The 85,391-nt window shown below is 71.4% G+C and carries 60 protein-coding genes and 5 pseudogenes (1 of these 65 running past the window's edge); 38 read left to right on the top strand and 27 right to left on the bottom strand.

Features of this window, described 5'->3' with window-relative positions:
- Positions 1-433: 433 nt before the first annotated feature.
- Positions 434-610 (top strand): hypothetical protein, encoded by a 177-nt coding sequence (locus IG84_RS41255; RefSeq protein ID WP_157848940.1) that lies wholly within the window; start codon positions 434-436, stop codon positions 608-610.
- Between the two features lie 57 nt (positions 611-667).
- On the opposite strand, the gene IG84_RS0125370 is transcribed toward IG84_RS41255, so the two are convergent.
- Positions 668-1,891 carry a DUF418 domain-containing protein gene (locus IG84_RS0125370; RefSeq protein WP_031061720.1) on the bottom strand — a complete coding sequence of 408 codons (1,224 nt, stop codon included), beginning with the start codon at positions 1,889-1,891 and terminating at the stop codon, positions 668-670.
- Positions 1,892-2,237: 346 nt separating this feature from the next.
- On the opposite strand from IG84_RS0125370, the gene IG84_RS0125365 reads away from it, so the two are divergent.
- On the top strand, positions 2,238-2,630 hold the full coding sequence (locus IG84_RS0125365; RefSeq protein ID WP_031061718.1) for a DUF6153 family protein: 393 nt from the start codon (positions 2,238-2,240) through the stop codon (positions 2,628-2,630).
- A gap of 117 nt (positions 2,631-2,747) precedes the next feature.
- Positions 2,748-3,437, top strand: a complete 690-nt coding sequence (locus IG84_RS0125360) for a DUF305 domain-containing protein (RefSeq protein ID WP_031061717.1) — start codon at positions 2,748-2,750, stop codon at positions 3,435-3,437.
- 76 nt (positions 3,438-3,513) lie between these two features.
- On the opposite strand, the gene IG84_RS0125355 is transcribed toward IG84_RS0125360, so the two are convergent.
- The 6 genes from IG84_RS0125355 to IG84_RS0125330 all read right to left on the bottom strand — a co-directional run bounded on the left by IG84_RS0125355 (position 3,514) and on the right by IG84_RS0125330 (position 9,993).
- Positions 3,514-4,803 (bottom strand): MFS transporter, encoded by a 1,290-nt coding sequence (locus IG84_RS0125355; RefSeq protein ID WP_063761850.1) that lies wholly within the window; start codon positions 4,801-4,803, stop codon positions 3,514-3,516.
- 95 nt (positions 4,804-4,898) lie between these two features.
- Positions 4,899-5,684 (bottom strand): SDR family oxidoreductase, encoded by a 786-nt coding sequence (locus tag IG84_RS0125350; RefSeq protein WP_031061713.1) that lies wholly within the window; start codon positions 5,682-5,684, stop codon positions 4,899-4,901.
- 59 nt (positions 5,685-5,743) lie between these two features.
- On the bottom strand, positions 5,744-6,532 hold the full coding sequence (locus IG84_RS0125345; RefSeq protein WP_031061710.1) for a glucose 1-dehydrogenase: 789 nt from the start codon (positions 6,530-6,532) through the stop codon (positions 5,744-5,746).
- A 58-nt stretch (positions 6,533-6,590) separates the two neighbouring features.
- On the bottom strand, positions 6,591-8,108 hold the full coding sequence (locus IG84_RS0125340) for an FGGY family carbohydrate kinase (RefSeq protein ID WP_051862374.1): 1,518 nt from the start codon (positions 8,106-8,108) through the stop codon (positions 6,591-6,593).
- A complete protein-coding gene (locus tag IG84_RS0125335) occupies positions 8,105-9,100 on the bottom strand; it encodes a transketolase family protein (protein ID WP_051862372.1) in 996 nt (331 codons plus the stop codon). Before IG84_RS0125335 ends, IG84_RS0125340 begins: the two co-directional genes overlap by 4 nt.
- The gene (locus IG84_RS0125330) at positions 9,097-9,993 is read right to left on the bottom strand and encodes a transketolase (protein ID WP_078649363.1); all 897 of its coding nucleotides are present in this window, start codon (positions 9,991-9,993) and stop codon (positions 9,097-9,099) included. Before IG84_RS0125330 ends, IG84_RS0125335 begins: the two co-directional genes overlap by 4 nt.
- 153 nt (positions 9,994-10,146) lie before the next feature.
- On the opposite strand from IG84_RS0125330, the gene IG84_RS0125325 reads away from it, so the two are divergent.
- From IG84_RS0125325 to IG84_RS39025, 3 genes are all read left to right on the top strand, one after another.
- A complete protein-coding gene (locus IG84_RS0125325; RefSeq protein WP_031061698.1) occupies positions 10,147-11,100 on the top strand; it encodes a sugar-binding transcriptional regulator in 954 nt (317 codons plus the stop codon).
- A gap of 79 nt (positions 11,101-11,179) precedes the next feature.
- The gene (locus tag IG84_RS38200; protein ID WP_051862371.1) at positions 11,180-12,709 is read left to right on the top strand and encodes an ATP-binding protein; all 1,530 of its coding nucleotides are present in this window, start codon (positions 11,180-11,182) and stop codon (positions 12,707-12,709) included.
- Positions 12,710-12,722: 13 nt separating this feature from the next.
- Positions 12,723-13,280: a hypothetical protein gene (locus IG84_RS39025; RefSeq protein ID WP_051862370.1), complete on the top strand. Its 558-nt coding sequence runs from the start codon at positions 12,723-12,725 to the stop codon at positions 13,278-13,280.
- 25 nt (positions 13,281-13,305) lie between these two features.
- Here the strand turns inward: IG84_RS39025 and IG84_RS40055 are convergent.
- The 3 genes and pseudogenes from IG84_RS40055 to IG84_RS0125305 all read right to left on the bottom strand — a co-directional run.
- A pseudogene (locus IG84_RS40055) lies at positions 13,306-13,548 on the bottom strand (VOC family protein); the annotation flags it as partial.
- A gap of 276 nt (positions 13,549-13,824) precedes the next feature.
- Positions 13,825-14,580, bottom strand: a complete 756-nt coding sequence (locus tag IG84_RS39020) for a GNAT family N-acetyltransferase (RefSeq protein ID WP_051862369.1) — start codon at positions 14,578-14,580, stop codon at positions 13,825-13,827.
- Complete coding sequence (locus IG84_RS0125305) at positions 14,577-15,350, bottom strand: thioesterase II family protein (RefSeq protein ID WP_051862366.1); 774 nt, start codon at positions 15,348-15,350, stop codon at positions 14,577-14,579. Before IG84_RS0125305 ends, IG84_RS39020 begins: the two co-directional genes overlap by 4 nt.
- A 259-nt stretch (positions 15,351-15,609) precedes the next feature.
- Here IG84_RS0125305 and IG84_RS0125300 point away from each other — a divergent pair.
- The 11 genes and pseudogenes from IG84_RS0125300 to IG84_RS0125260 all read left to right on the top strand — a co-directional run.
- A pseudogene (locus IG84_RS0125300) lies at positions 15,610-23,940 on the top strand (amino acid adenylation domain-containing protein); the annotation flags it as partial.
- A gap of 47 nt (positions 23,941-23,987) precedes the next feature.
- Positions 23,988-31,805 (top strand): non-ribosomal peptide synthetase, encoded by a 7,818-nt coding sequence (locus IG84_RS0125295; protein WP_031061687.1) that lies wholly within the window; start codon positions 23,988-23,990, stop codon positions 31,803-31,805.
- Positions 31,802-33,073 (top strand): annotated as a pseudogene (locus tag IG84_RS42990) (condensation domain-containing protein); the annotation flags it as partial. The gene IG84_RS0125295 and the pseudogene IG84_RS42990, both read left to right, overlap by 4 nt.
- Positions 33,074-33,229: 156 nt before the next feature.
- A pseudogene (locus IG84_RS42985) lies at positions 33,230-36,589 on the top strand (non-ribosomal peptide synthetase); the annotation flags it as partial.
- A gap of 81 nt (positions 36,590-36,670) precedes the next feature.
- The gene (locus IG84_RS42980) at positions 36,671-37,402 is read left to right on the top strand and encodes a thioesterase domain-containing protein (protein WP_425424064.1); all 732 of its coding nucleotides are present in this window, start codon (positions 36,671-36,673) and stop codon (positions 37,400-37,402) included.
- A 137-nt stretch (positions 37,403-37,539) separates the two neighbouring features.
- Positions 37,540-40,059, top strand: coding sequence for a non-ribosomal peptide synthetase (locus IG84_RS0125285; RefSeq protein WP_078649367.1), 2,520 nt, complete (start codon positions 37,540-37,542; stop codon positions 40,057-40,059).
- A gap of 23 nt (positions 40,060-40,082) precedes the next feature.
- Entirely contained in the window at positions 40,083-41,054 is a 972-nt protein-coding gene (locus tag IG84_RS0125280) for a TauD/TfdA family dioxygenase (protein ID WP_245659597.1), read from the top strand.
- A 45-nt stretch (positions 41,055-41,099) separates the two neighbouring features.
- Positions 41,100-42,146 carry a 2,3-diaminopropionate biosynthesis protein SbnB gene (gene sbnB / locus IG84_RS0125275; protein WP_031061677.1) on the top strand — a complete coding sequence of 349 codons (1,047 nt, stop codon included), beginning with the start codon at positions 41,100-41,102 and terminating at the stop codon, positions 42,144-42,146.
- 41 nt (positions 42,147-42,187) lie between these two features.
- Positions 42,188-43,189 carry a 2,3-diaminopropionate biosynthesis protein SbnA gene (sbnA, locus tag IG84_RS0125270; protein WP_031061675.1) on the top strand — a complete coding sequence of 334 codons (1,002 nt, stop codon included), beginning with the start codon at positions 42,188-42,190 and terminating at the stop codon, positions 43,187-43,189.
- Positions 43,186-43,404: an MbtH family protein gene (locus tag IG84_RS0125265; RefSeq protein ID WP_031061673.1), complete on the top strand. Its 219-nt coding sequence runs from the start codon at positions 43,186-43,188 to the stop codon at positions 43,402-43,404. The genes sbnA and IG84_RS0125265 overlap by 4 nt, the downstream gene beginning before the upstream one ends.
- Positions 43,401-44,384, top strand: coding sequence for a clavaminate synthase family protein (locus tag IG84_RS0125260; protein WP_031061671.1), 984 nt, complete (start codon positions 43,401-43,403; stop codon positions 44,382-44,384). The genes IG84_RS0125265 and IG84_RS0125260 overlap by 4 nt, the downstream gene beginning before the upstream one ends.
- A gap of 70 nt (positions 44,385-44,454) precedes the next feature.
- On the opposite strand, the gene IG84_RS0125255 is transcribed toward IG84_RS0125260, so the two are convergent.
- The 4 genes from IG84_RS0125255 to IG84_RS0125240 all read right to left on the bottom strand — a co-directional run bounded on the left by IG84_RS0125255 (position 44,455) and on the right by IG84_RS0125240 (position 48,787).
- Positions 44,455-45,081 carry a sensor domain-containing protein gene (locus tag IG84_RS0125255; RefSeq protein ID WP_031061669.1) on the bottom strand — a complete coding sequence of 209 codons (627 nt, stop codon included), beginning with the start codon at positions 45,079-45,081 and terminating at the stop codon, positions 44,455-44,457.
- A gap of 32 nt (positions 45,082-45,113) precedes the next feature.
- The gene (locus tag IG84_RS0125250; RefSeq protein WP_078649358.1) at positions 45,114-46,496 is read right to left on the bottom strand and encodes a cation:proton antiporter; all 1,383 of its coding nucleotides are present in this window, start codon (positions 46,494-46,496) and stop codon (positions 45,114-45,116) included.
- Positions 46,490-47,038 (bottom strand): flavin reductase family protein, encoded by a 549-nt coding sequence (locus tag IG84_RS0125245; protein ID WP_051862364.1) that lies wholly within the window; start codon positions 47,036-47,038, stop codon positions 46,490-46,492. Before IG84_RS0125245 ends, IG84_RS0125250 begins: the two co-directional genes overlap by 7 nt.
- A gap of 198 nt (positions 47,039-47,236) precedes the next feature.
- Positions 47,237-48,787: a tryptophan halogenase family protein gene (locus IG84_RS0125240; RefSeq protein WP_031061659.1), complete on the bottom strand. Its 1,551-nt coding sequence runs from the start codon at positions 48,785-48,787 to the stop codon at positions 47,237-47,239.
- 186 nt (positions 48,788-48,973) lie between these two features.
- Here IG84_RS0125240 and IG84_RS0125235 point away from each other — a divergent pair, with 186 nt between their 5' ends.
- Positions 48,974-49,675 carry a class I SAM-dependent methyltransferase gene (locus IG84_RS0125235; RefSeq protein ID WP_031061655.1) on the top strand — a complete coding sequence of 234 codons (702 nt, stop codon included), beginning with the start codon at positions 48,974-48,976 and terminating at the stop codon, positions 49,673-49,675.
- Positions 49,676-49,777: 102 nt separating this feature from the next.
- On the opposite strand, the gene IG84_RS0125230 is transcribed toward IG84_RS0125235, so the two are convergent.
- The 9 genes and pseudogenes from IG84_RS0125230 to IG84_RS0125190 all read right to left on the bottom strand — a co-directional run bounded on the left by IG84_RS0125230 (position 49,778) and on the right by IG84_RS0125190 (position 60,119).
- Positions 49,778-50,956: a cytochrome P450 gene (locus IG84_RS0125230; RefSeq protein WP_031061652.1), complete on the bottom strand. Its 1,179-nt coding sequence runs from the start codon at positions 50,954-50,956 to the stop codon at positions 49,778-49,780.
- A gap of 57 nt (positions 50,957-51,013) precedes the next feature.
- Positions 51,014-51,898 (bottom strand): ABC transporter permease, encoded by an 885-nt coding sequence (locus tag IG84_RS0125225; RefSeq protein ID WP_031061723.1) that lies wholly within the window; start codon positions 51,896-51,898, stop codon positions 51,014-51,016.
- Positions 51,885-52,637: an ABC transporter ATP-binding protein gene (locus IG84_RS0125220; protein WP_031061648.1), complete on the bottom strand. Its 753-nt coding sequence runs from the start codon at positions 52,635-52,637 to the stop codon at positions 51,885-51,887. Before IG84_RS0125220 ends, IG84_RS0125225 begins: the two co-directional genes overlap by 14 nt.
- 4 nt (positions 52,638-52,641) lie before the next feature.
- Positions 52,642-53,946, bottom strand: coding sequence for a sulfate adenylyltransferase subunit 1 (locus IG84_RS0125215; protein ID WP_051862362.1), 1,305 nt, complete (start codon positions 53,944-53,946; stop codon positions 52,642-52,644).
- 2 nt (positions 53,947-53,948) lie between these two features.
- A pseudogene (cysD, locus tag IG84_RS38190) lies at positions 53,949-54,753 on the bottom strand (sulfate adenylyltransferase subunit CysD).
- A complete protein-coding gene (cysC, locus tag IG84_RS0125205) occupies positions 54,750-55,295 on the bottom strand; it encodes an adenylyl-sulfate kinase (RefSeq protein WP_031061643.1) in 546 nt (181 codons plus the stop codon). Before cysC ends, cysD begins: the two are co-directional and overlap by 4 nt.
- A 23-nt stretch (positions 55,296-55,318) precedes the next feature.
- Entirely contained in the window at positions 55,319-56,020 is a 702-nt protein-coding gene (locus IG84_RS0125200) for a sulfotransferase family protein (protein ID WP_037800840.1), read from the bottom strand.
- A gap of 27 nt (positions 56,021-56,047) precedes the next feature.
- Positions 56,048-56,818, bottom strand: coding sequence for a 3'(2'),5'-bisphosphate nucleotidase CysQ (locus IG84_RS0125195; RefSeq protein WP_245659596.1), 771 nt, complete (start codon positions 56,816-56,818; stop codon positions 56,048-56,050).
- A 250-nt stretch (positions 56,819-57,068) separates the two neighbouring features.
- Complete coding sequence (locus IG84_RS0125190; RefSeq protein ID WP_078649354.1) at positions 57,069-60,119, bottom strand: AfsR/SARP family transcriptional regulator; 3,051 nt, start codon at positions 60,117-60,119, stop codon at positions 57,069-57,071.
- A 393-nt stretch (positions 60,120-60,512) separates the two neighbouring features.
- On the opposite strand from IG84_RS0125190, the gene IG84_RS0125185 reads away from it, so the two are divergent.
- The 14 genes from IG84_RS0125185 to crcB (IG84_RS0125120) all read left to right on the top strand — a co-directional run bounded on the left by IG84_RS0125185 (position 60,513) and on the right by crcB (IG84_RS0125120) (position 73,805).
- Positions 60,513-61,640 carry a sensor histidine kinase gene (locus tag IG84_RS0125185; protein WP_245659595.1) on the top strand — a complete coding sequence of 376 codons (1,128 nt, stop codon included), beginning with the start codon at positions 60,513-60,515 and terminating at the stop codon, positions 61,638-61,640.
- Complete coding sequence (locus tag IG84_RS0125180) at positions 61,637-62,296, top strand: response regulator transcription factor (protein WP_031061632.1); 660 nt, start codon at positions 61,637-61,639, stop codon at positions 62,294-62,296. The genes IG84_RS0125185 and IG84_RS0125180 overlap by 4 nt, the downstream gene beginning before the upstream one ends.
- Before the next feature lie 148 nt (positions 62,297-62,444).
- Positions 62,445-63,440 (top strand): alpha/beta hydrolase, encoded by a 996-nt coding sequence (locus IG84_RS0125175; protein WP_245659590.1) that lies wholly within the window; start codon positions 62,445-62,447, stop codon positions 63,438-63,440.
- A complete protein-coding gene (locus tag IG84_RS0125170; protein ID WP_211266514.1) occupies positions 63,433-64,797 on the top strand; it encodes an acyltransferase family protein in 1,365 nt (454 codons plus the stop codon). Before IG84_RS0125175 ends, IG84_RS0125170 begins: the two co-directional genes overlap by 8 nt.
- Before the next feature lie 392 nt (positions 64,798-65,189).
- Entirely contained in the window at positions 65,190-68,705 is a 3,516-nt protein-coding gene (locus tag IG84_RS0125165) for a phosphodiester glycosidase family protein (protein ID WP_245659588.1), read from the top strand.
- Between the two features lie 106 nt (positions 68,706-68,811).
- A complete protein-coding gene (locus IG84_RS0125160; RefSeq protein WP_078649352.1) occupies positions 68,812-69,981 on the top strand; it encodes a YihY/virulence factor BrkB family protein in 1,170 nt (389 codons plus the stop codon).
- Between the two features lie 121 nt (positions 69,982-70,102).
- Positions 70,103-70,537, top strand: a complete 435-nt coding sequence (locus IG84_RS0125155; protein WP_051862355.1) for a phage holin family protein — start codon at positions 70,103-70,105, stop codon at positions 70,535-70,537.
- Positions 70,534-70,953, top strand: coding sequence for a DUF3618 domain-containing protein (locus IG84_RS0125150; protein ID WP_078649349.1), 420 nt, complete (start codon positions 70,534-70,536; stop codon positions 70,951-70,953). Before IG84_RS0125155 ends, IG84_RS0125150 begins: the two co-directional genes overlap by 4 nt.
- Positions 70,950-71,216 carry a DUF4235 domain-containing protein gene (locus IG84_RS0125145; protein ID WP_030251036.1) on the top strand — a complete coding sequence of 89 codons (267 nt, stop codon included), beginning with the start codon at positions 70,950-70,952 and terminating at the stop codon, positions 71,214-71,216. The genes IG84_RS0125150 and IG84_RS0125145 overlap by 4 nt, the downstream gene beginning before the upstream one ends.
- Positions 71,217-71,343: 127 nt before the next feature.
- Positions 71,344-71,535 (top strand): DUF6381 family protein, encoded by a 192-nt coding sequence (locus tag IG84_RS0125140; RefSeq protein WP_031061614.1) that lies wholly within the window; start codon positions 71,344-71,346, stop codon positions 71,533-71,535.
- Positions 71,536-71,679: 144 nt separating this feature from the next.
- Entirely contained in the window at positions 71,680-72,516 is an 837-nt protein-coding gene (locus IG84_RS0125135; protein WP_031061612.1) for an undecaprenyl-diphosphate phosphatase, read from the top strand.
- A gap of 100 nt (positions 72,517-72,616) precedes the next feature.
- Entirely contained in the window at positions 72,617-73,081 is a 465-nt protein-coding gene (gene crcB, locus IG84_RS0125130) for a fluoride efflux transporter CrcB (RefSeq protein WP_031061609.1), read from the top strand.
- Positions 73,078-73,434: a DUF190 domain-containing protein gene (locus tag IG84_RS0125125; RefSeq protein ID WP_031061604.1), complete on the top strand. Its 357-nt coding sequence runs from the start codon at positions 73,078-73,080 to the stop codon at positions 73,432-73,434. Before crcB (IG84_RS0125130) ends, IG84_RS0125125 begins: the two co-directional genes overlap by 4 nt.
- Positions 73,431-73,805, top strand: coding sequence for a fluoride efflux transporter CrcB (gene crcB, locus IG84_RS0125120; RefSeq protein ID WP_031061601.1), 375 nt, complete (start codon positions 73,431-73,433; stop codon positions 73,803-73,805). Before IG84_RS0125125 ends, crcB (IG84_RS0125120) begins: the two co-directional genes overlap by 4 nt.
- Positions 73,806-73,838: 33 nt before the next feature.
- On the opposite strand, the gene IG84_RS0125115 is transcribed toward crcB (IG84_RS0125120), so the two are convergent.
- The gene (locus IG84_RS0125115; RefSeq protein WP_031061599.1) at positions 73,839-75,302 is read right to left on the bottom strand and encodes a UbiD family decarboxylase; all 1,464 of its coding nucleotides are present in this window, start codon (positions 75,300-75,302) and stop codon (positions 73,839-73,841) included.
- Positions 75,303-75,329: 27 nt separating this feature from the next.
- Between IG84_RS0125115 and IG84_RS41250 the strand changes: the two genes are divergently transcribed.
- Complete coding sequence (locus tag IG84_RS41250; RefSeq protein ID WP_107053954.1) at positions 75,330-75,860, top strand: MarR family transcriptional regulator; 531 nt, start codon at positions 75,330-75,332, stop codon at positions 75,858-75,860.
- Positions 75,861-76,059: 199 nt separating this feature from the next.
- On the opposite strand, the gene IG84_RS0125105 is transcribed toward IG84_RS41250, so the two are convergent.
- Entirely contained in the window at positions 76,060-78,117 is a 2,058-nt protein-coding gene (locus IG84_RS0125105; RefSeq protein ID WP_031061593.1) for a phosphocholine-specific phospholipase C, read from the bottom strand.
- A gap of 257 nt (positions 78,118-78,374) precedes the next feature.
- On the opposite strand from IG84_RS0125105, the gene ctaD reads away from it, so the two are divergent.
- Together ctaD and ctaF are read left to right on the top strand one after the other, a co-directional pair.
- On the top strand, positions 78,375-80,084 hold the full coding sequence (gene ctaD / locus IG84_RS0125100; protein WP_031061590.1) for an aa3-type cytochrome oxidase subunit I: 1,710 nt from the start codon (positions 78,375-78,377) through the stop codon (positions 80,082-80,084).
- Positions 80,081-80,464, top strand: coding sequence for an aa3-type cytochrome oxidase subunit IV (ctaF, locus tag IG84_RS0125095; protein ID WP_031061587.1), 384 nt, complete (start codon positions 80,081-80,083; stop codon positions 80,462-80,464). The genes ctaD and ctaF overlap by 4 nt, the downstream gene beginning before the upstream one ends.
- Positions 80,465-80,471: 7 nt before the next feature.
- Here the strand turns inward: ctaF and qcrB are convergent, their stop codons facing one another.
- Entirely contained in the window at positions 80,472-82,121 is a 1,650-nt protein-coding gene (gene qcrB / locus IG84_RS0125090; protein WP_465270448.1) for a cytochrome bc1 complex cytochrome b subunit, read from the bottom strand.
- Between the two features lie 251 nt (positions 82,122-82,372).
- Positions 82,373-82,714 carry a DUF6479 family protein gene (locus IG84_RS0125085; protein ID WP_031061581.1) on the bottom strand — a complete coding sequence of 114 codons (342 nt, stop codon included), beginning with the start codon at positions 82,712-82,714 and terminating at the stop codon, positions 82,373-82,375.
- A gap of 361 nt (positions 82,715-83,075) precedes the next feature.
- Here IG84_RS0125085 and IG84_RS0125080 point away from each other — a divergent pair, with 361 nt between their 5' ends.
- The 3 genes in view from IG84_RS0125080 to IG84_RS0125070 are tightly spaced (at most 55 nt apart) and all read left to right on the top strand, a layout consistent with a single transcriptional unit that may run on beyond the window.
- On the top strand, positions 83,076-83,864 hold the full coding sequence (locus tag IG84_RS0125080; protein WP_051862351.1) for a SigB/SigF/SigG family RNA polymerase sigma factor: 789 nt from the start codon (positions 83,076-83,078) through the stop codon (positions 83,862-83,864).
- Positions 83,865-83,919: 55 nt separating this feature from the next.
- Complete coding sequence (locus IG84_RS0125075) at positions 83,920-84,933, top strand: iron-containing redox enzyme family protein (protein WP_031061578.1); 1,014 nt, start codon at positions 83,920-83,922, stop codon at positions 84,931-84,933.
- A gap of 52 nt (positions 84,934-84,985) precedes the next feature.
- Positions 84,986-85,391 carry the 5' portion of a HemK2/MTQ2 family protein methyltransferase gene (locus IG84_RS0125070; protein ID WP_031061575.1) on the top strand. It continues 248 nt past the right edge of the window, so 406 of the gene's 654 nt are visible here — the first part of the coding sequence; it begins with the start codon at positions 84,986-84,988; the stop codon falls past the right edge of the window.

Raw genomic sequence — 85,391 nt, 5'->3', positions numbered from 1 at the left:
GTCGGCGAGTGCGGCGAGATCATCGCGGCGCTCCGCGACGCTCGACGGGAAGGCGCGGGCGTTTTCGATGAGTGACTGCATGGTGGCCTGCCTTGTGCTCCTGGGGATGCGGACCGCGAAAGGGTGACGAGGAGTGGGCACGGCGTACGCGGTGTACGCCGCGGACGTGCGGGATGGCTCCTCCGCCGTGCTTACCTGCGAGCCGACTGCGTTGTGCGACCGGGGCGACGGCGCCGACGATGAGAGCGGCAGACGTGTCGAACGTATCCGTCGGCTGAGCCGTGCGGAGAGCGTCAGGGGGTGGGAACGGTGCGCCGAGGTGAGTGCACCGGAGATGTCAGCGGTAGGCGGCGCTGAATCGGAAGCCGCCGAGGCAGGTAGGTCGACGTCCACCCCTCTAAACTACTACACGGCTGGAATCGGACATCCCGCGATGACAGGAACCGACCCGGCCGAGCGCATCCGCCGCCTCATCAGGGCGACACCGCCGCAGGAGGCACTGGCGCCCGCCCTGAGCCTGGCCGTCGCAGCCGTCGTCCTCGCGCTCCCCGTGGCCCTGGCCTTGGCTCCCGCAGCGCTCCTGGCCGGCACCGCGCATTCCGGGTGCTGATTTCGCGAGGACGCGCGGTTCACACGAGGGACGGGCGGAACGTCCGTCGTGGGTGCTTCACTTGATGAGACGTGCGGGCTTCACCGCGGTGTACACCACGTACTCCAGCGGCCCGCGCCGGAAGAGCCGTGTCCACCCGACGGCCAGCAGCATGACGGCCACGGAGATACCGATCAGCGCCGGCAGGGACCCGGGGAGCCCCTCGCCCCACAGGGCCCAAATGGCCACGACGTGGAGAACATAGCTGGTCAGCGACATCATGCCGATCGCGGTGACCGGTGTGGCCAGGCGTGGCAAGCGCGGCAGCCGGTCCACGGCGATGAGGCATCCGGCCAGCACCGCGAGGGCGACGCCGGCATTGCCCAGGATCGACGGGGTCGTCTGGCTGTGCGGAGCGGCCACCAGCAGCCATTCGCGGAACGTGTCGGTGGGCTCGCCCACCTGCTCGGACCACCACGCGGAGGAGGGCGAAGGGCCGTCCGTCCCCGCGGCGATGGCGGCGTAGGCGTTCGGTACCAGGTGCAGGGCCAGCCATGAACCGCCGTAGCCGAGCACGGCCAGCGCGCAGCCGGTCAGGGCGAGGCGGACGCGTATCGCCGCGTTGGCGAGGTCGAGTCGGGCGACCGCCATGCCCGCGATCACGAACGGTAGCCACGTCAGGACCGGGTAAGCACCGGTGAAGAGGATGTCGAGCACACCGTCCGAGTCGGTGATCCCGGCCAGCGGATCACGCGCGATGACCGCATCGGCCCAACTGCCGTTATCGATCGACAGGTTGACCACGTACAAGAGCTGTGGCAGCACCAGTGTGCTCGCGGCGGCGATGGCGGCGAGAGATGCCGCGCGCAGCCGGTGGAGCGGGAGGGCGAGAAGGAAGAGGAGCGCGTAGCAGGCGAGAATCACATCGATCTCGGTGTTCAGAAGGATCAGGGCGATTCCCATGGCGAACAGGACGGCGGCGCGGATCACCACCCTTCCCATCGCCTGTCGGCCCGCACGGCCGGTCCTGGGATACGGGCGGCCGGTGAGGAGGATCAGGGAGAAGCCGGCGAGCAGGGCGAACAGGGCGGACGCCCGGCCGTAGGCGGTCTCCATCAGGAAGCCGAGCCACCCGCCGACCGAGGGATCGGGGCCCAAGTGGGCGGCGTACATTCCCAGTACGGCCAGGCCGCGGGCGAGGTCGACACCGATCAGCCGCCCGGTGGCCGGAGCGGCCGATGGCCGCGACGGCCGGATCGGTGCGGTGGTGGCCCCGCCCGCTAATGAGAAGTTGTGTGGCATGAGTCCAACATGAGCAATTTCCTTGAACCGGGAAACGGTGGGGCGATATTGGGCGGAATATCTACTGCCTTGCGCCGCGTGTTGTGGTCTTCGGGGCCCGGAGGAAAGCCTGTGACCCCATGACACTCACACGTCGTGCACCGGACTGCCGTACAGGAACAAAACGCGCCGGTGCCCGGGCGGACCGAGGAGAAGGCCATGGCGGTCCCCGCGATCATCGGGTTGAGCACTGACGGGCGGGGCCTGCGACGGGCAAAGCGGGAAGTGGGGCGCCGGTGCGTCTCGGCATCGGCCCGCGGCATAGCATGGCGGCGTGAGGAGTTCCGTACCGAGCACATCGCCCCGTGTGTCGACGCCGCCCGTCCGGCGGTGGCGCGCGCTGCTCGTGCTCGGTCTGCTGGCGGGGCTGCTGGGCATGCACGCCCTCGAGCCCGTCGCGGTTTCTGCGGCGACTTCTCACCAGCACCACGGCGCGGTGGCCTCCACGGTCCTCGCCGCTCACCACGGCGGCTGTGCCGACGGTGCCGACGGTTGTGGTTGCGGTACGCACCGCGTACATCACGCCGACGCGACCTGCGCGTCCGGCGCCGTCCCCGGCGGCCCCGTACTGCCCGACCTGGTTCCCGGCGTCCTCGTACCACCGGAAACCGCCGACGTACCCCGTGTTGCCGCGCCGACGAGCGAGCACGGCAGCCGGGCGCCGCCCTCACTGGCGGAACTACAGCTCCTGCGGATCTAGACACGCCACGAGGTACCGGGCCTCTTCAGCAGGCCGGTGCCTTACTGCGGCACGTCCAGAAACCACCAGAAACTGCAGAAATTCATCTGCAATCCTCTGAATCCAGGAGCTATGACCATGAAGCGCACGCGTTCCGTCGCCCGCCGTACCGCCCTCGCCGCAACGACTGTTGCGGCGGGCCTGATACTGGCCGCCTGTGGCAGCAACGACAAGGGCGGCAGCGGCCATGACGGCCACAACAGTGCGTCGAAGTCGCCCGCCACGTCGTCCTCGGCGAGCGCCTCGCCGGCCGCCGGCCCGCACAACGACGCCGACGTGTCCTTCGCCCAGAGCATGATCCCGCACCACCGCCAGGCCGTGGAGATGGCCGACCTGGCGCCCGCCCGGGCCTCCTCCGATGAGATCAAGGACCTCGCCAAGAAGATCAAGAACGCGCAGGACCCGGAGATCAAGACCATGTCCGGCTGGCTGAAGGGCTGGGGGGAGAAGGTGCCGGAGGCGTCGATGCCCGGCATGGACCACTCCGGGCACTCGTCCATGTCCAGCGACTCGCCCATGCCCAGCCACTCCGACATGCCCGGCATGATGTCGGGCAAGGACATGACCGAACTGAAGGCGGCGAAGGGCGCGGAGTTCGACAAGAAGTTCGCGGAGCTGATGATCGCCCACCACAAGGGCGCCGTGGGCATGGCGAAGACCGAGCAGAAGGACGGCCGCAACACCACCGCGAAGAAGCTCGCCGCCGACGTCATCAAGACCCAGTCCGCCGAGATCGACGAACTCCAGGACATCCTCGACCGGCTCTGACTCGCGGATTTCCCGGACCGTATCGGTTGCCGCCGCGCCTCGGCCTTGTCCTGCCGAGGCGCGGCGCGCCCGGTGATCAGCCGGATATGGGCTGTGGGTTCTCCTTCGCCGGGGCGGGCATCGCGTCCTCCCGGTACTGGGGGTCGGACGGGCTCTTGAGGAAGTGGGACATGAGTGCCGCGGCCAGGTAGAGGAGGGTGAAGACCCAGACCAGGCCGTGGACGCCTACGAGGGGGCGGAAGACGGCTACCAGGGCGGGGCCGACGAAGGCGGCGAGGCCGGCGCCGAGGCTGTAGACGGCGAAGGCGCTGCCGCGGTCCTCCGGGCGGCCCATCGACAGCAGCAGCGCGGGGATGGGGGTGAAGCCGGAGAGGATGAAGCCCCAGAACATCGCGCAGACCGTGGCGACCCAGAAGTTGTCCTTGAACGCCATCGGCCCGTAGTAGATGGCGAGGGTCGCGACCGCGCAGCCCACGCAGCCGAACCACGTCACCGTACGCCGCCAGCCGATCCGGTCGCCCAGTGCGCCGAAGATCAGGCCCGCGGGCAGGTTGGCCGCGAACATCAGCGTGACCATGAGCAGGTACTGCTGCAGCGTCAGCCCGATGGTTTTGGTGAAGAAGATCGGGAGGAAGACGAAGAAGCCGTACTGCGGCGCGGTGTTGATGATGCGGACGATGCCGGCCAGCGCGACCTTGGGGCTGCGCCACAGGATGTCGATACCGCCGATCATCTGGCCCTTGAAGGTGGCGTTCTCGACCATGGGGCGGCTGCCGGTGGGTTCCTTCAGGCCGAGGCAGGCCACCAGGGCGCCGGCGACGACGATGACCAGCGCCACCCACAGGGTGCCGTACTCGCCGACCAGCGGGATCGAACCGCTGGCGACGAGCGAGCCGAAGGTGGGCAGGCCGCCGGTGAAGCCGAACCAGAACCAGCCGATGGCCGTACCGACGCGCTTGACCGGCGCGACGGCGATGACCCAGATGAGGAAGCTGAAGGCGAAGAGGGGGTAGCCGAGGCCGCGGATCGCGTAACTCAGCAGGACGACGGTGTAGTTGTCGGTGGGCAGCGCGGCGGCGAGGAAGACGATCTGGAAGACGGCCCAGATGCCGGCGCCCAGCCACATGACGCGCTTGGGGCCCCACAGCGCGGACAGTGTGCCGGAGAACCAGGCGGCGATGGCGGCGGCGACGCCGTACGCGGTGATGACCGAGGCCGCCTGGCCGTCGGTGAATCCGCGGTCGGTGAGGAACGGCGAGAGGTAGTTGGATTCCACCCCGTCGCCGATCATGAAGAGCAGGAGGCCGGCGTAGCCCAGCAGGAGGGGACGGGGGAGGCCGAGGCGGGTGGTCCAGTGGTGGGACATGCGCGCTCCTTGCGGACAGAGCGGTGAAGGGGGAGGGGAGAAGAGAGGGGGGAGGGCGACGGTTGCAGGGTGTCACCGGCAGACGTGGTAGGGCGTCACCAGCAGACGTAGCCGCCGTCGACGATCAGGTCGACGCCGGTGCAGTACGCCGCCGCGTCGGAGGCGAGGAAGACGGCCGGGCCGACCAGGTCGGTGACCTCGGCGTTGCGGCCGAGCGGGGTGTCGCCCGCGTACGCTTCCATGCGCTCGATGATCTCGGGGCGGGTGTTCATCGGGGTGTACGTGTTGCCGGGGCTGATCGCGTTGACGCGGACGCCGCGGCGGGCCCACTCGGTGGCCAGGCTCTTGGTCAGGTGCACCACGCCGGCCTTGGAGGAGTTGTAGTGCGCCTGGGTGAGGCCGCGGTTGGCGATGGTTCCGGACATCGAGGCGATGTTCACGATGGAGCCGCCACCGTGCGCGAGCATCACCCGGGCCTCGGCCTGGGCGCTGAGGAAGACGCCGGTGAGGTTGACGTCGATGACCTTGCGGAAATCGGCCGCGTCCATGTCCTCGGCGGGGGTCGCACCGGCGATCCCGGCGGAGTTGACGGCCGCGCGGATCGGCCCGAGGGCATCGACGGCCTGTCCGACCGCCGCGGCGAGCGCGTCCGCGTCGGTGGTGTCGGCGCTGACGGCGAGCGCGCGGCCGCCCTTGGCGGCGATCTCGTCGGCGGTGGCCCGGGCCGCCTCGAGGTTGAGATCGAGACAGGCGACGTCGGCGCCACAGGCGGCGAATCCCAGGGCGATGCCGCGTCCGATGCCGCTGCCGGCGCCCGTCACGAGGGTGGACTTGCCATTGAGGGAGAAAGCGTCGGGGGAGAAGGTGCTCGAAGTGCTCATGGGGAGATCACTTTCGTACGGGGGAGAAGAGGTGAATGAGGCGCGCTGCAAGGGCCGCCTCAGCTCATGAACATGCCGCCGTCGATGTTGATCGTCTGGCCGGTGACGTACTCGGCCGCATCGCCGGCGAGGAAGAGCAGCACGTTGGCAATGTCGTCGGGGGTGCCGGCGCGGCCGGCCGGGATGCCCGCGACCCACTCCTTCATCAGTTCGCCGGGCCCGTAGTCGCCCAGCAGCTCGCCCCAGGCGCGGTCGTTGTAGTCCCACATGTCGCTGCCGACGATGCCGGGCGCGTACGCGTTGACCGTGATGCCCTCGGGTGCCAGCTCCTTTGCCAGGCTCTGGGTGATGCCCATGACACCGAACTTGGACGCCGCGTAGTGCGGGGTGTGGACGAAGCCCTGCCGGGACTGCCCGGAAGCCGCGTTGAGGATCCGGCCGCGGATATTCTGGCGGCGCATGGCCGCCGCGGCGGCCTGGGCGCAGAGGAAGACGCCCTTGGTGTTGACCGCCATCACCCGGTCCCAGTCCCGTTCGGTGAGGTCGGCGAGCCGGTGGATGCTGATGACACCGGCGTTCTGTACGGAGACATGGACGCCGCCGAAGGTCGACTCGGCCGTCTCGTACAACGCGTTGACCTGTGCCGGGTCGGTGACGTCGGTGGGAACGGCGAGCGCGCTGCCGCCACCGGAGGTGATGTGGTCGGCCGCTTCGTGGACCGCGGGGTCCAGGTCGGCGAGTACGACATGGGCGCCTTCGCCGGCGAAGCGCTCGGCGATACCGCGTCCGATCCCGCGGGCGGCGCCGGTGACGACCACCGTCTTTCCCGCATAACGCTGTTCGGTCATCGGTAAGTCCTCCAACTTCCTTGTTGTGAGGGGGGTGAGGGGTGTTAAGAGGGTGAATTCAGTGGACGGGGCCCCGCGAGCGGGTGACCGCGTCACGCCAGCCGCGCAGCCGCGCTTCCCGCCAGGTCTCGTCGTGAGTAGGGGCGAAGCGGGCGGGTCCGGCCGCGAGGGACGCGAGATCCGCTTCGTCCCACATTCCGAGGGCGAGGCCCGCAAGGTGGGCGGCGCCCAGCGCGGAGATCTCGGGACGGCCGGCGCGACGCACCGGCCGGCCGATCAGCTCGGCCTGGAAGGACATCAGCCGGTCATTGGCCGTGGGCCCGCCGTCCGTCCGCAGCTCGGCCACCGAGCCGCCGAGCGCGGTCCCGAAGCGGGCGAAGGCGTCCGCCACTTGGTACGCAAGGGACTCCACGGCGGCGCGGGCGATCTCGGCGGGGCCCGTGTTGGCACCGATGCCGATGAGCAGCGCGCGTGCTGAGCGGTCCCAGTACGGAGCGCCGAGGCCGTGGAAGGCCGGTACGAGGTAGAGGTCCTCGTCGCGTCCCTCGGCGGCCAGTTCGGCGATTCCGGCCGGGTCGGTGCCGAGCAGCCGGGCCGCCCAGCGCACCGCCGTACCGGCCGAGGCGATATTGGCCTCCAGCGCCTGCTCCGGGGCCCGGCCGGCCCGCTGCCAGGCGAGGGTACGGCTGACACCGTCCGGCGTCGGCGTACCGGGCGGGCAGAGTGCCATCAGCGAGGAGCCGCTGCCGTACGTCGCCTTCACCACGCCGGGCCGCCCCTGGCTCTGCGCGAAGAGCGCGGCGTGCGAGTCACCGAGCACCGCGCCGACCGGTACGCCGTCGGGCAGTATCGGCAGGCCGCGGGTGTGACCGAGCGGCCCGGTGGAGGGCACCACGCGCGGCAGTGCCTGCACCGGTACGCCGAACAGTTCCAGCAGGTCGGGGTCCCAGTCCCCGGTGTCCAGGCTGAGCAACTGCGTCCGGGAGGCGCAGCCCACCTCGGTCACCTCGCTGTCGCCCGCGGGCCCGGCCGTACCCTGCGTGAGGCAGCGCAGCAGCCAGGCGTCCAGCGTCCCGATGCGCAACTGCCCGGCACGGGCCCGGGTCCGGTCCGGGTCCAGCTCGTCCAGCAGCCACGCGGCCTTCGTCGCGGAGAACATCGGGTCCACGGGCAGTCCGCTGCGCTCGGTGATCAGCGCGGCGAAGGGGCCCCCGGCCAGCGTCCGGCATCGGTCCGCGGTCCGCCGGTCCTGCCAGCTGATCAGCCGGCTCAGCGGCTTCCCGGTGGCCGGGTCCCAGGCCATGACGGCCTCCCGCTGCACGCTCAGCGCGAGGCCCGCGACCCGGGCCCCGGGGCGCGCCTCGGCCAGCTCGCCGAGCACGCCCAGTACGCCGCCCCAGATGGCGGCCGGGTCCTGCTCGACGTGCCCGGGCTGCGGACGGTGCTCGTCCAGCGCACGGTACGCGGTAGCGATCACCTGCCCGGCGGCATCGACGAGCAGGGCCTTGGTGCCGCTGGTGCCCTGATCGAGGGCGATCAGGCAGTCGGCGGTGGCGGGCTTGGGCGTGCTGTTCACGAGGCCGCAGCTCCTGGGGCCGAGGGCGTACCGGCCGAAGCGGGCGTGGCCGCGTCGAGCAGCTCGTCCGCGGCGTGCAGCACACCCTCCGCGGTGATCCCGAAGTGCTCGGCGAGGAACGCGGCGCTGCCGGTGGGCGTGAACTCGTCCGCGACACCGAGCAGCCGCATCGGTACGGGATGGTGCGCGACGACCGTCTCGGCGACGGCGCTGCCGAGGCCGCCGTGCACGTTGTGTTCCTCGACGGTGATGATGCGGCCGGTCTCCCGGGCCGCCGCGAGCACGGCGTCCTCGTCGAGCGGCTTGATGGTCGAGAGGTTGAGGACGCGGGCGCTGACACCCGCGGCGGTGAGCTTGTCCGCGGCCTCCAGCGCGGCCGGAATGGTGGTGCCCGCGGCGATCACGGTGAGGTCGGACCCCTCGCGGAGGGTCGCGGCCTTGCCGACCTTGAACGGCACGTGCGGCTCGACGTCCGGGACGCCCGTACGGCCGATACGGATGAACACCGGCCCGTCGTACTCATGCGCCCACAGCAGCGCCTCCCGGGTCTCCGCCGGGTCGGCGGGCACCAGGACGGTCATCTCGGGGAGGGTACGCAGCCAGGCCAGGTCCTCGACGCTGTGATGCGTCGGGCCGAGCTGCCCGTACGCGAAGCCGGGGCTCATCGCGCAGAGCTTCACGTTGGTACGCGAGTACGCGACATCCGCCTTGATCTGCTCCAGCGCACGCCCGGTGAGGAAGGGCGAGGCGGCGCACACGTACGGGATACGGCCGCCGTTGGCCAGGCCCGCACCGGCGCCGACCATCGTCTGCTCGGCGATGCCGACGTTGATCAGCCGCTCGGGGAAGCGGCCGGCGAACTCCTTGAGGTTGCTGGAGCCGACCGAGTCGTTGCAGACGGCGACGGTGCGCGGGTCCTGCTCGGCCAGTTCGATGAGGGTCTGCGCGAAGACCTTGCGGCAGTCGTGCAGGGCGGGGGCGGCGGTGGTCATCGTGCGAGCTCCTGGAGGGCGGCGGCGGTCTGGTCGGCGGTGGGGACCTTGTGGTGCCACTCCGCGCGGTTCTCGATGAAGGACACTCCCTTGCCCTTGACGGTGTCGGCGATCAGACACACCGGGCGGTCCGCGTCCGGGCCATCCGGATGGGCGGACAGTGCCTGGTAGAGGGCCTCGTGGTCATGCCCGTCCACGTGCTGGACGGCGAAGCCGAAGGCGGCCCACTTGTCGGCCAGCGGCTCCAGGCCCGAGGTCTCCTCGGTGCCGGCGCCCTGCTGGAAGCGGTTGCGGTCGACGATCACGGTCAGGTTGGCCAGCTTGTGGTGCGCTGCCGACATGGCCGCCTCCCAGTTGCTGCCCTCCTGCAGCTCGCCGTCGCCGGTGAGGACGACCGTACGGCGGGCCGAGCCGTCGAGCTGGGCGGCGAGCGCGGTGCCGACGGCGACGGGCAGGCCGTGGCCGAGCGGCCCGGTGTTGGTCTCCACGCCGGGGATCTTGCGCCGGTTGGGGTGGCCGTTGAGCGCGGACAGCGGCTCCATGTACGTGTCCAGCTCGGCGTCGGCGAAGAAGCCCGCGTACGCGAGCGTGGCGTACAGGGCACCGGAGGCGTGGCCCTTGCTCTGGATGTACCGGTCGCGCTCGGGCGCCTCGGGGTGCTCCGGGTCGAGGTCGAGCACGGCCGTGTACAGCACGGCGAGGACGTCGGTCGCGGAGAAGTCGCCGCCGATGTGGCCCTGGCCGGCCCGGCTGATCATCTCCAGGTTCCGGCGCCGGATCGCCGCGGCGGCGTCACGCAGCGAACGAGCCCTGTCCTCGGCGGTGGCGGCGCGGAGCGCCTGCCGTGTGGCGCGGAGCCGGGAGGTCGCTCCGGGCACTGCAACGAGTGGCATGTGAATACCTATTCAGGCTAGAGTTTCTATTCAGCAGCAGTAAAACCCTGCGCCCTCGGGCCGTCAACCCCCTGATGGGGGGCGAGGTGACTCCCGTACCGTTGCCGTAGTCGATCAGCGCCCGGTGGGCGGCGCTGCGGGAAAGGAAGGCCGATGAGTTCTCGCGAAGAGCTGCGGGTGATGACCCGTGTAGCGCGCATGTACTACACGGAGGGCGTCCGGCAGCCCGAGATCGCGGCCCGGCTGGACCTGTCCCAGGCGAAGGTCTCGCGCCTGCTGAAGAAGGCCCAGCAGCAGGGCATCGTGCGCATCACCGTCGCGCCCGCGCCCGGCACCAACCCCGACCTGGAAGACGCGCTGCAGCAGCAGTACGGCGTCAAGCTCGCACTCGTCGTCGACACCGACCCCGAGGACGAGAAGAGCCTGATGGCAGACCTCGGCGCGGCTGCCGCGTACTACCTGGAAACCACCCTGCGCTCGGGCGACGTGGTCGGCCTCTCCTCCTGGAGCGCCACGCTGCTGGAGACGGTCGACGCCATGCAGCCGGTGCCGGGCCTGCGCGATGTGCGCATCGTCCAGGCAGTGGGCGGCGTCGGTGACCCCGCCGCCTCCGGCCACGCCTCACGCCTTACCGGGCGCCTCGCCGATCTCGTCCGCGGCGAAGCCGTCTACCTCACCGCCCCCGGCCTCGCCGGCTCCGCCGAGAGCGCCCGCGCCCTGCGCGAAGACCCCTTCACCGCCTCGACGTTGGAGCTCCTGGACCACCTCACCCTCGCCCTCGTGGGCATCGGCGAGGTGGAGCCCTCCAGCACCCTCGCGCAGAGCGGCAACGCGTACTCGCCCGACGAGCTCAAGTCCTTGGAGCGGCAGGGTGCGGTGGGCGATGTGTGCCTGCACTTCTACGACGCCCACGGGGCTCCGATGAACTCCCCGCTGGACGACCGGGTCGTGGGCATCACCACCGACCAACTCCGCGCCGTCCCGCGCACCGTGGGCATCGCCGGTGGGCGCCGCAAGCGCGACGCCATCCGAGGCGCCCTCCGCGGCGGCCTCATCGACGTCCTCATCACGGACCACGCCACGGCGCGGTCGCTGCTCGACGGCTGAGCCCGTCCTCGCGTTCGGGCATTGGCCATCCCTCCGTGCGGGAGGCTGGCACACTGCTGTTCACCACAGGGAACGGCACATGTACGGGGCGCACGGCGCAATGACGACGGAGCGGCTGCGGGGCGGGAAACGGCTCGGAAATCTGCCTGCGGAGACGACACGGCTGATCGGCCGCAGGGCGGAACTGAAAGCCCTACGGGAACTGTGCGAGCGTTCCCGGCTGGTGACCCTCGCCGGCGTGGGCGGAGTCGGCAAGACCCGGCTCGCCCGGGCTGTCGCGGCGGAGCTCCAGCCTCGGTTGCGGGACGGCGCCTGGCTGGTGGAGTTGTCGCCGCTGAGCGAGGGCGCTCTGCTGGCGCACACCATCGCCGACGCACTGCCGCTGGTCGACCAGACCACCCGGCCCGTGATCGACGTACTCGCCGACTATCTCGCCGACCGGGAAACGCTGCTCGTCCTGGACACGTGCGAGCACCTGACCGACGTCTGCGCGATGGCCGTCGAGGCGCTGCTGCGGGCCGCACCCGGCCTGCGGATCCTGGCCACCAGCCGCCGCGTCCTGAGCGTCACCGGTGAGCAAGTGCTGACGGTCGACCCGTTGCCCGTGCCGGTGACCGACGACCCGGCGGCCGGCGAGGCGGACGCGGTGACGCTGCTGGCCGAGCGGGCCGCCGAGAGCGTGCCCGGCTTCAGTGTCACCGACGACAACCGGGCCGACGTACTGGGGCTGTGTCGCCGCCTGGAGGGCCTGCCGCTGGCCATGGAACTGGCCGCGGCCCGGCTGCGCGAGCTGCCCGTACAGGAGCTGACCGCACGGCTGGAGGACCGCTTCGCCGTCCTCGGCGACACCGAGTGCATCAGGACCGACGCCGTACCCCCATGGCATCAGGCGCTGCGTACCGCCATCGGCTGGAGCCACGAACTGTGCGCCCCTGCGGAGCGGCTGCTGTGGGCGCGGCTGTCCGTCTTCGCCGGCACCTTCGACGCCGAGACGGCCCGTGCCGTGTGTGCCGACGGCCGGCTGCCGGCCGAGGAGATCCCCGCCCTGTTGAGCGCCCTGGTGGACAAATCGATCCTGATCTGGGCGCCGACCGGCGGCGGGGAGCGCTACCGGATGCTGGACACCCTCCGCGAATACGGCGCCGGATGGCTGCGCCGCCTGGGTGAAGAGGACGCGCTGCGGCGCCGGCACGGGGACCACTACCTGCGGCTGGCCCGGGCCGGGGACGCCGCCTGGACCGGGCCCGACCAGTTCGCCTGGAGCGACCGGATGAACGCCGAGCACGACGATCTGCGTGCCGCCCTGGAGTTCACGCTGGCCGAGTCGGAGGGCCGCACCGCGCTGGAACTGGCCGGGGCGCTGTGGTTCCTCTGGCACGGCTGCGGCTTCCCCAAAGAAGGGAAGCACTACCTGGAACGGGCCCTGGCCGCCGACCCCGGCCCGTATCCGGGCTCTGCACGCATGCGGCTTGACGCTGATGCCCTTGGGGGATGTGACCGGTATCGAGGCCCTGGCCGCCGAGTGCGCCGCCGAGGCCGGGCAGTTCGGCGAAGCCGAATCGCTCTTTGCGGCGGCCCTGGCCATGTAGCCGGCCGTCCTGCGAGGTGACCTGGTACAGGTGATGTCCTCGGCCGAGAAGCTGCTCGCTCCGCGACGACGCGGGGAACTGCCCACCTTCCTCACCCTGATGGCGCTGATGAGCGACTGCCACGCATTCATCATCATGGGGCGCATCGAGGAAGCCAGGGCCGTGCTGGACGAGTTGACCGTCGTCTGCGACCTGCTCGGCGAGCGCTGTCTTCGCGCCTGGGGCGATCTTTTCCGCGCTCAGGCCGAGCTGGCGCGCGGGCGGCCGGCGGCCGCGCAGCAGCACGCCAGGTCCCTCCTGGAGATGAAGCGCCGGCTGCACGACAGCCATGGCACCGCCATGGCCCTGGACGTGCTGGCCCGGGCCTCGGCCGCCGACGGCCAGGACACGCAGGCCGCGTACCTGCTCGGACTGGCCCAGCAGATCTGGGACACCCTCGGCCGGCGCCAGGCAGGCATCCGCGAATGGGTCGCCGCCCGCGAAGCCTGCGAACAGCAGACCCGCGCCGCCCTCGGCGACGACGCCTACCGGCTCGCCTTCGCCGCCGGCTACGAAACCGATCTGGACACCGGCATCGCCTCGTTCGAGTGACTCGGGGCCCGGACCGGGTGTCCTGCTTCATGTGCACGATCTGGATCAGGTTGCCGCAGGTGTCGTCCAGGACCGCGGTGGTGACCGTGCCCATGTCCACCGGCTCCTGGGAGAACCGCACCCCGAGCCCGCGCAGCCGGTCGTACTCCGCCTGTACGTCGTCCACGGCGAAGGAGGTGGCCGGGATGCCGTCCTTGACCAGCGCCGTCTTGTACGGCTGCACTGCGGGGTGGCCGGAGGGCTCGAGCAGCAGCTCGGTCCCCTCGGGGGAGATCTTCACGGGTGCTCTCCGGTGCCTCGGGCCCAGGGGTTCGGTGGTCCAACCTGAGCAAGCAGTCGGGTCAGGTTGGGGAGCCCGGGCCGGGCGGGAGGTGGACGGTCATGATCAGGTGGCAGGTCCGTCGCCCCCCCGGGGGGGGCCGGCCCCTCAGCGGGTGGCCCGCTGATCGTCGGTCGGGCGGCCTCCTCGGCCGTCTCCCTGGCCGCGGCGGGGGTGATGTACCTCAGGCTGGGCACCGCACGTCGGCGCCTGAGGGCCGGTACCTCACCAGGTGTCGAACTCCACGGTGGTGAATTCCTGGACCGTGCGGAAGCCCAGGCGGTGGTAGACGCGGCGTGCGTTGTGGTTGGTGGAGTCGAGGGCCAGGACGCAGCAGGACGGGTCGCGTTGCAGTGCCCGGCGTGCCAGTTGCGCGGTGACCGCCGCCGCCAGCCCTCGGCCCCGGTGCGCGGGAGCGGTGGCGATCGATGCGAGGGAGCGCAGGGCCGTGCCCGGTTTGCGCACCATGGCTCCTACGGCGATCAGCGTGCCGTCCGGGTTGCGGATGCCCGCCCACAGTTCGGCTTCGGGGGCGCCGGGGCGTACGGAGTGCTCGGGGCTGGCCGCGGTGAGGAGCGCGGTGATCTCCGCGCCTGCCTCCATGGTCACCGGCACCACCCGCTCCTCGGCGGGCTGCGGCGGCGGCGCATCGTGCAGGGCCAACAACTCCCACTCCTGCGCGGTGCTTTGGGCTCCCGGCACCTCGGTTCCGCGGGGCACCGTGACGAGGTACGGGGGCTCGGCGCGGTCCGCGAGGACACGAGCGACCAGCTCCGCGACGGCGTGCGGATCGCCGATCGCGGTGAGGCTGCCGTCCGGCTCGTCCGGGGTGCCGGTGCCGTAGCAGACGGCGCCGGGCAGCAGCCGGCCCGGCCCGGTCCACGACGGGCCGATGACGCTCCTGGTCCACAGGTCGTCGGTGGCGGCCAGGATCTCCGCACCGGTGCACGGGCCGGTGCCCGCGTACACGTTCACGGTCACCGTGCGGCCGCCAGTTCGGCGAGGCGGGTGTCGATGTCGCCCACCACGTCGGCGGCGTGCGGGACGAGGAAGAAATGGCCGCCGGGGAACGCGCGGGCCGCGAACCGTCCGGGGCTCACATCGGCCCAGGCCAGTACGGACTCCGTGGGGTTGTCGACGTCGTCCTCGCCGTAATACGCGGTGAGGGCCACCGGGAGCGGGCGCAGCGTCGCCTGCGTGGCGTAGGAGTCCACCAGCCGGTAATCGGCCCGGATCGAGGGCAGGACCAGATCGAGCAGGTCCGGGATGTCCAGGGCCGCGGCCAGCGGCCCGCCGCGGCGGCGCACGTCGGACAGCAGTTCATCGTCGGGCCGGGAACCCAGATCGGAAGCGCGCAGCCGGTGCGGGGCCGCGCGCCCCGAGACCAGCAGCATGTCCGGGCCGGGCCGGCCGCTGTCCGCCAGCCGCCGCGCGACTTCGTATGCCACCGAGGCCCCCATGCTGTGCCCGAAGAATGCCGTCGGCCCGGTCAGGAGCGGCGCGACGGCGTCCGTGAGGGGCCCGGCGAGTTCCGCCATGTCGCGCGCACAGGATTCGCCGATGCGGTCCTCGCGGCCGGGATAGCACACGGCGAGAACGTCGATGTCCGGGGCGAGCCACTGCGGCCATTCGCGGAAGAAACTGGCGGCGCCGCCGGCGTGCGGAAAGCACACGAGCCGCACGCGGGGATTCGGCACCCGGCGCAGGCTGCGCAGCCAGGACGTGCCGGCAACGGCATCGACGGGGCTCATTGCAGGTACCTCCGGGTCCGGGGACGGCCTTCGCGGAACAGCGCGGGCATGCACGCACCTCGGCACACCCGGCGCCCGGACATTACAAGGCCCGCTTATCGGTGACTTATTGCCGTTGCCGGCAGCCCGCCGTAAACACCGAAAGGACTTCAATACAGCTCCGAAATGGCCGCTCCATACCTTGCTTGTCCAGGTGTTGGTTCAGGACCAATGCCAGCGGCGAGCGGACCGCCGGAAGGCGAATCGAGGAGTCGGATCCATGGCAGGTATGGCGGTGCGGAACTTCTCACCTTCGGAGCGTTCGGAGGGTTCGGAGGGAAGGACGGTGCGGGCCGGTCTGCTGGAGCGCCTGGCAGGACATGCCGTCCGCACGCCGGACCGCATCGCGGTCACCGGTTCCGGAGTCCGCTGGACCTACCGGGAGTTCGCGGCGGAGACGGACCGGCTGGCCGGACGGCTGCGCGGGCTGGGAGTGACCGCCGGCAGCACGGTGGCCGTGTACGCGCAGCGCACCCCCGCACTGGCTCTGGCGCTGACCGCGGTGGCGAAGGCGGGCGCGGCCTTCACCGTGCTGGACGCGGCATACCCGGCGGAGCGGCTCCGGCAGTACGTGGCGCAGGCCCGGCCGTCGGCCTGGATCTCCTGCGACCCCGCCGGGCCCCCGGCAGGACTGGTCGACGGTCCGGTGCTGGACGCGTGTGCGCACGAGGCGCGGGAGGCGCGCGGTACGAGCCGGAGTACGGCGGAACCGGCGGACGTTCAGGACCCCGCGCGCACCGCCTACCTGGTCTTCACCTCGGGCACCACCGGGCGCCCCCGCGCGGTCCGGGGTACCTGGGAACCGGTCGAGCACTTCCTCGACTGGTACGCCACGGCCTTCGGCCTCGGTCCCGACGACCGCTTCGCCGTCCTGTCAGGGCTCGGCCACGACCCCTTGCTGCGCGACCTGTTCACCCCCCTGTGGGCCGGTGGCACAGCCTGCTTCCCCGACGCGGAGGTACGGGAGGCCACGAAGGTGGCACAGTGGCTCGCCGACGAGTCCGTCACCGTCGCCCACCTCACCCCGGGCCTCGCGGACGCGCTGGCCGACAGCGCCCCCGCGGGCGGCTGGCCCGCGCTGCGGCTGACCGGCTTCGGTGGCGAGGCGGCGACCTGGCGCCTCGTCGACTCCTGGGCGGCCGCGGCCCCGCAGAGCCGGGTGCTCAACATGTACGGCACCACCGAGACCCCCCAGGCCGTCTCGGTCCTGACCGCCCGGGACCCCGACGGCCACCGGCCGTTCGCGCCGCGGGATCCGGACGGCCACCGGCCATGCGCACCGCGGGGCGCCGCCGTGCCGATCGGTCCGGGCATCGACGGCGTCGAACTGCTGGTGCGCGCCCCGGACGGCACCCTCACCCCGGCCGGCGAGGCCGCCGCGGACGGCGAACTGGTGGTACGGAGCCGCTACCTCACCCACTACCTCGACCAGCACGAGTCCGGCTTCGACTCCGGAAGCGCGGCCCCCGAAGGCCGGGACGCCGTGCGTGCCTACCGCACCGGCGACCACGTACGCCCCCGTTCCGACGGCACCCTGGAGTACCTCGGGCGCCTGGACGACCAGCTCACCGTTCGCGGCTTCCGGGTGGAGCCCGCGGAGGTCGAGGCCGCGCTGCGGGACTTCCCGGGCATTGTCCAGGCCGCGGTCGTCTGCCGCGACGAGGTCCTGACCGGCCATGTGGTCGCGGCCCCGGGAGCCGCCCCGCAGGCCGGCGACGTACGGGACTTCGTCGCGGCACGGCTCCCCGCACATGCGGTACCGGCCAGGATCGCGCTCGCCGCCGCGCTTCCGCTGACCCCCAATGGCAAGATCGACAGAGCCGCCCTTGCCGCCGGGACCGATTCCGAGGCCGATTCCCAGACCGACTCCGCGGCCGGTTCCGCGGCCAACGGTCCGGCCGCCGCGGGACAGGCGCCCAGGACCGCGCGCGAGGAGATCCTGTGCGGGCTGTTCGCCGAGGTGCTCGGGGCTGACCGGGTCCACGCCGACGACGACTTCTTCGCGCTCGGCGGCCACTCGCTGAAGGCCACCCGTCTGATCAACCGCATCCGCCGGCTGCTGGGCGTGAGCATCCCGGTCAACGCGGTCTTCGACGCCCCCACCCCCGCCGCGCTGGCCGCCCGCCTCGACGACGCCGGTGCCGGCCGCCCCCGGCTCGCCCCCGCCCGGCGCCCGGAGCGCCTGCCGCTGTCCGCCGCCCAGCGCCGGCTGTGGTTCCTCCATGAGCTGGAGGAGACCGGTACCTCGTACAACGTCGCGCTCACCCTCCGCCTCTCCGGCCCCCTCGACAGGGCGGCCCTGCGCGCCGCCCTCGCCGACCTGACCGACCGTCACGAAGTGCTGCGCACCGTCTATCGCCAGGCCGATGGCGAGCCGTACCAGCAGGTGTTGCCCGCCCACGAGGTGCGGCCCGAGGTCCCGGTCGTGTCCGTTGCGGAGAGCGGGCTCGACGGTGAGGTGACCAGGGTCGCCCAGTACCGGTTCGACCTCGCCGCCGAAGCGCCGCTGCGGGCCGTGCTCTTCAGGGTCGGCGAGGACCGCCACGTACTGCTTCTGCTGCTGCATCACATCGCGACCGACGGCGGCTCGCTCGGCCCGCTCAGCCGTGACCTGTCGGCGGCCTACGCCGCACGCCTCGGCGGCGCAGCGCCCGACTGGCGGCCGCTGCCCGTCCAGTACGCCGACTACACCCTGTGGCAACTGGCCACCCCGGAGGCGGTTCCGGGGGACACGGACGACGGCCACGAGACACCGGACGCGGAGCCGGGGAACACCCACAGTGTCCAGGAGACACCGGACGACGGGCTCCGTTACTGGGAGCGGCGGCTGGCCGGTCTTCCCGAGGTGCTCGAACTGCCTACGGACCGGCCCCGGCCCGCCGTCGCCGCCGGCCGTGGCGGACTGGTCCGCTTCACCCTCGACGACGCGCTGCACCAGCGGGTCACCGCACTCGCGCGCCGCATGGGCACCACCGTCTTCATGGCCGTCCAGGCGGGCATGGCCGCCCTGTTCACCCGCCTCGGCGCGGGCACCGACATCCCCATCGGCACCGCGGTGACCGGCCGCGGGGACGAGGCGCTGGACGACCTCATCGGCTGTTTTGCCAACACCCTGTGCCTGCGCACGGACACCTCGGGGGACCCCACCTTCCGGGAACTGCTCGGCCGGGTGCGCCGCGACGACCTCGGCGACTTCGCCCACCAGGACGTCCCCCTCGACCGTCTGGTGGAGCACCTCAACCCCGGCCGCTCGCTGGCCTACCACCCGTTGTTCCAGACCATGCTGACCTTCCAGGGCAGCGACCGCGCCGACTTCCGGCTGCTGGGCCTGACGGCCGAGGTCAGCACCGTCGACAAGGAATCCGCCAAGGTCGACCTGTCGTTCGTCTTCCAGGAGCGGACCGGCCCCGACGGCGCGCCCGCCGGCCTCGACGGCACCCTGGAGTACGCGACCGACCTCTTCCACCCCGAGAGCGCCCGGGCGCTGGCCGACCGCCTCGTACGGCTGCTGGAGTCCGCCACCGCCGACCCCGACCGGGCCCTCAGCGGTCTGGACATCCTCGACCCGGCCGAGCGCACCCGGCTGCTGCACGAGTGGAACGACACCGCGCACCCGGTGCCCCAGACCACACTGCCCGCACTGTTCGAAGCCCAGGCACACCGCACGCCGGACGCCATCGCCGTGGAGCACGATGGCACCACCCTGACGTACCAGGAGCTCAACGAGCGCGCCAACCGCATCGCCCGGTCCCTCGTCACCTACGGAGTCGGCCCCGAGCGGTACGCCGCGGTCGCCCTGCCCCGCTCGGTCGACCTGGTCGCCACGCTGCTCGCGGTGGGCAAGGCGGGCGGCGCCTATCTGCCCCTCGACCTGTCGTACCCCGCCGAACGCATTGCCTTCATGCTCGGCGACATCGCGCCGGTCGCCGTCGTCACCACCTCGGCACTCGCCGGTGAACTGCCCGCCTCGGCACCCCGGATGGTGCTCGACGACCCGGAGACGGCGAAGAGCCTGACGGACCTCGACGCGGGGAACCTCACCGATGCCGACCGGACGGCGCCGCTGACCCCCGCACACGCCGCATTCGCGATCTTTACCTCGGGCTCCACCGGCCGCCCCAAGGGCGTCATGGTCGAACACCGCTCGCTGGTCAGCTACCTCGCCTGGGCCTGCCATGCCTACGACAGTGTGTCCGGGCGCGCCCTGGTGCATTCCCCGGTCTCCTTCGACCTGACAGTGACCGGCCTCTTCGCCCCGCTCATCTCGGGCGGCACCGTCCGGCTGGTGGAGCTGGACGGCAACACCCCGGCCGACGCCATCCCCGACGGCGCCCGGCCGGCCTTCGTCAAGGCCACCCCCAGCCACCTGCCGCTGCTCATCGAACTCCACGAGAACTTCTCGCCGTCCGGCCAACTCGTCCTCGGCGGCGAGTCGTTGATGGGTGAGGTGCTCGACGAGTGGCGGGCCCGGCACCCCGGTGCCACCGTGATCAACGAATACGGCCCGACGGAGACCACGGTCGGCTGCACCGAGTACCGCATCGCCCCGGGCGACACCGTACCGGCCGGTGTGATCACCATCGGCCGGCCCGTCTGGAACACCCGGATGTACGTACTCGACGCCCGGCTGCAGCCAGTGCCCGCCGGGGTCCCCGGCGAGCTCTACATCGCGGGCGACCTGGTCACCCGCGGCTACCACGGCCGCCCGGAGCTGACCGCGGCCCGCTTCGTGGCGGACCCGTTCGGACCGCCCGGGGCGCGGATGTACCGCTCGGGCGACCTGGCCCGCTGGAACCGCTCGGGGCTGCTGGAATTCATCAGCAGGGTGGACCACCAGGTGAAGGTGCGGGGCTTCCGCATCGAACTGGGCGAGATCGAGTCGGTACTCGGAGCCCATCCCGACATCCAGCAGGCAGCGGTCGTGGTGCGCGAGGATCAGCCGGGCGACAAGCGCATCGTCGCCTACGCCGTCCCCGCGTCCCCCGCCCTCACCCCGGACGCCGTACGCTCCTACGCCGCCGAGCGGCTGCCCGACTACATGGTTCCGGCAGCCGTGGTGCTGCTGCCCGAATTCCCGCTGACCGCCAACCGGAAGCTGGACCGCGCGGCACTGCCGGCTCCGGGGGCCGAGCCGGCCATGGCGGGCCCGGCGCCCAGGACCCCGCGCGAGGAAATCCTGTGCGGGCTGTTCGCCGATGTACTCGGCCTCGGCCGGATCGGCACGGACGCCAACTTCTTCGACCTGGGCGGGCATTCGCTGCTCGCCACCCGGCTGATCAGCCGGATCCGCGCCGCCTTCGACGTGGACCTCTCCCTCCGCGCGCTCTTCGAGGCGCCGACGGTGGCGGGCATGGCCGCGCACCTCGACAGCGCGGAGCGGGAGCGCGCAACGGACGGTCAGCAGGGCAGTGCTGCGGCGCGGCCGCGGCTGGAACCGCAGCCGCGCCCCGGCCTCCTCCCGCTCTCGCACGCCCAGCAGCGACTGTGGTTCCTGAGCCGCCTGGAGGGCCCCACTGCCACCTACAACATCCCGTTGGCTCTGCGGTCGAGCGGTGCGTTGGATGTGGCCGCTCTGGAGGCGGCGTTGGGCGATGTGGTGGAGCGGCACGAGAGCCTTCGGACGGTGTTTCCGGAGGTGGAGGGGGTGCCGCGGCAGCAGATCACGACGGGTGCCCCGCGGCTGGTGGTGGTAGAGCTGTCGGAGAGCGAGTTGGATACCTCGCTGGCGGAGGCGGCGCGGCACGGCTTCGCTCTCGACACCGAGGTGCCGGTGCGGGTGACACTGTTCCGTACCGGCCCTGAGCAGCACGTACTGCTGGTACTGATGCACCACATCGTGGCCGACGGCTGGTCGACGGGCCCGCTGTTGCGGGATCTGTCGCGGGCGTATGCGGCACGTATCAAGGGCGCGGCCCCGGAATGGGAGCCGTTGCCGGTGCAGTACGCCGACTACACGCTCTGGCAGCGGCAGCTGCTCGGCACCCCCGACGACCCCGACGGGCTGCTCGCCCGGCAGACCGCGTACTGGACCGAACGCCTCGCCGGACTGGCGGAGGTCACCGAGCTGCCGCTCGACCGCCCCCGCCCGGCCGCCGCCTCCCACCGCGGCGAGCGGATCTTCTTCGACCTCGGCCAGGACACCCACCGCGCGATCACCGCACTGACCCGCGAGACCGGCACCACCGTCTTCATGGTCCTGCAGGCCGGGCTCGCGGCGCTGCTCTCCGGCATGGGCGCAGGAACCGACATCCCGATCGGCACGGCGGTGGCCGGGCGCCAGGACGAGGCGCTGGACGACCTCGTCGGATTCTTCGTCAACACGCTGGTGCTGCGCACCGACACCTCCGGCAACCCGGGCTTCCGCGAGCTGCTGGAGCGGGTCCGCGCCACGGACCTGGAGGCGTACGCCCACCAGGATGTGCCCTTTGAGCGCCTCGTCGAGGTGCTCAACCCGGTCCGGTCGCTCGCGCACCACCCCCTCTTCCAGGTGATGCTGGTACTCCAGGACGGCACGGCCGGACCCGCCCTGCCGGGGCTGGTCACCGAGGCCGAGGACCTCAGCGCCGGAGCGGCCAAGTTCGACCTCACCGTCAGCGTGACGGAGGGCGAGGACGGCATCGCCGGCAGCCTCGGCTACGCCGTCGACCTCTTCGACCGCGAGACGGCCCAGAGCCTCGCCGACCGGCTGGTCCGGATCCTCGATGCGGCGGTCGCCGCCCCCGACCGGCCCCTCGCCGACCTGCCCGTACTGCCCGACGACGAGCGCCGCACCCTCCTGCATGAGTGGAACGACACCCGGGCACCCCTTCCGCACGGCTCCCTCACCGACCTCTTCCGGGACCGGGCCGCCCGCACCCCGGACGCGCCCGCGCTGCGCAGCGGCGACCGGACGCTCAGCTACGGGGAGCTCGACCGGCAGGCCAACCGGCTCGCCCACCGGCTCATCGCCGAGGGCGTCGGCCCCGAGACCCCGGTGGCGCTGCTCCAGGAGCGGTCGTTCGACGCCGTGGTCGCCATCCTCGGTGTGCTCAAGGCAGGCGGGATGTACGTCCCGCTCGACCCCTGCCACCCGGTCTCGCGCCTCCGGATGATCCTCGAACAGAGCGGGGCCGCCCACGCCGTCGTCGACGGCACCGCCCGCGACCGGGCACGGCTGTTCCCGGAGGGAATGACCGTACTCACTGCCGATGAGGGCGCCGAGGAGGGCGTCGACGCGAGTGACGGCCCGGACCACGACCCGGGTCTGGCCGTCCCTCCCGGACAGCTCGCCTACGCCATGTTCACCTCCGGCTCCACCGGAGTCCCCAAGGGCGTGGCCGCGACCCACGGCGGCGTCGCGGCCCTCGCGGCGGACCCGGTCTTCGCGGGCGGCGCGCACCGCCGGGTCCTGCTCCACTCCCCGCTGGCCTTCGACGCCTCGACGTACGAGCTGTGGGTGCCGCTGCTGTCGGGCGGCGAGGTCGTCCTCGCGCCGCCCGGAGAGCTGGATGTGCCCGCGCTGCGCGGGCTGCTCGCCGGGGCCGGCCTCACCGCGGCCTTCTTCACCACGGCCCTGTTCAACCTGCTCGCCGAGGAGGACGGCGACCCGCTGGCCGCCCTCCGCGAGGTGTGGACCGGTGGCGAGGCGGGCTCGCCCGCTGCCCTGCGCAGGGTGGCCGAGCGGTGCCCCGGTACCACCGTCATCCATGTGTACGGCCCCACCGAGACCACGACCTTCGCCACCTGCCACCCGGTCCGCACCCCTTACGACTATCCCGGTGTGCCGCCCATCGGCGGCCCGATGGCCAACACCACCGCCTACGTACTGGACGAGCGGTTGTCTCCGGTGCCGGTGGGTGTGGCGGGGGAGTTGTATGTGGCGGGGGCCGGTCTGGCGCGTGGCTATCTGCGGCGTCCGGGCCTGACCGCGGGCCGGTTCGTTGCGGATCCGTTCGGGCCGGCGGGGACGCGGATGTATCGCACGGGTGATGTGGTGCGGTGGAACCGGTCGGGTGCGTTGGAGTTCGTGGGCCGGGCCGATGACCAGGTGAAGGTGCGGGGGTTCCGGATTGAACTGGGAGAGGTCGAGGCGGTGTTGGCGTCCGGCCCGGGCGTCCGGCAGGTGGCCGTGGTCGTGCGCGAGGACCGCCCCGGCGACCGGCGCGTAGTGGCGTACGTGGTCGGTGACGCGGATGTCGCTGCGTTGCGGGCCCGGGCGGCCGAACGGCTGCCGGAGTACATGGTGCCGTCGGCGTTCGTGGTACTGGAGGGGCTGCCGCTGACGCCGAACGGCAAGCTCGACCACAAGGCGCTGCCGGCGCCGGCGTGGGAGAGCGCCGGACGGGCCCCGCGCACCCCGCAGGAGGAGATTCTCTGCGGTCTGTTCGCCGAGGTGCTGGGAGTGGCCGAAGTCGGTGCCGATCAGAGCTTCTTCGAGCTCGGTGGGCATTCGCTGCTGGCCACCCGGCTGATCAGCCGGATCCGCTCCGCCTTCGGCGCCGAGGTCGCCCTCCGCACGCTGTTCGAAAACCCAACCGTGGAAACCCTGGTGGGCCGGCTCGCGGACGCCGCGCCGGCACGGCCAAAGCTGCGGCCGAGGAAGAGGACTGAGGAGACATCGTGATTCCGCTTTCTTACACCCAGCAGCGGCTGTGGTTCCTGTACCGCCTGAACGGCCCCGGCGCCACGTACAACGTGCCGTTGGCTTTGCGGTTGAGCGGTGCGTTGGATGTTGCCGCTCTGGAGGCGGCGTTGGGTGATGTGGTGGGTCGGCACGAGAGCCTTCGGACCGTGTTTCCGGAGGTGGAGGGGGTGCCGCGGCAGCGGATCCTTCCGGTGGCGGAGGCGGCTGTGCGGCCGGTGGTGGTGGAGGTGCCGGAGGGGGAGCTGGAGTCGTCGCTGGCGGAGGCAGCGCAGCACGGCTTCGCTCTCGATACCGAGGTACCGGTACGCGTGACACTGTTCCGCGCGGGCCCTGAGCAGCACGTTCTGCTCGTGCTGATGCATCACGTCGTCGCCGACGGCTGGTCCATCGGCCCGTTGCTGCGGGATCTGTCGCGGGCGTACGCGGCACGCATCAAGGGCGAGGCTCCGGAGTGGGAGCCGTTGCCGGTGCAGTACGCGGATTTCGCATTGTGGCAGCAGGAGGTGCTGGGTTCCGAGGACGATCCGGAGAGCTTGCTGTCGCGGCAGTCGCGTTACTGGCGTGAGCAGTTGGCCGGGCTGCCCGAGCTGACCGAACTACCTCTGGACCGCCCGCGTCCGGCCGTCGCCACCCACCGGGGACGCTCGGTCGACGTGCGGCTCGGCGCCGGGACACACCGCGCTCTCGCCGAGCTCGCCCGCAGTGCCAACGCCACCATGTACATGGTGTTGCAGGCCGGGCTCGCGGCGCTGCTCTCCCGCATGGGTGCCGGAACGGACATCCCGATCGGCACGGCGGTGGCCGGGCGCCAGGACGAGGACCTGGAGGACCTTGTCGGGTTCTTCGTGAACACGCTGGTGCTGCGTACGGACACCTCGGGTGATCCGAGCTTCCGTGAGCTCCTGGAGCGGGTGCGGGAGACGGACCTCGCGGCGTTCGCCCACCAGGACGTGCCCTTCGAACGGCTGGTGGAGGTCGTCAACCCGAGCCGCTCGCTGGCCTACAGCCCGTTGTTCCAGGTGATGCTCGTCCTGCAGAACAACGCCGGCGCCGCCCCGGCGCTGCCCGGACTGACCACCGAGGTCGAGGACCTCAGCGCCGGAACGGCGAAGTTCGACCTCACCTTCAGCCTGCACGAGCACCACGCGGCCGACGGCACCCCCGACGGCATCACCGGCGGCCTCGTCTACGCCACCGACCTCTTCGAGGAGGCGACGGCCAAGGACCTGGCCGCCCGCCTGGTACGACTGCTGGAGCGCGCAGCGGCCGACTCCGGCTGCGTCACCGGTGACCTCAATGTCCTCGACCCGGTCGAGCGCACCCGCCTGCTGGACCAGTGGAACGACACCGCGCGCCCGGTGACCGACGCGACCCTTTCGCGGCTCTTCGAGGAACAGGTAAGGCGCACCCCCGACGCGGTCGCCGTCGAACACGGTGAAACCGCCCTCACCTACCGCGAGTTGAACCAGCGCGCCAACCGGCTCGCCCGCCGGCTCGTCGAGCGGGGCGTGGGTCCGGAGCGGTATGCCGCGGTGGCGCTGCCCCGCTCGGTCGACCTGGTCGCCGCGCTGCTGGCGGTGGTGAAGGCGGGTGGTGCCTATCTGCCGGTGGACCCGGAGTATCCGGCGGAGCGGATCGCGTACATGCTGGAGGACGCCCGCCCCGTCTGTGTGCTGACGGACGCGGCGACGGCCGGTGCGCTGCCTGCCACGGCAGAACTGTTCTTGCTGGACGATCCGGACACCGCTGCCCGGGTCGATGCTGCCGATGCCCACGATCTGACGGATGCGGAGCGCGGGGAGCCGCTGCGGCCGGGCTCACCGGCGTACGTGATCTATACGTCCGGTTCCACCGGCCGCCCCAAGGGCGTGGTCGTCACGCACGCGGGCATCGCGAGCCTGTCCCTGACCCAGATCGAGTCCTTCGACATCACCTCCGACAGCCGGGTGCTGCAGTTCGCCTCCCCGAGCTTCGACGCCGCCTCCTGGGAGCTGTGTATGGCGTTGTTGTCGGGGGCGCGGTTGGTGTTGGCGTCTTCGGAGGAGTTGTTGCCGGGCGAGGGTCTGGTGGGCGTGCTCGCGCGGCATGGGGTTACTCATGTGACGTTGCCGCCTGCGGCGTTGGGAGTGTTGCCGGACGGTGCGCTGCCGGATGGGTTGACGCTGGTGGTGGCCGGTGAGGCGTGTCCGCCGGGGCAGGTGGGGCGGTGGTCGGCGGGGCGCCGGATGGTGAACGCGTATGGGCCGACGGAGACGACGGTGTGCGCGACGATGAGCGAGCCGTTGGCGGGGGAGATGGTGCCGCCGATCGGGCGGCCGATCGTCAACGCCCGGGTGTATGTGCTGGACGAGCGGCTCTCGCCAGTACCAGTAGGCGTGGCCGGGGAGCTGTATGTGGCGGGGGCCGGTCTGGCGCGTGGGTATCTGCGGCGTCCGGGCTTGACCGCGGGCCGCTTCGTTGCGGACCCGTTCGGGCCGGCCGGGACGCGGATGTACCGCACGGGTGATGTGGTGCGGTGGAACCGGTCCGGTGAGTTGGAGTTCGTGGGCCGAGCCGATCACCAGGTGAAGGTGCGGGGCTTCCGCATCGAGCTGGGAGAGATCGAGGCGGTACTCGGGGCCCACCCCGGCATCCAGCAGGCCGCGGTCGTGATGCGGGAGGACCACCCCGGCGACCGGCGCATCGTGGCGTACGTGGTCGGTGACGCGGATACGGCAGCGCTGCGGGCCCGGGCGGCCGAACGGCTGCCGGAGTACATGGTGCCATCGGCGTTCGTGGTGCTGGAGGAGCTGCCACTGACCCCGAACGGCAAGCTCGACCAGCGCGCCCTGCCCGCACCGGACACCGCAGCGCGCCCGGCCGGGCGCGCGCCGCGCACGCCGCAGGAGGAGATTCTCTGTGGCCTGTTCGCCGAGGTGCTGGGGCTGGAGGGGGTCGGTGCGGAGCAGAGCTTCTTCGAGCTCGGTGGGCATTCGCTGCTGGCCACCCGGCTGATCAGCCGGATCCGCTCCGCCTTCGGAGTGGAGCTGCCACTCCGTGCGCTCTTCGAGGCCCCGTCTGCCGCGGCTCTGGCCGGACGCGTCGAGGGTGCGGACCGCGCACGTACCGCTCTCACCCCGCGAGAACGGCCCGACGTGGTGCCGCTGTCCTTCACCCAGCGGCCGCTGTGGGTGCTCGACCAGGTGGAGGGCCCCGGCGCTACATACAACGTGCCGTTGGCTCTGCGGTTGAGCGGTGCGTTGGATGTTGCCGCTCTGGAAGCCGCGTTGGGTGATGTGGTGGAGCGGCACGAAAGCCTTCGGACGGTGTTTCCGGAGGTGGGCGGGGTGCCGCGGCAGCGGATCCTTCCAGTGGAGAAGGCGGCTCCCCGGCCGGTCGTGGTGGAGGTGTCGAAGGGGGAGCTGGAGGCGTCACTCGCGGAGGCGTCACAGTACGGCTTCGCTCTCGATACCGAGATGCCGGTGCGGGTGACCCTGTTCCGCATCGGCTCTGAGCAGCATGTTCTGCTCGTCCTGATGCATCACATAGTGGCCGATGGTGGTTCGACCGGTCCGCTGTTGCGGGAGCTGTCGCGGGCGTATGCGGCACGCATCAAGGGCGCGGCTCCGATCTGGGAGCCGTTGCCCGTGCAGTACGCCGACTTCGCGTTGTGGCAGCAGGAGGTGCTGGGTTGCGAGGAGAATCCGGAGAGCCTGCTTTCGCGGCAGTCGCGGTACTGGCGTGAGCAGTTGGCCGGGCTGCCGGAGCTGACCGAACTGCCCCTGGACCGTCCGCGTCCGGCCGTTGCCACTCACCGGGGTGACGACGTGGACGTACGGATCTCTGCCGACCTCCACCGTCGGCTCACCGCGTTGGCGCGGCAGACCGGGACCACGGCCTTCATGGTGTTGCAGGCCGGGCTCGCGGCGCTGCTCTCCCGTATGGGTGCCGGAACGGACATCCCGATCGGCACGGCGGTGGCGGGGCGCGCCGACGAGGCGCTGGACGACCTCGTCGGGTATTTCGTGAACACGCTGGTGCTGCGTACGGACACCTCGGGTAATCCGGGCTTCCGTGAGCTGCTGGAGCGGGTGCGGGAGACGGACCTCGGGGCGTTCGGCCACCAGGACGTGCCGTTCGAGCGCCTCGTCGAGATCGTCCGTCCGGTCCGTTCGCTCGGCCACCACCCGCTGTTCCAGGTGATGCTGACCGTACAGAGCCACGAGGCGGGCACCGTCGATCTCCCCGGCCTGCGGGCCGAGCAGGTGGTGCCGGACACCACGGCCGCCAAGTTCGATCTGGCCTTCAGCCTGCGCGAACACCACGACGAGACGGGAGCCCCGGACGGCATCGCCGGCGGCGTCGTGTATGCCACCGACCTCTTCGACCGCGACACGGTCGAAGCACTGGTCACACGTCTGGTGCGGTTGCTGGAGTCGGCAGCGGCCGACCCCGACTGCCCCGTGGGACGGCTGGAGGTGCTGTCCGAGGGTGAGCGGAGCCGGTTGCTGTACGAGTGGAACGACACGGGGCGAGCCGTCACGGCAGGGACCTTGCCGGAGCTGTTCGAGGCGCAGGTGAGCCGTACGCCCGATGCGGTGGCGGTGGAGTGCGGTGCGTCGGTGCTGTCGTACGCGGAGGTGAACGCGCGGGCGAACCGGCTTGCGCGGCATCTGGTGGCGGCGGGTGTCGGCCCCGAGCGGCTGGTGGCGGTGGCGCTGCCGCGGTCGGTGGAGTGGCTGGTGACGCTGCTGGCGGTGGTGAAGGCGGGTGGTGCCTATCTGCCGGTGGATCCGGAGTATCCGGCGGAGCGGATCGCGTACATGCTGGAGGACGCCCGTCCCGTCTGTGTGCTGACGGATACGGCGACGGCCGGTGCGCTGCCTGCCACGGCCGAGGTGCTGCTGCTGGACGACCCGGGGACGGCCGCCCGGATCGGCTCTGCCGACGCCCACGACCTCACTGACGCGGAGCGGAGTGAACCCCTGCGGCCGGGCTCGCCGGCGTATGTGATCTATACGTCCGGTTCCACCGGCCGGCCCAAGGGCGTGGTCGTCACCCACGCGGGCATCGCAAGCCTCGCCGCCGGTCAGATCGAGCGGTTCGACGTGCGCCCCGACAGCCGGGTGCTGCAATTCGTCTCCCTGAGCTTCGACGCGGTGATCTCCGAGCTGTGCATGGCGTTGTTGTCGGGGGCGCGGTTGGTGTTGGCGTCGTCGGAGGAGTTGTTGCCGGGTGAGGGTCTGGTCGGTGTGTTGGCGCGGCATGGGGTTACTCATGTGACGTTGCCGCCTGCGGCGTTGGGAGTGTTGCCGGACGGTGCGCTGCCGGATGGAATGACGCTGGTGGTGGCCGGTGAGGCGTGTCCGCCGGGGCAGGTGGGGCGCTGGTCGGCCGGGCGCCGGATGGTCAATGCGTACGGGCCGACGGAGACGACGGTCTGCGCGACGATGAGCGAGCCGTTGGCGGGGGAGATGGTGCCGCCGATCGGGCGGCCGATCGTCAACGCGCGGGTGTATGTGCTGGATGAGCGGCTCTCTCCGGTACCAGTAGGCGTGGCCGGGGAGTTGTATGTGGCAGGGGCCGGTCTGGCGCGGGGCTATCTGCGGCGTCCGGGCTTGACCGCGGGCCGGTTCGTTGCGGACCCCTTCGGGCCGGCCGGAGCACGGATGTACCGCACTGGCGACCTGGCCCGCTGGACTCGGCACGGTGAGTTGGAGTTCGTGGGCCGGGCCGATCACCAGGTGAAGGTGCGGGGCTTCCGTATCGAACTCGGCGAGATCGAGGCGGTGTTGGCGTCCGGGCCCGGGGTCCGGCAGGTGGCCGTGGTGGTGCGCGAGGACCGCCCCGGCGACCGGCGCGTCGTGGCGTATGTCGTCGGCGACGCCGATACCGCAGCGCTGCGGGCACACGCGGCCGAACGGCTGCCCGCGTACATGGTGCCCTCGGCCGTCGTCCCCCTGGCCGCGCTCCCGGTGACGCCGAACGGCAAGCTCGATCAGCGTGCCCTGCCCGCGCCGGATGCCGCCGCTCGCCCGGCCGGACGAACCCCGCGCACGTCCCAGGAGGAGATGCTGTGCGGCCTGTTCGCCGAGGTGCTCGGCCTGGAGCAGGTCGGCGTGGACGAGCCCTTCTTCGAGCTCGGCGGCGACAGCATCCTGGCCATCCAACTGGTGAGCCGGGCGCGCTCGGCGGGCCTGCTCCTCACCGCCCGCGACGTGTTCACGCACCAGTCCGTCGCCGCGCTGGCCACGGTCGCCGCGTCGGTCGCCCCGACGACCGGGACGGAGCGGCAGGACGGTACCGGGAGTCTTCCGGCGACGCCCATCATGCACTGGCTGCGGGAGCTCGACGGCCCCTGGGAGGGGTTCAACCAGTCGATGGTCGTTCAGGTGCCCCGGGGTGCCGACCCGGCCCGGCTGGCAGCCGCCGTCCAGGCCGTACTGGATCACCACGACGTGCTCAGGATGCGTGCCGTGCCGGCCGCCGACGGCTGGGAGCTGACAGTGCCGCCCCGCGGCGCGGTCTCCGCCGGAGCCGTCCTGCACAGGGTGGACGCGGCCGGCCTCGACGCGTCGGCCTGGGACGCACTGGTCGAGCGGGAGGGCGAGGCAGCCCGCGGGAGGCTGGCGCCTGCCGAGGGCGTCATGGTGCAGTGCGTCTGGTTCGACCGCGGGCCGGAACTGCCCGGACGGCTGCTGATCGTCGCGCACCACCTCGTCGTGGACGGCGTCTCCTGGCGGATCCTGCTGCCGGACCTCGCCGCGGCCTGGCACGGCACGGCGGCGGGCGGCCGGGCGGAGCCGGCACCGGTGCCGACCTCCTTCCGCCGCTGGAGCCGCCTGCTCGCCGAGCACGCCGCAGGGCCGGACCGTACGGCCGAACTTCCCTTGTGGGAGGGCATGACGGGCACGGCCGACCCGCTCCCCGCCAGAGCCACTTGGGACCGGGCCCGCGACGCGGCCGGTACGTGTCGGTCGCTCACCCGGCGCCTCCCCACCGAGGTCACCCACGCGCTGCTGACGATCGCACCGGCGGCCTTCCACGCCGGGGTGAACGACGTGCTGCTGACCGGACTCGCGCTGGCCGTACTGGAGCGGCGGCGCGCCGTGTCGCGGGAACGGGGAGGTGCAGGGCTCGGGGATGGGGACACCGCCCTGCTCGTCGACCTGGAGGGGCACGGGCGCGAGGAGATCGTGCCGGGTGCCGATCTCTCCCGTACCGTCGGCTGGTTCACCACGCTCTACCCCGTCAGCATCGATCCCGGACCACTGGCCGACGACGAACTGCGCACGCCGGGGCCCGCGTTGGGACGCGCGCTCAAGCGGATCAAGGAACAGCTTCGCGCGCTGCCCGACAACGGCATCGGGTACGGAATGCTGCGCCACCTCCGGCCCGATGGCGAGTCCGCGCTCACCGCCCGCCCGACGCCGCAGATCGGCTTCAACTACCTCGGCCGTTTCCTCGCGGCGGGGGCCGAGGACGTCGCCGACTGGGCGGTCGTCCCCGGCGTACGGGGGCCGCTGCCCCGCGATCCGGGGATGCCCGTCGGCCACCCCCTGGAGATCAACGCCATGACCCAGGACCGCCCGGACGGGCCCGAGCTCACCGTGACCTGGACCTGGCCGGCCGCCCTGTTCGACGAGGACGAGATTGCCGCGCTGGCCGCCGCGTGGTTCCGGATGCTCGGCGCGCTCGCCGAGCACGCCGCGGCCCCGGACGCCGGTGGCCACACGCCGTCCGACCTGACGCTTGCCGCACTGAGCCAGGACGAAATCGACGACCTGGAAGCAGAATTGAGGGACATCGTATGAAGGCTTCGAGGCTCGAAGACGTCCTGCCGCTCTCGCCGCTGCAGGAGGGACTGCTCTTCCACGCACTCTCCGACGCGCACGGGACCGACGTCTACAACACCCAGCTCGTCATGGAGCTCGAAGGGCAGCTCGACGTCGAACGGCTGCGGGCGGCCGCCCGTGCCCTGCTCCAGCGGCACGCCAATCTGCGCGCCGCGTTCCGGCAGCGCAAGAACGGGCAGCCCCTCCAGGTGATCGTCGGGCAGGTACCGCTCCCGTGGGCCGACGCCGACCTGACGCCGCTGGACCCCGCGGAGCGGCAGCAGGCACTGGAGACGCTCCTCGCGGAGGACCGGGAGCGCCGCTTCGACCCGACGGCCGCGCCCCTGCTGCGGTTCACGTTGGTACGACTGGGGGAGCGGCGGCACAGCCTCGTCCTGACCAACCACCACATCGTCGTCGACGGCTGGTCGGCGCCGATCCTGCAGCGCGAACTGCTCACGCTGTACGCGGACCACGGCGACCCCTCGGGACTGCCCGCCGTCACGCCGTACCGCACCTACCTGGAGTGGCTGGGCCGGCAGGACGCGGACGCCGGGCGGGAGGCATGGCGGGAGGCGCTGGCGGGCCTGGACGGGCCCACGCTGGTGGCGGCGCCGGACCCGGAGCGCGCGCCCATCCTGCCCGAGTACCGCACCACGGATCTCTCCGAGGAACTCACCACTGCCCTCACCGGCCGGGCGCGGGCCCACGGGCTGACCGTCAACACCCTGCTGCAGGGCGTATGGGCGCTGGTCCTCGCGGAACTGACCGGGCGGGACGATGTCGTCTTCGGGTCGGTGGTGTCCGGCCGCCCGCCGGAGATACCCGGGATCGAGTCCATGGTGGGCCTGTTCATCAACACCGTCCCGGTCCGGGTGCGGCTGGACCCGCGGGCCTCCCTCGCCGACAATCTCGCCCGGCTGCAGGCCGAGCAGGCCCGGCTCCTCGGCCACCAGCATCTCCGCCTCGGTGAGCTGCAGCGGCTCGTCGGCGCCGGTGACCTCTTCGACACGGCGCTGACCGTCGAGAACTACCCCGGCGGCGGCGCCCCGCAGACCGGCTTCGGCGGGCTGCGCGTCACGCGGGTGTCCGGCAAGGACGCCGCGCACTACCCGCTGCGGCTGATCGCGGGCATGCTCGGCAGCCGGCTCCAGATACGCCTGGAACACCGGCCCGATCTGTACAGCACGCAGGCCGCGCAGGCCCTTGTCACCTGGATCGAAGCGCTGCTGCGGGCGGTGGCGGACGGTGCCGGACGGGTGCTGGCCGATCTGCCACGGCTCACCGAGGAGCAGCGGGCCGCGCTACCAGCCACCGTGAACCAAACGGTGGCGGCGCACGAAGAGGACCCGGCGCACGAAGAGGCCCCGGCCGCCCGCGCCCCCGGAACCCTTCTCCCGCCCGAGGAGATCCTGTGCGGTCTCTTCGGCACCGTACTGGGACACGACACAGTCGGCGTGGACGACGACTTCTTCGCGCTGGGCGGCCACTCGCTGTCCGCGATCAAGCTGCTCAGCCGGGTCCGCGCCGCCTTCGGCGTCGAACTGCCGATCCGTACCCTGTTCGAGGCGCCCACGGTGGCGGCGCTGGCCCGGCGCCTCGGCCAGGGCGGGCAGTCCCGGCCCGCGCTGACCCCCGCCGAGCGCCCCGCGCGCGTCCCGCTCTCCTTCGCCCAGCAGCGGCTGTGGTTCATGCACCGCCTCGAAGGGCCCAGCGCCACCTACAACATCCCCATGCCGCTGCGGCTCACCGGGCCGCTTGACCGGGCCGCGCTGGCCGCCGCGCTGGGCGACCTGACCGCCCGCCACGAAAGCCTGCGCACCGTCTTCCGCGAGGCCGACGGGGTGCCTTACCAGCACATCCTCGACCCCGGCCGGGCCCGCCCCGAGCTGGAGGTGATCGAGGCGAGCGGCGGGACGAGCGAGCGGCTGCTGCTCGACGCCTCGCGGTACGCCTTCGACCTGACGCGGGAGATCCCGCTGCGTGCCACGCTGCTGAGGCTCTCCGAGCAGGAACACATCCTGCTGCTCCTGGTGCACCACATCGCCGGGGACGGCGGCTCGGTCGCACCGCTGCTCCGCGACCTGGGCGAGGCATACGCCGCGCGACGGGCCGGTGATGCGCCCGCGTGGTCGCCGCTGCCGGTCCAGTACGCCGACTACACGCTCTGGCAGCGCGACCTCCTGGGCGAGGCGGACGACTCGGAGAGCCTGCTCGCGAAGCAGCTCGATTTCTGGCGTACGACGCTGGCCGGGGCGCCCGAACAGCTCGACCTGCCCGCCGACCGCCCGCGCCCCGCGGCCCCCGACCACCACGGCGGCACCGTCGGGTTCACCCTCGACGCGGCCACCCACCAGCGCCTGGCCGAACTGGCGAAGGCCGCCGACTGCACCCTGTTCATGGTCCTGCAGGCCGGGCTGGCCGCGCTGCTCACCAGGCTCGGGGCCGGCCAGGACATTCCGCTCGGCACCGCCGTCGCGGGCCGCACCGACCAGGCGCTGGACGACCTGGCCGGCTTCTTCGTCAACACTCTCGTGCTGCGCACCGACACCTCGGGCGACCCCGCCTTCCAGGACCTGCTGCGCCGGGTCCGGGAGGCGGACCTGGCGGCCTACGCGCACCAGGACGTGCCGTTCGAGCGGCTGGTGGAGGCCCTGAACCCGGTGCGCTCCGCCGCCTCGCATCCGCTCTTCCAGGTCATGCTGACCTTCCAGAACAACGCGCGGCCGACGCTGGAACTGCCGGAGCTGACCGTCGGGTTCGAGGGATTCGGCGTCGGCGTCGCCAAGTTCGACCTGAGCTTCACCCTCACCGAGACCCAGGACGCCGACGGGCGGCCCGCGGGGCTGCGCGGGGTGGTCGAATACGCCGAGGCGCTCTTCGACCGGTCCACCGTGCGGAGCTTCGCCGAGCGCTTCGCGCGGCTGCTCGGCTCGGCGGCGGACGCGCCCGCCCGGCCCCTCAGCAGGCTCGATGTGCTCTCCGGCGCCGAGCGCCACGCGATGCTCGACACCTGGCAGGGGCCAGCCGCGCTCGAGGCGCCTGACACGCTCCCCGAACTGTTCCGCCGGCAGGCGGCCCGCACCCCGCACGCCCCGGCGGTGGAATCGGCGGAGGAGACCCTGACCTACGCCGAACTCGACGCACGCGCCAATCAGTTGGCGCACCACCTCATGGCCCTGGGCGCGGGCCCCGAGCACCTCGTGGCCATCGCGCTGCCCCGGTCGGCAGCCATGGTCACCGCCGTGCTCGCGGTGACCAAGGCGGGAGCCGCGTATCTGCCGCTCGACCCCGAGTACCCCCGGCGCCGGCTCGACCTGATGCTCGCCGACGCCGCGCCCGGCCACGTCCTGACCACGGCGGAGTTCGCCGGCCGGCTGTCCGCGGGAGACGCCACCGTCCTCGTGCTCGACGACCCCGCCACCGTCGAGGCAGTACAGCGCCGCGACAGCACTCCGCCCATCCCGGCCCTGCTGCCCGGCCACCCCGCGTACGTGATCTATACCTCGGGCTCCACCGGCACCCCCAAGGGCGTCGTCGTCTCCCACCGCGGCCTGGCCGGGCTCGCCGCCAACCACCGTGCCGTGCACGGCGCCGGCGAGGGGAGCCGGGTACTGCAGTTCGTCTCGCCCGGCTTCGACGTCTCGGTCTCCGAACTGTGCATGGCACTGCTCACCGGCGGCTGCCTGGTCATCGCCGACCAGACACCGGTCGGCGGTGAACTCGCCGCCTTCCTGGCCGAGCGGCGGATCACCCACGCGCACGTCCCGCCGGCCGTTCTGGAGAGCGTCCCCGCCGTCGACCTGCCCGACCTGACCACCCTCCTCACCGGCGGCGAGGCATGCACCCCGCAGCTCATCGACCGCTGGGCCACCGGCCGACGCATGATCAACGGCTATGGCCCCACCGAGATGACGGTCGAGGTGTCCTGCGGCCTCAACGACCCGGAGGAGCGCGGCCCGCAGCCCATCGGCCGCCCGCTCAACGGCGCGCGCGTTTACGTGCTGGACGAGCGGCTGCAGCCGGTGCCGCCGGGCGTCCCCGGCGAGCTGTACCTCTCGGGCCCCGGCATCGCCCGCGGCTACCTGCACCGGCCGGGCGCCACCGCCGCGCGCTTCGTCGCCGACCCGTTCGGCGAGCCGGGCAGCAGGATGTACCGCTCCGGCGACCTGGGACGGTGGCGCGCGGACGGGCGCCTGGACTTCCTCGGGCGCGCCGACAACCAGGTCAAACTGCGTGGCTTCCGCATCGAGCCCGGCGAGATCGAGGCCGTGCTCGGCCGGCGGGCCGACGTGGCCAGGGCGGCGGTGACGGTCCGCGAGGACCGGCCCGGCGACCGCAGGCTGGTGGCCTACGTGGTGCCCGCAGACCCCGACGGCGGCGCGGAGCTGGACACCGGCCGGCTGCGGGCGGAGCTCGCCGAGGAGCTCCCCGAATACATGGTGCCCTCGGCCGTCGTCCTGCTCGACCGGCTGCCGCTCACCCCCAACGGCAAGCTGGACCACCGGGCGCTGCCCGCGCCCGAGGCAGGCACCGGCGGCGGGCGGCTCCCCCGCTCGGCCCACGAAGAAGTACTGTGCCGGCTCTTCGCCGAGGTCCTCGGCGCCGACCAGGTCGGCATCGACGACAACTTCTTCGAGAGCGGCGGGCACTCCCTGCTCGCCTCCCAGCTCGCGGGGCGCATCAGCCGCGCACTGGGCGTCGAGGTGCCGCTCCGGGCGGTCTTCGAGGCCCCCACCCCCGCGCAGCTCCTGCGCCGGCTCTACGGCGACGGCGACCACACCGACGGCTTCGGCGAACTGCTGCCGCTGCGCACCACGGGCGCCCGGCGCCCGCTGTTCTGCGTGCACCCGGTGGGCGGCCTCGGCTGGTGCTACTCCACGCTGCTGCCCACCCTCGACCCCGACCAGCCGCTGTACGGACTCCAGAACCGGGGCCTGGACGGCAGCACCCCGCTCTCCGCGTCCCTGCCGGAGCTGCTCACCGGCTACGCGGAGCAGATCCGCGCCGTCCAGCCGACCGGGCCCTACCGGCTGCTCGGCTACTCCATGGGCGGCGTGCTCGCCCACGCCCTCGCCGTCGAACTCCAGCAGCAGGGCGAGTCGGTGGAGCTGCTGGTGCTGCTCGACTCCTATCCCGTCGAGGTCGGCATCAAGGGGGAGCTGAGCAAGGAGCAGGTGCTCACGGACATGTTCCAGGCGTACGCGCGGATGCACGGCGACCCGGACGACGTGCCCGACGACCCGGCCGAGACACGGGCCCGGGTCGTCGCGTACATGGGGCGGGGCAACAGTGAGTCCCGGCTTCTCGACGACGAGCGGCGCGGCACGGTCCTCGATGTCCTCATCAACAACGTGACGCTGGTGCACCCCGTGGAGCTCGGTGTGTTCAAGGAGGACGTCCTGCTGGTGGCGGCGACCGAGAACGTGCGGTCCTGGGCGGACCCGCGGGCCTGGGAGCCGTTCACGGCGGGCGGTTTCGAGCGCTGCGAGGTCGCCGCGACCCACGAAGGACTGCTGGCCCCGGAGCCGGCCGCGGAGATCGGCCGCATTCTGTCGAAGCGGCTTGTGAAGTAATGCGATATTCCCGCGATAAGCACGCTGATTAACGTCGGCCCCGAATGCGAGAAGTGGGCCGACGGCTCATGGAACTGACAGCTCACAGAACTGACGGCTCACGGAACTGACGGGCATCCCGGGTGGAGGCGAAACTCGTGCGGGACGGTGCGGACGAAAACGGCGCGGCGGCCGGTCGAAAGTACTGGCGCGAGGTACTCGACGCCGGCGGAATCACCCCACTGCCGGCCTGGACCGCCTCGGCGCGGCCGGAGCGGGGCGTGGCGGAATACCGGGCAGCGCTGCCGGCGGGGGCCGATGCCCACGGTGCCGTACTGCTCGCCGTGCACGCGAAGGTCGTCGCGGCGCTGACCGGCGACCGCGAGGCGCTCACCGGCTACCTGCCCGCGGGCCCGGCAGCGCAGGCCGGTCCGCTGCCCGCGCGGGTGAGCGTCGGGGAAGGGACCTGGCAGGAGCTGATCGAGACGGCGGACCGCCACCGCCGCGACATCCTGCGGCACGCCGCCCAGGCGCCGCGGCCTCAACAGGGCGCGGAAACAACGCTGTTCGACACCGTGGTGGCCGAGCGGGCCATGGAGCTGCCCGCCGGTGTGGTGCTGGCGGTCTTCCCCGAGGGCGGCGCGCTCGTCGTACGGCACCGCACCGAAGTCCTCGACCACCGGGCCGCGGTGCGCATCGCCGGGTACTACACCACCGCGCTGCGCCGCATCGCCACTGACCCACTGGCGGCACACGACCGGCAGAGCCTGCTCTCCGACGAGGAACGGCGCTTCCAGACCGCGGCGTTCGCGGGCGTCACCAAGCCCCTGCCCGGCCGCAGGTTCCACGAGCTGTTCGAAGAGCGCGTGCGCCGGCAGCCGCACGCCGTGGCCGCCGTCCAGGGCGGTCGCAGCCTCACCTATGACGAGGTGAACCGGGCGGCGAACCGTGTCGCCCGGGCGCTGCGCCGCGCGGGGCTGGGGGACGAGGACGTCGTCGCCGTGGTGACGGGGCGCACCCTCGGCTGGCTCGGCGCGGTGATCGGAGTCCTCAAGGCCGGCGGGGTCTACCTCCCCGTCGAGCCGGACTTCCCCGCCGAGCGGATCGCCGCCATGCTCGGCCGCAGCGACTGCCGCTACCTCCTGACCGAGCACGGCGCGGACCACGGCCTGGACCGCGCGCTCGCGGCCCTGGACACCGGCCACGGCATCGAGGTGATCCGGCTCGACGACCTCGCCGGCCAGGACCTCCCCGACCACGACCCGCAACTGCCGGTCGCGCCGGACCAGCTCGCGTACATCTACTTCACCTCGGGCTCCACCGGCGAGCCCAAGGGCGCGATGTGCGAGCACGCCGGATTCCTCAACCATCTCCTCGCCAAGACCGAGGACCTCGGCATCGTGGCGGGGACCACCGTCGCCCAGGTGGCGCCGCAGTGCTTCGACATCTCGCTGTGGCAGCTCGTGGCGGCCCTCATGACCGGCGGCACCACGCACATCGTGGAACAGGGGGCAGTCCTCGACGTCGGCAGGTTCGTGGACATCCTGCGCACCGGCCGGGTCGAGGTGGTCCAGCTCGTCCCCTCGTACCTCGAAGTGCTGCTCGCCCACCTGGAGGGCAGGCAGGGGGAGCTGCCGGACCTGCGCTGTGTGTCGGTGACCGGCGAGGCGCTGAAGAAGGAGCTCGCCGAGCGCTGGTTCGCCGCCTTCCCCGACGTGGCCCTGGTCAACGCCTACGGCCTTACCGAGACCTCGGACGACACCAATCACGAAGTCATGCGCCGGGCGCCGGACGGGCCCACGGTGCCCCTCGGGCGGCTGGTGCGCAACGTCCGCGCGTATGTGGTCGACGAGCACCTCGACCTGGTGCCGCTCGGCGCACCCGGCGAGATCGTCTTCTCCGGCGTGTGCGTGGGCCGCGGATACATCAACGACGAGGCCCGCACCAAGGAGGCGTATCTGCCGGACCCGCACCGGACCGGCGAACGCCTTTACCGGTCAGGGGACTTCGGGCGCTGGACCCCCGACGGGCGGCTGGAGTTCCACGGCCGCCGGGATGCCCAGCTCAAGATCCGCGGATTCCGCATCGAGATCGGCGAGGTCGAGAACCGGCTGCTGCAAGTGCCCGGGGTGCGGGACGCGGCGGTCGTCGCCGCGGGCTCCGGAGAGGGGCGGTACCTCGTCGGGTACTACGCGGCGCCGGACGGCCCGGAACCACGGGAGGTACGCACCCGGCTCGACGGCCTGCTGCCCGACTACATGGTCCCCACGCGACTGGAGCGCCGCGAAGCACTGCCGCTCACCCTCAACGGCAAGATCGACAAGAAGACGCTCGCCGCGCAGGCCACCGCCGCCGACGAGCTGCCGGGCACCCCCGGAAAACCCGTCACCGACAGCGAACGCCGGATCGCCGCCGCCTGGTCGCAGGTCCTCAAGGTGCCGGTCGAGCACATCGACCGCACCGCGCACTTCTTCGAGACCGGCGGCACCTCGCTGACCGCCGTACGCCTGGCGATCGCCCTGGACCGGCTCGTCTCCGTCAAGGAGCTCGCCGCGCACCCCGTCCTCGCGGACCTGGCGGAACTGCTGGACCGCCGGTTCGCCGAGCAGCCCCCGCCGCAGCCGTCCGCGTCCGCCGACGCCGCGCCACTCGTACCGAGGGAGACACCGAGAAGATGACGTCCGCCTCAGCCGAAGGCTCCATGGCTTCCCCCCTCGTGTCCCCGCTACCGCCGGGCATACTGCCCGTCCTGCACCTGCCGGAGACCGGCGGCGACGCCCCCGGCCGGGCCCTGGCCCACCGCACGGAGGTGCTCCGGACCATCACTGAGCACGGCGCCGTCCTGCTGCGCGGCCTCGGGATCGACTCACCGGCCGCGATGGCCCGCACGGCCGTCGCGCTCGGCATCGAACCGATGGCCGAGCGGGAGCGCTTCGCCCCCCGCCGCGAGTACCAGCCGGCCGTCTACTCGTCCTCCGAGTGGCCCGCCGACGAGCCGATCTGCATGCACCACGAGCTGAGTTACGCCGCCGAGGTACCTTCGTTCCTGCTGTTCGGCGCGCTGACCGTGCCACGGGAGGGCGGTGCCACGGCCGTCGCCGACTCCCAGGAGGTGCTGCGCGCCCTCCCCGACGACCTGGTGGCACGGTTCGCCCGCGACGGCTGGCAGCTCACCCGCACCTACCGCGAGGTGGGCGTGGCCTGGAGCGAGGCGTTCGGTACCGACGACCCCGAGGGCGTCGAGGAGTACTGCCGGGACGCGGCCATCGACTGCGCCTGGCTGCCGGACGGCGCGCTGCGGACTCGCCAGCGCCGGGCCGCGGTGCTCGACCACCCCGGCAACGGCCGCCCGGTCTGGTTCAACCAGGCCGCGTTCCTCAACGAGCTGACCCTCGACCCGATGATCCGCGCCTACCTCACCGACGTGTACGGGCCCGACTCCCTGCCGTTCAACACCGCCTACGGCGACGGCACGCCGATCCCCGCCGCGGACGTCGACGCGATCAACACCGCCTACCGGGCGGCCACCCGGAGCGAGCCGTGGCAGGCCGGCGACCTGCTGCTGCTCGACAACCTGCGGATGGCGCACAGCCGGGAGGCGTACGAGGGCGACCGCGAGATCGCCGTGATCCTCGGCAACCCCACGCGGCTCCCCGGACACGTCCTGTCCTGAGCCGCACATCAGCCCCGCCACCCATGCCCGCTACGGAGACCGCACATGTCACCTTCCCCCGAACCCGCCGCGCCGGCGCCCTCCTTCGCCGTGATCCCCGGCACCCACGTGCAGCGCGTCCTGGACGGAGCGCACCGGCGCACGACCGAGACGATCGAGGCCGCCTACCGCATCCACGGCAGGGGCGAGACCGTCAACCCGCCCTCGTACTTCCTGCGGTTCCCCGACCGCCCGAACTCACGGATCATCGCGCTGCCCGCCTCCGTCGGCGGTGACGTGCAGGTCGACGGGATCAAGTGGATATCGAGCTTCCCGGACAACGTGAGCGCGGGACTGCCCAGGGCCTCCGCCGTCCTCGTCCTCAACGACCACGAGACCGGCTATCCGCTGGCGTGCCTGGAGAGCTCCATCATCAGCGCCGCGCGCACCGCCGCCTCGGCCGCACTCGCCGCCGACCGGCTCACCGCGGGACGCCCGCGCCCCAGGACGATCGGTTTCTTCGGCGCCGGGCTGATCGCCAGGTACATCCACAGCTACCTGACCGGCACCGGCTGGACGTTCGAGGACACCGGTGTGTACGACCTGTCGCCGGAGCACGCCGAGGGCTTCGCCGGCTATCTGAAGGGGTCCGGCGCCGAGGGCGGCGTCACCGTGCACGGAAGTGCCGAGGAGCTGATCCGCGCCAGCGACGTGGTCGTCTTCGCGACCGTCGCCGGCGAGCCGCACGTCACGGACCCCGGCTGGTTCTCCCACAACCCGCTGGTCCTGAACGTCTCGCTGCGCGACCTGTCGCCCGAGGTGGTCCTCGCCGCCACCAACGTCGTGGACGACGTGGACCACTGCCTGAAGGCGAATACGTCCCTGCACCTGACCGAACAGCGGGTCGGCAACCGGGACTTCGTGGCCGGCACCCTCTACGACGTGCTCAGCGGCGAGCTGGAGATGCCCGCCGACCGGCCGGTGATCTTCTCGCCCTTCGGGCTCGGAGTCCTGGACCTGGCGCTCGGCAGGCACGTCTACGACACCCTGCGCGCCTCGGGAGACCTGACGGTCATCGACGGCTTCTTCCACGAGATGCGCCGCTATGGCTGACCGGTCCGCACCGTCGGCCGATCCGCAGTACGGGGGGTAGTGTGCCGGTCATTTCGGCTCCGCACGAATTCAATGAAGAAGATCTGTTCGTCGATCTGAAGCCGATGCTCGACACCGCGCTCTTCCTCAAGTGCGAAGGCTTCAATTTCGCCGGCTCGATCAAACAGAAGGCCGCGCTCGCCATGGTCGAAGCGGCGGAACGGGCCGGCGTGCTCACGCCCGGATCGACCCTGGTGGAATCCTCGTCCGGAAATCTGGGCGTGGCACTGAGCACCATTGCCGCGAGCAAGGGATACCGCTTTGTCTGCGTGACCGATTCGCGCTGCAATCTCGGCTCCCGGCGGCTCATGGAGGCGCTCGGCGCCGAGGTGCACATCGTCACCGAAGCGGACCCGGACAAGGGGTTCCTCGGCGCCCGGCTCGACCACGTCCAACGGCTCTGCGCGGAGGACTCCCGCTATGTGTGGCTCAACCAGTACCTGAACGCCAACAACTGGCGTGCGCACCACCGGCTGACCGCACCCGCCATCGCCCGCCGCTTCCCCGGCCTCGACGTGCTCTTCGTCGGCGCCGGCACCACCGGCACCCTGATGGGCTGCGCGCGGTGGTTCAAGGAGTTCCGGCCCGGCGTCCGCATCGTCGCCGTGGACAGCGTCGGCTCGGTCGCCTTCGGCGGCCCGCCGGGCACCCGGATGATCCCCGGCCTCGGCGCCGGGGTGCGCCCGCCGCTGCTCGACGAGTCCTACATCGACGACGTGGTGCTGATACCCGAGGCCGTGACCGTGCAGATGTGCCACCGACTGGCCGCCCGCGGCTTCCTGTTCGGCGGCTCCACGGGAACCATCGTCGCCGGCGCGGCTTCCTGGCTCACCACCCATGAGGTGGGGTCCGCCGCACTCACCTCGGTGGCCATCTCCCCGGATCTGGGGGAGCGCTACCTCGACACCGTCTACCAGACGAACTGGGTCCAGGACCTGTACGGACACCAGGACGCCGACAGCGTTCCGGCCCGTTCCCTCACGAAGAAAGCGAGTCAGCGATGACCAACCCGTTCGAGGACCCCGAGGGCCGGTACCTCGTGCTCGTCAACGACGAGGGGCAGTACTCCCTGTGGCCGGCCTTCGCCGAGGTACCGGGCGGCTGGACGGTGTCCCAGGAGGAGAGCGGACACGAGGAGAGCCTCGCGTACATCGAGGCCCACTGGACCGATATGCGTCCCCGGTCCGTCGCCGAGGCCATGGAAGCGATGAATCGATGACAGTGACCTCCGATCCCGGCACCACCACCCCGGTGATATCCGTGGACCCGGCGTCCGCGTCCCGGACGGCGGACACGGCACGGCGGCTGGCCCCCGTCGCCGACGGGCGCGTCGACGATCCGAGATGGGTCGCCGCGGCCCGCGACGCCTGGTCCGACCTGCCGAGCACCCTGCGCCGCCCGCTGCTCGACTTCCGCCGGGCCTCGGGCCCGACCGGTTCGGTACTGGTACGCGGGCTGCCGGTGGACGAGCCGGCGCTGCCCCCGACCCCGAGCGTCAAGGGCTCCGTGCAGCGCGGCGCCAGCGTGCCCGCCGCGGTACTCCTGATGATCGCCGCCGGCCTCGGCGACCCGGCCGCCTTCCGCCCGGAGAAGAGCGGTGCCCTGGTCCAGGACGTCGTCCCGGTCCCCGGGCAGGAGGACTTCCAGGGCAACGCCGGGTCCGTACTGCTCACCTTCCACAACGAGAACGCCTTCCACCCGCACCGCCCGGACTTCGTGATGCTGCTGTGCCTGCGCGCCGACCACGACCGGGTGGCCGGACTGCGTACCGCGTGCATCCGCCAGGCGCTGCCACTGCTGTCCGAGGAGAGCCGGGAGACGCTGTACCGGCCGGAGTTCGTCACCTCGGCCCCGCCGTCCTTCGGGTCCGGAAGCGGCGGTACCGCGCCGCAGCCGGTGCTGTCCGGCGCGCCCGAAGACCCTGACGTACGGGTGGACTTCGCGGCCACCGAGCCGCTCACCCCGCGCGCCGCGCGGGCGATGGCGGAACTCCAGGCGGCGTTCGGCGAGACCGCGCAGACCGCCCTGCTGGAGCCGGGCGATCTGGCCATCGTCGACAACCGGGTCACCGTGCACGGCCGGACCGCCTTCACCCCCCGCTACGACGGCCGCGACCGCTGGCTGCAGCGCAGCTTCGTCCTCACGGACCTGCGCCGCTCCCGCGGCTGCCGGGACGCCGACGGCTACGTGCTCGACTGAGACCACGTACGGGACGCACAACTGCCTCGACGGTTCCCTGAACCGTCGAGGCAGTGTCCGTTGCGGGCCCTCAGCCGGAACCGATGAGGCGGCGGGCGACCTGCACCTGCCACCGGGTCAGCCGGATGACCAGCCACGGCGCCCCGAAGAACGTCACCACGCCGGCGGCGAAGTGCAGCGAGACCGCGCCGAGCGGAGTGGGACCGCCCCACGCGGGATCGGGGTAGGGCACCCACCCCCAGAACGGGTAGCTGAGGTTCCGCAGGGAGACGATCACCCAGCCGATGACCACGGCGAACGAGGCGCTGCCCAGCGCCAGATTGGCGAAGAAGAAGGCCGTTCCGCGCTTGATCCGGCCCTCGCGCGGGCCACGGCCGATCTCCTCGCCGAGCAGCATGCGGGCCCGGCCCCGCTCGAAGGGCGGACCGCACAGCGCGACCACGGCGATGGCCACCAGAAGGACCAACGGGCCGATGCCACCTCCGTCACCGGCCCGTTCCCACTTCATGAGGCGCATGGTCCCGACGATGAGGGCGAGTCCTAACGGCAGGAACAGCGCGTACGCGATGTGCTGCCAAGTCCGGCGCTGCAGCAGCAGTTTCCACACGCTGCGCAGGCCGCGCAGTACCTCGCGCAGGCCGGGCATACCGGTGGTGCGGGCCTGCGTCTCGGGTGGGGAGTGGCGGGAGTCATCCATGGCGCCATCATCCCAGCCGGCGCCGCCCGGACCTATGATCCGGCCGACGCGCCGGTCATGTCCGAGGACGCGGTAGCGGCCGGAACGGCGGGTGCCGTCGCGCGCGGCCGGGGCGCGGCCTCGTCGGGTGAAGGGGCCCGCACGCCAAGGAACTTGAGCAGTGGCCCGGTCATGGCGGTGGTGATCAGCGCCATCAGGACGAGTACGGTCAGGCCGGTCGTGCTGATCAGGTGGAGCTGCCAGCCGATGCCCGCCACCACCAGTTCGGTGACGCCGCGGCAGTTCATCAGTACCCCGAAGCGCAGCGCCTCGTTCCGTTCGATGCCGATCAGCCTGGCGGCACCACCGGCGCCGATGATCTTGCTCAGGGTCGCCGCGAGCACGATTCCCGCGAACGCCAGCCAGACCCAGGGGTCCAGGCCGAGGGCGCCGACCGTGACATGGAGGCCCACCCCGGCGAAGAAGAGCGGCAGTAGTACGGCCAGGGTGAAGCCCTGGAGCTGCTCGTTCATCCAGGTGGTGACCGGCGAGTCGCGCGGCACGGCCGTGCCGAACAGGAAGGCGCCGATCACCGGGTGGAGCCCCAGCAGATGGGTGATCGTGGCGTATCCGATGGCGCCGACGAGCAGCAGGGGGAGCAGCCGTTCGGCGCCGGGCCGCCGCTCGGCCCTCCGTACGACCGCGGCGAGCAGCGGGCGGACCACCAGCGCGGTGAGTGCGACCAGCGCCAGGGTCGTGCCGATGGTGGCCGCGACGTGCAGGGCCCCGCCGGAGCTGGTCAGGGTGAGGATGACGGTGAGGGCGAGCCAGGCGACGCCGTCCCCCACCGCCGCGCCGGCCAGCGCGAGCGAGCCCAGCGGAGAGCGGTCCATCCGCAGGTCGACCAGGATTCTGGCGAGTACCGGCAGGGCGGTCACCGACATGGTGAGTCCGACGAAGGCCAGATATGCGCCCTGGGAGGGGGTGGAGCCGCGCAGCAGGGCGGGCGCGGCGGCCGCGACACTGAGACCGGTCAGGAAGGGCAGGCCCATCCCGCCGAGCACGGCGACCCCGACAGCCTTGTTTCCCTTGTTCCCCTTCTTACCCGGGCCGTCCGGGCGTTCCATGCGCAGCTCGCACCCGAGCAGGAACATGAAGGTGACCAGGCCGAGTTGGGCCGCCATGTCGAGCGTCGAGACGACCTCGGGCGGCAGCAGCCATGCCTGTGCCGAGGGCGAGATCCACCCCAGGGCCGAGGGGCCGAGCAGCAGCCCGCCGAGGATCTCGCCGACCACCAGCGGCTGGCCGATGCGGCCCAGCAGGGTGCCCAGCAGATGGCTGAGCAGCACGATCACCGCGACGGCGAGCAGGAAGCGCGCCACCGGATCGAACCCGGCCCCGCCGCTCCCGGCGGCCAGTTCCACGGTGTTCAGCATGGCGAGCCCCGGAAGGACGAGGGCAGCGACGCCGCTTCGGCGGCGGGATCCGGCTGCGGTATGGGGCCGTCGGGCCAGGCGGCGAAGCGCCGGCCTCCGTACAGCAGCGGCGTCGCGGGCATCTGCACCACCTCGGTCACCATGCCCAGCACCATGGTGTGATCGCCGACGTCGAGCAGCCGGGACACCCGGCACTCGGCCGTCGCGAAGGCGTCGTCCGTCAGCCGTGGCAGCCCCGCCGTCGGCGTGGGCTCCCAGCCGACCTCGGCGAACCGGTCCGCCACCGGAGCCGCGAAGATCTCGGCGGCCCGCTGCCCCCGCTCGTGCAGCAGGTTCACTGCGAACGTCCCGCGGTCCCGCAGCGCCCGGAGGGTCTCGCCCCGAGTGGTCAGACAGACCGAGAGGATCGGCGGACTGGCCGTCACGCTGGCGAGGGACGTGCACGTCAGACCGTACGGGAGACCGTCGGCGCCGAGCGTGGTGACCACCGCGACCCCGGTGGCGAACGCGCTCATCAGCGAGCGGAAACCGGCGAGCGGCACCGGCGTTCCGGGCGGTGCCGCAGCCGGAGCGCGACCGAGCTCGGGGTGGGAGGCGGGTCGGAATGCGGGCACACGGGTGGCCATGCGCGGTCGCCCTTCAGGAGGGAACGGGAAGCTGTGCGGGAGGGAGGGGTGCCGATGCCCGTACCTGGCGTGGCGGCCGGTACGGGCATCAGGGCTGCGGTGGTCGGGCCGTGCTCAGCCGGCCGCGTTGATCGAAGCGAGGTACTCGTAGCAGCTCGGCAGGGCCTTCACCAGCCGCTCCGCGTCGGCCTTGAGCCGCGCCGACGCCGCGCGCGCTCCGGTCGGGTCGGTGTGCGCGAGGGTCGGGCGCGGCCGGGCGGGCTCATGGCCCATGCCCATCATCATCGTGATCCACGAGTACTGCTCGAAGCCGTGGTAGTAGGGGTAGATGGTGTGCTCGTCCAGGAGCTGCGAGGCCCCGATCTCCAGGCGGGCGGCGAGCGCGTCCGGGATGGCGCGGGTCTTGGTCTCCTTCCAGTACGGCGTGTCGTCACGCTGCGCCGTGCGGTAGTGCAGGACCAGGAACTCCTTCACCCCGTCCAGGACGTGCGCGACCCGGTCGTTGTAGGAGTTGACCAGCGTCGGGTCCCAGTGCTCGTCCGGGAAGTGCTTCACGAGCTGCTCGATGCCGTGCTGGATGAAGAAGATGCCGGTGGACTCCAGCGGCTCGACGAAGGCGCTGGACAGGCCGATCGCCACGCAGTTGTTGACCCAGGAGCGGCGGTTGCGGCCGATCCGCATGCGGATGTGATTGGCCTCCAGGTCGTCCTGCCCGGGAGCGGCGAACGCGCGCAGGGTGCGCTCCGCCTCCTCCGGGGTGCAGAACTCGTCGGAGTACACATAGCCGTTGCCGTGCCGCCCGAACAGCGGGATCGTCCAGATCCAGCCCGCGTCCATCGCGGTCGCGGTGGTGTACGGGTTCATCCCCGTGGTGGCCTGGTCGGACTTCGGTACCCGCAGGGCGACGGCGCGGTTGTTCGGCAGGACGTCCTGGAAGGACTCGAAGGGCTCCTCCAGCGTCTGGTTGATCAGCAGCCCGCGGAAGCCGGTGCAGTCGATGAACAGGTCACCGGCGAGCTCACCGTGCTCGCGCGTGGTCACGTGCGTGAGCCAGCCGCGCTCGTCGCGGGCCACGTCGACCACGTCGTCGACGACGTGCCGCACCCCGCGGTCGGTCCCGTACGTCGTCAGGTACTGCGCCAGCAGACCCGCGTCGAAGTGGTACGCGTACGGGAACTGGGCGCGCTGCTCCTCCAGCGTCGAGCGCCCCAGCGAGCCGTCGAGGTCGCCGGCGAACAGTGAGCCGTCGAGCATGCGCGGGGACCGCTGCGCCTCGCACAGGGACGGCGTGAGGAAACAGGAGCGGTCGAAGGGCCGGCTGCGGTCGCCCTCCAGTAGCCACCAGTCGGCGAGGGTGAAACCGTCGGAGGTCCGCAGCCGCTCGAACGGGTGGTAGAAGTGGTGCCCGGGCTCCCGCCAGTTCTCGAACCGGATGCCCAGCTTGTACGACCCCGCGCACTTCGGCATCCAGTCGCGCTCGTCCAGGCCGAGATAGTCGAAGAAATGCCGGACAGTGCTGAACGTGGCCTCTCCGACACCGATGCTGGAGACCCGGTCGGACTCCACCAGGGTCACGTTGATGCGGTCTCCGAATGCGGCCTTCATATACGAGGCGCTCATCCACCCCGCAGTGCCGCCGCCGACGATGACAACAGAGTTGATCACTCTTGACTCCTGTGTCGAAGGAACTGGCCGGATTGCCCGCAGCGAAGCTAGCCGGGCACCTTTTCCTTTCGTTATCGAAGCCCCACGGGAGGCATTGGCAATTCCTTAAAATCCGGACGATAACGAGACGATGCCGGCGTCGCGTAGCGTGGCCGGTCGGCTAACCCGCAAGGTCCTGGAGGGGCAATGGACGTCGTCTCGGTCGATTCGCTGAGCAAGCTCTATCAGAAATACGAGAGCGATCTCAGGGAGGTGCGCGACAGTCAGCGCGCCTTTCTGGAGCGGCGCGGAAAGACCATGAAGGCGCAACTGGACGACCTCGAGGCGGAGATAACCTATCTGCTGCTGCGCGATCACCGGCCGGAGCGCGTGGTGGAGATCGGGACCTTCTACGGCTGGTCCACCATGTGGATCCTGAGCGCGCTGCGCGACAACGGCATCGGGCACCTGTACTCGTTCGACATCGTCGACAAGGTCGTCAGCAACGTGCCGGCCGAACTCGCAGCCGACCGCTGGACGTTCACGATGGGCGACGTCCGCCAGCACCTCGACAAGATCCCGGGCAACACCGACTACCTCTTCATCGACGCCGACCACGGCGCGCGATTCGCCCGCTGGTACACCGAGAACCTCTTCCCGGCGGTCCCCCGAGGCATCCCCACGAGCGTCCACGACGTGTACCACGGCCGCCGGCCGAAGCCGATGAGCGAGGGCTCGGTCGTCATCAAGTGGCTGGACGAGCACAACGTCGAGTACTTCACGCCCTCCCTCGCCAAGGCCCCCGAGGCCATGGAGCAGCTCACCGAGGTCAAGCGCGACCTCGGGCTCGCGGAGCCGGTGAAGAAGAGCACCGACAACCCCATGATCTTCTTCAACCTCCCCGGCTGAGCGGCTCCCCGCCCCCGAAGGCGGGCAGTGCGACCGGTTCCGGCTCCCCGAGCCCGGTCGCACTGCCCGCCTTGCTGTTTCCGTCCGTTTTGCCCGTTCCTGTCAGGCCCGTCGGGCCACCACGGGCAGGTTCTTCGCGCCGTACATTCCGCGCGCGTGGTAGTCGATGTGCGTATCGCGGTCCACCCGCAGCTCGGTGAAGGCGTCCAGCAGCGCGTTGAGCGCGATCCGGGCCTCCAGCCTGGCCAGGGGCGCTCCGACACAGAAGTGCCCGCCGCGGCCGAACGCGACGTGCCGGTTGGGGGTGCGCCGGATCAGGAAGCGGCTCGCTTCCGGGAAGTGGGCCTCGTCATGGTTGGCGGAGATGACCCACGGGGTGACCATGCGGTTGGCGGGGATGAGCCGCCCGCCGACCTCGACGTCGGTCACCGTCACCCGGCTCACGGTCGTGAACGGCGAGCGGAAGCGGAGCACTTCCTCGACCGCGGACGGAATGAGGGAGCGGTCGGCGCGGAGCTCGGCGAGCGACTCCGGATTGCTGTCGAGGGACTGCACGGCATTGCCGATCAGCAGTGTCGTGGTGAGGTGCCCGGTCAGGAAGAGGATGCCGGCGAACTTGACCACCTCGTGGTCGCTGAGCCGCTCGCCGTCCACCTCTGCGGTCGCCAGCTTGCTGATCAGGTCGTTCTTCGGCGCCGAGCGGCGCTGCCGGCAGTGCTCCAGCAGATATTCATCCATTTCCCGGGTGGCCGCCTGGAAATTCGCCACCACGTCCTTCCGGTCCTTGGGTCTGCTGAGATTCATGAACCGGTCGGCCCATTTGCGGAAGAGCTCCCGGTCCGTTGCCGGAATCCCCAGCAGTTCGCTGATCACGATCACCGGCAGCGGATAGGTGAGCACATCGACCAAGTCGAACCGCTCGCTGCCGATATCGGCCAGCAGCTCGTTCGTCACGGCCGTGATGCGGGGCTCCAGCTTGTCCACGGTATTCGGGGTGAATGCCTGATTGACCAGCCGGCGGAGCTTTCCGTGCTCCGGCGGGTCCATCGCGTTGATATGCCCCTCGGTCAGCGGCTTCACATGCGGCAGGACCCGGCTGGTGTCATTGGAGAACACCTTGGGGTCGGCGATCACCTGCTGCACATCGGCATAGCGGAAGATGTGGTATGGGCCGTCCCCCTCCTGCCATACCGGATTGTCGGCCCGCATGCCGGCCAGCCACTCGAAAAGCGTGTTGCTGCCGTCTGCATGCGGGACGGAAAGGGGCTCTTGCTCGGTCATCGACTCTCCGTTCTGATGTACGTCGTCCGTGCGTCTCCGTGCCTCGTCCGCGCGCTGTCACAAGCCGCGGCGCCGCAGCACTCTTTTCTCCACCGGCCGGAACACCCCTGCCTCGACGAGCACGCCGATGGCCAGGATCAGCGCCACCGACGCCAGTACGAGCGCGAAACTGCCCTGCTGCTTTCCGGCGTCGAGAATCCGGCCGACCCCGGGCAGCGGGGTCGCGGTGATCAGCTCCGCTGTCATCAGAGCCCGCCACCCGAAGGTCCACCCCTGGCGCAGCGCCACGATCAGCCCGGGCAGCGCGGCGGGCACCAGGACATGACGGACCGCCAGCAGGCCGGTGGCGCCCATGGTCCGCCCGGCCCGCCGCAACAGCACGGGGACCTGGTCGAAGGCGCTGACCACACCCATGGCGAGGGACGGCACGGCACCCAGCAGGACGACCGCGTACACCGCCCGTTCCGACTCCCCGAACGCCACCACCGCCAGCGGCACCAGGGCGGCCGCGGGCAGCGACTGGAACGCCGAGAGGGCCGGAGCCAGTACGGTCCGTACCGCGCCGACCCGGTACACCAGCAGGCCGAGCGGAGCACCCACCAACACGGACGCGGCGAAGCCGGACGCGGCCCGGCCCAGGCTCCGCCCCAGAGCGGGCAGCAGGGTGCCGCCCCGCGCCTGACCGATCAGCTCGTCCAGGACCGCGGTGGGGGACGAGAGTCTCGTGAACAGGCCCGAGGCGGTGGCCAGTTGCCATGCCACCAGGACGAAGACGACGGCGAGGGCCGGGGCCGTCACCCTCGTCAGGGCCCGGTGGAACAGGGAGGGCACGGCCGGGGCGGCCGGTGCGTCCAGGACGTCCAGGCCCGCGGAGAGATCCCCCGACGAGAGGTCCTTCGAGACCGGGCTGTCGTGGACGGCACCGAGGTCAGTCACGGGCATGCCGGCAGATCTCCTCGCGCAGATGACCGGTGATCTCCATGGCCAGCTCCAGGACGGCGGGGTCCTCGGACCGGCGCGGGTGCGGGAGGTCCACCCGCCATTCGCGGGCGATCCGGCCCGGCCGGGAGGACAGCAGCACCACCCGGCCGCCCAGCCGGACCGCCTCCCGGATGTCGTGCGTGACGAAGACGATGCCCGGCCGCCGGCGCTCCCAGATCCCGATGAGCACCTCGTGCAGCACCTCCTTGGTCATGGCGTCCAGCGCCGCGAACGGCTCGTCCATCAGGAGCAGTTCGCTGCCCTGGGCCAGGGCGCGGGCGAGGGCGACGCGCTGCCGCATGCCGCCCGACAACGTGTGCACCCGTTTGCCGTAGGCGTCCGCGAGTTGCACGAGACCGAGGAGCCGCATCGCTTCGGTGCGGCGCTCGGCGCGGTCGGCTGTCCCGGCCAGCCGCAACGCGAGCTCGATGTTGCGGCCGGCCGTCAGCCACGGGAAGAGCGCGTGGTCCTGGAACATCAACGCCGGGCGCCCGCCGCCCGTCGACACCTGGCCGGACGAGGGCCGGTCGAGGCCGGCCAGCAGGCTCAGCAGGGTGGACTTCCCGCAGCCGGACGGGCCCAGCAGACAGACGAATTCCCCCGGTGCCACTTCCAGGTCGACGTCGTCCAGGACGAGCGTCCCGCCGAAGGTCTTCGTGGCTCCGGCCAGCCGTACGGCCGCGGTGGTGGCGGGAGACATGGGCTCAGTGGGCCATGCCGGCGGTGAGCGTGGCGCCGTCGGCCGGGGAGATCAGCAGGAAGGCACCGGTACGACGGGAGCGCGCGTACGAGTCGAGCGCCAGCGGCTCGGCGGTACGCACCCGGACCGTGCCGATGTCGTTGGCGGCCAGCTCGCCGGGCGCCGGGCACGAAGAGAGGTCGTCGAGGGCCAGCCGGGACGGGATGTCCTTGACGACCGCCGTGACCGTACGCGTGGTGTGCTTGAGCAGCACCCGGTCACCGGGCCGCAGCGGGCGGTCGTGGAGGTGGCAGACGGTCGCCTCGACGTCCTGGGTGAGGGCCGGGGCGCGCCCGGCCGGGGCGATGAGGTCGCCGCGGGAGACATCGAGGTCGTCGGCGAGGCGGACCGTGACGGACTGCGGTGCCCGGGCGGTCCGCGCGGGCCTGCCGAGGACGTCGATGGCCTCGATGACGCTGGTACGGCCGGAGGGCAGCACGGCGACCTCGTCACCGACGCGCAGTACACCGGCGGTGAGCTGCCCCGCGTATCCGCGGTAGTCGGGGTGCTCGGCGGTCCGCGGGCGGATGACGTACTGGACCGGGAAGCGGGCCGGTGCGTCGGCGGGGTCGGCGAGGACCGGCGCGGTCTCCAGGTGCTCCAGCACGGTGGGGCCGCCGTACCAGTCCATGCGGGCCGACGGGGTCACCACGTTGTCACCGGCCAGCGCCGAGACCGGGATGGCGGTGCACCACTGCTCCGGGATGGCGCCCCCGGGCCCCGGAGCCAGGACGCCCAGCCGGGCCGCGTAGGCCGTGAACTCCTCGGCGATCGCGGCGAAGACGGACTCCCGGTAGCCGACCAGGTCCATCTTGTTGACGGCCAGGACGATGCGGGGGACACGGAGCAGGGCGGCGATGGCGGCGTGCCGGCGGGTCTGCTCGACGACGCCGTGGCGGGCGTCGACCAGCACCACTGCCAGGTCGGCGGTGGAGGAGCCGGTGACCATGTTGCGGGTGTACTGCACATGGCCCGGAGTGTCGGCGAGGATGAAGCGGCGGCGTGGCACCGCGAAGTAGCGGTAGGCGACATCGATGGTGATGCCCTGCTCGCGCTCGGCCCGCAGCCCGTCGGTGAGCAGCGCCAGGTCGGGGGTGTCCTGGCCGCGGCCGAGAGAGGCCCGTTCGACGGCTTCCAACTGGTCGGCCAGTACCGACTTGGAGTCGTGCAGCAGCCGGCCCACCAGGGTGGACTTGCCGTCGTCGACGGAGCCGGCGGTGGCGAAGCGCAGCAGCGAGGGCGCGCCCGTTTCGAGATCGGCGGTCGGCATGGCTAGAAGTACCCCTCGCGTTTGCGGTCTTCCATGGCTGTCTCGGACAGCTTGTCGTCGGCGCGGGTGGCACCGCGTTCGGTGCGCCGGCTGGCCGTGATCTCGCTGATGACGGCCGCGACGGTGGCCGCGTCGGAGTCGACGGCGCCGGTGCAGGACATGTCGCCGACGGTGCGGTAGCGCACCAGCCGCTTCTCGACCCGCTCGTCCTCCTTGGGCCCGCCCCACTCGCCCGGCGCCAGCCACATGCCGTTGCGGGCGAAGACCTCGCGCTCGTGCGCGTAGTAGATCGCGGGCAGCTCGATCTTCTCGCGGGCGATGTACTGCCAGACGTCCAGCTCGGTCCAGTTGGAGAGCGGGAAGACCCGGACGTGCTCACCGAGGGAGTGCCGGCCGTTGTACAGGTTCCACAGCTCGGGCCGCTGCCGACGCGGGTCCCAGCCGCCGAACTCGTCCCGCAGGCTGAAGATCCGCTCCTTGGCGCGGGCCTTCTCCTCGTCCCGGCGGCCGCCGCCGAACACCGCGTCGAAGCGGTGCTGCTCGATGGCGGCGTTCAGCGGGACGGTCTGCAGTGGGTTGCGGGTGCCGTCCGGGCGCTCGCGCAGCTCACCGCGGTCGATGAAGTCCTGTACGCGCGGGCGCGAACGCCTTCAGCGCCAGGTGCAGCATGACGATGGAGTCCTTGCCGCCGGAGAAGAGGATCACCGGCCGCTCGAACTCGCCCGCCACCTCGCGGAAGATGTGCACCGCCTCGGACTCCAGCGCGTCCAGATGGCTGAGCGTGAAGGCCCGTGCCGCGGTGGTCATACGAGCCCCCTCGCCGTCAGTGCCGCGTGCACGGCACGCGCCGACTCCGCCGGTGACTGCAGATGCGTATCGAGGATCAAGTCCGGTTCCTTCGGCGGCTCATAGGGGTCGTCGACCCCGGTCAGCCCGGACAGCCGGCCGGCTGCCTGCTGCGCGTAGAGGCCCTTCACATCGCGCTCGATGCACACCTCCACCGGAGTGGCCACATGCACTTCCAGGTACGGAGTGCCCGTGGCCTTGTGCCGCGCGCGGACCGCCGCGCGACTGTCGGCGTACGGGGCGATGACGGGTACCAGCACGAGGACGCCGTTACGGGCGAGCAGCTCGGCCACCAGGCCGGTCCGCTGGACATTGGTGTCGCGGTCCGCGCGGGAGAAGCCCAGGCCCGCCGAGAGAAAGGTACGGATCTCGTCCCCGTCGAGGACCTCCACCCGGTGGCCGGCGGCGCGCAGCCGCGCCCCCAGTCTTCCGGCGATGGTGGTCTTCCCCGCGCTCGGCAGTCCGGTCAGCCAGACCGTCGCGCCGCGGTGTTGGCACGTCATATCGCTTCCTCCGGGTGCGGCGCTCAGCCCGCGGTGCCGGGCACGGTGAGCCCGAGCCGCTCCGCGAAGGCACCCTCGAAGGTGCGGCGGAACGTGCCGGAGTCGTTGACGTGGGGGAATTCCTCCTCGGGCACCGGCACGTCCAGGAACTCGCACAGCGGTCCCCAGCCCTCGGTGACCCGGTAGACCAGCAGGCGGTCGGCCGGGACGACGCGCTGGACCTCTTCGTTGTGCCGGACGAAGGTCTCGATGGCCCGCTGCTCGTCGGCCTGGTCCAGCCGGCCTCCCCGGCCGTCGTCCATGATCCGCGGCAGCAGCTCGCCGCCCATGAAGGAGGTGAACTCCACGGCCTCGGGGCTGAGGCCGTTCGGCGGCAGCGCGGGGCCCTCGCTGTCCTCCCCGGAGGCGAAGATGGTCTTCTTGACGCTCGCGTACCAGCGCTCCGGGTCCCGTACCGTCAGCACGACCTTCGCCTCGGGAAAGGTCTCGACGAGCTCCCGCCAGAACGCACAGCCGGGCCAGTCGACGGAGGACCGGTAACCGTCGAAGACACGGTCCCATTCGACCTTGTCGGCGCTCAGCGCATGGCGCCACCGAGGCAGATGATCGGCATGCCGAATGACTTCGAGCATGTGATAACAGGGCCCGAATCCGAGCCGCTCCAGGGCCAATTGAAGGGAATTCGTTCCGGTGCGGCCGAACCCCACGCCGATGACGTTGAGCATCTCACTTCCTTTTCCTGTGTGCGGCTTTCACATGTGCGACGCGAGCGCGTCCAGGGCGCCCCAGAGTTCCGGCGCCGCCGACGGTCGGCAGATCACCAGATCGGGCAGCGAGGGGTCGGGCTGGTTGTACCGCGGCGCCGACCCGTCCAGCCGCCGGACCCGCAGACCGTGTGCCAGCGCCACGGCGACGGGAGCGGCCGAGTCCCACTCGTACTGGCCGCCCGCGTGCACATAGGCGGACCCGGCCCCGCGCAGTACCGCCATGGCCTTGGCGCCCGCCGACCCCATGGGGTGCAGCCGGGCATTCAGCCGTTCGGCGAGATCGCCGACCAGCGCGGGCGGCCGGCTCCGGCTCACGAGCAGCGTCAACTGCTCGGGATCAGGGGCGGCTTGGACTGCCTGCCAGGTGGAGAAAGTCCTGCCGACCGCGGGCAGGGCCACCGCGCCGGCGGCCAGCGCCCCGTCGATCCACAGCGCGACGTGCACCGCCCAGTCGGTACGCCCCTCCTCGCCGAACTCGCGGCTGCCGTCCAGCGGGTCGATGATCCACACACGTCGCGCGGACAGCCGGGACGGGTCGTCGGCGGACTCCTCCGAGAGGACCGCGTCGCCCGGCCGCTTCGCCGCGAGCGCGGCGAGCAGGAACTCATTGGAGCGGCGGTCGCCCTCCGCGCTCAGCCGCGTCGTCCGGCCGGGTTCCGCCCGCAGCGCGAGCAGCAGCGCACCCGCGGCTTCGGCGAGCCGGTGCGCCAGCTCATGGTCGGCGCGGTCCCGCGTCGGAATGTACGAAGTGGACAATCGGATCTCCCGGGCGCAAGTGACGTCTCCGTCATGGATCGGTCGTTTCGACCACGATCTCGCTGACCAGGAAAGTAGCCATCCGACCTATTGTTTCGTTATCGAATGGCTTCGGGAAATCCGAACTCGACCGCGGCGAAAGGCAAACGATAATTCCCGCGGTTCTTCGCGGTTCGGCAGGCGCCCGTCAAGGAATTCCGCCGGCGAGCGGGACGCGCGCTCGCCGGCGGAGGACCGGCCACGGCCGGTCTCATCCCTCGTGCACACCCGCCGGCGCCCGCTGTTCGGGGACCGAGATGCGGTGCTCGAACCCGCCCCCGGTGAAGGGATCGGCATCCAGCGCGTCCAGGCGGAGCAGGGCCCGTTCCTGCCAGGGCGGCGACCCCACGCTGGTGAAGATCTGCTGGGCGGTGAGCAGATGCGTCCGCGCCGCCGAGTACCGGCCCTGCCGGCGGCAGGACTCCCCGAGGGCCAGGTTGATCTGGCCCTCCACCAGCGGACTGTCGATCCGCCGGCTGATCTCCAGCGCCTCGTTGAGTACGGCGTCGGCCTGCTCCGGGGAGCCATCGGCGGCCAGCTTTGTCTCACCGAGGCCGAGCAGTGCGTAGGCGAGCCCGACCAGGTCGGACTTCTCCTTGACGATCCGTACGACCTCCAGGAACGTCGCCTCCGCCAACTCGAGCTGCCCCTGCGCGAGATACGCGCGGGCCAGCCGGTGGGATCCCTGCGCGAGGCCCCGTTCGCCACCCGCGCCGATCGACTGGGAGATACGGACGGACTCCAGGGCGAGCTGTACCGCGGAGGCCGGCCGGCCGCGGTCCAGCGCGATCTGCGCCATGTTGTTCAGCGCATGGGCCTCCGAGGAGCGGTCACCCACGGTGCGGAACGTCGCCCGTGCCTCCTCCAGCCGCTGCATCGCGAGATCCAGATCGCCCCGGATCCGATCGGTGATCGCGATGTTCCGCCGGGTCAGCGCCTGGCCGTGGGCGTCCTCGGCCGCTTCGTAGAGGCGCAGCGCCTCGTGGAAGCTGGCGGCCGCCCGGTCGATCCTGCGCAGTCGCAGTTCGACCGCGCCCAGGTCGTGCAGCATGGCGGCCTGACCGCGCACGTTCCCGGCCGTGCGGGCGGCGGCCAGGGCGTGTTCGCAGCAGACCCGCCAGTTCTCCACGTAGTTGCGGGTCTCGAAGAGCGTCACCATGGACGCGGTCAGGTCCCAGGCGACCTCGTCCATGCCCAGGCGCGCCGCCTGCTCGATCACCGCGACCAGGCCGAGCCGCTCGGCCTCGAACCAGTCCAGCGGCACGGTGAGCAGGTCGTCCAGGAACGCGGGATCGATCTCCCGGCGCGGCACCTCGCTGTGGATGACGGTGAAGTCCCCGCCGTAGTCCCGCCGGTGCGCCTCCTCGGCAATGGTCAGGAAGGTGCGGAAAACGCGGTCGACGGCCTCCCGGCGTTCGCCGGGCGGCGTTTCTTCATGGGCGCGCTCCCGTGCGTAGAGACGCAGCAGGTTCTGGAACCGGTAGCGGAGGTGCCCGGTCGTGTCGATGCCCAGCGCTTCGAGGAGCTGGGCATCGACGAGGTGCTCGATGAGCCGTTCCGCGTCGAGGAGGTCGGTGTCCAGCAGGGCCGCGCCGGTCCAGGCGGTGAAGTCGGGCACGTCCAGGAGCCCGAGGAGGCGGTACAGACGGGCCGCGTCCTCGGGTAGATGCCGGTAGCTGAGCCCGAAGCTGACCCGGACCTGCGTCTCGCCCTGGCTGAGCTCGTCCAGCCGCCGCCGCTCGTCGCCCAACCGGTCGGCCAGGTGGCGTACGGTCCAGTGCGGTTTGGAGGCGAGCCGGGCCGCGGCGATCCGGAGCGCCAGCGGCAGCCGGTCGCAGAGCTCGACCAGGCGCGCGGACTCGGCCGGGGCCGCGGCGATCCTGGCCGTGCCGACGATCTTCCCGAGCAGCTCCGTCGCGTCGGGGTCGGGGAGCGGGCCCAGGTGCACCCGGGCCTCCGGCGGCCAGGCCACCAGTCCCTCGAGCTGTTCGCGGCTGTTGACCAGGACGCAGCTCCCGCCCGAGCTCGGCAGCAGCGGCTGTATCTGCGCGTAGGTCCGCGCATTGTCCAGGACCAGCAGGACGCGCCGGTCGGCGAGGAGGCTGCGGTAAAGGGAACAGCGTTCTTCCAGATCGGGGGGAATCTGCTGGCTCGGCACACCGAGCGAGCGCAGAAAACGGTTGAGGACATCGCTGACGGGCAGCGTGTCGTCGCTCTCGTATCCCTGCAGATCCGCGAAGAGCCGGCCGTCCGGGAATTGTTCGCGGACGCGGTGGGCCCAGTGCAGGGCGAGCCCCGTCTTGCCGGCGCCGGCCGCCCCGGTGATCAGGCTTACGCCGACGCCTCGCCGGGTGTCGTCATTCGCCACGAGGGAGTCCAGTGCGGCCAGTTCCTTCACCCGCCCGACGAAACCCGGGATGTCGGGCGGCAGGCTGGAGTGGACGGTCGGCATCAGGGTCTGGTGCTTGGTCGCGGTGGCAAAGGAATTATGCGTGGCCGGGGCCAGTGCCGGGTCGTCCCGCAGGATGGCGTCGTGCAATTCCTGGAGGTCGGGCCCCGGCTCCAGGCCGAGTTCCTCGACGAGCTGGCGGCGCGCGTCGCGGAAGGTCGCCATGGCCTCGGCCCGGCGGCCCGAACGGTATTCGGCGAGCATGAGGTGGTAGCGCGTGCGCTCGCGCAGGGGGTGCTCGCGTACCACCGCTGCCAGCTCCGGGATCGCCGCCTGGTGGTTGCCCAGCTCTAACTGCACGGCCGTACCGTCGTCAAAGGCATTGAGCCGGAGTTCCTCCAGCCGGCGTGCCTCCTCCTCGACCAGTTGGCCGGTCACGCCGTCCAGGGCGGGCCCCCGCCACAGGTCCAGCGCCGCTTTGTAGGACTGTGCGGCCTCGTCCAACCGCTGATTCTTGACGGCCTGCTCCGCGGCGGAGACGAGCCGGGTGAATTCCACCGAATCCACGTCGTGGCCCTCGGTGTTGAGAAGATAGCCGGGGTGTGCCGTGATAACGATGTCTTCGTCGACGCCCTCGGCTTTGAATTTCTTGCGCAGCGCGGCTATGCAGATTGCCACCTGTGTGCGTGCGGTGGTCGGCGGTCTGCCGTTCCAGACCACCTCGACCAGAGTGTCCATCGGGACAATGCGGCCGGGGTTGAGAATCAAAAGCGAAAGAATCGTACGCTGGCGCGCGCCGCCGACGGTCGTACTTCTTCCTCTCACGGTGATGGACAGGGGGCCGAGGATCTTGAAACTCAGCCGTTCTCCCATTATTCCTCCCCATTACTGAGTCCCCCGAGGGGTGGTAGTCGATCAACAGTAGCCAGGGGCGGAGGGCCAAGTGTAGGGAGCGGCCGAAAACTTGACAGCCACATGACTGATCGCTGAGCGTGAGGCAGGCGTGACGCAGCGCAGTGGGTCTTCCCAGGTGATCGTGGTAGCGTCACGCGAGTGGGGGAGCGAACGAGGATGCGGAAGTGGGTATCGCCGCGACCGGGCGAAGAATTCCGCCCGATGACTCATGCCCTGGATATGTTCCGGGCGATCTCCCGGGAACTCTGCGACTTTTCGAGAGGCCCCCGGAAGGATCCGCGCCGCCCCAGAAAACGACTCCGGGGTCGGCTTTTCGTCGGCGTTGCCGCACTCGTCGCCGCGACGCTCGCGGTGTCCAGTGGCACTCTCATGGCGGACCGGCTGCGGCTGCCCCTCGCGTTGTACGCCGTCCTCGCCTGCGCGCAGACCCTCCCGTTGCCGCTTTCCCTCGTCCGCCCCGTGATCGCCTGGTGGCTCTCCCTGGCGGCCACGGTCGCCTACGCGCTGACCAGTGCCGCGCTCGCCGGGCCGGACACGGCGGGGCTGCCCTCGCCCTGGACGGGGGCCGCGCTGCTCGTGCACCTCGCCGTCACCTTCGTCGCCGCCTGGCAGTTGGCGCTTCGGGTGGCGGCGGCGCAGTGGGTGATCAGCGTGGTCACCGGCCTCGCCCTCCAGCGCTGGGCCACGCCTCCCGACGCCGGCCACAACCTCCCGCTGTACGCCGCGGCCTCGGCAATCGGCCTGACGCTGCTGGCCGCCGTCCGCTCGAACGTCCGGGCCCGACGGCAGCTCCGCCGGCAGGAAACCCTGACCGCGTACGAACGTGCCCGCCGCGCGGTCCTGGAAGAACGGGCCCGTATCGCCCGGGAGTTGCACGACGTCGTCGCCCACCACATGTCGGTCGTGGCCGTCCAGGCGGAGGCGGCGCCCTACCGGGTGCCGGATCCGCCCAAGGAGCTCAGCGAGAGCTTCGCCGGCATCCGGGAGAACGCGCTGGCCGCCCTGACCGAGATGCGCCATCTGCTGGGCACGCTCCGGTCGGACGAGCAGGACACGGACAGCCGCTATGTGCCGCAGCCCGGTCTGGACAACCTCGAGGAGCTCCTGGAGAACGTCCGCTCGGCGGGACTGCACGTCGACGCCGAAGTGCGCGGCGCTCCCCGTGAACTCCCCAAGCGAGTCGAGCTGTCCGCCTTCCGGATCACCCAGGAGGCGCTGAGCAACGCACTGCGGCATTCCCCGGGTTCTCGGGTCGACGTCACCCTGGCATACGGGCCGGCCGAGATCGAGGTGCGGGTGTCGAATGGACCGCCGGCCGGTCCGGTGACACCCCGACCGGGGTCCGGCCACGGCCAGTTGGGAATGCGGGAGCGGGTTTCCATGCTCGGGGGGTCCTTCCGGGCAGCACATCGAGAGGACGGGGGATACGAAGTGAGCGCGACGCTTCCCTTGCGTTCCGGTGAGAGCGAGGGCACATGACGATCCGGGTAGTGATCGCGGACGACCAGACAATGATCCGCGAGAGCTTCGCCATTCTTCTCAACGCGCAGCCCGACATCGATGTCGTCGGCGAGGCGGACAATGGTGAGGACGGCGTCCGGCTGGTCCAGGAAATCGAGCCGGACATCGTCCTCATGGACATCCGGATGCCGCGGCTCAATGGCCTGGAAGCCACCCAGCGGATCACGGCCGGCGGCAGCGCCGCCAAGATCCTCGTACTGACCACATTCGATCTGGACGAGTACGTCTACGAGGCGCTGCGGGCCGGCGCGAGCGGCTTCCTGCTCAAGACGTCCTCCGCGCACCAACTCGCCAACGCCATCCGCACGGTGCACGAGGGCGGCGGGCTGATCGAACCGACCATCACCAAACGGCTGATGGAGGAGTTCGCCCGGTCGCACGCCCCGCGCAGGCCGCGGCGGGCACGCGTGGGGGACCTGACCCAGCGGGAAACCGAGGTGCTGTGCCTCATCGCGCGCGGCCTGTCCAACGCCGAGCTCGCGAACGAGCTGGTCATCGCCGAGCAGACCGCGAAGACCCATGTGGGCCGCATCCTGGTCAAGCTCGGCCTGCGGGACCGTACGCAGGCCGCGATATTCGCCTACGAAGCGGGCCTCGTCGTCGCGGGGGAGTGAGCCCGGGGCATCCCTCTCGGGTAGTACGGACCGCCGCTGTCATACCTGAGAGCCAGGCGCCGAGTGAGCTCTGTGGGGTGATCCTTTCCGACGCCGTGAAATCTAGCCTTCCTCTCAGTTCCTGGAATGCGGAGGAAGGAAAGAAGCCGTGCGAGCTGCCCGTCTCAGACGCGGAATGCTGGTCTCCGCTGTCGCCGGCTGCCTGGTGTTCTCGGTCACCGCGGCAGCTCGGTCAACAGGCCGACAAACACCCGTCGCCCCCCGGTTACCCGCGCTGTCGGCGGGCACCCTGGAGGACCGGTACGCGGCCAACCGCCAGTACATGGCCGAGGCCGCGGACGCGGCGCGGGAGATGGGCGATGGCGCCCGGGCCGACCGGCTGGGCGAACTGGGCTCGGCGAAGCGGGACTTCCTCTCCTTCTCGCCCGTCGGCGACGGCCAGGCGGTGGAGGTACTGGGCGACCTGGCCCACGCGGACCGCATAGCCGTGGTGGTGCCCGGTTCGGACACCACCGTCGACACCTTCGACATGCTCGGTTCGCGGTACGGCTCGCTGGCCGGCGGCGCCCGCGGCCTGTACGCCGAGACCAAGAAGCTGGACCCGAAGTCCCGCGTGGCCGTGGTGGCCTGGTACGGCTACCGGGCGCCCCGGACGCAGAGCGTCGAAGTACTCACCGGCAGCCGCGCGGCGGAGGGCGGGCAGCGGCTGGACGGGCTGATCGGGGAGTTGCGGCGGGTGAACGCCTCGGCCCCGGTCACGCTGCTCTGTCATTCCTACGGTTCCGTCGTGTGCGGAAACGCCATGGGCACGATGGATTCCGAGGCGGCGTCGGCGCTGTCGGACATCGTGGTCTTCGGCAGCCCCGGCATGGGGGTGCGCTCACGGGCCGAACTGGGGACGGACGTACCGCTCTGGGCCGGCCGCGGTACCCGCGACTGGATCGCGGACGTGCCGCACGCCAGCGTGAACCTCTTCGGCGCATGGGTCGGCTTCGGCGGCGATCCGACCTCCAGCGACTTCGGCGCCAAGGTCCTTCCCACGGGCACCGCGCGGCACAGCGACTATCTGCGGCCCGGTGGCCTCGCCGTACGGAACATCGCACTGATCGCGCTGGGCCGCGGAGCGGAGGTCTCCCATGACTGACCTGCGTGTTCCCCCTATTGAGCAGCCCGTCCGAGCCGGTATGCCCGGCGCCCCCGCACTGCCGGGCCGGCCGCTCGCCGGCCGCCGTCCCCGCGCCGGCGCGCTGCACGCGGCCGTGCTGCGGATCGACGCGTTGACCCCCGTCGGCCGCGACCGCGCCGTCGACGTGCTGCGTGCGCTGGCCACCCTGGGCGTCGTCCTCGGCCACTGGATGGTGAGCGCCGTGGTGCTCCAGGCCGGCGGCCATCTGGTCGGCGACAGCCCCTTGGGGCACATGCCCGGCTTCACCCCGCTGTCCTGGGTGCTGCAGCCGCTGGCGGTCTTCTTCTTCGTCGGCGGCCGCGTCGGATCCCACAGCTACGGCTCGGCCAGGGCGAGCGGCACGCCGTACGGCACCTGGCTCGCCCAGCGCCTGCGCAGACTGCTCCGCCCGACGATCGCGCTCGCCCTCACCTGGGCACTGGTGCTGGCCGGTCTGGCCACCGCGGGCATGGCCCCCGAGACGGTCCACACCCTGATGTGGCTCTCCTTCTCGCCGTTGTGGTTCCTCGCGGTGTACGCGGCGCTGATCGCCCTGACCCCGCTCGTCCAGCGGTGGGGGATACGGGTCGCCGTGCTGGCGGGCCTGGTCGTGGCCGCGACGGACGCTGCCCATTTCGCCCTCGGCGACATCGGCTGGGTCGAGTCGGCCCGGGACGTCAACATTCTCGCGGGGTGGCTGGTGCCGTACTGCCTGGGCACGGCCTGGGTGTCGGGCGCTTTCACCCGCCGCCGGTCCGCCGTCGCGATGTGCGTCGGCGGCGCCGTGGCCACGGCGGCCCTGATCCTGTGGGGTGGTTATCCGGCGAGCATGGTGGGCGTCCCCGGAGCCGAGCTGTCCAACCTCAGTCCGCCCACCCTGGCGGCGGTGACGTTCGGTCTGGCCCAGTGCGGCGGAGCCCTGCTGCTGTGCCGGCCGTTGCGCCGGCTGGTCGGGCAGCCGGGGGCGGACAAGCCTCATTCCCTGCACCGGACATCGCCCCGGGCGACGCCCCGTCAATTCCTGTGGGCCGCGGTGGCGCTGCTGAATCTCTCGACGATTACGGTCTTCCTGTGGCACCAGACGGCGATGCTGGCCACCACCGTCGTTTCCCTCGGACTCGGGCAGCGGTACTTCGGACTGCACACCAGCCCCGACAGTCCTTCGTGGGTCCTTGCCCGACTGGCCTGGACACCGGTATTTGCAGCCGTGCTGTTCCTTTTGTGGTGGTCCTTCCGCGATTGGGACAGGGGTACCGGCGCGGGTACCGCCGCAGATACCCGGAGAAGGGTACTTGAGTGGGATATCCGCCGCCTTCTTCCGAAGTCGAAACGATAAGGGGGTGATGGCATACTCTCGTAATATTCCCGTTACACACTTCGCCATACCGTTCAGTCACTTCACGGGGAGAAGCATCGACCATGCGATCCAGATTTGACGGCACTGAGGCCCACCCGGTTCGTACGGAGAGCAGGGTGACCGCCGCGCCCTCCGGTAACGAAGACTGGGCCTGACCTGTCGGTGGCGTCGGAAATTCGGCACGGCGGCCGGTCGTATCGAATTCACCTGATTTTTCAACGGAATTCTCCGCAGGTATTCGATGCGCGCGCGGGAGCGGGCTGTTGCCGCCGGGGCTCTGGTGGGCCGTCATGTGCACGGGGATGCTGGGCGGTTGAGCGCGTGCAGAGCGCACGTGCCGCCCGCACCCTGGAGTTGCCGTGCTCCCCGTTGTGTCCGCCAGACCCGTGGCGGTGCTCGCAGCAGTCTCCGCGCTGCTGCTGGGCGCCGCCGTCCCGGCCGCCGCCGCTGCGCCGCCCGAACCGCTGCCCCGTACCTCCGCCGAGATGCTCCGGCCCGTCGCCCCGCCGGCCGCGACCGGAGCCCCCTCGCCCTCCTCCGTCGCCGACGGCGACGGGCTGGAGACCGCCCGCACCGCCCGGCCCATCGCCCCCGGCATCCGGCTCTCGTCGTACGACCGGCTGGAGTCCGATAAGTGGCTCCGCGTCGACTCGCTCTCCGTCGACCTGACCGCGGGCGCCACGGCCGACTACCTCTCGCCGGGAAAGGTCGCCGCGCGAGCGTCGGTCTCCAGGCTCGCCGCCGCGCACGACGCCGGGCCCGGACGCCGTACCGTCGCCGCGATCAACGGCGACTTCTTCGACATCAACCAGACCGGCGCCCCACTCGGCCCCGGCATCGCCGATAGCCGCCCGACGCATTCGCCCGTCGCGGGCACCCACCGCGCCGTCGGCATCGGCCCGGCGGACGCCGGCCGCGTCCTCCAGCTCTACTTCGACGGCACCTTGACGCTCCCGGACGGCACCCACCCGCTCGGCGCCCTCAACGCCGCCGACGTACCGGCCGACGGCATCGGCGCCTACACCGACCGGTGGGGCGAGACGGACCGCGCCCTCACCGTGGACGGCGCGCGGCGCACCGCCGAGGTGATCGTGGCGGACGGCAGGGGCACCGCCGTGCGCGCCGAGCCCGGCAAGGGCCCGGTCCCGGCCGGCAGCACCGTACTGATCGGCCGTGACCAGGGCGCGGACCGGCTCGCCGGGCTCGCGGTCGGCGACCCGGTCACCATGGAGTACCGGCCGCGCACGGACAGCGGACCGGTGCCGCGCACCGCCGTCGGCGGCCGCGAACTCCTCGTCGTCGACGGGCAGGCGGTCGGTCACGAGGGGGAGGGCAACAACACCGCAGCGCCGCGTACCGCCGTCGGCTTCTCCCAGGACGGCCGCACCATGCAGGTCATGACCGTCGACGGCCGGCAGGCCGACAGCGGCGGCGTCACTCTCACCGAACTCGGCCTCATGATGCGGCGGGCCGGCTCCTACAGCGCGCTGAACCTCGACGGTGGCGGTTCGTCCTCGCTGGTCGCCCGCGAGCCGGGCAGCGACGCGGTACAGGTGGAGAACAGCCCCTCCGACGGCAGCGAGCGCACGGTGCCCAACGGCCTGGCCTTCACCGCGCCCGACGGCAGCGGCGAGCTGACCGGATTCTGGGTGGAGACCGCCATGGACGCCGGCGGCGCGCCGGGCGTGGACCCCGTACGGGGCGGACACCCCGAGCGGGTGTTCCCCGGGCTGACGCGCCGTCTGTCAGCTGCCGGGTACGACGAGACGTACGGCCCGGCCGAGGGCACACCGAGATGGCGGTCGTCCGGCTCCCACGTCGGAACGGTGAGTGCGGACGGGGTCTTCACGGCCCGGCGCAGTGGCAGTACCGAGGCCACCGCCCAGCGCGGCGGCGCGCGCGGCAGCATCCGGCTGACCGTCCTGGACGACCTCGACAGGATCGTGCCGACCACCCGGACGGTCGGCCTCGCCGACGAGCGCGCCACCGGGCACTTCGGCCTGGTCGGACTGGACGCGCACGGCAGCAGCGCACCCGTCGAGCCCGCCGACGTCACGCTCGACTACGACCGGTCCCTCTTCGACATCACGCCGGACCCCGACACCGGGACCTTCACCGTGAAGGCACGAGCCGCGCGGGCCGCCGGTCAGGTCAAGGCCACCGCCGCGGGCCGCAGCACGGTGCTCGCGGTCACCGTCGGCCTGACCGAGAAGCCGCTGGCGTCCTTCGACGACGCCGGTGACTGGACGTTCAGCCAAGCCCGTGCCGGCGGATCGCTGGCGGGCACCCCGGACGGACACACCGGCACCGGCCTGGAGATGACGTACGACTTCACCAAGTCGACCGCGACCCGCGCCGCGTACGCCACTCCGCCGCAGCGGATCCCTGTCGACGGGCAGGCACAGTCCTTCGGACTGTGGATCAAGGGTGACGGGCACGGTGCCTGGCCGACCCTCCACCTCAAGGACGCGGCGGGCTCCGACGTCCTGCTGCGCGGCCCGTACGTCACCTGGACCGGCTGGCGACATGTCGACTTCGCGGTCCCGGCGGGCGTCGCCCACCCGCTGCAAGTGCACCGCTTCTACCTCGCGGAGACCGGCGCCGACCGCCAGTACACCGGCAGGATCGCCCTCGACGACCTGACAGCGCAGGTCCCGCCGTCCGTGGAGCTGCCCCCGGAGGCGGCCCGGCCGGACCCGCTGATCGACCCGGCCGCCGAGACCGAGGGCCGGGACTGGCGGTTCGCGGTGCTGTCCGACGCGCAATTCGTGGCACGCGCCCCGGACAGCCCGATCGTCGCCCAGGCACGGCGCACCCTGCGGGAGATCAAGGCCGCCCGCCCCGACTTCCTGGTCATCAACGGCGACCTGGTCGACGAGGGCTCGCCCGAGGACCTGCGGTTCGCCCGCACCATCCTGGAGGAGGAGCTGGGCGACGCGCTGCCCTGGTACTACGTACCGGGCAACCACGAGGTGATGGGCGGCCGGATCGACAACTTCACCGCCGAATTCGGCGCGGCGCAGCGTACCTTCGACCACCGCGGGACCCGCTTCGTCACCCTGGACACCTCCAGCCTGCGGCTGCGCGGCGGGGGCTTCGCGCAGATCAAGGAGTTGCGCGAACAACTCGACCGGGCGGCGCGCGATCCCCGTATCGGCTCGGTCATGGTCATCGAACACGTACCGCCCCGCGACCCCACCCCGCAGCAGGGCAGTCAGCTCGGCGACCGCAAGGAGGCGGCGCTGCTGGAGAACTGGCTCGCCGGCTTCCGGCGCACGACCGGCAAGGGCGCGGCGTTCATCGGCTCCCACGTCGGGGTCTTCGACGCCTCGCACGTGGACGGGATGCCGTACCTGATCAACGGCAACTCGGGGAAGGCGCCCGCGGCGCCGGCCGGCGAGGGCGGGTTCACGGGCTGGTCGATGGTCGGCGTGGACCGGGTGCCGGCCGAGGACCGGGAACGGAGCCGGGCCCGGCCGTGGGAGGGCGGCCCGGACTGGGTGTCCGTCCAGACCCGCGCCCACGTGGACGGCCTCACGCTCACCGCACCGGCCGAACTGCCCGCGGGGAGTTCCGACGCGGTGCGGGCGACCGTGCTGCAGGGCGAGGGGCCGGGCGCGCGCCGTGTACCGGTCGGCTTCCCGCTCAGCGCGGACTGGACGGGCTCGCCGAACCTGTACGTCGGTGATCCGTCCGATGCCAGGCGGCGCCATGTGGCGGCCTACGATCCGGCGACGGGCCGGCTCACCGCCCTGCGCGCGGGCACGGCCACGCTGGCGGTCACGGTGAACGGGACCACGGCCAGAGCCGCGTTCACGGTACCGGCCGCGGCACTGTCCGCCGCCGGGCACACCGTCGTCCGGCAGCCCGTCGCCAGGGCCGGCTGAGCGGCACTTTCCCGCCCGCCCCGCACCGTTTTCCAGTGAAATACCCGGGGCGGAGTCCGCGGCGCGGAATCCGTTTCGGTTCGGGGCGGGCGGTAACCCACGACGTATGGCACGGACAACGCGACCGGGGGGCCGGGAGGGCCCCGCTCACCGCGCCGGTGAGGGCTCCGGGGAACCGGCGGCCCGGATACCAGGTGCGCGGCAGGAAGCAGGTGCGGAACCGGCCTCGAGCCAGGATCCGACCTCGCACCAGGAACCGTCCTCGCGCTCGGAACCCACCGACCGGCCGGGACCCGATCCGCTCGTCAAGCGCCAGGCGCCCGACGAGCCGACCGGCCTGCCGAAGAAATCCTGGTGGGCCGTGCTGCGCGGCACGGTCAAGGAATTCAAGGATGACGAGCTGGCCGACCGGGCGGCTGCACTGACGTACTACGGCGTGCTCTCGCTGTTCCCCGCGCTGCTCGTCCTGGTCTCCCTGCTGGGCATCGCGGGCGAGTCGACGGGGCGGAAGGTGATGGACACGCTGCAGCAGCTCGCGCCCGGTTCCGTACGGCAGGTGCTCAGCAACGCCGTGACGCAACTCCAGGGCAACGCCGGCGTCGGCTCGCTGGTGGCGATCGTCGGCCTGCTGGTCGCCGTGTGGACGGCCTCGGGGTACGTGGCGGCGTTCATCCGCAGCTCCAACGTCGTCTACGACGTCGCCGAGGGCCGACCGGTGTGGAAGGTGCTGCCGCTGCGGCTCGCCCTGACGGTGGTGCTCATGTTGCTGGCCGCCCTCAGCGCACTCATCGTGGTGTTCACGGGGGAGCTCGCGCAGCAGGTGGGCGCGGCGCTGGGCTTCGGTGGCACCGCGGTGACGGTCTGGTCGATAGCCAAGTGGCCGGTCCTCGTGATCCTGGTCACGACCATGATCGCATTCCTCTACTGGGGTGCGCCCAACGCCAAGGGCCGCGGCATGCGGTGGGTGTCCCCGGGCAGCTTCCTGGCCCTGGTGATCTGGCTGCTCGCCTCCGCCGGCTTCGCGGTGTACGTGGGGAACTTCTCCTCCTACAACAAGACGTACGGGACCCTCGCCGGCGTGATCATCTTTCTCGTCTGGCTGTGGATCAGCAATCTGGCCATCCTGCTCGGCCTGGAATTCGACGCCGAACTGGCGCGTGAACGGGCGGTCGCCGGTGGCCATCCCGATGATGAGGAGCCGTACGTGGAGCCGCGCGACACCACGAAGTGGAGCGAGGAGGAACGCCGGCGGGCCGAGGCCCCGGGCGAAGCGTGATCCGCACAGCACGCGGCCACGGAAAGGCAGATGATCGGTGATGAGTACTGCTGAGAAAACGGTGACGAGCACTTCCACGAAGACGCGGCCTTCCGAGTGGCCTTCCGAGGAGCGGACGGCGGTGCGCGGCACGCCGCCCACATCTCCGGCCACCGCGCCGACGCCGCAGCACACCGAGGATTCGGTGGGCGAGCTGGTCTCCCGCGCCTCGCAGCAGCTCTCGCAGCTGGTGCGCGAGGAACTCCAGCTCGCGCAGGCGGAGATGACGCGGAAGGGCAAGCGGTTCGGCCTCGGCGGCGGGCTGTTCGGCGGCGCCGGAGTGATCGGCTTCCTCGCGCTGGAAGCCCTGGTGGTCGCCATGATCGCCGCCCTCGCACTGGTACTGCCGGTATGGGCGTCGGCCCTGATCATCACCGGCGCACTTCTCGCGCTCGCCGGAATCCTGGCGCTGACCGGCAAGAAGCAGATCGCCCGGGCGACCCCGCCGGCGCCCGAGGAGGCGATCGCCGGCGTCAAGGCCGATGTCGCCGAGTTGAAGGAGAAGGCCCACCGATGACCAGTAAATCCCAGAGCAGGCATGCGTCCGAGTCCCCCACCCCGGAGCAGCTTCGGGAGCGGGTGGAGCACACCCGTGAGGAGCTGGGCCGGACCGTCGAGGAGCTGGCCGCCAAGGCGGACGTGAAGGCGCGCGCCAAGGAGAAGGCCGGCGACGCCAAGGCGAAGGCACAGGAGGCGGCCGGCGACGCCAAGGCCAAGGTCCAGGACGCCGTCGGCCACTCGCGGGCCCGGCTCCAGGACAGCACCGCCCACGCGGCGCAGCGGGGCCCCGTTCCGGTACTGGTCGTCGGCGCCGCGGCGGTCCTCGTCTGGCTGCAGGTACGCCGGCGTCAGCAGGGCGGCCGGACCGCGCAGAGCGTTCGTCGTCTCAAGGGGGCCGCCCGTAGCAGTACCCCCGGCAGGAGGATGCGATGAACGCAGCGAAGATCGCGTACACGCCCGTCGGAGTGGCGCTGGGCGCCCTGAGCGGCATGATCGCCGGGGCGCTGTTCAAGCAGACGTGGAAGCGGATCGGGCACGAGGAGGACACCCCGAGCGCCAGAGACGAGGACCGCACCTGGAAGGAAGTGCTGCTGGCAGCGGCGCTGCAGGGCGCCATCTTCGCCGTCGTCAAGGCCGCCATGGACCGCAGCGGCGCCACCGCCACCCGGCGCATGACCGGGACCTGGCCGGGCTGACGCCTCCAGGAGGGCGGCTGACGCCTCCGGATGCGACCGGCCCGGAGAGCTGGTTCGCTGGGAGGGCCCGCCCGATTTCTCGGACGGGTGTCTCGGACGTGGTGTCTCGGACGTGCAAGGAGTGATCATGGGCATGGACGGTGAGGTCGGCGGCCGGATCCGGCAGATGCGGGACAAGGCGAAGGAGCTGTCCCAGGCCGCGGAACGGACCAGCGACCCGCAGGACCGCAAGCGGCTCCAGGAGAAGGCCCGCAAGCTGGAGAGCCAGGCGGAGCAGGAGTCGAGCATGGGCAGCGGGGACATCTTCCCGATGCAGTAGGGCGTCGTCCCATCCTCTACAGTCACGTCCGTCCGCCACACCCGTGGCGGACGGACGTTTCCGTGAGCGCGCCGCGCGCCGAGTCCGTGAGTGACGCAGGCCGCCCCGCAGCGTCACCCCATCGCCTTCCCGCAAGGACGGAACTTGAGCGACATCAATATCGGACAGGCCGTCGTTCTCGGCATCGTGGAGGGAGTGACCGAGTTCCTGCCCGTCTCCTCCACCGGGCATCTGAAGATCACCGAAGGGCTGATGGACATCCCGGTGGGCGACAAGGCCGTCGTGGCCTTCACCGCCGTGATCCAGGTCGGCGCGATCGCCGCCGTCTTCGTGTACTTCTTCCGCGACATCGTGCGGTTCCTCACCGCGTGGGGCCGCGGCCTCGCCCACCGCGACCAGCGGGACAACCACGACTACAAGTTCACCTGGTGGGTGATCTGGGCGACGATCCCGATCGTCATCGTCGGACTGGCCGCGAAGCCGCTCATCGAAGGGCCGCTCGCCTCGCTGTGGGTGGTCGCGGGGTCGCTGATCGTCGGCAGCGGTGTGATGTGGGCGGCGGACCAGATGGGCCGGCACCGGCGCGGCGAGGAGGACACCACCTTCAAGGACGCGATGCTCGTCGGCTGCTCGCAGATCCTCGCGCTGCTCTTCCCCGGCTTCTCCCGCTCCGGCGCCACCATGTCCACGGGCCTGATCCTGGACCTGAACCGGGTCGCCGCGACCCGGCTGTCGTTCTTCCTCGGCCTGCCCGCCCTGACGGGCGCCGGCGTCTACGAGCTGAAGGACGCCGTCGGCGCCGGGGCCGACCTCGCGCCGCTCATCGTCGGCACGGTCGTCTCCTTCGTCGTCGCGTACGCCTCGATCGCATGGCTGCTGAAGTTCGTCGCCAAGCACTCCTTCAACGCCTTCGTCATCTACCGGCTGGTCATCGGCGTGCTGCTGTTCGGCCTGCTCGGAGCGGGTGTACTGAATGCCTGACGACGGCAGCGGTTACGCTGGGAACAGCGGTGACCGTGTGAGGGGCACGCCGGTGCCCGGCGAGTAGGAGAACGCACACGTGTCAGAGGCCCACCCCTCCATGCTGAACGAACCGGTCGACTCCGACGTCGATCTCCCTGCCCCGCCGCGGCGCGCCCCGCGGCGGCCGCGACAGGGCCCCGTCGTGGCCGCCGTCGCGCTGGGCGGCGGCATCGGCGCAGCCGCGCGCTACGGCGCCGCGCTCCTGTGGCCCACGCCCGACGGCGCCTTCCCCTGGACGACGCTGGCCGTCAATGTGCTCGGCTGCGCCGTCATCGGCGTCTTCATGGTCGTGATCAGCGAGGCCCGGTCCGCGCACCGCCTGCTCCGCCCCTTCTTCGGCACCGGCGTGCTCGGCGGCTTCACGACCTTCTCCACGTACGCCGTGGACATCCAGCGCCTGGTCACGGACGGAGCGGCCGTCACCGGCCTGGCGTATCTGGCACTGACCCTGTTCGCGGCCCTGGCGGCGGTGTGGACCGCGGCCGCCGGCACCCGCCGCGTCCTCTCCTGGAGGCACCAGTGAGGCTCACCGGCTCCGCGCTGCGCGTCACCGTCCTCGTCGGCGAGAACGACACCTGGCACCACCGCCCGCTGTACTCCGAGATCGTGCACCGGGCCCACCGTGCGGGCCTCGCGGGGGCCTCGGTCTTCCGCGGCATCGAGGGGTTCGGCGCCTCCTCGGTGATCCATACGAGCCGGCTGCTGTCCCTGAGCGAGGACCTGCCGGTGGCCGTCGTGATCGTCGACACCGAGGACCGGGTACGGGACTTCCTGCCGCAGCTGGACGAGGTGGTCACGGAGGGCCTGGTCGTCGTCGACGACTGCGAGGTCATCCGGTACACCGGCCGCGACGGCGAAGAGGGGAAGAAGCGGTGAACTGGCTGCTCGTGATCGTCGGGGCGATGGCCGGGGCCCCGCTGCGCTACCTCACCGACCGGGCCGTCCAGTCCCGCCACGACACGGTGTTCCCCTGGGGCACCTTCACCGTCAATGTCGTCGGCTGCCTGGTACTGGGGCTGCTGACCGGGGCGGTCACCGCGGGCGCCGCCTCCTCCCAGGTACAGCTCCTCATCGGCACCGGCCTGTGCGGCGCCCTCACCACGTACTCGACGTTCTCGTACGAGACGCTCAGGCTGGCCGAGGGCGGCGCGCGCTTCTTCGCCGTCGCCAACGCCGCCGGAAGCGTGCTGGCCGGCCTCGGCTCCGCCTTCGTGGGCGCGGCGGTGACGCAGTCCCTCTGGGGATGACCCGGGGATGACGCCACCGCCGCGCTGCCTGGCTCAGGCGTCCCAGGTCTCCAGTACCCGCTGCTGGACCTCTGCCGGGAAGATGTGCCGGAAGGAGCTGCGCGGCTCGCGGCCCTCCGCGGCGGAGGGCAGCAGCGCGTCGTACGTCACCCGCGGGCCGCGCCAGGCGTGCCGCTCCTCGGGCGTGTAGACCGACAGCAGCGGCAGGACCTTGCCCTCGCGCACGATGCGCCGCCCGGTGGGGTGGACCCGGGTGGCCAGCGCCCACATCAGTTCGCCCACATCGGACGCGTCCACGTCGTCGTCCAGCACGAAGAGGCGCGGCACGAGGTAGGCGAAGCGCTGGGCGTCGATGACCTCGGTGATCCGCTCGGCGAGTTCGTCCGTGCGCACGCCCGGCAGCCGGTCGCGCCAGTCCGCCGCGACGCTGACGACCAGCGCGTGCGAGGCCATTTCGAAGGGCTCCCACGCCGTGGTGACCGGCAGTCCGGCGGCGCGCAGCGCGGTCAGCGCCTCGGCGGCCAGGGTGAGCCCGGTGGCGGTGTGGAACTCGTCGACCGGCTCGCCCTCGACCACGGTCGGCCAGACCGGGTCGTCGCGGTGGGTGATGGCCTCGATGGTGTAGACGGGCTGCATCGTGGTCTCGTGCGGCCGGTAACCGGCGAACTCGCCCATCGGGCCCTCGACTCCGGTGCGCTCGGCGGACAGGTGCCCCTCGATGACGATCTCGGCGTTGGCGGGGACCTGGAGGTCGACGGTCTCGCACTGCACGAGCTCCATCGGCTCGCCGAGCAGCGCCCCGAGGTAGCCGGCCTCCTCCACGCCGTCCGGCAGCGGCATCCCGGAGATGAACGGCAGCGCCGGGTCGCCGCCCTGGACGAGCGCGAAGGGCATGTCCTCGCCGCGGTCCGCCCACTGCTGCCAGACGTACGCGATGTGCTGCGGGTGCAGGACGAGGCCCGTCAGGTGCTTGCCGTCGATCATCATGATGCGCGCGATGGACCAGTTGGTGAACTCGCCGTCCGGGGTGCGGGCGATGATCGTGCCCCAGGTGTTCACGTACGGCCCGCCGTCGCCCTCGTGCAGCAGGGGAGTGGGGAAGCGGTCGAGCGAGGCGTCCGCGCCGAGCAGCACGTTCTGCTTGCACGGCCCGCTCTCCACCAGCCGCGGCGCGACCGGCTCGCGGGTCCGCGCGCCGGCCAGCGCGTCGATGATCTCGCGGGCGCCGGCGCCGGAGTCCAGGCCGAGCGAGAGCGCGATGCGGGCCAGCGGCCGGTCCGGTACGGAGCTGAGCGCGCCGGGGGCGCCGAGCAGCCGGAAGCCGGGTGCGGCGCCCTTGATGTCGGTGAACAGCGGCGCGGGCGCGCGCGTCTCGTACGAGCGGCGGATGACCGCACCGACTTCGAGGTGCGGGTCGACCACACGGTCGACGGTGCGGAGGTCGCCCAGCTCCTGGAGGGCTTCGAGGTAGGCGCGGAGGTCCTTGGGGCGTGCCACTGACCGTCCTCCTTCTGTCGTGCACGAATCATTCGTGTACGACAATACGCTGGACCTGGCAGAATCGGAAAGCCACCCCGTACCGACCCGGAGGACGTCATCACCGCGCCACGCACACCGCAGTCGCCGTCGCTGCGCGAATCGCCGCTGCATCTGCTGCGCCGCTCGCTCCAGGCGTACACGGCGGTCTGGCAGGCGACCGTCGGCGACGTCACGCCGCCGCAGTACGCGGTGCTCCTCACCGTGCGCGAGCAGCCGGACATCGACCAGTCCCGGCTCGGCCGGGTCACCGGCATCGACCTGGCGACGCTCGCCCCTCTGGTGCACCGCCTCGAACAGCGTGACCTGCTGACCCGGCGCGTCGACCCGGCCAACCGGCGGCGCAAGCTGCTCCGCCTGACCGACGACGGCGTACGGGCGCTGGAGCGGACCGGTCCGCTCGCCGACGAGGTGGACGCGGTCGCCCTGCGGGGCCTGACGGCAGATCAGCGGGCATCCCTGACGGACGCGTTGCGCTCGATCAGCGACGCGTCGGGGGAGACGCCGGGGCGCGCCTGACGGCGGCGCCCCGGCGCAGAGCCTGTGTCATCACCCCGGCCGGGCGCCCGCCGCCTGCCACGCACTCTCGCGGCGTTGCCGAAATGCCCTAGTAGCTCCGCTACGAGGACCTTCCGGCGCCTTGCGATAGCACGCACCAGACGACGTTCGCTGATCCGACCAGGGTGATGACACAGGCTCTCAGTACCGGACGTGCCGGTCAGCCGGTGAGGATCGCCGGGTCGCTCACGCCCGCCTCGCCGGTCTCGACATGGCCGGCGAAGCGGCGCAGGAACGCCGCATCGGCCTCGGAGGTCACCGTCAGGTCGTACCAGCGCTTGCTCGGGCGCAGGTCGACGGTGTGCGTGACGGTGGCGCCGGCCCGGACCTTGAAGGTCTCGTCGGGGCCGCCGTAGGCGTTGGCCAGGGTGAGGTCCACGTCGGAGCGGCCGGCGTTGGTGAACGTCAGCTTCACATTGCCGGTGGTGGCGTCGTGGCGGGCCGTCACCTCCGGGCCCGCGGTCTTGCCGGGGCCCTTGAAGACGCGCAGGAAGCCGTTCGGGCCGAAGACCGAGAGGTCGTAGACGCCCTTGGAGTAGGCGGTGTTCCAGGTGTCGGTGACCGGCTTGCCCGCCGCCGCGGTGTACGTCCAGGGGCCGTCGCCGCGGTTCCCCGCGGTCACATAGAAGGCCGCGCCCGTCTTGTCGCCGCCGCTGAGCGTGAGCGTGTACTTCCCGGCCGCGGCGTCGGCCGAACCGTCGGCGTGCGGGGCGTACGGCAGGGCGCGGGCTGGGCGGGAGCCCTTCTCCTGGCGGGGGAGGGAGGGACTGGCGGGCGGCTTGGGCACGTAGTCGTCGTGCCGGTCGCCGTCCGGTGGGCGGTAGCCGTCGGTGTCCGGGAGGGATACCGGCCGGGTGTCGGGGTGCGCGAAGTCGAAGGCCGAGGTCAGGTCGCCGCAGATGGCGCGGCGCCAGGGCGAGATGTTCGGCTCGTGGACGCCGAAGCGGCGCTCCATGAAGCGGATGACGGAGGTGTGGTCGAAGGTCTCGGAGCAGACGTAACCGCCCTTGCTCCAGGGCGAGAGGACCAGCATCGGCACCCGCTGGCCCAGGCCGTACGGGCCCGCGGCGTACCCCTTGCCGCCCTTGTAGAGGTCCGGGCCGACGTCCACGGTGGAGCGGCCCTGGGAGTCGGAGGACGGCGGGTACGGCGGCACGACGTGGTCGAAGAAGCCGTCGTTCTCGTCGTAGGTGAGGAAGAGGGCCGTTTTGCTCCACACCTCGGGGTCGGAGGTGAGTGCGTCCAGGACCTGGGAGACGTACCAAGCACCGTAGTTCGCCGGCCAGTTGGGGTGCTCGGTGAACGCCTCGGGGGCCACGATCCAGGAGATCTTGGGCAGCTTCCCGCCCTTGACGTCGGCCTTCAGCCGGTCGAAGAGGCCGTCGCCCTGCTTGACGTTCGTGCCGGTGCGGGCCTTGTCGTACAGCGGATCGCCGGGCTTCGCGTTGCGGTACTGGTCGAAGTACAGCAGCGAGTTGTCGCCGTACGTGCCCCGGTACGCGTCGTCGATCCAGCCCCACTTGCCGTCCGCGTCCAGCCCGTCGCCGATGTCCTGGTAGATCTTCCAGGAGACGCCGGCCTTCTCGAGCCGCTCGGGGTAGGTGGTCCAGCTGTACCCGGCTTCCTCGTTGCCGAGCACCGGGCCGCCGCCCTTGCCGTCGTTGCCGGTGTATCCGCTCCACAGGTAGTAGCGGTTGGGGTCGGTGGAGCCGATCAGCGAGCAGTGGTACGCGTCGCAGATGGTGAAGGTGTCGGCGAGCGCGTAGTGGAACGGGATGTCCTCGCGCGTCAGGTACGCCATGGTCGTCGCCGACTTGGCGGGTATCCACTGGTCGTACTTGCCGTTGTTCCACGCCTTGTGGCTGCCCGCCCAGTCGTGGTTGAGGTCCTGGATGAACTGCAAGCCGAGGTTGTCGGCCTCCGGCCGGAACGGCAGCACCTCCTTCGTGCCGTCCGACTGGTGCCACACCGTCTTGCCGCTGGGCAGCGAAACGGGGCGCGGGTCGCCGAAGCCGCGCACACCGCGGAGCGAGCCGAAGTAGTGGTCGAAGGACCGGTTCTCCTGCATCAGTACGACGATGTGCTCGACGTCGTCGATGGTGCCGGAGCGGTGCTGTGCCGGGATCGATGCGGCGCGGGCGATGCTGCCCGACAGTGCGGTGAAGGCCGCGGTGCCTCCGGCGAGTTGCAGGAAGCGGCGGCGGTCCGGATGCGGCATGGGCGGATGACCTCTTCGTCAGGTGGGGGGCAAGAGTGGCACATGGTGCGCGAGGCAATTCTTGCGGCGTCTGCGCACGCAGCGAAACCCCGTCTCGCGATCATTACGTGACCAAGAGGTGCCGATGACCCGACCGTGCGCCGAACGGTCGGTGCTCCTAACGGGTGGCGGCCGGCCGCAGGGCGCTGCGGACCGCGGCAAACGCCCCCGGTGATGTCAGGCTGGCGGGTGTCGGACCGGTCGGACGGAGGCTATCGGTGGTCCACGTTGAGCGGCAGGCGCGCGCGGCAGCCGCCGCGAGGCGCCGGATCGAGACCGGCAGCCGGATCCGCGGCTGGCTGACCACCACCGACCACAAGGTGATCGGCAATCTCTACCTCGTGACCGCCTTCGCGTTCTTCCTGTTCGCGGGGTTGCTGGCCATGCTGATGCGGACCGAACTGGCCCGTCCAGGACTGCAACTGGTCACGGCGGAGCAGTACAACCAGCTCTTCACCGTGCACGGCACGATCATGATGCTGCTCTTCGCGACGCCGATGTTCGCCGGCTTCGCCAACGCCGTCATGCCTCTGCAGATCGGCGCGCCGGACGTGGCCTTCCCCCGGCTGAACGCGCTGACCTACTGGCTGTTCCTCTTCGGCGGCCTGATGGTCGTCTCCGGCTTCCTCACCCCGCAGGGCGCGGCGTCCTTCGGCTGGTTCGCGTACGCGCCGCTCAACGGCGCCGTCCGCACGCCGGGGGAGGGCGGCGACCTGTGGGCGATGGGCCTGATCCTGTCCGGGCTCAGCACGACGCTGGGCTCGGTGAACTTCATCGCGACCATCATGACCCTGCGCGCGCCCGGCATGACGATGTTCCGGATGCCGATCTTCACCTGGAACGTGTTCTTCACCTCGATCCTCGCCCTGCTGGCCTTCCCGGTCCTGACCGCCGCGCTCTTCGCGCTGCTCGCGGACCGGAAGTTCGGGGCGCACGTCTTCGACGCGGCGTACGGCGGGTCGATCCTGTGGCAGCACCTGTTCTGGTTCTTCGGGCACCCCGAGGTCTACATCGTGGCGCTGCCGTTCTTCGGCGTGATCACCGAGATCGTGCCGGTCTTCAGCCGCAAACCGGTCTTCGGCTACGTCGGCATGGTCGGCGCGACCATCGCCATCACGATGCTCTCGGCGACCGTCTGGGCGCACCACATGTTCGCCACAGGCATGGTGCTGCTGCCGTTCTTCTCGCTGATGTCCTTTCTGATCGCCGCGCCCACGGGCGTGAAGTTCTTCAACTGGATCGGCACGATGTGGCGGGGCTCGCTGTCGTTCGAGACGCCGATGCTGTGGGCCGGCGGCTTCCTGGTGACCTTTCTGCTCGGCGGGCTGAGCGGGGTCCTGATCGCCTCCCCGCCGCTGGACTTCCACGTCACCGACACCTACTTCATCGTCGCCCACCTGCACTACGTCCTGTTCGGGACGGTGGTCTTCGCGATGTTCGGCGGCTTCTACTTCTGGTGGCCCAAGCTGACCGGCCGGATGCTCGACGAACGGCTGGGGAAGATCCACTTCTGGACGCTCTTCACCGGCTTCCAGCTCACCTTCCTCGTTCAGCACTGGCTGGGGTCGAGCGGCATGCCCCGGCGGTACGCCGACTACCTCGCGGCCGACGGCTTCACCGCCCTCAACACCGTCTCCTCGCTCGGCTCCTTCCTCCTCGGGCTGTCCACGCTGCCGTTCCTCTACAACGTCTGGAAGACCACCAAGTACGCGGCGAAGGTCGGCGTGGACGATCCCTGGGGCTGGGGCCGGTCACTGGAATGGGCCACCTCCTGCCCGCCGCCCCGGCACAACTTCCACGCGCTGCCCCGCATCCGCTCCGACTCGCCCGCCTTCGACCTGCACCACCCGGAGGCGTACCGGCTGCCGGCCGGGGAGCACGGGACGGTGGAGCCGACCCCCGATACGCACGGAGAGCAGAGCCGATGAAGGCCGAGGCATACCTTTTCGGCGGGGTCGCGGCGTTCTTCTTCGTCGTGGACGTCGTCTACGCGCTGGCCTCGCTGGAGCCGGCGGGCGTGGCGGCGCTGACCGTGTCCTGCCTGATGGCCGCGGTGGTGTCCTTCTTCTGCGCGATGAACCACCGGCGCAAGGGGGACCGGCCGGAGGACGACCGGCAGGGGGAGGTCAGGCAGCGGGCCGGCCGGCTGGACTTCTTCCCGCCCAAGAGCGGATACCCGCCGCTGACCGCGCTGGGCGCCGCGGTCGCCGGACTGGGCATCGTCTTCGGGCTGTGGCTGTTCGTCATCGGCTTCGGCGTGCTGGTGGCGGGCGCCTTCGGGATGGTCTTCGAGTTCAACGACCGTTGACCAGCTCTTATTGGGCGTCCGGTGCCTCGGCCGGCTCCCGGTCCGGGCCCGTGGTGCGTTCGCTGATCTCGCGCCGCTGCTCGGGGCCGGCCGGCAGCGGCACATGATCGCGGTAGTACCAGCCGCTCAGCGCGATCCGCAGCCGCAGGCCGCGCGAGGTGGGCCCGGCCGCCGGGGGCAGCGGCTCGGGTACGTCGCGGACGAGGATGACGTACTTCCGCTCGGCGGAGACGCCGGTGTGCCCTTCGCCCAGCGCGCCGTAGACGCTCTGGGTCACCTCACCGGTCTCCTCGCCCTCGGTCAGCAGCTCGCGGTCCGCCGCCTGCAGGGCGAGGCAGAGCCGCTTGGTGAGCCAGAAGGCGGCCACCGGCCCGAGGACGAGGGCGGTCCGCAGCACCCACGTGAGCGCGTCGACCGAGATCCGGAAGGAGTAGGCGATGACGTCATTGCCGCCTGCCAGCAGCAGTACGGCGTAGAAGACGAGCGCGGCCACGCCGAGCGCCGTACGGGTGGGGCGGTTCCGCGGCCGGTCGCACAGATGGTGCTCCCCGCGGTCCCCGGTCACCCACCGCTCGAAGTACGGATAGAGGTACAGCGACATGAAGAGCAGGCCCGGGAGCACGAGCGTGGGAATGAAGACGTTCCACATGACCGTATGGCCCCACAGGTTCGTCTCGAAAGGCGGCATGAGCCGCAGACCGCCCTCCAGGAATCCCACGTACCAGTCGGGCTGGACGCCGGTGGACACCTGATCCGGGCGGTACGGGCCGTAATCCCAGACCGGATTGATCTGGGCCAGTGCGCCGAGGCAGGAAAGTACGCCGAAAATCATCAGTAGGAGGCCGGTGGTCTTCGCGGTGAAGTGCGGGACCATCGGCTGTCCGACGACGTTCCTGTTGGTGTGGCCGGGCTTGTTCCAGTGCGTGTGCTTCAGGGTCACCACGAGCAGCAGGTGCAGGGCGATCAGCGCAACGATGATTCCCGGGATGAGCAGGATGTGCAGCACGTAAAGACGCGGAATGATGCCCGTTCCGGGATACGCGCCCTGCCAGAGGAAGAAATTGAGATAGCTGCCGACGAGGGGAATGGAGGTCACGATGGCATTGGCGGTGCGCAGCCCCGTGCCGGAGAGCGAATCGTCCGGGAGGGAGTAACCGGCGAAGCCCTCCAGCATCGACAGCATGAAAAGCGTGACGCCGACCATCCAGTTCAGCTCGCGCGGCCGCCGGAAGGCCCCGGTGAAAAAGACCCGGAACAGATGGGTGCCGATCGCGGCCAGGAAGACCAGGGACGACCAGTGATGAATCTGCCGGATGAGCAGCCCGCCGCGCACCTCGAAACTGATGTGGAGGGTGGAGGCGTATGCGTGGGACATCCGCGTGCCGTCCAGCGGAAAGTGCCGGCCGTGATAGACGGTCTCCGCCATGCTCGGGTCGAAGAACAGCGTCAGATAGGTGCCGGTGATCACCAGCACCACAAAACTGTAGAGCGCGATTTCCCCGAGCAGGAAGGACCAGTGGTCGGGGAATGCCTTGCGGAGCAGCGCCTTGGCTCCCTCGGCGAGGGGAAGCCGCCGGTCAAGGGCGGTGAACGCGGTGCCGACCGCCCCCTCGGCCCGCTCCTCCAGCCGGGCCCCGCGCCGTCGGAACACCTGCACCGAACTCCCTCCCGGGCCCGTGGCCCGGCCGCTCATGACGTCCTTGCATGGCTAACCGGTACGGGGCGGAGACAATCCGGGAAGGGGCCGCGCGGCCACCCGCGCGGCCGGTTGTTCAGCCGTTCGGCGGAGTGGGGAGGCGCGGATATGGCACCGAACGGAAAAGGGCATGACACAGTGCGGCCGGTCGCGTTCTCCGCGTTCGGTCGCTTCAGCGGCGGGCGGCGGCCCGGCGCCGCTCGCCAGGGTCGTCAGCCGTTACCGAAGGAGCCGCTGTGGCCCTCCTGCCATTTCGCCGGCTTTTTGCCTTCCTCGTCCGGGCGGGTGCCGCGGGTGCCGTCGAACTCGTACGGCGTCCGGCGGTGACCGTCCTGGGTGACCTCATCGCCCGTGCGCATTCCCGTTTCGTATCCGCGCGGGTCCTTGGGCATCTTCGGCTGTTCTTCGGCGGTGGCCGGCCGCGACCGCTTGCGCCGCAGGCCGAGGGCCACGGCGCCGATGAGCAGGAGCACGACGGCAAGGCCCACGACGAACGGACCGATGCCGACGAGCAGGTCGCGGTTGGGAGCCGCCAGGGACTCATAGCTGGTCATGTCGGCCGGGTACCCGCGAATACCGGAAACGACACGTGTCACACATTTGGCCGAGCGTGGATTTCCCGGCCGTATCGGCGGCCGCGCGCGGTGCTGCCAGGGCGCTTCCGCCGCACCACGCCCGGGAACGACAGGGGAAAGCCGCGCACACGGTGCGCGGGGCGGTGAAGTGAGAAAATGTGGACAGTGAGCCGAGGATTCGCCGCCGGGCGGTACTCGTACGTCCGGGTACCCGGCCGGCGTTTTGAGAAACAAGTGTTTCAGCCGGAAAGCAACAACTGCCCGGCAGCCGGTAACGCGGCACAAACCGCTGTTCCCGGCGCTGCTGCCGGTGCCGGAATCCCGACGGAAGGGAAGGGCCATGGCCGCCACCACCGCGCTCCGCCGCCATCAGGATGCTCCGGACACCGACGCCGCCTTCGCTCAGCTCGCCGAGCTGGCGGACGGACCGCTCAGGAAGAAGGTCCGCGAGGAGATCGTCTGCGGCTGGCTCCCGATGGCCAACCGCCTCGCCCGCCGCTACAGCGGGCGCGGCGAGACCGAGGAGGACCTGCGGCAGGTCGCCGCGGTCGGGCTGCTCAAGGCCGTCGACCGCTTCGACCCGGCCTCGGGCACGCCCTTCCCCGCGTACGCCATCCCGACGATCCTCGGTGAGCTGCGGCGGCACTTCCGGGACGACCTGTGGGCCGTCCACGTGCCGCGCCGCACGCAGGAGCTGCGCGCCACCGTCCACCAGGCACGCGAAGCGCTGGAATTCCGCAACGGCTCCAGCTCCCTCACCATCGGCGACCTGGCCGAGCACACAGGGCTGTCCGAGGAGGACGTGGTGCTGGGCCTGGAGGCGCAGGGCGCGTACACGGCGCTGTCGCTGGAGTGCCCCATGAGCACGGACGCGGGCCACTCCTTCCACCTCGCCGACTTCCTGGGCGACGAGGACCCGGAGCTGGAGCTGGTCGAGGAGCGGCTGTGTGCCGCGCCGGTGCTGCGGGCCCTGCCGCCGCGCGACCGCGCCATCCTCTACCTGCGGTTCTTCCGCGACATGACGCAGAGCCAGATCGCCGAGGAGGTCGGCATCTCGCAGATGCACGTCTCTCGCATCCTGCAGCGGTGCTGCCGCCTGGTGCGCGTCGAGGTGACACCGCAGGCGTGACGGGCACCCGTGACGCGTGAGTGTCACCGACGACGTCCAGGGGTGGAGAACAGCGATGAGTGACGAGCCGACCGGCCCCCGGCTGCCGCGGGACCGGGGCCCCGTCTCGGCGGCCGTGATCAGCACGCTGCGCGGCGGCGGCCCGCCGGCCGCCGGTGACGCGGCCGCCACCGCCGACCCGTACGGCGACGACCTGCAGCTCGCGCTGTACGTGGCGTACGAACTGCACTACCGCGGCTTCGCCGGCGTCGATCCCGCGCTGGAGTGGGACCCCGACCTGCTGCGCCTCCGCGCCGTACTGGAGCGGCGCTTCCTCGACGCGCTGCGGGCCGACGCCACCCGGCACGAGGACGCGGCCGGGGCGCTGGACGAGCTGCTGGTCGAGCCGGCCGGCGGGGACGGCGTTCCCCACGTGCTGGAGCGCTCCGGCACCCGGGACCAACTGCGCGAGTACGCCGCCCAGCGCAGCCTGTACCACCTCAAGGAGGCCGATCCGCACGCCTGGGTGCTGCCGCGGCTGTGGGGGCGGGCCAAGGCAGGGATGGCGGCGGTGGAGTTCGACGAGTTCGGCGGCGGGCGCCCCGAGCGGGTGCACGCGCAGCTCTTCGCCGACCTGATGACGGACCTCGGCCTGGACACCGCGTACGGGCGCTACCTCGACGCGGCCAGCGCGGAGATGCTGGCCCTGGTCAACCTGATGTCCCTCTTCGGGCTGCACCGGGCGCTGCGCGGGGCGCTCGTCGGGCACTTCGCCGCGGTCGAGGTGACCTCCTCGCCCGCGTCCCGCCGGCTGGCCGCGGCGATGCGGCGCGCGGGCGCGGGACCGGCCGCGGAGTTCTTCTACACCGAGCACGTCGAGGCCGACGCGGTGCACGAACAGGTCGTACGGCACGAGGTCGTCGACGGGCTGCTGGCGGCCGAGCCGCACCTGGAGCGGGACGTCGCCTTCGGTATCGACACCACCGGCTTCCTGGAGGACCGCTTCGGCGAACGGCTGCTGGCGGCCTGGCGGGCCGGGGAGTCGTCACTGCGGGTGGCGATCGGGCCGGACCTCGCGCACGTGCCGTGACCTTCCGGTATGCCCGGTCGTTGAAAGCGATTTATCCGGGTACTTCTGCTTTGTGCCTCTGATAACGCTTCCCGGGGTCTATGCCCCACAGGACGACACGGCGCTGCTGGCCGACGCGCTGCACCGCGAACCGCTGGTGCCGGGCGCGCAGGTGCTGGACATCGGTACCGGCACCGGCGCGCTGGCACTCGCGGCGGCCCGGCGCGGCGGCGAGGTCACCGCCGTCGACATCTCCCGGCGAGCGGTCCTCGCGGCCCGGCTCAACGCACGGCTGGCGCGGCTCCCGGTACGGGTGCTGCGCGGCAGCCTCTTCGGGCCCGTGGCCGGCCGGCGCTTCGACCTGATCCTGACGAACCCGCCGTACGTCCCGGCGCCCGAGGCGGTGCTGCCCCGGCGGGGCAGCGCGCGGGCCTGGGACGCCGGGCACGACGGGCGGCTGGTGCTGGACCGCATCTGCC

The organism is Streptomyces ochraceiscleroticus (genome assembly GCF_000720485.1).
GTDB lineage: Bacteria > Actinomycetota > Actinomycetes > Streptomycetales > Streptomycetaceae > Streptomyces > Streptomyces ochraceiscleroticus.
This window is presented reverse-complemented; position numbering and strand designations above follow the sequence as displayed.

Coding starts and splice junctions, on each gene's coding strand:
- IG84_RS0125160 (WP_078649352.1), top strand. CDS start 68,812: ATGGCACGGACAACGCGACCGGGGGGCCGGGAGGGCCCCGCTCACCGC.
- IG84_RS0125370 (WP_031061720.1), bottom strand. CDS start 1,891: ATGCCACACAACTTCTCATTAGCGGGCGGGGCCACCACCGCACCGATC.
- sbnB (WP_031061677.1), top strand. CDS start 41,100: ATGTCACCTTCCCCCGAACCCGCCGCGCCGGCGCCCTCCTTCGCCGTG.
- crcB (WP_031061609.1), top strand. CDS start 72,617: ATGCTGAACGAACCGGTCGACTCCGACGTCGATCTCCCTGCCCCGCCG.
- IG84_RS0125355 (WP_063761850.1), bottom strand. CDS start 4,803: ATGTCCCACCACTGGACCACCCGCCTCGGCCTCCCCCGTCCCCTCCTG.
- IG84_RS0125230 (WP_031061652.1), bottom strand. CDS start 50,956: ATGACCGAGCAAGAGCCCCTTTCCGTCCCGCATGCAGACGGCAGCAAC.
- IG84_RS0125140 (WP_031061614.1), top strand. CDS start 71,344: ATGGGCATGGACGGTGAGGTCGGCGGCCGGATCCGGCAGATGCGGGAC.
- IG84_RS0125170 (WP_211266514.1), top strand. CDS start 63,433: ATGACTGACCTGCGTGTTCCCCCTATTGAGCAGCCCGTCCGAGCCGGT.
- IG84_RS0125150 (WP_078649349.1), top strand. CDS start 70,534: ATGACCAGTAAATCCCAGAGCAGGCATGCGTCCGAGTCCCCCACCCCG.
- IG84_RS0125325 (WP_031061698.1), top strand. CDS start 10,147: ATGAGTTCTCGCGAAGAGCTGCGGGTGATGACCCGTGTAGCGCGCATG.
- IG84_RS0125220 (WP_031061648.1), bottom strand. CDS start 52,637: ATGTCTCCCGCCACCACCGCGGCCGTACGGCTGGCCGGAGCCACGAAG.
- IG84_RS0125265 (WP_031061673.1), top strand. CDS start 43,186: ATGACCAACCCGTTCGAGGACCCCGAGGGCCGGTACCTCGTGCTCGTC.
- IG84_RS0125080 (WP_051862351.1), top strand. CDS start 83,076: ATGGCCGCCACCACCGCGCTCCGCCGCCATCAGGATGCTCCGGACACC.
- cysC (WP_031061643.1), bottom strand. CDS start 55,295: ATGACGTGCCAACACCGCGGCGCGACGGTCTGGCTGACCGGACTGCCG.
- IG84_RS0125260 (WP_031061671.1), top strand. CDS start 43,401: ATGACAGTGACCTCCGATCCCGGCACCACCACCCCGGTGATATCCGTG.
- IG84_RS0125255 (WP_031061669.1), bottom strand. CDS start 45,081: ATGGATGACTCCCGCCACTCCCCACCCGAGACGCAGGCCCGCACCACC.
- IG84_RS0125280 (WP_245659597.1), top strand. CDS start 40,083: ATGGCTTCCCCCCTCGTGTCCCCGCTACCGCCGGGCATACTGCCCGTC.
- IG84_RS0125360 (WP_031061717.1), top strand. CDS start 2,748: ATGAAGCGCACGCGTTCCGTCGCCCGCCGTACCGCCCTCGCCGCAACG.
- IG84_RS0125250 (WP_078649358.1), bottom strand. CDS start 46,496: ATGCTGAACACCGTGGAACTGGCCGCCGGGAGCGGCGGGGCCGGGTTC.
- IG84_RS0125335 (WP_051862372.1), bottom strand. CDS start 9,100: ATGACCACCGCCGCCCCCGCCCTGCACGACTGCCGCAAGGTCTTCGCG.
- IG84_RS0125085 (WP_031061581.1), bottom strand. CDS start 82,714: ATGACCAGCTATGAGTCCCTGGCGGCTCCCAACCGCGACCTGCTCGTC.
- IG84_RS38200 (WP_051862371.1), top strand. CDS start 11,180: ATGTACGGGGCGCACGGCGCAATGACGACGGAGCGGCTGCGGGGCGGG.
- IG84_RS0125345 (WP_031061710.1), bottom strand. CDS start 6,532: ATGACCGAACAGCGTTATGCGGGAAAGACGGTGGTCGTCACCGGCGCC.
- IG84_RS0125225 (WP_031061723.1), bottom strand. CDS start 51,898: ATGCCCGTGACTGACCTCGGTGCCGTCCACGACAGCCCGGTCTCGAAG.
- IG84_RS0125190 (WP_078649354.1), bottom strand. CDS start 60,119: ATGGGAGAACGGCTGAGTTTCAAGATCCTCGGCCCCCTGTCCATCACC.
- IG84_RS0125145 (WP_030251036.1), top strand. CDS start 70,950: ATGAACGCAGCGAAGATCGCGTACACGCCCGTCGGAGTGGCGCTGGGC.
- IG84_RS0125105 (WP_031061593.1), bottom strand. CDS start 78,117: ATGCCGCATCCGGACCGCCGCCGCTTCCTGCAACTCGCCGGAGGCACC.
- IG84_RS0125235 (WP_031061655.1), top strand. CDS start 48,974: ATGGACGTCGTCTCGGTCGATTCGCTGAGCAAGCTCTATCAGAAATAC.
- IG84_RS0125180 (WP_031061632.1), top strand. CDS start 61,637: ATGACGATCCGGGTAGTGATCGCGGACGACCAGACAATGATCCGCGAG.
- IG84_RS39025 (WP_051862370.1), top strand. CDS start 12,723: ATGTCCTCGGCCGAGAAGCTGCTCGCTCCGCGACGACGCGGGGAACTG.
- IG84_RS41255 (WP_157848940.1), top strand. CDS start 434: ATGACAGGAACCGACCCGGCCGAGCGCATCCGCCGCCTCATCAGGGCG.
- IG84_RS0125075 (WP_031061578.1), top strand. CDS start 83,920: ATGAGTGACGAGCCGACCGGCCCCCGGCTGCCGCGGGACCGGGGCCCC.
- ctaF (WP_031061587.1), top strand. CDS start 80,081: ATGAAGGCCGAGGCATACCTTTTCGGCGGGGTCGCGGCGTTCTTCTTC.
- IG84_RS0125330 (WP_078649363.1), bottom strand. CDS start 9,993: ATGCCACTCGTTGCAGTGCCCGGAGCGACCTCCCGGCTCCGCGCCACA.
- IG84_RS0125350 (WP_031061713.1), bottom strand. CDS start 5,684: ATGAGCACTTCGAGCACCTTCTCCCCCGACGCTTTCTCCCTCAATGGC.
- IG84_RS0125215 (WP_051862362.1), bottom strand. CDS start 53,946: ATGCCGACCGCCGATCTCGAAACGGGCGCGCCCTCGCTGCTGCGCTTC.
- IG84_RS0125200 (WP_037800840.1), bottom strand. CDS start 56,020: ATGCTCAACGTCATCGGCGTGGGGTTCGGCCGCACCGGAACGAATTCC.
- IG84_RS0125305 (WP_051862366.1), bottom strand. CDS start 15,350: ATGAGCCCCGTCGATGCCGTTGCCGGCACGTCCTGGCTGCGCAGCCTG.